Here is a 92065-nt window from a genome sequence, read left to right as displayed (position 1 = left end):
CCTGCCGTCGTGGTGCGCGCTGCGCCATCGATTATCAGGCCCGGATATCCGGGCCGATGATTGACCGGATCGACCTGCAAGTCAGGGTGCCGCCGGTCACTCCGGCCGACCTGGCCCTGCCGGCGCCACCGGACGGAACAGCCGAGGCTGCCGCACGTGTCGCCGCGGCGCGCGATGCCCAGCTCCAGCGCGGCCGCCTGAACGCGCATCTGCCGACGGATCAACTCGATCATGTTGCCGCGCCGGATCGGGCGGGAGAGGCTCTTTTGCAGGAAGCCGCCCTGCGACAATCCCTCACCGCCCGCTCCTATCATCGGATTCTGCGCGTCGCCCGGACCATCGCTGATCTCGATGGACAGGAGGCTGTTCGCCGCATCCATATTGCTGAAGCCCTGTCCTGTCGGCGTGGATTGCGCGATGCGTCGCAGTCGTCCGCTCAAGCCGTCTCCGGGTAGCGAGGGCGACCGACCGTCGCCGGACAGGTGGTCGGCAGGGGTTGTTGTGGCATCAAGCCCGGCCGCAACCGGGCCACCGCCGACGCTTCATTAACCCGGACCGGGTATGACGTGCGTGGATTGTATTCGAGGACAGGGCATGGCCGACGAGCCCGGAGACCGCCAACCAGTGAAAGAGACGCCGGGTTCAACTGTCGGGTCTGGGCGCCCTGTATCCGCTCGTCCCGACGACGCGAAGGCCCCGCCCCTGTCTGGCATCGGAGCCGACGAGGCTGCAAGCCCGACCGGGCCTGTCCGCACATCGCCCTTTGCCACCGGTCTCGACGCCCTGCTTCTGACCGCGCTGGACGCCACCGGAGAACTCATTCTCGTGCGCGGCAATGGCGGCCAGGTCCGCTATGTCAATTCGGCTTTCCTCGCAGCGTTCGGCGGAGAGCGGGATGATTGGGTCGGCCGCTGGTTCTCGGTCGCTCCGCCGGTCACCTCGCAAAACTCCCGCCGCTACGAGATGCTGATGCGCACCCGGCGCGGCGCGATCTGGATTGAGTGGGATGAGCGCCTGCTGCCTGATGGCGCCGGCGTTGTCTCCGTCGGTCGCGATGTCACCAGTCGCCGTGCGGCGCATGAAGACCTGGAAGCGTCCCAGCGCGCCAAGTCGCTCTTCTTCGCGGCTGTGACCCATGAGCTGCGGACACCGCTCGCCGGTGCCCTGGGCGTTTCACGCCTCCTCGAGGCAACAGCCCTGAAGCCCGACCAGGCCGACTATGTCCGCTCGATCGCGGCTTCGGCCGACCACGCGCTCGCGATGGTGGACGACATTCTGGACCTGTCCCGCCTGGAGGCCGGTCGACTCGAGTTGCGGCCCGAAACCGTCGATATCGCGGATCTGGTCAGGGAGACTGTCGAACTGGCGGCTCCGCGCGCGCAGGAAAAAGGGCTCGAAATAGGCGTGGTCCATGCGCACGGCGCTCCGTCGCGGGTGACGGGGGACGCGGCGCGACTCAAGCAGATCCTTTACAATCTCATCGGCAATGCGGTGAAGTTCACAGCGTCTGGCGGGGTCCGCATCGACATCGCGAATGCCCCGGACAGCGAGGGGCGAGACCGCCTCGCGCTTTCGGTCAGCGACACCGGCCCGGGCATTTCCGAAGCGGATCAGGAAAGCCTGTTCGAACATTTTGAACGGGGCGCGGCCGAGCGGGACGGTGCGGAAAGTGGCGCCGGGCTGGGACTGGCCATGGTCCGCCGTCTGGCCGAGGCGATGAACAGTGCCATGGGTGTGGAAAGCCGTCTCGGCGAGGGTGCCCGCTTCTGGCTGATCTTCGATCTGCCTGTCCTCGAATTGCGGGCCGACACGCCCCTGACCGGCCGCCGCGTCACAGTCGCAAGTGACAACCCGACCCTGCGCGACAGCTTGCGGGACCAGCTGACGGCGCTCGGTGCAGACGTCAGCCTGCTGGAGGGCCCGGACGATCTCGCCCGCGCCACCGGAACGGAGCTCATCTGGGACGCTGGCTGGGCCGAAAGCGCGCCCGCCGACCAGTCCTGGCAATTGGTGACGCCCGCTCAAAAAGCCAAGCGACCGGATCTTGTCGCCGACGGAGACAATAACTGGTTCGTCAAGCCGGTGCGGGCTTCGACCCTGACCACCCAATTGGGCAACAGGGATGCCGGAAACCCGGCCGCCGCGTCAGCGCCCGACTGCGCGGCGTCGTTTCAGACCGATCTTTCCAACCTCTGCATCCTGGTCGCGGAGGATGATCCGGTGAACGCGCTCATTGCCCGCAAATCGCTGGAACGCCTGGGTGTGCAGGTGGAGCCGGCAGATCGTGGCGACAGGGCGTTGGAAATCCTGATGGCCGGCAAGGTTGACGCAGCCCTCCTAGATCAACGCATGCCGGGTCTGGACGGCCCCGATGTCGCCCGCCAGGCCCGTGAGGCCGGCTGCCATCTGCCGCTGATCGCCCTCACCGCCAATGACAGCGAGGCCGATCGCAAGCTTTGCCTGGCTGCCGGGATGGACGAATTCCTCACCAAGCCCCTCGATGCCGAAAAGCTCGCCGACATCCTCACTCGCTTGTGCCGCCCCGGAAACCGCGCCAGCATGGGCTGACATCGTCCCCCTGCCGAAGTGGTAAGCTAATGTCCAACTTCCGAGAAACAGCCGGTGTCGCGGGGCAGCGCACTTTCATGCAATCCCTTGTCGTCTATGCGACGCCGGTCATGATCTCGATGTTGATCCTGGGTTTTGCGTCCGGGCTCCCACTCTACATGGTTTTCCAGAAGTTATCCTACTGGCTCCGCGATGCCGGGATAGATCGTTCGACCATTGGTTTCTTTTACTTTGTCACACTGGCCTACACTCTCAAATGGTTGTGGGCTCCGGTCGTCGACCGGGTCAAAATACCCCTTCTGTCCAAGCGACTCGGCACTCGACGGGCATGGATGGTCACCGCAATCGCTGGGACGGTCATCGCGCTCGGGTTTGTCGCGACGACGGACCCTACAGGGGCATCCTATCGCCGTGACGACACGGGCATGCGACTGGCCCAGATCGAAGTGGGCGAATATCAGGTACTTTTGGACTCACTGGCGACCGCCGAAGCCGACCCGGATCGAAGTGCCGGTGATGTCATTGGCAATGTGATCCACCCGGTCGAGGCGGTTCTGGACGAATTTGGCGCTCAGGTGGTGGAGTTACCGGAAGAAGAGTACCGACGCTTGTTGTCGCTTGTGAGAGAAGACGAGCACTTTGAGGCCCTCTCCGTATTTCGAACTCTCGCGACCCTGCTTCCGATCGCTATTGCGGCATTGCTGCTGGCATACTCCGGCGCGACCCTGGATGTCGCGATTGATGCATGGCGGATCGAGTCGGCATCCAACGACATGCAAGCGACGATGGCGGCGGCATACTCCTTTGGCTATCGAATCGCCTACATGACGTCCGGCCTGGGTTTGGCGATATCCGAATGGTCCAACTGGCATGTTTCATTTCTTGTCATGGCCGCCGCGATGGCCATCTCGGCCGGCCTGGTATTGTTCATGAAGGAACCAAAGGCCGGTGTTGGACGCCGGGCCCTTGAGGGCAGTTTCGGGGTGAAGGTCGTCAATGCCGTGTGGCAGCCCTTCAAGGACTTCTTCGCTCGCCTCGGTTGGTGGATCATCCCGGTGGTCGCGCTGATTTCACTCTATCGGATCAGTGATTTCACCATGGGGGTAATGGCTTCGCCCTTGTATTCAGACCTTGAATTCGATCGCGCTGTCGTTGGCGGCATACAGGCAGGCCCCGGCCTTGCGGCGACGATGTTTGGACTGTTTGTGGGCGGTGTGACGGCACTGCGGATCGGCATGATGCGGGCCTTGGTGATAGGGCTGGTCATCACACTTGTGACAAACGGCGCCTATGCTTGGCTGGCCGCGACCGCGCAGCCCGACGAGAGTTGGAAGCTGCTGATCGCGATCGTTGGGGACAATCTGGCCGGCGGCTTTGTCACAACGGTCTTCATCGCATATCTGTCGAGCTTGGTTGATCCCGCAAGCGCGGCGACCCAGTACGCGTGGGTTAGCTCATTCTACGCCCTGTTCGCGAAGTTTCTGTCGGGTTTTTCGGGCGTCCTGGCGGACGCCGTCGGCTGGGTTGCCTTCTTTGTAATCACGGCGGCCTGGACCATTCCGGCGGCCATTCTTCTTGCCGTCGTCATCCGGTTCGGACCGGCAGCCGCAAGAGGCGAACACAAATTCGCGGAACGACAGACAGAATAGCCTTGCCCCCTACTCCGACAGTCCGCTCTCCACATCATGCTTGTCCGGATCATAGGCCGCCAACGCTGCCAGCGTGGTGATCTCTGAGACCGAGGCACCGAGCCGGGCGATCTGGACCGGCTTTTCGACGCCGACCAGCATCGGGCCGATTACCGTGGCGCCGCCGGCCATGCGCAACAGCTTGGTGGCGATCGACGCCGAGTGGATCGCCGGCATGACCAGCACGTTCGCCGGCCCCTTCAGGCGCGAGAACGGGTAGAGGAAGCGGTGTGACGGGTCGAGCGCGACGTCGACATTCATCTCGCCCTCGTACTCGAAGTCCACGCCCCGCTCGTCGAGAATCTGGACGGCCCGGCGCAGCTTGTCCGAGCGGTCGCCGGACGGATTGCCGAATGTCGAATAGGACAGGAAGGCGACCCGTGGCGTGAAACCGAAACCTTTTGCGGCTGCTGCCGTCTCGATGGCGATGTCGGCGAGTGCCTCTTCGTCCGGGAATTCGGCGATATTGGTGTCGGCAATGAAGAGGGTCCGGTTCTTTGCCAGGGCGATTGACATGCCCATCACACGCTGGCCTTCGGCCGGATCGAGCACCTGTGAAATGTCACTCAGCGCGGCGCCATAAGAGCGGGTCGTACCGGTGACCATGCCGTCGGCATCGCCAAGCTTGACCATGCAGGCCGAGAAGACGTTGCGGTCATTATTGACCAGGCGCTGGACGTCGCGTTTGAGATAGCCCTTGCGCTGCAGGCGTCCGTACAGGAAGTCCGAATAGTCGGCATTGCGGTCAGACAGGCGCGCATTGACGATTTCGATCGAGTCCTCCGGTACGCCGACCAGCCGCATGTTGGCGCGGGTAATTTCCTCGCGCCCGACCAGAACGGCCTTGCCCAGCTCCTGATTCTGGAAGGCGTAGGCGGCCCGAATGACCGCGGGCTCTTCGCCTTCGGCGAACACGATGCGGCGCCCGTGACCCATGACGGCGCCCTGGATGCGCTGCAGAAGCGCGGCTGTCGGGTCGAGACGACGGGCCAGCGAGGCCCGATAGGCGGCCATGTCCGGGATCGGCTTGCGCGCGACGCCGGTATCCATCGCAGCCTGGGCCACATAGGGCGGCACATAGGAAATCAGACGCGGGTCGAAGGGTGAGGGAATGATGTAATTGCGGCCGAAGGTCGGACGGGCCCCGTGATAGGCGGCGGCGACTTCGTCCGGCACGTCTTCCTTGGCGAGGGCCGCGAGGGCCCGGGCCGCGGCGATCTTCATCTCTTCATTGATAGTGCGGGCCCGCACATCCAGCGCACCGCGGAAAATATAGGGAAAACCGAGGACATTATTGACCTGGTTGGGATAGTCAGAGCGGCCGGTGGCGACGATGGCATCATCGCGCACGGCGCGGGCATCTTCCGGCGTGATTTCCGGGTCCGGATTGGCCATCGCGAAAATGATCGGATCCTTGGCCATGGTCTTGACCATGTCCTGGGTCAGGGCACCGGCGACCGACAGGCCGAGGAAGCAATCCGCACCGTCGACGGCTTCGGCGAGGGTGCGCTTGTCGGTCTGGACCGCATGGGCGGCCTTCCACTGGTTCAGATTGTCGCGCTCGCTGTGGATGACGCCCTTGCTGTCGCACAGGATGGCATTGTCCGGGTGCACACCCATGGCCTTGAGCAGTTCGAGCACGGCGATCCCGGCCGCGCCGGCACCATTGACCACAACGGTCAGATCTTCGATGCGACGATCCGTCAGCTCGCAGGCATTGATGATGCCGGCGGCGGAAATGATGGCGGTGCCGTGCTGGTCGTCATGGAAGACCGGCACGTCGAGCAATTCGCGCAGGCGCTGCTCGACGATGAAGCTCTCCGGCGCCTTGATGTCTTCCAGATTGATACCGCCGAACGTGTTGCCGATCCGCTTGACGCACTCGATGAATTGCTCGGCATCCTCTTCCTCAACCTCGATGTCGATCGCATCGATATCGGCGAAGCGCTTGAACAGGACGGCCTTGCCTTCCATCACCGGCTTGGACGCCATGGCGCCCAGATTGCCCAGTCCCAGGATCGCCGTGCCGTTGGAGATCACGGCGACCATGTTTCCCTTGGAGGTATAATCGTAGACCTTGTCCGGATCGGCAGCGATGGCCTTGACCGGCACCGCGACGCCGGGGCTGTAGGCGAGCGAGAGGTCCCGCTGGGTTGCCATCGGCTTGGTCGGTGACATGGCGAGTTTGCCGGGAACAGGCTCCTTGTGGAAGGCGAGAGCATCCTCGTCCTCGACGCGACTGGTTCTGTCGTTCATCACCGATGTCCTTGTAAGATCTGAAGTCCCGGGGGTTACAGCGCTCTAGCCGCTTCGCACCCTTGCACGCAAGGCGAAACCTCGCCACCGTCTGCGCCGATGAATGCCATGTCGACCCTCCCCGTGCCGCGCGATCGCACCTTTCCCTCCAGTGAAGGCGCGACCCCGATGATGCAGCAATTCCTCGAGCTGCGCGCCCAGGCGCCGGCCGATGCCTTGTTGTTTTACCGCATGGGCGACTTCTACGAGCTGTTCTTCGACGATGCCGTGCGGGCTTCGGCGGCGCTCGACATTGCCCTGACGAAGCGGGGGGAACACCAGGGCGAGCCGATCGCGATGTGTGGTGTTCCGGCCGCGACCGCGGAGGCCTATCTCGCGCGCTTGATCAAGGCCGGCTTCAAGGTTGCGGTCGGCGAGCAGATGGAGGACCCCAAGGCGGCCAAGGCCCGCGGCGGTTCGAAAGCCGTTGTCCGACGGGCCATTACACGCGTTGTCACGCCGGGTACGCTGACCGAGGACAGCCTGCTGGATCCGCGTGTGTCCAACCGGATCGCGGCGCTGGCCCAATTGGTGACCGGGGAGGCCGCGCTGGCCTGGGCCGATGTCTCGACCGGTGATTTTCGGGTGTCGCCGGTGGCCACCGACAATCTGGCTGCCGAGATCGCCGCCATGAGCCCGGCTGAATTGCTGGTCGAGGAGCGCGCCTTCGCCGAAGCCGCGATGCTGGCCCCTCGGTCGACCCTGACACCCCTGCCAAAGGCAAAGTTTGATCCGGCCTCGGCGGAACGGCAGTTGAAAGATCAGTTCCGGGTCCAGGAACTGACTGCGTTTGGAAACTTTACCAAGGCCGAATGCGCAGCACTCGGCGCCTTGCTGGACTATCTGTCGCTGTCACAGGCTGGTGCGCCAGCCAAGCTCGCGCCGCCGCGACAGGTTGCGGCAGGTTCCTGTCTGGCCATCGATCCGGCAACCCGCGCCAGCCTCGAGATCGAGCGAACTTTGTCAGGGTCACGTCAGGGGTCATTGCTGGACGCCATCGACCGGACCGTGACGGCGCCGGGTGCGCGAAAGCTGGCCGAGCGGCTGGCCAGACCCCTGACAGATGTCGCGGAAATCGAGGCACGCCTGGATGCGATCGCCTGGTTCGAGCGGGCCAGGGCCGAGCGACGTGATTTGCGCGACCGTTTACGACAGGCCGGCGATGCCGAGCGCGCCCTGTCGCGCCTTCTGCTGGGACGGGGTGGTCCGCGTGATCTGAAATCCCTCGCTGCGGCCCTGCAGGAAGGCGAGACCATCGCTGCCCGCCTGCTCGACAAGACTCTGGACACGCCACCGGCCCAGATTGCCCAGGGCCTCACGGCGCTGGTGATGGATGACAAGCCTGAGTTGGCCGAATTGGTGGCCGAGCTGGAGCGCGCCATTGTCGATGAGCCCCCGCTGCTGGCTCGCGATGGCGGTTTCATCGCCGAAGGCTGGCAGGTCGAGCTGGACGAGCTGAGGCAGTTGCGCGACGCCTCCCGGCGTGTGGTTGCCGGCTTGCAGCAAACCTATGCGGAGGCGGTCGGGGTCAGCGCCCTGAAGGTCAAGCACAACAATGTTCTTGGCTATTTTGTCGAGGTGACCGCCAAGCATGGCGACGCCCTGATGGGGGATGAGCGCTTCATTCACCGCCAGACCATGGCCAATGCGGTCCGCTTTTCGACCACCGAGTTGGCAGAGCTGGAGGCCAAGATTGCATCGGCAGGTGACCGGGCGCTGGCGATGGAAATCGACGCCTTTGCCGGTCTTCGCGACCGGGTCGAGGCCGAGGCGGACCGGATCCGGGCTGCGGCGCGCTCGCTGGCCGAGTTCGATGTGGCCGCCGGACTGGCCGAATGGGCCGAGGATTGTGAGGCGACCCGGCCGGTGGTGTCCGATGACAGTGTCTTCCATGTCGATGGTGGGCGTCACCCGGTTGTCGAGCGGGCATTGGCCAAGGCCGGCGATGGCCGGTTCACGCCCAATGACTGCGATCTGGATGGCGCCGGCCGCGAAGCCGCCCGGCTGACATTCGTGACCGGCCCCAACATGGCTGGTAAATCGACCTTCCTGCGCCAGAATGCGTTGATCCTGATGCTCGCCCAGGCCGGTTGCTATGTACCGGCGCGTGCGGCGCGGATCGGCGTGGCTGACCGGCTGTACTCGCGTGTCGGCGCTGCCGATGACCTCGCTCGCGGCCGCTCGACCTTCATGGCCGAGATGATCGAGACCGCTGCCATACTGAACCAGGCCACGGCCCGCAGCTTTGTCATTCTCGACGAAATAGGGCGCGGCACGGCGACCTTTGATGGCCTGTCGATTGCCTGGGCGGCGGCCGAGCACCTGCACGCCGTGAACGGCTGCCGGGCCCTGTTCGCCACCCATTATCACGAGTTGACCCGGCTGGCCGAGGATCTGGACGCGGCGGGAAATGTGTCGCTCAAGGCCCGCGAGTGGAAGGGCGAGCTGGTGTTTCTGCACGAGGTCGGCAGCGGCGCAGCGGACCGCTCCTACGGGATTGAGGTCGCACGTCGGGCCGGGCTGCCGCGGGTGGCAGTCAAGCGGGCCCAGGCCATACTGGCGCGACTCGAAGCGGATGGAACACCCGCTGCGGCCCTGACCGACCTGCCGCTGTTTGCGCTGGCCGAGCCGGACCCGGAGCCATTTGATTCAGAGGTCGAAACGCGTCTTGGAGAAATCGACCCGGATGCCTTGAGCCCGCGAGAAGCGCTTGAGGTCCTGTATGCGCTGAAAGCTATCGCGAAGAAGACGTGACGCCGAGGATTGCGGTGCACTAGATTGGTTCCATGATGAAGATGCCCGTACTGCCTGCTTCCCTGGATGGTCTGCAATTGCGGGCCCGACTGGCTTCTGCCCTGTCGCAACAGGGATGGGAGTCGCCGGCGGCCCGTGCGGCAGCGCTGGCGCATGTTCGCACCTCCATCGACCGGTTCCGGACACAGGCGTTTGACAGCCTGTCCGGCGCCGGCGGAGGCGCGATCGCGGCGCACCTTCTGTCGGAAGGCCTCTGTGTCTGCCTGCACGCATTGTTTGATTCCATGGCGGCAGCGGATGAAGCCGGATCGACGGGCGTCGCCCTGTGTGCGCAAGGTGGATTTGGCGCCGGCGAACTGGCCCCGTCTTCGGATATTGATCTGATGCTGATCAAGCCTGTAGAGGCTGGCGCCGCGACGGACGCGTTCCTCCAGCAATTCCTGTACGCCCTGTGGGATCTCAAAATCGATGTCGGTGGTGGTGCCTGCCGGACCATTGACGAGACCATCGCTCTGACCCGGGTCGACGCGTCAGAACGCACGGCGCTTTTGTCCCTGCGGCATCTGGCGGGTGACGAGGCGGCGACGGCGTTGCTGTCCCAGCGATTCCGTGACGAGGTTGTCGCGGGCGATCTACCTGCTTTCGTCGAGGCCAAGTTGAAGGAGCGTGACGCCCGGATCGAAAAGGCGGGCCGGTCCCGCTACACGGTCGAGCCGAACCTGAAGTCGGGCAAGGGCGGATTGCGCGACTTGCAACTGATGCGCTGGTTGGCGCAATTCCTGTACGGAGCTGATGCGTTCGAGCGTTGGGTTGGCAGTCGTTTGCTGTCTGTTGAAGATGTCTCAAAGTACATCCTGGCCGATGATTTCCTGTGGACGGTCCGCTTTCACCTGCATGAGCTGGCCGGCGGCAAGGATGAACGTCTGACATTTGACGTCCAGCCCGAGATCGCGGCGCGGATGGGTTTTGAAGATGGCGAGACGGACAGTGGTGTCGAGCGCTTCATGCGCCGCTATTTCCGGACGGCGATGGATGTCGGTGCCCTGACGCGTCTGGTTTGTGCCAAACTTGAAGCCGATGCCTGGAAGTCGAAGCCGAAGGGGTTGGCGCGTTTTCTGCCGCCCGGGATGGAGGCGGCCGAGGATGCCGATGTCGGCGAATTCATTGTGCGGGACGGACGACTTGATTTTGCCCACGCGACCCAGATTCGCGAGGATCCGATCCGCCTGATGCGCTTTTTCCATGTTGCCGCGTCGCGGCGGCTGGACCTGCATCCCGAGGCCGTGGCGAGGATCGGCCGGACCCTGCACCTGATCGATGATGATTTCCGTCGCGCGCCGCGCGCAGCCCGGGCCTTCTTCGCGGTATTGCTCGACAGCGCCGCGCCGATGGCGGTGTTGCGCATGATGACCGAAGCCGGGGTTCTAGGACGCTATCTGCCTGAATTCGGCGACATTGTCGCTCGCACCCAATTCAACATGTATCACCGCTATACGGTCGATGAGCACACGCTCAAGGCGGTCGGCCTGTTGCGGGAAATCGAGGACGGTCTTCACCCGCTGGACCATCCGCTCTCGACCAAGCTGGTACCCCAGATCCAGAACCGCCGGGCGCTTCATCTGGCGGTCCTGTTGCATGACACCGGCAAGGGGGCGGGCGATCAATGTATCGAGGGCGCGGCGCGGGCCGTGACGGCGTGCGAGCGCATGGGATTGGGCGACACGGAAACCGAGCTGGTATCCTGGTTGATAGCCTCTCACCTGTTGATGAGCGACACGGCGCAACGCCGCGACCTGTCCGACCCGAGAACTGTGGCCGATTTTGCTGCGGCGGTCGGAACGGTCGAGCGCTTGCGCCTGCTGACGGTCCTGACAGTAGTCGATATCCGATCGGTCGGGCCCGGCGTCTGGAATGGCTGGAAAGGCCAGCTGATCCGCGAGCTGTATTCGGCGACCGAACAGGTCCTGTCGAGTGATGGCGACAATCTCCAGCTTGCCCGCGAGACCCTCGCCGAGAAGGCGGAACTCGCCAGACACCGGATTCGTCCGCGTCTCGAACGGGTCAATGCGACGTTCGCTGCCTGGTGGACCGCCGAGCTCAATGATGCGTACTGGACCACGTTTTCAGAGGAGGACCGGTTCCGGCATGCCGCCTTTGTACGACATGCGCGCGATGCCGGTCGTCAGACCTCGGCAGCGGTTCGGGTCGACCGTCGCCGGGCCGCGACAGAAGTAATGATCTGGTCACCGGACCGGGATCGGGTCTTCGCTGATATCGTCGCGGCGTTCGCCGAGGCCGGGGCCGATGTCGTGGGCGCGACGATCAACACGACTGCTTCGCAGCAGGTGTTCGACATTTTCTATATCCAGGACGCCGCTGGTCAGCCCTATGGCAAGCACGATGCGGTGCAGCGCCAGGCGCTTGTGGAGTATCTGCGGAAAGTTGCGACCGGCGAAACGGTCGTCCGTCGCCGGCCGGCAGCGCCGCTCAAACGGCGCGATGCCGCGTTCCGGGTTACACCGAATGTGACCATTTCCAATGAGGTTGCCGAGCATGCAACCGTGATCGAGGCTTCCGGTCGTGATCGCCCGGGCCTGTTGGCTGACCTGGCCGACGTTCTGGCTGACGAGCGTCTCGCTCTGACCTCGGCGCAGATTGATGGATATGGCGAACGGGCGACAGACGTGTTCTATGTCACCAGCGGCGGCGACAAGCTGGTCGATGACGCCGTCGGCCAGCGCGTCCGGAACGGGTTGTTGGCGGTGTTCTCCGAGAACGAGACCGAATTTGACAAGACAGCCGCACAGCGCGGGTTTGCCCGTGCCCGGGCCAGTGTATTGAGGTAGCGATGCGGCTTCTGCGTTCGACGGCCATTGTCGGTGTCCTGACCATGGCGAGCCGTGTGCTCGGCCTCGTCCGCGAAATGCTGTTGGCCGCCTCGCTGGGCGCCGGTGTGATTACCGATGTATTCCTGACCGCCTTCCAGTTCCCGAACCTCTTCCGGCGGATATTTGCGGAAGGCGCGTTCAACTCCGCTTTCGTGCCGCTGTATGCCGGCAAGCTTGAGAGCGGCGAACAGGATGAGGCGATCCGGTTCGCCCGGCAGGTCATGTCGGTGCTTCTCACCACGATGGTGGTCCTCGTTGTCGGCGCCCAACTTCTGATGCCGTGGTTGATGTATGCGCTGGGGCCGGGATTTGTTGGTGAACCGGGACCGTTCCGGCTGGCTGTGTTGCTGACCCAGATCACCATGCCCTACCTGATGACGATGTCGCTCAGCGCGATGTTGAGCGGCGTGCTCAATTCCCACGGCAGGTTCGCCGTTGCGGCGGCCGCGCCCGTGCTGCTGAACCTGATCCTGATTGGTGTTCTGGTGATTTCTCCCGCCAGCGGTGAACAACTCGCCTTGCACCTTTCGGTCGGGATCAGTGTGTCCGGTGTCGCGCAATTGGCCTGGCTGTTCGCCGCTTGTCGTGCGACCGGCCTTAAACTGTCCGTCTCCCTGCCTCGCATGACGCCGGGTGTACGGCGATTGGTGGTGCTGGGCATTCCCGGGGCGATCGCTGCGGGAGTGACCCAGATCAATATCCTGGTGACCTCGTCCATTGCGACCATCGAGGAAGGTGCAAAATCCTGGCTCTATTTTGCCGATCGACTCTACCAGCTTCCATTGGGCGTCGTCGGCATTGCCATGGGCGTGGTGCTTCTGCCAGCCCTGAGCGCGCGTGTGCGGGCGGGTGAATCCCAGGCCGCGTCGAATGCGATGAACCGGGCACTTGAGATATCCATGGCGTTGACCCTGCCGGCAGCCACGGCCCTGGCCACGATCCCGGTCTTCATCGCCACAGGCCTCTACGAGCGCAATGCCTTTACACCTCAGGATGCGGTGATGGTCAGCCAGGCGCTGATCCCGTTTGCTGTGGGCCTTCCGGCCTTCGTTCTGATCAAGGTCCTTTCGCCGGGATTTTTCGCCCGGGAAGACACGATGACCCCGATGAAGTTCGCCGCGATCGGTGTTGCAGTGAACCTGGTTCTGGGACTCGGCCTGTTTTTCGGACCCCTGGGTTTTGCCGGCCTGGCCATCGCCACAGCGGTCGCCGGTTGGGTCAACATGATCTTGCTCGCCGTGACGTTGAGTCGTCGTGGCCTTCTCGAGCCGGATATCCGGCTGCTGGGCAAGCTGCCCCGGATTCTGCTGGCTTGCGCTGCAATGGCGGGCTCTCTGTTGGTGGCGGAGCATTATGCGGATGTGTTGCGGGCTTATCTGTTTGACTCGACCCTGGTGACGCTGCTCGTTGTCTGCGCTGGCGGTCTCGGTGTTTATGGCGTTGCCGCGCTGGTGACGGGCGCCTTGCGGCCGTCCGAGGTGCGCGGCGCGCTAAAGCGCTCTTGAGGCCAAGGCCCGCGCTGGTTAAGACGCATGTCCCAGTCCGTCCTATCCGCAAGGCCATCCCATGAGCGACACACCCACCGCCTACCAAGGCCCGAAACGCATTTTCTCAGGCATGCAGCCGACGGGGCGCCTGCACCTCGGCAATTATCTTGGTGCTCTGAAAAACTGGGTGGCGATGCAGGACGAGGATGAGTCCGAGCGCATCTATTGCGTGGTCGACATGCACGCCATCACCATGCCGCATGATGCCAAGGCCTTGCCGGATGCGGTTCGCCGCGTGACGGCCGCCTACCTTGCCGCCGGCCTGGACCCGGAAAGGAATGTGATTTTCGCCCAGTCTGCAGTTCCGGCCCATGCCGAGCTGGCCTGGATCCTCAATTGTGTTGCCCGGCTTGGCTGGGCCGAGCGGATGACCCAGTTCAAGGACAAGGGTGGCAAGGACCGGGAGCGCGTTTCGGTCGGCCTGCTGACCTATCCGGTCCTGATGGCCGCCGATATCCTGGTCTACAAGGCGACCCATGTGCCGGTCGGCGATGACCAGAAGCAGCATCTGGAATTGTGCCGTGATGTTGCGGCCCGCTTCAATCGGGATTTCGGTGAGGGCAAAGCGGTCTTCCCGATCACGGAGCCGCTCATCCAGGGCCCGGGCGCCCGCATCATGAGTCTGCGTGACGGCTCCGCCAAAATGTCGAAATCGGACCCGTCGGACAATTCCCGGATCAATCTCGAGGATGATGCCGACACGATTGCCCGCAAGATCAAGAAGGCCAAGACCGATCCCGAAGCGCTGCCGGAATCGGTTGACGGTCTGGATGGCCGTCCGGAAGCCTCCAACCTGGTTGGCATTTTCGCAGCCCTGACCGGCGGATCCAAAGCTTCCGTACTGGCCGAATATGGCGGCCAGGGTTTTGGCGCCTTCAAACCGGCCCTGGCCGAGGTCGCGGTCGAGTATCTCGCCCCGATCTCCGACGAATATCGTCGGCTGATCGCCGAGCAGGCCGAGATTGACCGGATCCTGCAGAAGGGCGCGGATCGGGCGCGCGAGGTGGCGGAACCGGTGATTGCCGAAGCGAAAGCGGCGATCGGGTTTTGGGGATAGGCTTTTTGCCGCACTCCCGGTCTGGCTGAAAATCGAATAGAGCATCGACATGCGGTGGTTTCGCTCGTGTCGCCCCGGGTCGTTTTCAAGCGTGTATCCGCCGCCGGCATTGATGAGGACACCATGATGAAAACAGCCATTTTCCCATGCCTTTTGGCGCTCGCCCTGGTGGCCTGCGGCGGGACCGACACGCATGTTACGGAAACGCCCGCGGACGGCCATGAAGGCATGCATCACGCTTCGCCCTCGAGCGATGACGGCGCGCCTCTGGCTGATGACGGCGTGATGCCGGTCATCGATGTGCGGCTGGCCTGGATGCGGCCCCACCCTGAGGGGCGCGATGTGACGGCGGCCTATTTTGTGGCCGGTTTGAGTGACGGGCAGGTGGACCGACTTGTCGAGGCGCGCATTGATGGCGCTGAACGGGTCGAACTGCACGGGCATACAATGGACGATCAGGGCATGATGCGCATGCGCCCGGTCGGTCCGCAGCGCCTTGATGCCGGCACGCCTCTGGTCTTCGCGCCGGGCGGCCTGCATCTCATGGTGCACGGGCTAGCAGCCGTCGCGGAAGGTGATATCGCCACCGGTGTTTTGGTGTTTGAGCGTGCGGGCGAGGTGCCGGTTGAGTTTTCGGTCCAGGCGGCGCCGCCGGCTGAGCCGACCGGCCACTGAGCGGGTTTGGCTGACGGCAGGGCGCGCCTAGGGCAGGGCTAACGAAGTGTTACCGAACCCTCTTATCCTGCCAAGCTGGCGTCTTCCGGCTTTGTGCCGCTTGAGGTTTCCGCTTCCAACGGTTTGATATAGGTCGCGGGGTCATAATCTTTCGGCGCGCGCGGCCAGAACAGCCGCATCATCCAGACGCCCAGCGCAATCGCCGGTATCAGGACCAGGCCGATCGCGTTTTCATCGATCAGGAAGAGCTTGGTGAAGACGCCGGCGCCCAGCGCCGTCAGCAGTCCACCAAGCGCGGTCATGAGGGTCAGGAATTTGGTCGACGAGCCTTCAATATAGGCTACGGGGCCGGTGCGGTTCTCGAGCGCCGCGTGCAAGGCGCAGAGGAATGCCTGGAAGTCCCGGGCATTGGCCTCCCATTGACCCAAGCCGGTGCACCGCATCGATCCGAAGGCGATTTCGTCGCCATTGCTGGCGGTCACCCGGCACACGACCTGGCTGGCTTGTCCGGCCATTTCGACCGAGAGGCGGAGCTGGCGCACATCATCAAGCGCGATCGTGGCGCGCGCGGCTCCCTCACTGTCCGCATCCGCCTCGCGACAGAGCAGCACCGTGTCGTCGAGTGTCAGGGTCAACAGCGGGGCGCGGGCGTTCCTGCGGTCTCTCAGTGTCGTCAAAGCCATGATCACCTCTTTCGCGGCGGGGGTTAGCATGAATAGCTGGACGTGTCGTGCGGCAGGCGCCAAACTCCGCCCATGCCACAGAGCACTCGCAAATTCCTTGTTGTTGCCGACGACAGTTCGGAATGCCGGACGGCGCTCTATTTTGCGGCCCGGCGTGCCCAGGCGACGGGTGCCCATGTCGCCATCCTGGCGACCCATGAGCCCGGTGATTTCAGTCATTGGATCGGCGTGGCCGAGACCGCGAAGCGGGAAGCTGAAATGGCGGCTGAAACACTCCTTGAATCCATGGCGGAGGATGCCGAGGCGGTGACCGGCGAGCGGCCGGAATTATTCTTGCGGGAAGGTGACCGCCGCGCTGTGTTGTCCGAGTTGCTCGAGGACGAGCCTCTTATCTCGCTCCTGGTTCTGGCGGCCTCTGCGAATGGAGAGGGGCCAGGACCGCTTGTCTCGGCGTTGGCGCGCGGCAAGGGGCTGTTCTCCGGCCGTGCGGTACCGGTGACGGTTGTCCCTGGCGACATGGACTCGCAAGAAATCGACGCGCTCGTCTGATAACCACAAACCAAGTGTGGTTGAATGGCGCCCGAAAGAGCGCCAAGTGACCAGCAGGAGGCCCTGCCATGTTCATCCAGACCGAAGCGACGCCCAATCCGAACACGCTGAAATTCCTGCCTGGCCGCGAAATCGCGCCGGACGGACCGCGTGAGTTCGAGAACGAGGAAGACGCCGCCGGCGCCCCGTTGGCGGCCGACCTGTTCCTGGTCGATGGAGTCTCAGGTGTGTTCTTTGGTGAGGACTTCATCGCGATCACCAAGACTGACGCCTATGAATGGGATCACATCAAGCCTTTCCTGCTCGGCACGATCATGGACGGACTGCAGTCCGGACGCCCCCTTGTCGGCGCGGAGACCAACGAGACCGGGCACGCCAATTATGCCGGCGAGAATGAAGGCCTGGTCAAGGAGATCATCGAACTGATCGACACTCGGGTCCGGCCGGCGGTGGCGCAGGACGGCGGCGACATTCTGTTTCACTCCTATCTGGCCGACAGTGGCATCGTGCGGCTCAAAATGCGCGGCGCCTGCTCGGGCTGCCCGTCCTCGACGATGACCCTGAAGTCGGGGATCGAGAACCTGCTCAAGCACTATATTCCCGAAATCCAGTCGGTCGAAGCGGTCGAGTAGCGCGGCCCGCGCCAACCGCGTCATGCCTTCGACCTGGCGCGGAATATCCGCTAAAGGGCGGTCATGACTTGCTTGGCCATTGATACGACCGGCGAAAACTGCACGGCCGCGCTGCGCCTTTCCGACGGAAGCGAGCGGGTGCTCAGCGACCGGATCGGTCGCGGGCACGCTGAACGCCTCGCGCCGATGGTCGAGGCGCTTCTGGCTGAGACGTTGACGACCCCCACATCGTTGTCGCGTATCGGCGTCACGGTCGGGCCGGGCAGTTTCGCCGGGACGCGTGTCGGTGCCGCCTTCGCGCGCGGACTGGCGCTGGCCTGCAACGCCGACTGTATCGGAATATCCAATCTTGCGGTTCTGGCCCGCCAGGCGAACTCTAAAGGTCCGCTGGCCGTGCTGCATGATGCCAAGCGTGGCGAGGTGATCATGCAGCTGTGGCACAATGGTGTCGCCCGGGCGCCGGAGCGGCTCGGGGTCGGCGACCTTCCTGCCCGTATTGCTGATCTGGGTGGGCCGGAATGTGCGGTGACCGGATCAGGCGCGCACCTGCTGCCGCCGGGCTTCATCGATTTGGGCGTGTCGACCATTGATCCCGCAATGATGCTGGCGATGACCGGCGAACTCGACGCGCGATCCAATCCGCCCTCACCTTTCTATGCGCGACCGCCCGACGCCAAACTGCCTGGCGGCGTGACCCCGGCATGATGCTGGCAGCCGAGCCTGTATGGGCGTCCAGCGCCGAGCCTCTGGCCGCCTTGCACGCGCGCTGCTTTGATGCCGGATGGTCGGCCCGGGAAATCGGTTCATTGCTCAACCTGCCCGGCTGCATCGGGCTGGCTTGTCGGGTGGACGGCAAGTACGCGGCTTTGGCCTTGTTTCGCCAGGCATTGGATGAAGCCGAGTTGCTGACGCTCGCGACAGACCCGGCATACCGCCGACGTGGACTGGCTGACATTCTCCTGACAGCAGGAGAAACCCGCCTTTTTGATCAAGGGGTCGCCCGAATCTTTCTGGAAGTTTCCCAGAACAATCCCGGTGCTGCCGCCCTTTACCAACGGGCCGGATATGCAGAGGTCGCGCGCCGCAAGGGCTATTATCGCGATGGCAGCGATGCGCGTGTGCTCGAAAAATGGCTGCGCAAAGATGGACAGACCGGCCCGTGACCGCCTATTTCTCGTCCTGTCTATCAGGGGAATGATCATGCCGGATCGGATTGAGAAGCTTTGCGTCGCCAAAGGGCTGCGGATGACGGACCAGCGCCGGGTCATTGCTCGTGTGTTGTCGCAGTCTGACGATCACCCCGATGCGGAAGAATTGCACCGTCGTGCTTCCGACGAGGATCCCCGCATTTCCCTGGCGACCGTTTACCGCACGGTCCGCCTGTTCGAGGAAGCGGGCATTATCGAGCGCCATGATTTCCGGGACGGGCGGTCACGGTATGAAGAAGTTGGCGATGAACACCATGATCACCTGATCGATCTGAAGTCCGGTGAAGTCATTGAGTTCGTCAATGAGGAAATCGAACGGCTCCAGGAAGCGATTGCCCGCAAGCTGGGCTACAAGCTTGTCGATCACCGGCTGGAACTTTACGGCGTGCCTCTCAAGGGTGCCGACGACTAGGCGTCTGTCCGACCGGTTTCGAGGAGAGGCCATGTCCGCGCGCACGCCCGGCAAACACGCGATCATTTTCATCTTCATTACCGTGTTGATCGACATGATCGGCTTTGGCCTGATCATCCCGGTGATGCCGGATCTGATCGAGGAGCTGACCGGTCTGGAAGCCAACAATGCGGCCGTGCTGGGCGCGTGGCTGATGGTCTCCTACGCCGGCATGCAATTCGTGTTCGCCCCGATCGTTGGCGGATTGTCCGATCGTTTCGGTCGCCGACCGGTCCTGCTGGCAGCGCTCGGCGGGTTCGCCATCGACTATCTGATCATGGGGTTTGCACCGGTCTTTTGGTTGTTGATTGTCGGCCGAATTCTCGCCGGCATATTCGGTGCCAGCTATTCAACCGCCAATGCGTTCATTGCCGACATTACCCCGCCTGAGCAACGGGCGGCGCGGTTTGGTCTGATTGGCGCGGCATTCGGTGTTGGCTTTACGCTGGGGCCGGCGATTGGCGGATTTCTGGGTGACAGCTTCGGGCCGCGAGCACCCTTTTTCGCCGCGGCGGCTCTCGCCGGCGCCAATTTCATTTATGGCATTATCGTTCTGCCGGAAACTCTGAAGCCCGAGAATCGGCGTTCCTTCGACATCATGCGCGCCAATCCGCTGGGCTCGCTGTTGCAGATGCGCAAATACCCGGCTGTTCTGGTCTTGATGTTCGCCATCTTCCTGATGCTGCTGGGCCATTCAGTCTACCCGGCGATCTGGGCCTACTATACCGACTTCAAATTTGGCTGGAGCTCGGGGGATATCGGGCTGTCGCTGATGGCCGTCGGTTTGACCTCAGCCATCGTACAGGGCGGCCTGACCCGCATTCTTGTGCCCAAGCTGGGCGAATGGCGGGCCATTGCCCTGTCGCTCAGCTTGGCCGTGATCGCCTACGCGCTCTACGGGCTCGCGACAGCCGGGTGGATGGTCTATGCGATTATCGTGTTTGCGGCGCTTGGCGGCATCGGACAGCCCGCCCTCCAGGGGGTCATGTCCCGGATCGTACCAGCCAATGCCCAGGGCGAGCTGCAGGGTGCGATGACATCGCTTCAAAGCCTGTCGATGATCATCGGGCCACTCGTCATGTCCCGCATTTTCTCGCACTTTTCTGATGATGCCGCGATCATTACCCTGCCCGGCATGCCGTTTCTCGTTGCCTCGGGCCTGACCTTGCTGGCGCTGTTCATAGGCCTCAGCGCCAGGCGGCATGATCCAGGTCCGACCAGGGAAGAGCCAGCGGATGCGGTGGCGGTGGCAAGACCGGCCACCGACGCGGCGGAGTAAGGGATCTGCCGGTCGGATCGACTGGCAGGCCTTGCGTTCAGGCCCCATATCCATCATAACCCGCGCCTTTCCGGCTGCTGCCATGATGGCAGTGGTCCCGCACGACAATTGAGGGCCTGTCCGACAGGTCTTGTGGAATTCATGAGCACGACGCGCAAACGCCTCTTCATCAAGACCTATGGCTGTCAGATGAATGTCTATGATTCCGACCGGATGAAGGACGTTCTGACGCCGCTTGGCTATGAGTCCGCGGATACGCCGGAGGGTGCTGACCTCGTTATCCTCAACACCTGCCACATCCGCGAGAAGGCTGCCGAGAAGGTCTATTCCGAGTTGGGCCGCTTGCGTCCGCTGAAGGATGAGAAGGCCGCATCCGGCGGCATGACGATCGCGGTCGCCGGATGTGTGGCCCAGGCCGAAGGTGCCGAGATCATGAAACGGGCGCCGGTCGTTGATCTGGTTGTCGGCCCGCAAACCTATCACAAGTTGCCCGAGCTGATCGCCCAGGCTCACCGCGCCAAGGGCGAAGCGCTGGATACCGAGTTCGAGGTTGAGGACAAGTTTGACCGCCTCGGCAGTGACCGCCAGGTCGAGGGCTATTCGGCTTTCGTCACCGTGCAGGAAGGCTGCGACAAGTTCTGCACCTTCTGTGTCGTTCCCTATACGCGCGGCGCCGAGTGGTCGCGCCCGGTCGATCAGATCGTCGCCGAAATCCGGGCGCTGGCCGCCAAGGGCATCCGCGAAGTCACGCTGCTGGGGCAGAATGTCAACGCCTTCCATGGCGCGCCGCCGTCGGGCCGCGAAGACGAGGGTGCCTGGGGGCTGGGCAAGCTGGTCCGTCATGTTGCCCTGATCGGTGGTATCGAACGGATCCGGTTCACCACCTCGCATCCGCGCGACATGGACGAAGACCTGATCCAGGCCTTCGCCGATACGCCCAAGCTGATGCCGTATTTCCACCTGCCGGTTCAGGCGGGTTCGGACAAGATTCTGAAGTCGATGAACCGCCAGCACACGGCGGAAGAGTATATCGCGATCATTGATCGGCTGCGCGCGGCGCGTCCGGATATCGCCATCTCAGGCGACATGATTATCGGATTTCCCGGCGAGACTGATGCTGACTTCGAAGCGACGCTCGATCTGGTCCGGCGGGTCAATTACGCGTCCTGCTTCTCGTTCAAGTATTCCAAGCGGCCGGGCACGCCGGGTGCGGCCATGTTCAACCAGGTCGATGAGGGCGTGAAGTCGGCCCGACTTGCGGTCCTGCAGGAGTTGCTCAGCGACCAGCAGGCCGCATTCAATGAAAGCATGATTGGCCAGACCTTGCCGGTCCTGTTCGAAAAGCCGGGACGCCTGGACGGCCAGCTGCATGGGCGGAGCCCCTACCTGCAATCGGTCCATGTCGAGGGCCCGGCCGAGTTGATCGGCCAAATCGGCGAGGTCCGGATCGAAGCCGCTTCACGCAATTCGCTGTCCGGCTCACTGACCGGTTCGAAACGGAGTGCTGCGTGACCGGTTCGCGTCCCCCGGCCCGCAAGCGGGCAGCCAAACCCCGCAAGGCGGCATCGGAAAGCCTGTATTTCGAGGATGTCGAGCGCCTGCGCGGCATGGCCGGCGCAGGCGATCGCTTCTTGATGATCATGGAAGAGGATCTGGGTGTCTCGATGAGCGCGCCGGGTCGTGGCCAGGTCGTCATCACGGCGGAAGACAGCAGTGCCCGCGACGAAGCCAAACGGGTGCTCAAGCGTCTATATGCCAGTCTCGAACACGGGCTGACCTGCGATGAGGCCGCCGTGCGGGCGGCACTGCGCATGCATGATGATGCGGAATCGCCAGGCCTGGTCGATGATGGTGTCATCCGGGTGCCGCGCGGCTCCAGCCTGATTGCCCGCACCGAGGGTCAGCGCGCCTATGTCCGATCGCTGAAGAACGAGAAAGCCTATGACCTGATTTTTGGCGTCGGGCCGGCCGGCACAGGCAAGACGCTTCTGGCCGTGGCTTATGGCGCCTCGATGCTGGTTCAGCGCAAGGTCGAGAAGCTGATCATCACCCGGCCGGCGGTCGAGGCGGGCGAGAAGCTTGGCTTCTTGCCCGGCGACCTCAATGAGAAGGTCGACCCCTATCTTCTCCCGGTCTGGGACGCCCTCGCCGATACGCTGGGGCGCAGCCAGCTGGAGAAGATGCGTGAGGACGGCCGGATCGAGGTCGCCCCGATCGCCTTCATGCGCGGCCGGACGCTCAACCGGGCCTTTGTGATCGTTGATGAGGCGCAAAATACCTCGCGCGCCCAGATGCAGATGGTTCTGACTCGCCTGGGCGAAGGTTCACGCATGGCTGTGACCGGCGACCCCAGCCAGTGCGATCTCGGCCCGCGCGACCCGTCCGGCCTGCCGCACGCCCTCGATATCCTCGCCAACACCAAAGGTGTTGCCATCACGCGGTTTTCGCGCGTTGATGTGGTGCGCCACAATCTCGTGGCGCGGATCGTTGAAGCCTATGAGGAAGATGCGCGGCGCAAAACCGGCCCTGCGCAACCGCGATGAACGCCGTTGATCTGATTGTTGAAGGTGACGCCTGGTCATCGCTGGAGGGCAAGACCCGCCTCGTCGAGCAGGCGATCTCTGCGGCCTGCATGGAATTGCCTGACCGGGCACCGGGTGTTGTCGCAATCCTGTTGGGCGACGATGAGGCAATCGCTGTCTTGAATGCACAGTTTCGCGGAAAGACGGGGCCGACCAATGTCCTGTCCTTCCCGGCCGGCGAACATGCCGACAATCACCTCGGCGATATCGCCATTGCCCACGGCGTGGTGATGCGGGAGGCCGATGGTCGCGCCATCGATCTGGCGGACCATCTCCGCCACCTTGTTGTTCATGGCTTTTTGCACCTGCAAGGCTATGACCATCAGCACGACGATGAGGCCGAAGAGATGGAAGCGCTCGAATGCCGTGTGCTTGCCCGTCTCGGTGTTGCCAACCCCTATGCCAATGAGGATCCGGGCGCTGCCCTGCTATCAGAATGACCGACACGCCTTCTCCATCCGCTCCCAATTCGCGCTCCTGGTTGTCACGCCTTGTTGGCTCTGTTTCGCGTTCGCCGGATGACGTTGCCGCGCAACCGGCACAGTCTGCACCACATTCGATCGAGGCTGACGCGCTGGACAAGCTGCGGGTCGCCGACGTGATGGTCCCGCGGGCGGATATCATCGGCGTTGATGTCGCCACGCCACTGGGGCAGTTGGCGAAAATCTTTGCCGAGGCAGCGCATTCGCGTCTGCCTATTTATCGCGACACGTTGGATGATCCGGTCGGCGTTGTTCACATCAAGGACGTGGTCAGCCATCTGGCGCCGGGTGCTTCCGGGAAGCGTCCGGCCGGTTGGGCCCACAAACAGGTGTTGCCGTCCATCGGTCGTCCGCTTTTGTTTGCGCCGCCGTCCATGAAGGCCCTTGACCTCCTGCGTCGGATGCAGGGGCGCCGCATGCATCTCGCCCTGGTGGTGGATGAATATGGCGGCACTGACGGGCTGGTGACGCTGGAAGACCTGATCGAGCCGATCGTCGGCGATATCGAAGACGAGCATGACGACGAGGAAACCCCGGCGATCCGGTCTCGTGGGCCGGGCGTCTGGGACGTTGAGGCGCGCGCCGAGATTGACGCCTTTGAAGCCGTCGTCGGTGAGGAAATTGCGGCCGAGGACGAAGATGAGGACGTCGACAGCCTGGGCGGGCTGGTCTTCACGCTGATCGGTCGCGTGCCCGAGCGCGGCGAAGTGATCCGCCATCCGACCGGCTATGAGTTCGAGGTCATCGAGGCCGATACGCGGCGCATCAAGCGCATGCGTGTAAGGGCGCCGCACAAGCGGCCCAAACCTGCGGTCACCGAACCGGACAGTCCGGACGTGAGCTGATGCGGCGTGCCCACCTCCTGATCTGGTGGCCGCGCACCTGGCTGGCCAGCCGATCCGGCTGGCGGCCGAGGGCCGTGCTGGTCGTTGCCGGCCTGTTCAGCGCGCTGGCAGCAGCGCCTCTTCACGTCGTTCCCGCCTTGATGCTGGGCCTGTGGACCCTGTTCGCCGCCCTGGATGGGTCGAGACGTTTTGACCGTCCCCTGAAAAGCGCTTTCCTGCGCGGCTTTCTGTTCGGGTTTGGCTATTTCATCGCCGGCATGTCCTGGGTGGTCTATGCCTTCCTGACCCGTGGCAATGGCGTCGAGATCCTGGCGCCTCTCGCCCTGCCCGCGCTCGCAGCCCTGATGGCGGTGTTCTGGGGCATTGGTGGAGTGATCTATGTTGCGATCGCGCCCCGCTCGGTCTGGCGAGTTCTTGTCTTTGCCGCAGCTTTGGCGTTCTCCGAATGGCTGCGCGGGCATGTGCTGGGCGGTCTGCCCTGGAATCTGCCAGCCTATGTCTGGCCCGCCGGAGGTCTGGTCAGTCAGACCGCGTCCTGGTTCGGCGTTTATGGCCTCAGCCTGCTGACAGTGTTTGTGCTGACCGCGCCCTTGCTGGCGATCACGCCGCGCCTGGAATTGGGTCGGACTCTGCCAACATTTGCGGCCTTGGGAATATCCATGATCGTGTTGGCCACGGGCGCCATCCGCCTGGCCGCCAGCCCGCCGGACAACGTGCCCGGGGTCACGATACGGCTGGTGCAGGCCGGTATTCCGCAATCCCTGAAATGGGGTGAAGGCGGCGTCGCGCTGACACGCGATCGTTACCTGGCGCTGACGGCACGGGACGGGATCGACGCGGTGACACATGTCGTCTGGCCGGAGGGCGCGTTGCCGACCTTCATGCTGGAGGATGGCAATACGCTGGCCCGGATCGGCGATACGCTGACAGGAGGGCAAACCTTGCTCGCCGGGGTCAATCGGCGCGCTTCGGACGGGCAGGGCCTCCGCTACTTCAATACCCTCGCTGCCTTGCGATATGAATCGGGTACGCCGCGGATAGCCGCTCTCTATGACAAGGTGCGTCTGACCCCGTTTGGCGAATTCACGCCGCTTTCCGGCGTGATGGCCATGACCGGCATTCCAGCCTTGCAGGATCTGGCGCGGTATGAGTTCACGCCGGGCCCGGGAGCCAGCGTCCTCGATGTACCCGGTGCCCCGCGAATGCTGCCGCTCATTTGCTACGAGGCGATTTTCCCGGAATTCGTCCGGTCGGCCGACCAGCGGGCGAGCTGGATCTACAACCTGTCGAATGATGCCTGGTTCGGTCCGACCGCCGGGCCGCGCCAGCACTTCAACCAGGCCAGCTATCGCAGCATCGAGAGCGGATTGCCGATGGTCCGCTCCGCCGCCTTGGGCGTCTCCGGCGTCGTCGACGCGCTTGGACGACCGGTGGCGACGCTGGATCCGAGTGGTGAGGGAGTGCGCGACGTCAGCTTGCCCGGAGAACTCGGCCGGACCCCCTACTCCTTCTGGGGCGACGCGCCTTTCCTGGCGTTCTGTCTGCTGGTCCTGATCGGTATGGCCTGGCAGCGTTTCCGCGGCATGCGCGAGACTTCAGGGTCCAGTCGTGAAGCGAGTTGATTGGATCGCAGGCCGCGGATTGTGCTAAATTGTGGGGGCTGACCCGCTCTTTGGTTCAACCTGAACGAGGTGACTCAATGCCGAAGGTGAATCCCCGGGAGCCCAATCCGATCGATATCCATGTCGGCTCGCGGATCCGGTTGCGCCGGCAATTGCTCAGGATGAGTCAAGAGCGCCTGGGTGACGATCTCGGTGTGACGTTCCAGCAGGTCCAGAAGTACGAGCGAGGCGCCAATCGCGTCGGCGCCAGTCGGCTATACCGGATGTCCCGCGTGTTGGAGGTTCCGGTCCAGTTCTTCTTCGAGGGCATGGGTGAACGCTCGACCCTGACCGGGATGGCCGAGGATGACCAGACGCCAATTGTCTATGATTTCATCCAGAGTGTGGACGGGGTTTCGCTGGCAGAGTCGTTCTCCCGTATCAAGGATCCAAAGGTCCGCAAACGGGTCCTGGAACTGGTGCGGACGCTGGCTGATGAAGATGAGGATGCCGGCGCCTGAAATGCTGACTTTCCCGGTGCAAGCCGAGCCGGAAACCGCTAAACCGGCGCCCCATGACGAACGAGCCGACACAGCCCCCCGCTTTTCGCCTGTTTGGTCGCGCCCAGGGCAAGCCCCTTTCGGCACGCCAGCAGGACCTTGTCGATAATCTCCTGCCGCGCATCGGCCTGCCCGATGACGGCGTGATTGATCCGGCGACTTTGATGCCTAAACACGGTCTGCAGACGCTCGAGATCGGTTTTGGCGGCGGGGAACATCTTGTCGCGCAGGCGGCCTCCAGTCCGCACACCGGCTTTATCGGCATCGAGCCGTTTCTCAACGGCGTCGCCAAGGCCCTGACTGCAATCGATGCCGGCGAGCTGGAGAATGTGCGTCTGGCGAGGGCCGATGCGCGGGAAATCCTGCCGCGCTTCAAGGCGGATAGTCTGGACCAGATCTACCTGTTGTTTCCCGATCCCTGGCACAAGAAACGGCACGCCAAGCGGCGTTTTGTCCAACAATCCACCCGCGACGAGTTTGCGCGCTTGCTCAAGCCGGGTGGGCGCTTGCGGATTGCTACGGACGTCAAGTCCTATGCCGATCACTGCATGGTCGAGTTTTCCGGTGATGCCCGGTTCGCCTGGCAGGCGCGATCAGCCGATGACTGGAGCACTCCGCCTGCCGACCACATCACCACCCGGTACGAGACCAAGAACCTCGGTGACTGCGCCCCGGTCTTCATGGACTTCCTGCGCGTCTGACAGACTCGGTGGACTTGCCAATCGGCACTGCCCGGCGTATAAGGCGGCTCACTACAAGTTCGATTGTATCGGATGATACATTCGAGCGGTCGCCCACGGCGGCCGCTCTTTTTGTTTCTGCAAACGGGGCCGACGCCTTGAAAACAAAGTCGCCACAGGATGATCGCATCCTCGCCCTCGCCGAGCCGGTTGCCGCCGACCTCGCGCTCGAGGTCGTGCGCGTGCGCATCATGTCCGGCAAACGGCCGCGGCTCCAGATCATGGCCGACCGCACCAACGGGACCGGCATCGAGGTTGAGGACTGCGCACGTTTCTCGCGGGCCCTGTCCGAGGTGTTCGAGATCGAAGACCCGGTTTCCGGCGAATATGACCTGGAGGTCTCGTCGCCCGGCATCGATCGCCCGCTGACCACGCTGGCGCACTTCGAGCGCTGGGAAGGCAATGAGGTCAAGATCGAGCTGGATCGCCTTGCCGAGGGTCGGAAGCGTTTTCGCGGCATCCTCGCCGGCGTCGAGGACGGCCATGTCGGTCTCGACATGGACGGCGAAGACGACACGACGATGATCCCGTTTGATTGGATCGTTGAGGCCAAACTGGTTTTGACAGACGCCTTGATCGAGGCGGATTTGAAAGCGCGAGGCCGAGGCCCCGCGACGACTGAAGGAGACGAATGATGTCGCTGTTCAACGCAACGGGGATCACCCGATGAGCATTGGTGTTAGTGCAAACCGGCTGGAATTGCTGCAGATCGCCCGTGCGGTCGCGGCAGAGAAGTCCATCGATGAGTCGATCGTTATCGAGGCCATCGAGGAAGCCATCCAGAAGGCAGCGCGCTCCCGTTACGGGGCGGAAAACGATATTCGCGCCAAGATCGATACGAAAACGGGTGAGCTTTCTCTGACCCGTAACATGACCGTTGTCGAAGAGGTCGAGAACGACAGCCAGGAACTCAACCTTGCTGACGCCAAGAAAATCGACAAGACCGCTGAAATCGGCACGGTTTTCTCCGACGAGTTGCCGCCGATCGAGTTTGGCCGCGTGGCTTCGCAGACGGCCAAGCAGGTCATCACCCAGAAAGTTCGCGAAGCCGAGCGCCAGCGCCAGTTCGAAGAGTACAAGGATCGCGTCGGCGAGATCATCTCCGGCATCGTCAAACGCGTCGAATACGGCAATGTGATCATCGATCTCGGCCGCGCCGAGGCAATCATCCGTCGCGCTGACGGCATTCCGCGCGAAAACCTGCAGAACAACGAACGTGTCCGCGCCTACATCTATGATGTGCGTGAAGAAGTCCGTGGGCCGCAGATCTTCCTGTCGCGCGCCCATCCCGACTTCATGGCGGCCCTGTTCTCGCAGGAAGTGCCGGAAGTCTACGAAGGCATCATCGAGATCCCGTCGGTTGCCCGCGACCCCGGGTCTCGCGCCAAGATCGCCGTCATCTCCAATGACGGTTCCATCGATCCGGTCGGAGCCTGTGTTGGTATGCGCGGTTCGCGCGTGCAGGCGGTTGTCTCCGAGCTCGCTGGCGAGAAGATTGATATCATTCCGTGGTCCGACGACCCGGCGACCTTCATCGTCAACGCACTGCAGCCGGCCGAAGTGGCAAAGGTCGTCCTCGACGAGGAAGACCAGCGCATCGAAGTTGTTGTGCCGGATGAGCAGCTGTCGCTGGCTATTGGTCGTCGCGGCCAGAATGTGCGTCTCGCCTCGCAGCTGACCGGCTGGTCGATCGACATCCTGACCGAGGAAGAAGAGTCCGAGCGTCGCCAGAAAGAGTTCGCCGAGCGGACCCAGCTCTTCATCGCTGCCCTTGATGTTGACGAGGTCATTGCCCAGCTTCTGGCTACGGAAGGCTTCACCGACGTTGAAGACTTGGCCTATGTCGATCTTGGTGAGATCGGCGCTATTGAAGGCTTCGACGAAGACACGGCCGAAGAAATCCAGGCCCGTGCCCGCGATTATCTCGACCGTCTGTCGGCCGAGCAGGATGCCAAGCGCAAGGAGCTGGGCGTCGAGGATGCGGTGCTTGAGGTTGAGGGCGTTGTCCTCGCCATGGCCGTCAAGTTCGGTGAGAACGACGTCAAGACGGTCGACGACCTCGCCGGCCTGGTCACAGATGACCTGCGTGGCTGGTTCGAAACGAAGAATGGCGAGCGCGTGCGTGAGCCGGGCATCCTGGAAGAGTTCAATCTCGCCTCCGAAGATGCCGAGATGATGATCATGCGGGCCCGCGTTGCGGCCGGCTGGATCTCTGAAGAAGATCTGCCGCAGCCGGAAGTCGTGGAAGAGGAGGTCGATGAGGCCACCGCTGCCTTCGACGTCGAGAGCATGGATCTGGCGGCTCTGGAAGCCGAAGCCGAGGCCCTGGGTCTCGACCTCGACGCCGAGCTGCCGGAAGAGGGCGAGGAGGCCAAGGCTGACTAGCCCCAAGGCCAGCGTTGTGCGGGAACGGCGTTGCGTTGTCACCGGAGAGGTCCGCGAGGAAGCGGATCTGATCCGCATGGCTCTCGGGCCGGGCAACCAACTTGTTCCCGACCTTGCTGCCAAATTGCCTGGCCGTGGCGCCTGGGTGAGTGCGCAGCGGGGACTGATCGAGAAGGCGGTCAAGAAATCCGCCTTCAACCGGGCCTTCGGGTGTCCGGTGAACATTCCGGAAGACCTGCCGGGCCTGATCGAGGGCCAGCTGGTCGCGCGCGCGCTGAACCTCCTGGGGTTGGCGCGTCGCTCCGGAGACCTGGCGGTGGGCTATGATGCGGTGCGTCTGGCCTTGAAAGCCGCCCGGCCGGCCTGGCGCATCGAAGCGTCAGACGGCGCCGAGGATGGTCGGTCCAAACTGGATCGACTGGCCTTTGCGGCCTGGGGCGATGTCCCGGTCGCTGGATGTTTTACGGCGGAAGCCATCGGTGACGCGACGGGTCGCGCTCCGGTGGTCCACGCCGCCATGTCGACGGGTTCGCAAGCGCGAGCCTTTACGACTGTGATGGGGAAGCTTTCGGGCTTCCAGCCGCTCGTCCCGCAAGGCTGACGTGCGGAGATTGCCGCGATAGCGGTTGATATCGGCCTTGAGCTGGCTAGTTTAGCGAGCCTTCAGGCCGGGCAGTGGTTTGAACAGTGCGGATTTCCGGCATTCGGCTACCGGAAAGCCCCGCGGAACGAAGCCGATTTGGAAGGCTCGCATGAGCGACGCAGACGACAACAACTCCTCCGGCCGCCGGCCGCTCTCTCTGAAACGCTCCGGCGGTGGTACCGTGCAGCAAAGCTTTGCGCGCGGCCGCTCCAAGGCGGTCGTCGTGGAGAAGAAGCGTAAGCGCGTGGCGACGCCGGCCAAGGATGGCGGTCCCGGCGGCAAGCAGGGTGGAGGCGCCAAGGGTGGCGAATCCGCACTGGCCGCCAAGGCCCGCCAGCTCGGCCTGTCCGAAGAGGAACTGGTCGCCCGCCAGCGGGCCATCGCCCGCGCCCGCGCCGAGGCCGCCGATCGGGAAGCCCAGAAGAAACAGGATGCCGCCGCCATGGCGCAGCGCGCTGCCAGTGAGCAGCGTCAGCTGGAAGAGCAGCGCGAGCGCGTCGCCCGCGAAGCACGCGAGGCGGAAGAGGCTGCTCAAAAGGCAATTGAAGACGAAGCCCGTCTGAAAGCCGAGGCCGAGGCCGCCAAGGCAGCCAAGGACAGCGGTCGCAAGCGCGATGACGACTCGTCCCGCCGCCGGCCGCCGGCGAAGGACGAGAAGCGTACGCCGGATGTTGTCCCGATGGACGAAGCCAGCGCGCTCGAGGCGCTTGGTGGTCGCGTCAAGCGCAAGGGCGGGGCTGCAGGCCCGGGCCCGGCAGCCAAACAGCAGCCGGCACGCGCCAAGACTGACAATCGCCGTCGTGGCAAGCTGACCATCCAGAACATCCTGGAAGGTGATGAGGAGCGCCAACGCTCACTCGCTTCGGTGCGCCGTGCCCGCGAACGCGAAAAACAGCGTCGCCAGGACACGTCCGGCGGTCGCGAGAAGATCGAACGCGAAGTCATCGTTCCGGAAGCCATCACGGTTGCCGATCTGGCCAACCGTATGGCCGAGCGCTCTGTTGACGTCATCAAGTACATGATGAAGCAGGGCCAGATGGTCCGCATGAACGACGTGCTGGACGCCGACACCGCCGAGCTGGTTGTCGAGGATTTCGGCCACATCGTGAAGCGCGTTTCCGAGGCTGATGTCGAGCAGGGCTTCATTGCCGATGATGATGCCGACGAGGCCAAGCTGCCACGAGCACCGGTCATCGCCGTCATGGGTCATGTCGACCACGGCAAGACGTCCCTGCTGGATGCGCTGCGCTCAACCGACATCGCGTCGGGCGAGGCTGGCGGCATCACCCAGCATATCGGTGCCTACCAGGTCGAGCTGAGTGGCGGTCAGAAGATCACCTTCCTCGACACGCCGGGCCACGCCGCTTTCTCGGCCATGCGTTCGCGTGGCGCAATGGCGACCGATATCGTGATCCTGGTGGTGGCCGCCGATGACTCGGTCAAGCCGCAGACCATCGAAGCCATCCATCATGCCAAGGCCGCTGGAACGCCGATCATTGTCGCCGTCAACAAGTGCGACAAGCATGAGGCCAACCCGCAAAAGGTCCTGACCGACCTGCTGCAGCACGAGATCGTTGTTGAAGCGATGTCGGGTGAAGTGCAGTCGGTCAATGTGTCGGCCAAGACCCGCGAAGGTCTCGACGAGCTGACCGAGGCGATCGCCTTGCAGGCCGAACTGCTCGACCTGAAAGCGAACCCCGAGCGCAGTGCCGAAGGCATCGTGATCGAAAGCCAGGTCGACAAGGGCCGTGGCCCGGTCGCGACGCTTCTGGTCCGTCGCGGGACGCTCAAGCGTGGTGAGATCGTGGTGGCTGGGGCCCAGTGGGGCCGTGTCCGCGCGCTCGTTGATGCGCGCGGCCAGCAATTGTCCGATGCCGGTCCATCGATGGCGGTCGAGATCCTTGGTCTCGATGGCGCCCCGGATCCGGGCGAGGTCTTCGCCGTGGTCGACAGTGAATCGCGTGCCCGTGAAATCGCGGACTACCGTCAGCGCAAGGGCCGTGAGGCGACCGGCGGGTCGTCGCCGGCCAGCGCGTCGCTCGAGCAGATGATGGCGCGTCTCAAGCAGGACGAGACCCAGGAAATGCCGCTTCTCGTAAAGTCGGATGTCCAGGGTTCGGCCGAGGCGATCAAGCAGTCGCTTGAGGGTATCGGTAATGATGAAGTTCGCGCGCGGATCATTCGTGCCGCTCCGGGCGGTGTGAACGAAAGCGACGTTCTCCTTGCCAAATCGTCCGGTGCGCCGGTCTTCGCGTTCAACGTCCGCGCCAACAAGCAGGCGCGCGAACTGGCCGAGCGTGAAGGCGTCGAGATCCGCTATTACTCGGTCATCTATGATGTGATCGACGATGTGCGGAACACGATGGAAGGCATGCTGGCGCCGGAGAAGCGCGAGAACTTTATCGGTTACGCCGAAATCCTCGAAGTCTTCAACATCACCAAGACCGGTAAGGTCGCCGGTTGTCGTGTCACCGAAGGTACGGTCAAGCGCGGTTGTGGCGTTCGCCTCCTGCGCGACGATACGGTCCTGCACGAAGGCAAGCTCAAGACGCTCAAGCGCTTCAAGGATGAAGTGTCTGACGTTCGTGCCGGCACCGAGTGCGGCATGGCCTTCGAGAAGTATGAAGACCTGCGCAAGGGCGATCAGATCGAGTGTTTCGAAGTGATCGAGGTCGCGCGCAAGCTCGAAGCCTGATCCGACGAAGACCGATGTGAAAAGGGCGGCCCCTGTCAGGGCCGCCCTTTTTCGTTGTGGCGATGGTGACGCCTGGCGACCACCCTAGTCAGCGTCGGTTGCGGCGATCAGGCCCTGTTCGGGGTGGGCGTAATTCGCGAAATCCTGATGGCTGACCACCAATCCGTCGCGCACGGTGATCACCGTCACCTGCTCGGACCGCCAGCGAAAATTCTGGCCCGGGGTATCGGTCGGGTAGAGTGCATTGACGTGTCCGATGAAGACAACGCGGCTGTTGGATGTGAAGACCTGGTCCCACTCAAAGCCGAGTTCGATCGGATTGTAGCTTTCGCCGAAGGCGCGCAATTCGGCCATCATGCCGTCGCGGCTGTCCTCCGCATATCCGTCCGGACCCACGTCAGGGCTTTCGGCGGTCGTGTCCCTGAAGCGGACATCTTCTGCCAGCAAGGCCTCCATGCCATCCCAGTCGACCGAGGAATAGAGTGCCATATAGGCGCGGGCCACAGCCTCGGCCTCGGTATTGGACTCGCCCTGGGCGTGACTGGCTGCAACCGGCGCTAGGCTTGCCGCGATGGTGATGACGGCCAGGAAAAACAATCGGGTCATGGTTGGGCTCCGCGTGAATGTGAGGGTTCGGGTGTTGATGGAGGTCGGACCGGCATCCCGGAGACTTTGGCTCGGGCAGAATGCTCCGAAATGCCGGCCCGGTCCCGGCCGGGGGCACACCCCCGGCCGGAACCATTCTGGAAAGTGACAGGACGTGAGGCGTCAATCGTCAGGGACGACCCGACTCGCGCCTGAAAAATCGGTGTAGTCGCGATGCTCAAGGACATGACCGTCAGCCACGCGCACGATGGTCGTGATCGGGTAGCGATAGGTCTGGGCTGCGTCGCCAGTGCCGTAGACAACGTCCACATGGCCGATGAACACCACATTCCGGGACGCCTCATAGGTGCGATCAATCGTGTAGGTGGCGTGATCCACGCCCCAGGCCGCAATCCCGGACGTGATCGCGACCGGACCGCGCCACTCGATCCGCTCGGCGACGGCGGCGATCTCGAAGGAAGTCGGGTCAAGGAAGACCGTGTCGGCGGTCATCAGCGCGGTCATCCGGTCGAAATCCTGGCGCGAATAGGCATCAAGCCAGGCTTCGGCGATTGCCCGGGGAGTTGTGGTCCCGGTCTCCGATTGGTCGGCGGCGGCACGGGCAGGAACAGTCTGGACTGTGCCAATGGCAACAAGCAGGGCAGTGGCGAGCATTTTGATCATTATGGTTCCGGATCGGATGCAGGGAGAGGGCTGGTCTCAGGCACGCTGTGCCCGGCGGTGAATAGGGCAGCGGCTTCCGACCGGGTAAAGGCGGGCACCAGCGTTTTGTGACGAGCGCGGCAAGTGGAGGGACGAAACCCGGCCATTCGCCGGGTCTTGCATCGGTCGGGCAAGGGGCGTACACCCGCGCGCCTCGCTTCCACCGTGATGGAGATCCACATGGCCCGCCGCCAGACCAACACTTCCAAAGGCCCGAGCCAGCGTCAGCTGCGTGCCGGCGAACTCGTCCGTCATGCACTTGTGGGTATCATTGCGCGTGAGGAATTCCGCGATCCGGACCTTGAAGGCCAGATGATTTCCGTGACAGAGGTTCGGCCCAGCCCGGATTTGCGCGTCGCGAAAGTCTATGTCGCGCCGCTGGGGCGGGGCGATTCCGCCAAGCTCGCATCGGGCCTGAACCGTTGTGCCAGCTTCCTGCGCGGGCGCCTTGGTCGCGAAATCGAGATGAAGTTCACGCCGGAGCTTCACTTTCATGCCGACAACTCATTCGACACGGCCAGTCATGTCGATGATCTGCTGAACCGTCCGACCGTTCGCAAGGACCTGGATGCTGACGGTGATAGCGAAGCGGACGCCGAGGGCTAGTGCTCGCTGTCTGCCGCGGCGCCGCTGGTCAGCTCAATCGGGAAGTCCAGAAGAAATAGGCGAGGTAGCCTAAGCCCTGCAGACACTGGGCTGCGTACAAGCCCCAGCTGACGTGCCGCACAACGGTATTGGGGATCGCGGCGATGGCGGCGGCGAACACCGGCAAGCACAATACAAAGCTGGCAGCCGCTGGCCATTTCCAGTTGATATCCATTGAGCCTGGCGGTCCGGCGAGCATTATCGCGATCAGGATGGCGAAAACGAAAGCGCCGACCATCAGATAAATATGCGCATTGGCCGCGAGGTGGTCGCGTAGGGCTGGTGCCCCGGAACGGATCGCGATCAGGGGATGCTCTGCGGCACGGGCCCAGGCGACCCAGAATGCGGCGCACGACAGGCCGACCATTCCCGCATACTGGCCGCCGGGAATGGCGTAAACCCAGTCGGGGAAACGGTCCGTGAGCCAGCGCTGATATCCTTGGAATGGATGGAATTGGAGCGTGAGGTTGGACGTCGCAGCGTCTGTACCGGCGACCGGCACGAGATTGTCCATCGGTGAACTGCCAGCGGTCAGGGACAGATAGGTAAACCAGATCCAGGGAATGGCGAGAACCGAGATCGCGCCAAGCAGGCGATCACGATCGAATTCCCGGTATTGAAACAGAATCGCACCCAGAATGGCCGGTGCGAGGGCCATATAGCTGGGCGGTTTGAAAAAGAAGGATGCACCGATCAGCAAGGCGCCGAGCGTCAGTGTGGAGCGTTTTTCACGGAAGGCGATCAGGGTGGCGAACAGGCCGGCGGCCGCAACGGCCATTGAGAAGAGCTGAGTATCGGAGTGATACATCGTGCCCGATGCCGAGAGGAAACCCCGATAGGTCGGTGTAAGTGCAAACAGCGGCAGTTTGAGCGGTGAGAATATGAGCGTCGAAGCACCGATCAGCGTTGCGGTGCGCACGCCCATGCCGAAGACGCGACCGGCAATGCCGAACAGTGAATAGCTCAATGTAAAATATACAAATATCGCCAGGATCTTGGCGGCTGAGAACGCCGCCGCAGCACTCATCGGACCTGTCAGGACGGTCGTTACCATGATGACAGAGTGGAAGGCCCGATGGTTGACCCGCCTGGGCGGCAGGCCCTCTTCAAAAAGAGTTTGGGTGTTGCGGGTGTAATGGGCGAGGCGATCGCTTTGATAGGCCCATTCCGGAACAATGTCGGAGCGTTCCAGCCATTCCGTGGAATTGATCCGGATGTTTTCGTCATTATTGGCGAAACCGTAGGCCGTCATTGCCGCGACGATGCATGACGCGGCGAGCAGGGCAGCGACCCTCGGCCAACGGATCGGTTCAAAACCAGTGACGGCTTTGTGCCATCGAGCCAGCCGCCAGATTGCCAGGCCCGCTAGCGGTGTCATCGTCGCGAGGGCGGCCAGGACCGGTGTTTCGCCGAGCAAGGCTCGATGCATGAAGGCAAGACCGCCAATGCCGGTCAGTGCGAGACCTGCGGCATAAGCGAGGACGTGAAATTGAACGGGGTCGGGAATATAGCGGCGAACCGGCACCAGTAGCTGGGCCGCGCCAAACGTCCAGACAGCCTGTACCAGCAGCGATCCGGCCAGCATGGCGGCTGAAACACCAACCCAGAGCAGGAGGAGTGCTGACAGCGCCAAGACCACGCCGGTGCAAAGCATTCCGATATGACGTCCCGCAAGCACCACTGAACCTTCATATCAATGCCCGTCCGGATTGCACGGTCCCCGGATCATGCTCAACCAAACTGATGCGGACAAGCGCGATCCGACATGCCTCGGTGGTTTCCGCATCCACCCGCCGGAGATTCTCGTGGCGGAGGTCCGGTCCAGCCCGACCGGCCGCGAGGCCCTGGATGCCAACCGCGCCTCGATGCCAACCGGGACGGTGACGCGGACGCCGAGGGCTAGGGGTCGCTGTCTGACGGTTCGATGGCAGGAAGTGGTGGCAGATCGGTCCGTGTCATGCGCCAACGCCGGGCGTCACCGGAGAGCCCGTGCTCGGTCGCGGATATTGCTGCCACCCGCCCGGCTTCATCGCGCTCGAATGACAAGTCGACATTGAACAAACGCCAATTCAACCGCTCACCGCCGGTGGGCGAGAGATAGAAGCGCCAACCCCGCTCGGCGAGGACCAGATCAAGCCCGCCTTCTGCCGGCTCGACAATGACGGGTCCGTATGGGCTGCCCTGATACTGACCGGCGGCATCCAGATGGGCCTGCGTCAGGCTATCCGTGGCCGGGCGCAGATTTGGCTGCCCGGGATCACGCCCCTGGGCGAGGGCGTGCAGAACCTCCTGAAGGCCCCAATTGCTGTAGGACTCGATATTGGTGCCATAGACGATGGTCAGGTCGCGCGTCGGCAGGATCGAGATCCCGGCACTGTAGCCAGGCACCGAGCCCTGGATTGTGTAGATGGGTTCGCCATTGACCACCAGGGCGCTCCAGGAGCCGGTCATGCTGCCATCCGGTTCGAACAGGTCGATGCGGCGGGTCCGCACGGCATCGGCTAGGCGCAGAAGGTCGCGCATCGGAGCTACAAGGCCGGCTGCTCCCAGACCCGGTGAATCCGGCATGGGTGCGCGCAGGTCGAGCGGCAGCGGTCCCGCAGCATAACCGGTCGGGACGTTGCGGCCCTGTCCGGCATCGCTGCGAGCGATACGGCTGTCATTCATGCCGAGCGGAACAAGGAACTCCGTCGCGATCAGGGTTTCGAAGCGGGCATTCATGACCCGCTCGACGACCACCGCCAGAATGCCATAGCCCAGATTGGAGTAGGCGTATTCGTGTGGGCCGGGCCCCGGCGCCGTCTGGCTTCCCAGCCAGGCTACAAGGCTGTCGCTGCGGGCATCAGGCAAGGCGTCTGCAGGAAAGTCCCGGGCCAGGCCCGCAGTGTGTGAAATGACGTCGCCGATCCTGACATCGCCATAGCTTGCCAGTTCCGGAATATAGCGCGAGACCGGGGCGTCGGCCGACAGGCGACCCTCATCGATCAACCGATGCACCATCGCGGCGGTCAGGCTTTTGGTGATTGAACCTGCCGGGAAGCGGGCCTCGGCGGTCATCGGCGTGCCGTCGACCCAGTCGGCATAACCGAAGGTCATGGCGACCGGTTGATCCTCGCCGCGCCGGATCATGATCACGCCGGAAAAGTCCCGGCTGTCGATCAGTGGCGTCAGCCAGTCGTGAGCGGACAGTTCGAGACTGGGCCCCGGAAGTGTCAACTGGGCCGATGATGACGGGGAAAAAAGCGCCAGGCCGGCACAAACAACGGCAACAATTCTGATCATGACACAACTCCCGGCACGCCGATCACGATTATGATGTTCCGGGATGTCCTTCAAGCGGTCCCGCCCTTGCTTCGCCCGCGACGATCCGATAGGCCCGCCCCTCCCGCGCACGGGTCCGATCCCCGGCGCCAGATGGAGCAAGACATGGCCAGACGCCGCAAGGGCGATGACATCCACGGCTGGGTGATCCTCGACAAGCCCCTCGACATGACTTCGACCCAGGCTGTTTCCGCGGTCAGGCGGATCTATAATGCCAAGAAGGCCGGCCACGCCGGAACCCTCGACCCGCTGGCCTCCGGCATTTTGCCGATTGCGCTGGGTGAGGCCACCAAGACGGTCCCCTTTGCGGTCGAAGGCTCGAAAATATACCGCTTCACCATCAAGTGGGGCGAGCGCACCACGACGCTCGACCGCGAGGGTGAGGTCGTTGCGACCAGCGATGTCCGTCCGACGCCGGAACAGGTCGCCGCGGTGCTGCCTGACTTCACGGGCGAGATCCAGCAGATCCCCCCGGCTTTCTCCGCCATCAAGGTCGATGGCGAGCGGGCCTATGACCTCGCCCGCAGTGGCGAGGACGTCCAACTCGAGGCCCGTCCGATCCAGATCCACTCGCTGGACCTTCTCGACTGCCCGGATGCGGATATGGCGGTGCTGGAAATGCGTTGTGGCAAAGGCGCCTACGTCCGCTCCATGGCGCGCGATATTGCCCACGCGCTGGGGACGGAAGGCCATGTCGCCGCCTTGCGCCGGATTCGCGTTGGTGGATTCGCGGAAGCGGAATCCACAAGGCTGGACGAACTGGAAGAAATGGCTCATAAGGGCGCCGCTTCGGAAGCTCTGCTCCCGGTTCAGACCGCGCTGGACGACATCCCGGCGCTGGCCATAACCGAAGAGGAATCCTTCCAGTTGAAGCTAGGACGCTCGATCGTCCTGCTCCCGCGTCAAGCGCAAGAGCTGAAGGCGCAGCGCCGACCCCGCGAAATCGCGGGCAAGGACTGCACCTTTACCGCTTTGGCCCTTTGCGATGGTGTGGCAGTGGCGCTCGGCGACGCAAGGGCCGGAAAGTTCCAGCCCTCGCGTGTTTTCAACCTCACTCCCTGACAATTCAGGGAGTCGACATAACGAGTTTAGGAGAACCCGATGTCGATTACGCAAGAGCGCAAATCCGCGCTGATCGCTGAACATGCCCGTGGCAAAGCCGACACGGGATCGCCGGAAGTGCAAGTGGCCATCCTGACCACCCGGATTGCCAACCTTACCGAGCACTTCAAGACCCACAAGAAGGACAACCACTCGCGTCGCGGCCTTCTTAAGATGGTCTCCCAGCGCCGCCGGCTTCTCGACTACGTCAAGAACAAGGACGTGGCCCGTTACCAGGCCATCATCGAGAAACTGGGTCTGCGCCGCTGATCCGCGACGCCATCCGTACGAAAGACGATATGTTCGATATCCAGAAAGAAACGATTGAGTGGGCGGGTCGCCCACTCACCATCGAAACCGGGCGGGTTGCCCGTCAAGCCGACGGCGCCGTCATGGTGTCCTACGGTGAGACCACCGTCCTCGCCACAGCAGTTGGCGTCAAACAGGCCAAGCCGGGAGTCGATTTCTTCCCGCTGACGGTCAATTACCAGGAAAAATACTTCGCGGCGGGCAAGATCCCCGGCGGCTTCTTCAAGCGTGAAGGCCGGCCGACGGACAAGGAGACGCTCACCTCGCGCCTCATCGACCGTCCGATCCGTCCGCTGTTCGTCAAAGGCTTCAAGAACGAAGTCCAGGTGATGCTGACGGTCCTGTCGCACGACCTTGAAAATGATCCCGACATTGTCGGCATGATCGGCGCCTCCGCGGCTCTGGTCCTGTCCGGTCTGCCCTTCATGGGTCCGATCGGCGCTGCCCGCGTCGGTTACAAGGACGGCGAATACATCATCAACCCGCCTTGCGACGAGATGGATGACAGCGAGCTTGATCTCGTCGTCGCCGGTACGCAGGACGCGGTGATGATGGTTGAATCGGAAGCCAAGGAGCTGTCCGAAGAGGTCATGCTCGGCGCTGTCATGGCCGGTCACAAGGCCTTCCAGCCGGTGATCGACATGATCATCAAGCTGGCCGAACGCGCTGCCAAGGAACCGTGGGATTACGCTCCGGCTGATCACTCGGCCGAGGAAGCCAAGGTTCGCGACCTGATCGGTGACGATCTGGCCGCCGCCTACACGATCGTCGACAAGACCGAGCGCTACAAGGCGGTCGGTGCGGCGAAAGACAAGGCTGTCGAGGCCCTGCTCCAGACAGAAGACCGTCCGGACGGCATCGACATGACGACGCTCAAGGACGTCATGAAAGCGGTCGAGAGCTCCATCGTTCGCGGTGGCATCATCAAGACCGGCAAGCGTATTGATGGCCGCGCCCTCGATCAGGTCCGCTCGATCGTGTCCGAAGCCGGCATCCTGCCGCGGACGCACGGTTCGGCCCTGTTCACGCGTGGGGAAACCCAGGCCCTGGTCGTTGCGACCCTGGGCACGGGCGAAGATGAGCAATTCATCGATGCCCTGACGGGTACCTACAAAGAACGCTTCATGCTGCACTACAATTTCCCGCCCTACTCGGTCGGTGAGACGTCATTCCGTCTTGCTCCGGGACGCCGGGAAATCGGACACGGCAAATTGGCCTGGCGTGCGGTGAAAGCCGTCCTGCCGACCAAGGAAGACTTCCCGTACACGATCCGCCTGGTCTCCGAGATCACCGAGTCGAACGGCTCGTCCTCGATGGCCACGGTCTGTGGCGCCTCGCTGTCCATGATGGACGCCGGCGTGCCGATCACCCGTCCGGTCTCTGGCATTGCCATGGGCCTGATCAAGGATCCGGAAGGCGTTGCCGTTCTCTCCGACATCCTGGGTGATGAGGACCATCTCGGCGACATGGACTTCAAGGTGGCTGGTACCACCGAAGGCGTCACCTCGCTGCAGATGGACATCAAGATCGCCGGTATCGACGAGGAAATCATGAAGACAGCCCTGGCCCAGGCCAGCGGCGGTCGTCTGCACATCCTCGAAGAGATGGGCAAGGCGCTGGGCGAAGCCCGCACCGAGCTCGGCGAGTTCGCTCCGCGTATCGAGACCATCACCATTCCGACCGACAAGATCCGCGACGTGATCGGTTCGGGCGGCAAGGTGATCCGCGAGATCGTGGAAACGACCGGTGCCAAGGTCGACGTCAATGATGACGGCGTGATCAAGGTTTCGTCCTCGGACGGCGCCTCGATCAAGGCCGCCCTCGACTGGATCCACGGCCTCACGGCCGAGCCGGAAGAAGGCAAGGTCTACAAGGGCAAGGTCGTCAAGGTCATGGACTTTGGTGCCTTCGTGAACTTCTTCGGTCCCAAGGACGGTCTCGTCCACGTGTCTCAGCTCAAGGCTGAACGCGTGAACCACCCGAACGACGTGGTCGCCGAAGGCCAGGAAGTCTACGTCAAGCTCTTGGGCTTCGATGATCGCGGCAAGGTTCGCCTGTCGATGAAAGTCGTCGACCAGGAAACCGGCGAAGAGATCAAGAAGGAACAGGAAGACGCTGAATAAGCGATTTTCTGCCTGATCGATTGATCAAAAGACCCCGCCGGCGCAAGCTGGCGGGGTTTTCTTTTGGGCTTGCATGCCAGGCCCTCAGCCAATCGACAGGCTTGGATCGATCATGAACTGGGACATTCTTGATTTCGTGATCGCGGCGGTAATGCTGGCTGTATTGGTGACCGGGCTTGTACTGGTTTTCCGGGGAAGCGCGCATTGGACGAGCCGGCTGGCCGGGGCGGGGCTATTGTTCGTCAACTTGCTTCTGTTCTGGATCAATGGCGCGGTCGGTATCATCGGTGACGCCGGCAATGACGCCAACATGCTCTACCTTGCTGTCCCGCTGGTTGGTCTGGCCGGCGCTGCCTGCCAGGTTTTCCGTGGTCGCGGGCTTGGCCTGGCCAGTCTGGCGTCCGCTGTCATCCTGGTCATTGTCGCGATGCTCGCCCCGCTGGCCGGTTGGGGCGGAGAGGGCCCTGCTTGGCCGTGGGATGTCATGGTCATCACGGTCGCCTTTGTGACGCTGTTCGTGATCATGGCTGGACTGAATCGTCACGGCCTGCGCGCTCAGCTGGCGTCCAGCCTGGCCCGGTAGCGGCGACTGCCGGGTATCTGTGTCCCGGTATCGAGCGTAATCGTGACGTCACCTTCGCCGGTCGGCGCAATTTCGCGAATGGCACCCCGGTTGACCAACCAGGATCGATGCACCCTGACTGCATCGACTCCGGCCTCCCCCAGTTGTTTTTCCAACTCGGTGAGCGTTGACCTGGCGAGGTGCCCGCCGCCGGCAAGGCCGATCTCGACATAATTTCCCGCCGCTTGCGCGGCTCGGAACTCGTCTGCCGCGATGCGCAGGGTCCGGCCGCCGCATTTCAGGGTGAGGCGATGGGAGCGGCGGGCCTCGGCGCGGGCGACCTCGACTTCCAGCCGCCGCATCTGCAGCGCCAGCGAGACCGCGATGATGATCTGATAGCCGGCATAGGCGCCGATATCCTTGCGCGCTTCGTAGACAATCTCCCGCCACGGCGCGTCGTGGAAGAATTCATAATCACCGCCATAACCAAAGGTCCAGACGCCCTCACGGATTAGCACCATGCCGAGCACGTGCAGGCCGGTATAGGCGAAAAAGCCCAGTAGGTGCCAGGGCAGGGAGGTCAGCCAGCGCCCCGGCTCCAGCGGCGCCCGCAGGCCCAGCCACATGATCGCCGGCACCAGGATCGCCGTCATGAGGATGCTCGACCCTTCCGTCACCCAGGCAAAGAAGGGCGGCGCGTCGCGACCATCGCGGGCAAGTTCGGAGTCGATCGACGTCGAGGCGATCACCCAGAAGGCAATCAGGGTCAGCCAGGCGAACTGGCAGGCCAGCCACAGGGCGCGCCGCTCGGCCAGGCGGGCGCGGCTGTGATCGGAGGGCGCGGTGTCGGTCATGTCGCGATGCTCGCCCAGCTGCGCGCCGTCGGCAAGTCACGGATCAGCCGCTCGTCCCGGAATACCGCCGCCCGTCCCCGCGGCGCGGCGTGTTGTCCCGTCCGCCTGCCGCTCGTCACGGCGCGGTGGAGCGCCTGTCCCGGTTGGTCGATGAGGGGGCCGACAAGGAGCACGGCCATGAACACTACAAAGACCCCGACGATGACCCCGACGATGACCCGGCCTTTCGACGGACCCGGCAGCGGTCGCCAGTTCGGTCTCGACTGGCTGCGCATCGGCGTCTTCATCCTGTTGATCTTCTATCACACCGGCATGTTCTTCAATACGGAGGGCTGGCACGCCAAGAGCCTCAACGCGAATGACGTGATGGAGCCCTTCATGTGGCTCTCCAGCCCCTGGCGCCTGCCGCTGCTCTTCCTGATTTCCGGCGTCGCCATGCGCTTCCTCTCGGACAAGCTGGGCAGTGGAAAGTTTGCCCTCGACCGTCTCTGGCGCCTGTTTCCGGTGATCCTGTTCGGCATGTATGTGATCGTGCCGCCGCAATCTTATTCCGAGCTGCGTATCGCCGACATCATAGAGCCGGGCTATTGGGACTTCTTCCGCCTGTATGCCGGTGAATGGGCCGGGCCCTGGGAGTTGCACACGCCGACCTGGAACCACCTCTGGTATGTTGTCTACCTGTTCGTCTATTCCCTGCTTCTGGCGCCTTTCTTCCCGCTTCTGCGCAAGCTCGCCGACAGCGGTGCGATGCAGGCGGCAGGTCGGGCATCGTCGCGAGGCTGGATCGGGGTCGCGGCGCTGATCACCCTGCCCTTGCTGCCCTTCCTCATCGTGCGTTTCACCCTGTTCGAGCACTTCCCGACGACTCATGACCTGATCGAGGACTGGGCCAATCACGCCAATTCGTTTGCGATGGTGCTGATCGGCTATTTCATGGCCAAGAATGACGGGGTCTGGCGCACGGTCGACCGGGCCCTGCCGGTTGCCGGCGCGTTGACCGCCGTTTTGTTGGCCTATCTGTTCTGGGCCTATACCCATATCGAGGTCGCGCTCGGCGAGCCCGCCCTTTTGTGGTTTGCCCGTCTGGCCCGCATGGTTTTCATGTGGTCGATCATCCTGACCCTGCTCGGTGCGGCCCGTCGATGGTTGAACCATGATGGCCCGGTCCGGCGCTATCTGACCGCTGCGGTATTTCCCTGGTACATCCTGCACCAGACCATCATCGTCATTGTCGGCTTTGCGATCCGGGATGCCGGATATGGTGTGTGGACCGAATTCGCGATCATCACTGCGGCGACGGTCAGTGGCTGTCTGCTGGGCTTTGAAGTCCTCCGCCACATTCCGGTTCTGCGTCTGGTGATGGGAATGAAAGCCCTGGCCCCGGCCATCGCGCCGGCCCAGTCGGTGCAGACCCGGCCGACATTACAAAAACTTTAGACGAAAGCCCGGCCCAGCCGCCTATCCTCCCCGGGAATGGATTTTCCCGGGGAGTAGGGCATGTTGAAATCGATGATGAAGTGCGGGTTCGGATTGATCGCGGCATCGGCCTTGTGGGCGGCACCGGTCGCAGCGCAGGAGGCTTACCGCCTGCCGCCGCAGGAGATCATCGACATTGTTGACGCGGCGCCGTCGCCCTGGACCTCGCTGTCGCCGGCCCGCGACACGCTTTTGCTGATGCACCGCGAGGCCCTGCCGCCGGTCGCCGAGCTGGCGCGGCCGATGGAACGGCTGGCCGGTCTGCGTCTGGATGCGACGCTGAATGGCCGCCACGGACCGCGCTCGGTGATCGGCCTGTCGCTCGTTGATCTGGAGAGCGGCGAGGAGCGCGAGGTCCGCCTGCCGGACGATGCCGGCATCTCCTACACCCGCTGGTCGCCGGACGGCTCGCAGATCGCCTTTGTGATGACCCGCAATGATGAACTCAGCCTGTGGGTCGTTGATGTCGATCGTGCCCGGGCCCGCGAGCTGGTCGACAGCGGCATCAATGCGATCTTCTCGCCGATTGAATGGATGCCTGATGGCGAGCGTCTGCTGGTCAGTCTCGTCGATCCGGAACGCGGTCCGATGCCGGAACGTCCCCGCGTTCCCTCCGGCCCGGTCACCCAGGAAGCCAGCGGCTATGAAGCGCCGGTGCGCACCTATCAGGACCTGCTGACCGATGAACATGACGCCGCCCTGTTTGCCTGGCTGGCGACAAGCCAGCTGGCCCTGGTCAACACAACCGGTCGTACCCGCGTGCGCGAAGTTGGCGAGCCGGGTCTCTACTATTCCGCCGAGCCGGCGCCGGGTGGCGACTACATCCTGATCGGCGAGATGGAGCAGCCTTTCTCTTACCAGGTGCCGTGGTCGCGCTTTCCCGACCGGGTTTTCGTGACTGATCTCGATGGCGATGAAATTGCCACGATCGCCCGCCAGCCACTGGCCGACAATGTACCGATCGGTGGCGTGGTGACCGGGCGTCGTTCGATCAACTGGCAGGCCAGTCATGCCGCCCGCCTGATCTGGGCCGAAGCGCTGGATGGTGGCGATCCGCGCGTCGAGACCGATGAGCGCGACAGCGCATGGGCGCTCGAAGCCCCGTTTGATGGCGAGCCGGTCGAGATCCTGCGCACCGAAGACCGCTATTACGGCACCCAGTTCACCTCCGAGGGCCAGCTGGGCTTCTCGATGGAATATGACCGCGACACGCGCGTCATCCGCCGCTGGCTGGTCGATTTCGCCGATCCGTCGGTCGAGCCGCGCCTTGCCGAGGAGCGCAATTACCAGGACGCTTACGCCAATCCGGGCAGTGCCCTGAGCGTGCGCAATGAATTCGGCCAGACCGTCGTCGGCGTCCATGATGGCTATATGTACATGGCCGGCGATGGCGCCACGCCGGAGGGCGACCGTCCCTTCCTTAACCGGGTCAATTTCGAGACTTTCGAGACTACGGAGATCTGGCGCAATAGCGGCGAGAATTATGAGGTAGTCATCGGCCTCACCTCTCCCGATGCCTCGTCCTTCCTGACCCGTTGGGAAGACCCGGTCACGCCGCCGAATGTGCGCTGGCACCGCACCGGCGAAGAGACCGCCGAGATCACCGACTTTGCCAATCCGCACCCGCAGCTCAATGAAATCAGCCGCGAGTTGATCACCTATGAGCGTGAGGACGGCGTCCCACTCTCGGCGACGCTCTACCTGCCGGCGGATTACGAGGAAGGCGACACGCTGCCGGTCCTCGTCTGGGGATATCCGCTGGAATACAATGACGCCTCGACCGCCGGTCAGGTCTCCGGCTCGCCCTATGAGTTCACGCGCGTTGCCGGCACCAGCCCGCGCTTCCTCGTGACCCAGGGCTATGCGCTGCTGGAAAATGCCACCATGCCGATCGTCGGCGATGACCCGCTGACGGTGAATGACACTTTCATCGAGCAGCTCGTCCTGTCCGCCGAGGCGGCGCGCGATGTGACGGTCGAGATGGGCTTTGGTGATGGCGAGCGTCTGGCGATTGCCGGTCACTCCTATGGCGCCTTCATGACGGCGCACCTTCTGGCCGCCTCCGACGTCTTCCGCGCCGGAATTGCCCGCTCAGGCGCCTATAACCGCACCCTGACGCCGTTCGGCTTCCAGTCTGAACGCCGCACCTTCTGGGCCGCACCGGAGACCTATTTCGAGCTCTCCCCCTTCATGCATGCCGACCAGATCAACGAGCCCATGCTGATGATCCACGGCCAGATGGACAATAATTCCGGCACCTATCCGATGCAGTCTGAGCGCATGTTCGCGGCCGTAAAAGGCAATGCCGGCACCGCCCGCCTGGTCATGCTCCCCTATGAAAGCCACGGCTATCGCGGCCGCGAGAGCATCCTCCACGTGCTGGCCGAAAGCATCGACTGGCTGGACCGCTGGGTGAAGCCGGTTGAGGACCCGATGGGTGGGGGTGAGGAAGAGGCTGCGGCGGAGTAGGCACAAGAAACCCCGCCTGGCTTGGATCGCCATGGCGGGGTCTGCCCCGAAGGGTCTTGAGGCTCAGCGGCGATGCCGCGAGCAGCGTACTCACTTTAGCTGATTGCGGATTGGTCTTCAAGAGAGCGGGAAATGCCGAGCCCGGCGAGAATGCCGATTCGGATATTGGACATCTGTTGTTCGTCCACGCGTAGTTTCAGATATCGGCGCTTGCCAGATGAGCTTCGAGCGCAGCGAAACAGGTCCAGTCGGGCAAAGCTGGCGCAAGAGAGCATATCGCACTTTGCCCAGACATTTCGGGCATCAAAGGGCGTCGGCGGTGCGACCTCGAGCGTCAGCGGTACAACATAATCGACCGCAGTCCTGGGGGCTGTGGTTGAAAGTGGGACAAGCGAGCAGAGCCCGCCTCGATGGCGCAGTCGTGGCGAAACAACCACCGCCGGACGTCGCTTGACCATTTCGGGTGGGCCAGCTCCGCCTATTGAGTAGTCGCAGAGCAATATCGTGCCGAGCGCTGGGGGATAAAGAAGAGCCATGCAGGCAATACATCTGCAACTTATAGATGTGCAAATGTCGCTCAATCACATTTTGATTGCAAGGCGCCCAACAAAAAACCCCACCAGCATCCGCTAGCGAGGTCTTTCAGTCCGGTAATGCAGACGTCAGGTCAGTCGTCATCATCCATGCTAGGCACCGCCACAGCATGGAAGCCCGCATCCACGTGCAGCGTCTCACCCGTGCAGGAGAAGCCGAGGTCGCTCAGCAAATACAGCGCGGCGCCGGCGACGCCTTCCATTTTGGTGTCCTGCTTCATCATCGACCATTCGCGGCCGGTGCGCATCAGGGCCTTGCCGCCGGAAATTCCGGCCATGGCGAGGGTGCGCATCGGGCCGGCCGACAGCGCGTTGACGCGGATGTCCTTGGGCCCCAGATCGCGCGCCATGTAGCGGGTCGAGGCTTCGAGGGCCGCCTTGGCGACGCCCATGACATTATAGGACGGCACGACACGTTCCGAGCCGAGATAGGTCAGCGTCACCATGGCGCCGCCATTGGGCATCAGGTGGGAGGCGCGCTTGCCGGCATCGACGAAGGAGAAGGCCGAGATGTCCATCGCCCGGCGCCAGCCTTCGCGGGTGGTGTTCTCGGTGAAGGAGCCGACCAGCTCGTCCTTGCCGGCAAAGGCGATGGCGTGGACGAGAAAGTCGATCGTGCCCCACTTGTCTTCCAGCGCCTTGAAGCAGGCATCCATGGATTCGTCATTGGTGACGTCGGCCTGCACCATGAAGGGCTCGCAGGGCAGGCTTTCGACCAGCGGACGGACCCGGCGCTCGAGCGCTTCGTCCTGGTAGGAAAAGGCGATCTCTGCGCCCTGGGCCGCCAATTGCTGGGCAATGCCCCAGGCAATCGAGTTCTTGTTGGCCACGCCCATGACAAGACCGCGCTTGCCCTTCATCAGCTCGCCGGCCGGAAACACCGTATCGCTCATCGGGAAATCCCCTTCTGGATCAGATGACGTCTTTTACGACGCTTTAGATTTTTTCGAAAACGACCGTGCCGTTGGTGCCACCAAAGCCGAAGGAATTCGACATGGTGGTTTTCAGATCGGCGTCGCGGGTTTCGGTGATGATGGGCAGGTTCAGCGCCGCAATGTCGGGATCCATGTCGAAGACATTGATCGACGGCGCGACGAAACCCTCTTTCATCATCAAAAGTGTGTAGATGGCTTCGTGTACGCCAGCCGCGCCGAGCGAGTGGCCCGTCATCGACTTTGTGCCCGAGATCATCGGCGCATTGTCGCCAAACACTTCCTTGACCGCTTCCATCTCCTTGATGTCGCCGACCGGGGTCGCGGTGGCGTGCGGGTTGAGATAGTCGATCGGCTTGTTGACGGTTTCCATGGCCAGCTTCATCGCCCGAACGGCGCCCTCACCGGACGGGGCGACCATGTCGTAACCGTCGGACGTGGCACCATAGCCGGTGACTTCGGCCAGGATATTGGCACCGCGTGCCTTGGCCCGCTCATATTCTTCCAGCACGACCACACCGGCTCCGGCACCGCCGACGAAACCGTCACGGTCCTTGTCGAAGGCGCGCGAGGCTTGCTCGGGTGTGTCGTTATACTTGGTCGACATGGCGCCCATGGCGTCGAACAGGTTGGAGAGTGCCCAGTGGATCTCCTCGCAACCGCCGGCGAACATGACGTCCTGCTTGCCCCACTGGATCTGCTCGGTCGCGGCACCGATACAGTGCAGCGAGGTCGTGCAGGCCGAGGTGATGGAATAATTCACGCCGAGGATCTTGAACGGGGTGGCCAGCGTTGCCGAGGCCGTCGAGCTCATCGCCTTGGGTACGGCAAACGGACCGATCCGCTTGGGACCCTTCTCACGGGTGATGTCGGCAGCATTGACGATCGTGCCGGCCGACGGGCCGCCGGATCCCATGATGATGCCGGTGCGGTGGTTGGAAATGTCGTTTTCTTCCAAGCCACTGTCGGCAATGGCCTGGGCCATCGCCATATAGTTCCAGCCGGCGCCTTCCGACATGAAGCGATAGACGCGCTTGTCGACATGCTTGGCCGGATCAATGTCCGGCTTGCCGCCGACCTGGCAGCGAAATCCAAGCTCGGCGAAGCTTTCCATGCGGCCAATGCCGCTCTTGCCGTTCTTGAGGGACTCGGTGACTTCCGCAGCATTATTGCCGATCGGGGAAATCACGCCGAGACCGGTAATGACAACACGACGCATGAGGCTCTCCTGGGTCAGGCCATTTCGCCGGGCTTGAACAGGCCCACGCGCAAATCCTTGGCAGTATAGATGGTCTTTCCGTCGACTTCGACGCGGCCATCGCCGATCGCCATGATCAGGCGGCGCTGGATGACGCGCTTGAGGTCGATGACGTAGCGGACTTTCTTGCAATCCGGTGTGATCTGGCCGGTGAATTTCACCTCGCCCACGCCGAGGGCGCGGCCCTTGCCGGGATTGCCCTTCCAGCACAGGAAGAAGCCGACCAGCTGCCACATGGCGTCGAGGCCGAGGCAGCCCGGCATGACCGGGTCGCCCTTGAAGTGGCAGTCGAAGAACCAGAGGTCGGGCTTGATGTCGAGTTCGGCGACAATCTGGCCTTTGCCGTATTCGCCGGTTTCGTCATCGATGTGGGTGATGCGATCCATCATCAGCATGGGCGGCGCGGGGAGTTGCGCGTTCTCGGGTCCCCACATCTTTCCATTGCTGGAGTCGATCAGGTCATTGTAGCTGAAAGAGCTTTGGCGTTCAGTCATGTAGCCGATCAGTTGCGCCGCGTGTGAAGGCGCATGGCGATCACCGGGCTGGTCACGAAAACCCGGCCTCTCAAGATCAGCCGGGAAGATCAGGGCAGAGCGGTATCATGCGCGACCGAGGTGCTCAAGGCGGGGTTGCCGTCGCTCTCCTCGTCGTTTCCGGTGTCCAGCTCCTGCGGATAGACGCCCCACAGCGTGTGCGGGCGCACCCATCCACGAAATCCCTGGCCCTCGACGCGGCACCAGCCGGTGCGGCAGCGTTCCAGCGACAGGACGACGCCGGCTTCGGCGACGGCCTCGATGGGCGAGCTGTCGCTGTCGCGCGCATGCAGCGGCGTGTCTTCCAGTGTGTAGACAGAGCGGCGACCGGACAGGATCGACCGGTGCATCCAGGTGATCTCGCCCTCCGGATCGCGGACGCGGCGCCAATCCGGCGTTTCGGCAATCACTTCCATCGGCAGGCCGGCGCGCAGATAGCGCCAGGCGATGGGGTGCTGGGAGGACGGGCCGGAACGACCGTTTGCGACATCGACCTTGAGCGACACGAAGCGTGGAACCGCCTGCCCCGAAGGCGTGGCGGTGTGCGTGTTGTCCTGTGTCGCAAGGACTGATCCGGCAAAGGTCAGCCAGACGATGAGGGTGATGATGCTTCGCATGGGACGCTCCTTGACCTTATCCCTCTGCCAAAACAGGGTGAACAGGCCGTAAATTCCACGCTCGATGATGGGAGGATGAGGCATGTCGAAAAGACGAAGAAGCGCTGGCCCCGGGATAGGGGTGGGCATTGCACTGGGCGTGGCTCTGGGCGTGGCGTTCGACCAGCTTGCGCTCGGTCTGGCACTCGGCGTGGCATTCGGAGCCGCCATTGACTGGCGACGCGGTGGCACACAATCACCAGATGGTGAGGATGCAAATCCGAAAAACGTGCCTATATCAGACCCGGACGGGCCGGAAAGCGGGCCCGACGATATCTCGGGAGGGGATTAGATGAGCTTTCGTTTGGCAATAAGCACGGCGGCAGCCGTACTCGCGGCAGGTGGTATCGCTGTCGGCACCGCTGCGGCAGTCCAGCAGGACGTGACCGCGACATCGACCGACATGGGCGATGGTATCCACATGATCTCGACCGGCATTGCCGGGAATCTGGCGCTGCTCACCGGCGATGATGGTGTGGTGATGGTCGACGACCAGCTGCCCAATACCGGCTCGGTTATTGAAGGGGCTGTCGTCGAGATCGCTGGCGCCGCCGCGCCGCGCTTCATCGTCAACACGCACTGGCATGGTGACCACACGGGCGGCAATTCCCATTTCGCCCAGCAGGGCTCGACTGTCGCCGCCCATCACAATATCCGCACCCGGATCGCCGATTCCGAGGCTGAGTGGACAGATGCCCCGGGGGCGCTGCCAATCCTGACCTTTGGTGATGATCTGACCTTCCACATGAATGGTCAGACGGTCGAGGCCGTCCATGTCCCGTCGGCCCACACCGATGGCGATGCTTTCGTCTATTTCCGCGAAGCCGACATCCTGCACATGGGTGACATCTTCTTCTCGGGCTGGTTCCCCTTCATCGACTTGGACTCTGGCGGCACGGTCGACGGCTATCTGGCCGGCATGGAGCGCGGTCTGGCAATGGCCGGCGAGAATACCCGCATCATTCCCGGACATGGTCCGCTTTCGACGCGTGTCGAGCTGCAGGCCTCGATCGACATGTTGCGGGAGGCGGCCTTCCGCGTCCGTACCCTGGTTGAAGGTGGTGCCGACCTCGAAGCCGTCCTGGCGGCTGAACCGCTGGCCGATTACGACGCCGAATGGAGCTGGCGCTTCATCACCACGGAACGCATGGTCACCACGCTCTACAATGACGCTGTGGCGAACTGACCGAGCGCAAAGCGTTGGCTGCCATCTGACGAAGATTTAAAGCGCCGACCAGCTTCCGGAGAGGTCATGTCGTCCATAAAGGCGCCATGACCGCCTCCAGACCCCCGTCTGCCCCAAGAGAACCATCCTCACTCCCGGCCCGGTTTCGCAAACCGCTCGGCTTCGTTGCCGGTCTCTTTGCCGGCGTTGCCCTGTGGCTGATCATTGCCCTTGTCACCGGCAGCTGGCTGCTCGGTGTCCTGTTTGGTCTCGCTCCGGGGCTGGCCATAGGGCTGGGCCTGCAACTGACCGCGCGGCGCTGACGCAGACGCGGTTGCAACGCGGTTGTTCCGACGCTTAAATTGGTGTCGGGGGCGTGCGCATGATTCCGAAATTGTTTGTTTTTCGAGCGGCATTGGCCGCGGTGCTTGGCTTGAGTGCCATGCTTGCGATCGTGGCCGGACCGGCCGGGGCCCAGCGCGTACCCTCCATGGGGGATGGCGCGATCGAGGACTTCCTGCGCCATGTGATCCGTCCGCCAAGCTATGCAAATGTGCGTCTGTCACCCAGCGGCCGATATCTGCTGATGGTGGAGAAGCCGCGCTATGATGGCGGGGATGACACGATCCTGGTTTATGATCTCGACGCCGAGGGTGGTGCTGTGGGGCGTCGGGTGTCGGTCGGCAACCGGCGTGTCGACTGGGTCGAGTGGGCCAATGATGACCGCTTCCTGATCGCAATCAGTGCCCGCAATGTCCGTGTGGGGCTGCGCCGGGTTCGCGGGCGGGTCCAGGTCGTGGCCTCGCAATCGCGCGTTCTGACCATTGATCGGGACAGCCTGCAGCGGGTTTCGGTCCTGTTTGACGGCGAAGGCGAGAATTTCTGGAACCGCAACCGCTCGCCGATCACGGATTTCCTGCCCGATGATCCCGACCACATTCTCATGCCCAGCTATGAACGCCGGAATTACAACCTCTACCGCGTCAATATCGAGACCGGTGCGGCTGAACGTATCGAGCGTGGCGACGATGCGACCGTGGCCTGGTTCAGCGCCAATGGTGAAGCGGTCATGCGGGTGGACAGAACGCGGCGCGGTGAACACTTGCGCTTTCACGCCCGCACTGGACGGAACGGGCGTTGGCGACGGGTCAATACCGTGCGGACGCTTGACCTGTTTGATGCGCGCGCGAACTTCGAGTGGGCCGGACCGTCAGACCAGCCGGGTGAAATCTATGTTCGGGCGCGACCGAATGGCACCGAGTTTTACGGGATTTATCGCTATGACCTGGCCGAGGATGTTTTCCTGGAACCGGTTGCCGTCCGCGACGACTACGATATCGACTACGCGCTCATCGATGACGATACAGGGGCCTATTACGGCTATTCCTATGCGGATGCACGGCGGCACTTCGTCTTTGCAGATCCGGTGTTTGCGGCGGGATATGCCGACATTCGCAGCCAGTTTCCCGACGATGTGATCGTTGAGCCGGTTTCAGTCGGGGCGAGCCGGATGGTGATCTATACCAGCGGGGCGACCCAGCCGGGCATCTATTACATGCATGATGCGGCATCAGGGGTGATTGACGAGTTGGTTGCGGTAAACAGCGAGCTGGTCGCTGACAGTCTGCAGCCGATGCAGGCCATCACCTATACAGCGCGGGATGGTACCGAAATTCCGGCCTTCCTGACCGAGCCCGGCACAGGCAGCACCTCGACAACGCCGCTGATCGTGATGCCGCACGGTGGACCGGAAGCGCGGGACGGGCAGGGTTTTGACCCGGTGGTCCAGTATCTCGCCGCGCTGGGCTACACGGTCTTTCAACCCAATTACCGCGGCTCGTCAGGCTATGGGCGTGCATATGCCGAGGCCGGATACCGGCAATGGGGGCGGTTGATGCAGGACGATATCTCGGACGGCGTCGCTTCGCTTGTCGATAGCGGGCGAGCCGATCCGGACAGGGTCTGCATTGTCGGTTTCAGCTATGGCGGATATGCCGCCCTGATCGGTGCGGCGCTGACGCCGGAGCTTTATAGGTGCGCCTTCGCCGGCGCGCCGGTGGCGGATGTGGAGGCATTCCTCGAGTTCAAGGAGGACGCCGGTGATGAGGTTCATGACTACTGGGTTGAACTGCTCGGACATCCGCGGCGTGATCGTGACTTCCTGCGCGAGACTTCCCCGGTCCGACTTGCCGATCGCATTCAGCGTCCGGTCTATCTCCTGCACGGTGACGCAGACCAGGTGGTGCCGGTCGAGCAATCGCGCGCGATGGCCGAAGCCCTGGAGACGGCGGGCGCTGATTTTGTCTATGAAGAAGTGCCGAACCTGACCCATCAATGGGGCCAGGGACGCGACTTCATTATTACAATGCGTAATCTGGCCAGTTTTCTGGACGATGCGATGGACGGCCGGATCGACAGCTTCGACCCCAACGCGGACGACGGCGAGTAGTGTCAGTGTCGCAACCCCGAGGTGAGGAGCGGCGAAGCCTGTTCCCGGGTGGAGATGTGTGAATGGGGTGGAACGCAGTCACGAAGCCGGTCGTCCGGCTGCTCGCGGTCATGCTCGCGACGATGGTCAGCGCCCAGGCCGGAGCCATCCAGAGCCGTCCGCTGACCATCAATGACCTGGCCCAACCCCCGTCGATCCGGACAATCCAGATGTCGCCGGATGGCCGACGGGTCGCCTACCTGCAGCGAACCAGCGATTTTCACGCCCTGGCCCGGGCCACGGGCGCTGCGCATCGCGAGGACCCGGATAACCTGCATCACCGCTTGTTGCTGGTTGAGCTGTCTAGTCCTGCCGAGGCGTCGCCGCGCGAGATTGACCTGGGCACAGACATCCCGGTCGTGATCCGCTGGGCCGGACCGGATCGGCTGATTGTCAGCGCCATTGCCATCTCAGAGGACAATGGACACATGCGGCCGCAGCGGCGGTCACGGGTGCCCTATTACCGCTTTTATTGGCGTCTGGTTTCGATCGACATCCGGACTGGTCAGCGCGATGTCCTGTTCGGTGATGACGAGGCTTGGGACATGCGGGCCGCCGACAATTTCGCCGAAGTCGTCCACCCGCTTCCCGGTGAGCCCGATCATGTCCTGGTCGCGGCGCACCGCACTTCCAATTTCGACCTCTGGCGCCTCAATCTTGCGACCGGTGACCATGATCGAGTTGAGCGCGGCAGGTCCAATACCGTTCAATGGGCCGCCAACGAACAGGGTCGGGCTACCTTCCGGCTCGATCTGGATATCGACGACGATCGCGCCCGGATCTATCGCCGGCGATCCGGTTCCGACCGCTGGAGCCGGGATGAGTCGCTCACGCTGAATGAATTCGTTGATTATATCCACCGGGCCAATCGCTCGATCTGGGCGGCCAATACGGATGATGACGATACGGTGCTGGTGGCGGTGCGACCGGAGGGGGTGGAGCGGCGTGGAGTCTATGAATACGACCTGGAGGCGGACGAGATCGGTGACCGGGTGTGGGAACACCCGACCTATGATCTGGACACCGTGCTGCGGGACGAGCTGTCCGATCGGATGATCGCCGTCACCTATCTGGATGACCGCATCCGCACCCGGTTTTTTGACAGGCGGCTCGACGCGCATTTTCAGGCACTGACCGCCTATTTCGAGGCCGACGCGGTCGTCTACCCGTTGGATGTGACGGCCAATGCCTTGCTGCTGTTTGTGACCGGCCCGCAGGAACCGGGAAGCTATTACGCCTACTCGCTTGATACGTCGCAAGTCCGACCCCTCGCCGCGGTCAATCCAGCCTTGCTGGGGACGCGTCTGAGCCGGGTCACAAGCGAGCGTGTGACCACCCGCGACGGGCTGGTCATCGATGTGTTCGTCACCCATCCCGCGGGCGCTGCGCCGGGTGCCGCCCTGCCGACTGTGGTCATGCCCCATGGCGGTCCGGAAGCCCGGGACAGTTTCGGATTTGATCCGATCGCCCAATACTTTGCCGCTGAAGGGTGGCGGGTACTGCAACCCAATTTCCGCGGATCGGAAGGATATGGGCGCAGCTTTGCGCGTGCGGCACACGGCGAATGGAGCCGCGCCGTCCAGGACGACATCACGGACACACTGGACTGGGCAATCCGGTCCGGTCTGACGATCCGCGACCGGGTCTGTATCGCCGGCTTCTCCTATGGCGGTTATGCGGCGCTGGCCGGCGCCTTTGCGACGCCTGACGCCTATCGTTGCGTGGTCAGTGTTGCCGGCATTACCGACCCGGAAGCCTTTATCGACTGGTCCCGAGAATACCGGCCCGATGCCGTTGATTATTGGACCCGACAGATTGGCGACCCGGTCGGTGACAGCGAAACAGTCCGTGCGATGTCGCCGATCCATCAGATCGATCGCATGCAGGCGCCCATCCTTCTGCTCCACGGCAACAAGGATGATGTCGTGCCAATGTCGCAGGCGAACCTCATGAGCGAAGCGCTCGAGGCCGCCGGATATGACTATCGCGAGCGGACCATCCGCGGGGCCGGCCACAATTTCGAGACACCGTTGGCCCTCGGTCGCACCCTTGCCCTGATGGAGGCCTTCATGGGCGAGTATCTCGATGAGGTGCAGCCCGAAGACCGCGATTCCTGGCAGACCCTGACCGAGCCTGAAAACATCAACCTGCCTCAGTTCCGGCGCGTGATGGGCATGTCGGACCCGGCCGATGATGATCGGATCGGGCTGGAAGGCATGCTGGGCGCGACATCCGAAGCGACCGATGAGTTCCCTGATGACCCTGAAAACTAGCCGCCGCACAGCCAAGGCAGGCCGGAAAACGCATTCGAGTTCTGGGTCTCGCGGCTTTGCGGCGGTGATGCTGGCCGCCTTGTTTGTGGCCATTTGCTTGCCCGGGGCGGCGAGCCAGGCGCAACCGCTCCGTCTCGCCGAGATCTTCGTTCCGCCTGACACGATGGAGGTGACGGCTTCGCCGGATGGTCGATTTGTGGCCTATCTGGCACGAACCGATGATCTGGCACCGATTGATCTGGAGGCGACGGACACGGTCTTCGGTCGCCGATACGCGCTGATGGTGATCGATCTGTCGCAGTCCGGGGAGCCCGCGCCGCGCGAGTTCCCGTTTCCAGGCAATTTTCCCCATCGCTTGCAATGGGCCAATGCGACCACCTTGCTGGTCGGGTCCGTAACCGCTGTTTCGGTACATGATGAAACCCTGACCAACGGCCTTGTCGGGCATTATTGGCGGTGGCTTGTGCTCGATGTGGAGTCTGGACGGTCTCTCCCCGTCTTCGGTGAAGTCGAGGCTTGGCATATGGGCGGGCGTTCGCCGGCGGCGCGGATTGTCGATGTCCTGCCGGAAGACCCGGACACCGTGCTGGTATCCGCGCCCTCGGACGACAGCTACGACTTGTGGCGGGTCAATCTGGTAACGGGTCGAGGGCAGAACATCCTGAGCGGCATTGCCGACACGGTTGTCTGGTACACCGACATGTCCGGCGACCCGTCCATGCGGATCGATTTTGATCGCGATACCGAGACCGTCACCCTGTTCCGCCAGTTGGAGAGCGATGACACATGGGCGGACCTGGAGAACATCAAGGTCGATACATTCGTCGACCGGCTGAGGCGCTGGAGCGAAACAATCTGGATCGCCAATTCCGAAACCGACGATGCGGTTCTGGTCGGGGCTCGTCCGGATGAGCGCGCGCGGCGGGGCATTTATCGCTTCGATCTGGAAGAGGATGTTTTGGGCGACCTGATCTATGAACACCCGACCCATGATGTCGATGGTGGCGTGACCGACACGGTGACAGGTCGCCTGCTGGCGGCCGAGGTGATCGACTGGCGATACAGGGCCTACTTCCTCGACCCGTATTTGCAGCGGCACTACGAGGCGCTTTGCGACTTCTTCGGAGAGGCCGTCACCGTGCATCCGGTTGATGTGCAGGCTGAAACCATGATCGTGCGTCTGGAGGGACCGCAGGAGATAGGCGCGTATTACGCCTATGATATTGCCCAAGGCCGTATCTTGCCTATCGGACTGGAGAATGCCCGACTGGCTCCGGAACGTCTTTTGCCCATGCAACATCATGTGGTGAGGACGCGGGATGGTCGCCTGATCGATGCGTATCTTACCCTGCCGCAGGATGCGGGCCGGCGCCCGCCCCTGATCGTCCTGCCACATGGAGGGCCCGAAGCACGCGACGCCTTCCAGTTCGACTTCCTGGCGCAATATCTGGCGACGCGTGGTTATGCGGTGCTTCAGCCAAATTTTCGCGGCTCATCCGGATACGGCCATGAGTTCTCCAGCGCCGGCAATCGCAACTGGGCCGGTCGGATGTCTGACGATGTGACCGATGCCTATCACGCCATCGCCCGGACGGGTCTGGTCGATCCCCGGCGGTCCTGCATTGTTGGCTGGAGTTATGGCGGATATGCCGCACTTGCGGCGGCGATGCGACAAGAACCCCAGTATCAATGCGCGGTCAGTATTGCCGGCATCGCCGACCTTCCTGCATTCCTGGCCTACAAGCGGGAACAGGGTCAGGACGCTTATGAATACTGGGTCACAAATATGGGTGATCCGGAGCACGACGAGGCGGCTCTGGCGGCGGCGTCGCCGGCGCGGCAGGCCTCCAGGATATCAATTCCGGTGATGCTGATTCATGGCACGAATGACGACGTCGTCCCGATCGACCAGTCCGAGCGCATGGAGGCAGCCCTGATCGAGGCGGGAAAGCCGGTGCGATTCCATCTGATGCTCGAAGCCGGGCACAACATCACCAATGATGACCGGTTGCGGCGTGCACTCGACCGGGTCACGGACTTTCTCGATACACATCTGATCGAACCATCCGGCACGCCGGCGCCTGCCTTGCAAGACTAGCCGCCGCAGGCGGGGCAGGCGGGGTCCTTGTCGAGGCTGACGGTTCGGCTTTCCATCGACAGGCCGTCGAACAGGTGAATCCGGCCGTCCAGGGTCTGGCCGGCGCCGCAGATATGCTTGATTGCTTCCAGAGCCATGATCGAGCCGACAATTCCGGTCAAGGCGCCAACCACGCCAACCTGTTCGCAGGTTTCAGCGTCCGGCGGGGTTTCCGGCACCCAGCAGCGATAGCAGGGCGCGTCGGGTCGGGCGTTGAACAGGGAGACCTGTCCGTCCCAGCGGCCGACCGCGCCGGACACCAATGGCTTGTTGCCGGCCAGGCAGGCGGCGTTGACGGCGAAGCGGGTTTCGTAATTGTCACAACCGTCCAGCACCAGGTCAGCCTTGCCGATCAGGCGTCGGGCATTCTCGCTGTCGAGCGCTTTCACCACGGCCCGCACCCGGCTGCCCGGATTGAGCGCCCGCAATTCGCGGGCACCGGTCTTGGCCTTGGCCGAGCCGATATGGCGGGTCCGGAAGATGATCTGGCGCTGCAGGTTGTCGACGGTCACCGTGTCCGCGTCGATCAGGCTGATCGTCCCGACACCGGCTGCCGCCAGATAGAGCGCCGCCGGCGCACCGAGGCCACCGGCTCCGATGATGGCGACATGCGCGCGGGCGAGGGCCTGCTGGCCGGGGCCGCCGATTTCCTTGAGCACAAGATGGCGGGCGAAGCGGTCGATATCGATTTCGGAAGTCATGCCCCCTTGGTGCCGGGATTGCGGTCGCGCTTCAAGGGGGAATCCCGGTTGATCCACGGGTTTGCCTGCCCGCACCGGTGACAGCGAATGCGCTTTGCAGGCTTGTTCCGCGCGCGAACAGGGGCAATCTGGCGCCATGTCTGTTCCCGCCAACCCGCCCCTGCCGGCGCCAAGCCTGTCCGAGCATCAGGAGCGCCTGCTCGACTGGCTCGCCAGCGCCCGTCCGAATGTCTTCCTGACCGGACGAGCGGGCACCGGCAAGACGACGCTGATGCGCGAATTCCTGCGCCGGGCCGGACCGCGTGCGGCGGTGATCGCGCCGACCGGCGTCGCGGCGATGCAGGCGGGTGGCCAGACCATCCACTCCTTCTTCCATTTCCCGCCGCGCATGATCGGCGCCCGCGATATCCGCAAGGTGCGCCATCGCCGCGTGGTGCAGGCGCTGGAAACCCTGGTCATCGACGAGATCTCGATGGTCCGCGCCGACATGATGTGGGCGATCGACAAGTCGCTCCGCCTCAACCGCGAGCGCAATGAGCCCTTTGGCGGGGTGCAGATCGTGCTGGTTGGCGATCTGGCCCAGCTGCCGCCGGTCATCCAGGGCGCCGAGGCGGAGTATCTGGAATCGACCTATGGCGGGCCCTTCTTCTTCCACCCGGACAGTTTCCGCGATGCCGGCTTTTCCTATGTCGAGCTGGAACAGGTCTTCCGGCAGACCGACGAGTATTTCGTCGACATTCTCAATGCGATCCGCGATGGCGATCTCGACAGTGACAAGGCCGCCGACCTGAATGATCGGGTGACCGGCCGGTCCGGGTTGGAGGCCTCGCTCTCGCATATCGTGCTGACCGCCACCAATCAGACGGCCTGGCATATCAATCAGGCCCGGCTGGAAGGCCTGCCGACTTCGCACAAGGCCTTCGAGGCCAAGGTCGAGGGCCAGTTCGACCAGCGCCTCTTCCCGGCCGAGGAGCCCCTGGTACTCAAGATCGGCGCCCGCGTCATGCTGACCCGCAACGACCCGCAAGGCCGCTGGGTCAATGGCACGCTGGGGCAGGTTGAAGGCTTTGACGAGAAAGCCGTGCGTGTGCGCATTGGCGAGACAGTCCATGCCGTCGAGGCCCAGAAATGGGAGCGCAATGCCTATGCCTTCGATCCGGAAAAACAGGCCCTGACCAAGACCACTGCCGGGGCCTTCACGCAATTTCCGCTGCGCCTCGCCTGGGCGATGACCATCCACAAGGCCCAGGGCCTGACGCTGGACAAGGTCTATCTCGACCTCGCCCGGCGCCTCTTCGCGCACGGTCAGGCTTATGTGGCGCTGTCGCGGGCCCGCTCGCTGGAGGGCCTGGAACTCTCCCGCCCGCTGACGCCGAGCGACGTCATTTCCGATCCGCGGATCTTTGACGTGACCGCGTTTTGCGACCCGGCGCCGGCGAGTGTGAGTGCTTAGGGCTATCTGCAATCAAATCTCGTTGCAGTCGCTTTGTAGCGGCAAAGAAAACTGAGTATTTGGCTGTCTGAGTGAATCCGAAAAGCCGCTGTTGGAGTATCACCGTTCAGAGCTGTAAATCGATTCGAGCACTTTCTAGTCTGCGGCCCTAAAATGAGCGCCGTCCTTTAGGACGATTGCATTAATAACACATCATAAACATGAACGAGGGTTCAATATGTTTTAGTGGTCATTTTCTAACTAAAAAGATGCTCCTATTTATAACCATTTCTTCTTGGACATATAAATATAGTTACATTGCTATAGTAAAAATAATATTCTTAACATCGGGCAACAATTGTATGTCTATATGACACACAATTGTTGCCATCGCGAGACCCATGAACACGATCAGATCGTTTGATGCTCGGAAAGGGCGTATATTTCATTGCCAATAGATTGGAGCGGTAGCCAGTGTGTTGATTATAGATTGAGCATGTAGCGATTTCGTTCGATTTTTTCTTCTGTTTCTTTCCAAGATCCAACACAATAACCCTGCGATTCGTCCTCCATCGCGCGAACTAGATAGGTGGCAGCGCGACGCAATGTCTCAGCCTTTGTGCACCCAAGGTTTTGAGAGGCTCTCTCGACTGCCAAGAAAAGGCCTTCTCCCAAGTCGAGAGAAACACGTCGAGTTCCTTTTGCGACGTTATCCATCCGATTCTCCTTGCCCTTCAGGGCTGCATAAACAAATTGGGCCAAACCAGTGTCACCGGAATGGCTTTTGATTCACGACCTCGCGCTGACGTTTTAGCGCTCCCGTCGTGACTGCGGAAGGTACTCAATATCATCATAGAATGCAATGCTTTTGCGCGTTAATCGTGCATTTTTTACGTATTTTTTGATTATATATTGAACATATCGCCGGGTGTGATATAGGGGTAGCGTGTTAACAGGCATCGAAGAGTCGCAAAGATGCGCATGCCTCCCTGAAGCAACATCAACTCGAAAGGACGAATTATGAACGATGAACCGTCAGGGGGCTTTACGGTCTCCGAATCTGGCCTGACCTACGTTGATGGTGATCGAACCTGGCGATTGGAATTCACCTCCAGTGCCGCGTTGACTATGTACTTTCTTCCGCGCGACGGGAGAGCCTCTGTATATGAAGGCGTTACTGATTTTATCGTGAAAAGCGCGCAGAGATACGACTATCGGGTGGGTGATATTCTCGATCACCCCTGTCAGCGCTTTACGATCCGACGCCATGATGTAGACGTGATTCTCAAAATGTATGTAACATATAGTCTCATTGAAATTTGGATTGATGAAATAAGAACATAAAACTTTCGAACTTGATGTTGTGAATAAATGGGCGGTGCTTCGGTGCCGCCTTTTCTTTTGTGCAATATGTTGTTTGACCATCAATCCTCAAACAACGCTGTCGACAGATAGCGTTCGGCGAAGCTCGCCAGGATCACCACAATCGTCTTGCCCGCCATCTCATCGCGCCTGGCGACCTCGAGGGCAGCTTTCAGCGCGGCGCCGGAAGAGATGCCGCCCGGGACGCCTTCCAGCTTCGCCGCTTCGCGTGCCATGGCAAAGGCATCGTCATTGGAAACGGTGACGACTTCGTCGATCAGGCCGGTGTCGAGAATGTCCGGCACGAAACCGGCGCCGATGCCCTGGATTTTGTGCGGGCCGGGTGCGCCGCCAGACAGGATGGGGCTGTCGGTCGGCTCGACGGCGACGACGTGGAAGCCGGGCTTTTTCTCTTTCAGAACCGAGGCGACGCCGGTCAGCGTGCCGCCCGTGCCGACGCCGGAGATCAGCACATCGGCCTCGCCGGCCGTATCATTCCAGATTTCCAGCGCCGTGGTGTTGCGGTGGATTTCCGGATTGGCCGGATTGGCGAACTGGCTCGGCATCACCGCGCCCGGCGTTTCGTTGATGATTTCCTGGGCCTTTGCGATGGCGCCCTTCATGCCCTTGGCGGCTTCGGTCAGGACCAGCTCCGCGCCCAGATGCTTGAGCAGCTTGCGGCGCTCGATCGACATGCTTTCCGGCATGGTCAGGATCAGGCGGTGGCCGCGCGAGGCGGCGACGAAAGCCAGACCAATGCCGGTATTGCCCGAGGTCGGCTCGACCATGACGGCGCCCTCGCCCAGCTTTCCGGCCGCTTCCAGCGCGTCGATCATCGCCACACCGATCCGGTCCTTCACCGAAGCGAGCGGGTTGAAGAATTCCAGCTTGGCCAGGATACGCGCCTTGGCGCCATGGGCGTCAGCGAGCTTTTTCAGCTCGACCAGCGGGGTATTGCCGACCGTGTCGGCGATGGAGGCATAGATGCGGCCGCGGCCGGGTGTGTCGGTCATGTTGTTTCTCCGTTTGCAGCCAATGTAGGTGCCCGCCAGCCAGGCGCCAGTGAAGCATGTGTCACGTCGTGCCCGTCGAGCCGAAACCGCCCGTCCCGCGGGTCGTTTCGTCCAGCGTGTCGGCAATCTCCCAGACGGCCTGGGTGACCGGGGCGATGATCATCTGGGCGATGCGGTCGCCGCGATTGACGACGAAATTGGCCTGGCCGTGATTGATCAGATTGACCCGGATCTCGCCGCGATAATCGGCATCCACGGTGCCCGGCGTGTTCACACAGGAAATCCCGTGCTTGGCCGCGAGGCCGGATCGTGGTCGGACCTGGGCCTCAAAACCGGCGGGAAGCGCGATCGCGATCCCCACGGGGATCAGGCGCCATTCGCCGGGCGGGATGGAGACCGGTTCATCGGCGGGCACGGCAGCGCGCAGGTCCATGCCGGCGGACTGGGGCGTTTCGTAAGCCGGCAGCGCCAGGCCCTCATAATGATCGAGCGGTTTGATCTTCACGGGCACGGTCGACATGGCGGCATCCTGGCTGGAAAGTGTTGGGGCGCATCAAAGCCAAGCCCGCCTGATTTGGCCAGAGGCTAGAGCGCCGAAGCGATCCGTGCGGCCAGAAGGCCGGCGATCTTCGACTTCTCCGCCCGCTCCCAGGCTTCGCTGCCCGTCCCTGTGACCAGCAGGACCGCATTCTCGGCTCCGCCCATGACATCACCGGAGACATCATTGGCGACGATCCAGTCGCAGCCCTTGCGCTGGCGCTTGGCAGTGGCGAGCGCTTCGACGTCATGGGTCTCGGCGGCGAAACCGATCACCAGTCCGGGGCGGCCTGCTTCCATCTGTGAGACGGTCTTGAGAATGTCCGGATTCTCGACCAGCGGCAGGCTGGAGAAGCTGGCCTTGTCGAGCTTGAGTTTCCTGTCGGACGGCTGTGCCGGGCGCCAGTCGGCGACAGCGGCCACGGCGATGAAGACATCGGCAGGCAGGGCAGTCTCGACGGCCGCGAGCATGTCGCGGGCCGTTTCAATATGGACCGTGTTGACGCTCTCCGGGTCATCCAGCGCGGTCGGTCCGGCGACCAGCGTCACCCGGGCGCCCAGTGCGGCGCAGGCTGCGGCGATGGCATAGCCCTGCTTGCCGGAGGAATGGTTGGAGATAAAGCGGACCGGATCGATCGGTTCACGCGTCGGTCCGGCGGTGATCAGGACGTGGCGACCCTTCAGCGTGTCAGGCATTCAAGAGGCTCGCGACGGCATCGGCAATCACATCGGGCTCGGCCAGGCGGCCGGGACCATACTCGCCGCAGGCCATGTCGCCCTCATCCGGGCCGACGAAATGCACGCCGTTGGATTTCAGCGTCGCCAGATTGCGCTGGGTCGCCGGATGTTCCCACATCCGCACATTCATCGCCGGGGCCATCAGGACCGGCTTGTCGGTCGCCAGGAGGGTTGTGGAGGCAAGATCATTGGCCAGACCGGTCGCGGCCTTGGCCATCAGATCGGCGGTGGCGGGCGCGACCACGACCAGATCGGCCGAGCGCGACAGCTCGATATGGCCCATCTCGGCTTCGTCGGTGAGGTTGAACAGCTCGCCATAGACCTTGTCGCCGGACAGGGCAGAGACGGAAAGCGGGGTCACGAATTCACTGCCGGCGCGGGTCAGGATGCAGCGACTGGCTATGCCGCGCTTCTTCAGCGTCCGGATCAGCTCCAGCGCCTTGTAGGCTGCAATTCCGCCGCCAATGATCAGGAGTATGGACTTCTCGGCCATGTGACGCCTCCGCTGATGGTCCCGTACAGGTAAACCGTCCGCGGGGATTTCCCAAGGGTTTCAGGGGGTGAGGGTCAGTTCAGTCGGAGAAATGGGGACACACGCCCCCGCGCCATCGGCGCATACCCCGCCATAAACCGCTTGCCGAGAGATCGCCGTATCCGGTTCTTCAGGTCAAGGGCGCCGCAGGCGCCGCTTCGCGGTTATACCCTTGAGCTGAAGAACCGGATACGGCCTGCTGGCTGACAAGCGATTTATGGATCGCCCTGCGCGCGGCGCTCAGATCACCCCGGGCCCGGCAGGTGACCGCACGGAGTTCTCACTCAGCCCGGCTGCCCCGCAGTTCAATCAACCAGATGGCGGATCTTCTGGGCGTCGGAAGACAGCGCGGCGCGCTTGTCCATGATGTGGCGATAGAAGGCGCCCATCGACAGCTCGATGTCGTAATGGGTGATCCGGGACAGGGCGGTGATGTCGTCGGTCTTGAAGCTGCGACGGTCGGCCATGGCCAGCTCGACGATGCGGGCGAACATGTTGGAATAGGCGGCGGTGTAGACATGCGCCGGGAATTCCAGCTTGGCATGACGCGCGCCCATGCCTTCAGTCGCTTCGTAATAGTGCTCGTCAAAGCGCGCCGAAAACATCTCGTCACAATGGGCCAGCATGCCGGCGCGCAAATAGGTGATGTTGTCGGTGATCTCGAAATAATGGGCGACGTCCGGATTGCCGACCAGATGGTCGAACACGGTTTCCAGCGCCGTTTCGGCATACTTCATCAGGCGCGGCTTGAGGTGCTGGATCCGGTCGATCACATCCTCGTCAATGCGAAAAAACTCGCGCTGAAGGCTGCGTGCCTCTTCGTTCATAATGAAATCCCTTGCCATGGCAGGCATAAGGGCAGGCTTTTCTTTCGATTTTGTGTAAATCGGCCCGAAATTTTAGCTAAATGCCGTAGCGACGGCCGCGCCTGCAGCAGCGGCGGCCGCCAGCCAGGCCAGACGCAGGAACCAGGGCCGCAGCCGCGGACCGCCACCCAGGGACAGTTTGCCAGCCTTCAGTTGGGCGCCGACCTCGGCCCAGTCATCCACTGCATCAGGCAGCTTGCGCAGGGCATCGTGCAGCCGGGTCAGGTCCTCACCAAGATCACGGATGCGGCCTTCCGGACCGAGTTCCCGCTTCATCCAGGCTTCGACGATGGGGGCGGCTGCGCCCCACATGTCGTGCTGGGGGTCGAGTTGCCGTGATACGCCCTCGCACTGGACCATGGTCTTTTGCAGCATCACGAGTTCGGGCCGCAGACGCATCTCGAACAGGGCCGTGATCTCGAACAATTGCATCAGGACGCGCGACATCGGCACCTGGTCGGCGGTCTTGCCGAAAATCGGTTCGCCGACAGCGCGCAGGGCGCTGGCGAAATCCTCGACCGAATGGCGCGCCGGCACATAACCGGCGGCGAAATGGGCACGGGCGGCAGCCATGTAGTCGCGGGTCAGGAAACCATGCAGGATCAGGGCGAGGAAGCGACGCTCGGCGCGCCCGATCCGACCCATGATACCGAAATCGACCGCCCAGACGGTGTCGTCAGTTCGGGCAAACAGATTGCCGCCATGCATGTCGGCGTGAAAGACTCCGCGATCGAGGGCCGTTGACAGGAAGGCCCGTGTCAGCCGGGTCGCCAGGGCCGCCCGGTCGATGCCGCTGGCGGCAATCGCGTCGATGTCGGACAGGGGAATGCCGTCAATCCACTGGGTGGTCAGCACCCGCCGGGTCGAGCGCGCCCAGTCGACCGTCGGAATATGATAGCCCTCGGCGACCATGGCGGCCTCGCCCAGTTCAGAGGCGGCCGCTGCTTCCAGGCGCAGGTCGGTTTCCAGCGACAGCGAGCGGGACACCGTCTCGACAAACTTTTTCGGCTCCAGTCGGCGGCTGGCGGGCGAGAAGCGTTCAGCCAGGGCCGCACCGAGCGTGAGGGTGCGAATATCCCGGGCAATGCGGCTCTCGATGTCCGGGCGCAGGATCTTGACCGCAACCACGGCCCCGTCCGGTGTCATCGCCTTGTGGACCTGGGCGATCGATGCGGCGGCAACAGGCGGGCCGAACTCGCTGAAGACCTCGTCGACTGATTGATCCAGCTCGTCAGCCAGAATCTCGCGCGCCTCGGCATCCCCGAACGCGGGCATGCGATCCTGCAGGCGCGACAGGCCGCGCGCGAACCGCGCGCCGATGACGTCGCTGCGGGTGGCCAGGATCTGGCCGAATTTGACGTAGGACGGACCCAGTTTTTCCAATGCGCGGGCCAGGCGTTCTCCCGGGTTTTCTGCCAGATCGCGATGGCGGAAAATGCGCATGACACTTCCCAGCCAGCGGGCCGGAGCCGGGTAAAGCGACTGGTACTCCGCTGGCAGGATCGCGTCGTGCCGGGCCAGGGTCAGGGCGGCGCGTATCAGGCGGGTCAAGGAGGCGAGAGTGGAAAACATGCTAGCGGTTTAGAGGTACGGGCCTGAATTGGCGAGAGGGCCATGACGTCGCAGCCGGTGAAGGCCTGTGCTTGTCGGCCACGCAAGTTGGTCTACGTTGTCAGTGTGGATCAAATCCGGGGCGGGAATGAAGCACGAGCTGGAAGTGGATGCCGAGAACCAGTGGATTCTGGTGCGCTATCGCGGTGAGATCGCGGAAGGCGACGCGCTGGAGTTGATGCAGCGGGCTGTGAAAATGCCCGGCTGGACGCCAGCATGTGATCGTATCGTGGTCTATGAAGACGATTCCGATCTGCATCAGCTTGATGCCGCGTCTTTCGAACGGCTTGGCGCAGGCTTGGCCGAATTCATCCGCGACCATTATGGCGACACGCCAAGCCGGTCGGCCCAGGTCTGCAATGACAGTATGAAAAGGGTTCTGCTGGAATTCTGGGTCAATCTGACCAAGGCCGGCTATCCAGCGCAGTTACAGCTCTTCGATACAGTTGAGGAGGCGAAAGCCTGGTTGCTTCGCGAACGCAAGGATCGGGACTGATCAGGCCCAGCCGACGTGCAGGGCGGCAATGCCGCCGGAGAAATTCGTGTAGCTGACCTTGCGGAAACCCGCGGCCCGCAACTCGTCGGCGAAATCATCCTGATTGGGGAAGCGACGGATCGATTCCACCAGGTATTGATAGCTCTCGCGGTCCTTGGCGACGTAGTGACCGAGTTCCGGCATGACGTTGAAGGACCAGGCGTCATAGGCTTTTTCCCAAGCGCGGCTGGTCGGCCGGGTGAATTCCAGACACAGGAAACGCCCGCCGGGTTTCAGCACGCGGCGCATTTCCTTGAGCGCGGTGGCGCGGTCGGTGACATTGCGGATGCCGGTCGAAATGGTCACGCAATGCGCGGTGCGATCCGGAAGGGGCAGGCATTCGGCATTGCCGGTGACCCAGTCAACGCGACCTTCCTCGTGCGGTTTCAGGCCGCGCTTCACGCCGGCCCGCAACATCTGCTCATTGATGTCCAGAACGATGGCTGACGCCTGGCGGTCATCGCCGCGGCGTGCCGCGACCGCATCGGCCTTGGCCAGAAAGCTGCGTGCCAGGTCGCCGGTGCCGCCCGCGACGTCGATATGGACCTCGCCCGGCTGCGGATTGGCGCGGGTCATCACCATGTCTTTCCAGACCCGGTGAATGCCCAGCGACATCAGATCATTCATCAGGTCATAGCGGCGCGCCGAACGGTCAAAGACGCCACGCACCAGCGAGGCCTTCTCGTCGCGTGCGACATCGGCAAAGCCGAAGGAAACGGTTTCAGTGTCGGTCCGGGTCGTGCTCATGCCCGGCAACATAGACCCGGACCGCCCGACCGGAAAGCGGCGCGGGCGGTCCTTTGTGTCGCATGTGCGGTGCCGGATCAGGCCAGGGCGAGGCGGGGCATGGGCGCCAATAGAAGGCGCCGGACCTGCCACGCTCCGGCGGCGACGAAGCGGCGGACCCTCGACATGATGCGCCGGCCGCGTGCGAGCGGTCCGATCCCCATGATCTCATCGCGCGGTTTGCGACGGGCGAAGCCTTCGACGACTCCTTCGACCAGTCGGAAGACCCGCAACCGGTCGAGCACGGGATTGAGCAGGTTGGTGACCGTGCAATAGCGGGTGTTGTGGGCGTGGGTGTGGTGCTGCCAGTGTTGCTTCGGGCTGAGTAGCAGGCCGCTGGCCTGCAGCCAGCGGACCACGGTCGGGCGCTTGCGCTTGGGTTTGTGGCTCCAGACATGGATTTCGCTGGCGAACACGCCGGTCGCAAGGGCGCTGAGGGTGAACGCATTGATCAGCCCGGTGACCGCAAACACGATCAGGAGGGCCAGGCTCAGGGCCAGGTTCGGGCCGTTGCGCGACCAGAAGCTGGCGCGGGTGCAATCCAGCGGCTGGGCATGGTGATTGATGGTCGGCCAATAGACGTGCCGGCCGAGTATGGGGGTCTTCGGGTCGCCATAGGTATCGATATACCAGTGCACGATACCGCTCATCAGATCGGCAAACAGGATGCCCAGACCGATCTGGCCCGCAATCATGGCTGCTGACAGGATGATATCCATGTGATCAAACATGCGGCCTTGTCTCCGTTATTCCCAAAAGGCGAGCGAAGATGAGCCAAGAAATGGGGCGAAAATGTAACCGCCTGAATGTAAAGATGATTCACACGCCAAATGCCTGAATTACCTGAAGTAGAGACGGTTCGCCGGGGCTTGGTGCCGGCATTGGAGGGGCGGCGCATTCTCGCCGTGGACGTCAATCGTCCCAATTTGCGCTTCCCGTTTCCGGAGCGCTTCGCGGAGCGGCTGACCGGTTGTCGGGTCGAGACGATCGACCGGCGGGCCAAATACCTTCTGTTCCGGCTCGACAGCGGCGAGACGATGATCGGGCATCTGGGCATGTCCGGGCGCTTCTCGATCGAGGTCGAGGGGGAGGCGGCCCAGCCCGGTGATTTCGTTCACGCCGCCCCGGCCAACCCGAAACATGATCATGTGGTGTTCCGGGCCGAGGGCGGCGTGGTGGTCCGCTATAATGACCCGCGCCGTTTCGGTTACATGGAGCTGTTCCCGACCGCGGAGGAAGCGTCCCACAAGACGCTTGGCGCGCTCGGACCCGAGCCGCACGGCAATTGGTTTTCCGGCGCCTATCTTGGCGAGGTGCTGGCCGGGCGTCGCACGCCGATCAAGACCGCCCTGCTGGACCAGTCGATCGTCGCGGGTCTGGGCAATATCTATGTGTGTGAGGCTTTGCATCGATCCGGTATCAGTCCGCGCCGCGCATCCGCCAGCATTCCCGGTGTCCGTGCCGAGCGTCTGGCGCGGGCCGTGCGCGAGGTGATTGTCGAGGCCATCGAGGCCGGCGGCTCCTCGCTCAAGGATTTCGCCTCGACCGATGGTGCGCTGGGCTATTTCCAGCACAGCTTCCGTGTCTATGACCGTCTCGGCGCGCCCTGCCCGACCCCGGACTGCGCTGGCGAAATCCAGCGGCTTGTGCAGTCGGGGCGCTCGACCTGGTTCTGCAGTCGCTGTCAGCGGTGACGGGTCTGGCGAGGGACACCGCACCCGGGCAGTCCCGCTAGCCATGGCGGTGGAATGGGGTAATTTATCGCCGGATTTCACGTCACAAAGGTAACTTCATGTCACCCTTCAAGACCATTCGGCGGACCGTTTCCGCTCTTTCCGGTGCGGCCTTGCTGGCCGGCGGCGCCCTTCTGCCGTCCACCGCCCAGGCCCAGTCGGGCGATTACGCAGCGATCGAGGCCGATCCGGCCATCTGGCATCTGTCTGATGCCGACTCCGACGTCTACATTTTCGGCACGTTTCATTTGCTGCCCCGCAGTCTCGACTGGCGTACTGACGAGCTCCGCGCTCTGATCGCCAGTGCTGACGCGCTTTATCTGGAAGCGGATGTCCACTCGCCCGAGAGTCAGGCGGCGATGCAGCCGCTGGTCATGCAGCACGGCCTCAACTCGCCCGGCGTGACGCTGTCCTCGCTTCTCACAGAGGCTGGCAATGCGGCGCTGGCGGAAATCGCCCCGACGGTTGGTTTCGCGCCGGCGATGCTGGAGCCGATGCGGCCCTGGCTGGCCCAGATCGCGCTTGCCGTCGGTCAGATGCAGGCGCTGGGGATGGATCCCAATTCCGGGGTGGAGATGGTCCTGCTCGGCATGGTCGAGGGCCGGGATATCCGGATGGGCTATTTCGAGACGGCTGAGCAGCAGATCGGTTTCCTCGCCGGCATGCCGGACGATGTGCAGGCGCGTGCCTTTGAGCAGGGTCTGGAAGACATGGCCGAGTTGCCGACAATGCTGGACACGCTGGTGACGGCCTGGGCGGTCGGCGACATGGAGACCATCGATTCTGAAATCAATGCGAGCATGCGTGGAGACGCGCCGGAGGCCTATCAGGTCATGATCGTGCAGCGGAACGAGAACTGGATTCCGCAAATCGCCGAGATCATGGATGGCGAAGGCACGGTCTTCATCGCGGTTGGTGCGGCGCACCTGCCCGGTGAGAATGGCGTCATCGAGCTCCTGCGTGCGCAGGGCTATCAGGTCAGCCGCCAGTAGGCGTCAATCGGGCCGGGTGACTCAAACGGGTCACCCGGTATCGACGCTTGCCCCCGTCTGCGTTATAGCGGCGCGGCTTTTCCCGCGCGGGTTCTCCGCGCCGTCAGATGGAGCGCCGAAATGGGCTACAAGACGATACAGTACAAAACCGAGGGCCGGGTTGGCGTCATCACGCTGAACCGCCCGGAGGCGCTGAATGCTCTGTGTGATGAGTTGACCACCGAACTCGCGGCCGCGCTGGCTGCCTGTGAAGCCGATGATGGCATCGGCTGTGTGGTGCTCACAGGTTCCAAGAAGGCCTTCGCGGCCGGTGCCGATATCAAGGAGCTCCAGTCGCGCGACATGGTCGGTCTCTATAACAAGGATCCGTTCGCGGAGACCTGGGAGGCCGTGGCGCGTTTCCGCAAGCCGATCATTGCCGGCGTGTCCGGCTATGCGCTGGGCGGTGGCTGCGAGATCGCCATGATGTGTGATTTCATCATCGCATCGGAATCCGCCAAATTCGGCCAGCCGGAGATCAATCTCGGCGTGATGCCGGGTGCGGGTGGCACGCAACGTCTGCCGCGCGCCATTGGCAAGGCCAAGGCCATGGACATGTGTCTGACCGGTCGGATGATGGATGCCGAAGAGGCCGAGCGGGCCGGACTGGTGTCGCGCGTGGTGCCGGCGGACGACTTCATGGACGTCGTCATGGAAGCCGCGGAAAGCATTGCCGCCAAGTCACTGCCGGTAGCGATGATGACCAAGGAGACGGTCAATCGCTCGTTCGAGATCGGCCTGACCGAAGGCGTTCGTTTCGAACGTCGGGTGTTTATGTCGCAGTTCGCGCTTGAAGATCAGAAAGAGGGCATGGCTGCCTTCGCCGAAAAACGGGCTGCTCATTTCAAGCATCGCTAGGGGGTGAGGCGCAGTGGGCGGTTGACGCCCAGCCCGCAAGGGCCTATACGCCGCCGCTCACGGATTTAGCCGGGAAGTCTGTCCCGGCCGCATAAAGAGGTTTACATCCATGGCCAACACCAACTCGGCCAAGAAAATGGTCCGCAAGATCGCTCGCCGGACGGCCGTCAACAAGGCTCGTCGTTCGCGCGTCCGTACTTTCGTCAAGAAAGTCGAAATGGCGATCACGTCTGGCGACCAGGCTGCTGCCAAGACCGCTCTGGTCGAAGCTGAGTCCGAGCTGATGCGTGCTGTCGGCAAGGGCGTCTACCACAAGAATACCGGCTCGCGGAAAGTCTCCCGCCTGTCGGCCCGCGTGAAGTCGATGTCGGCCTGATCCGACGCATTCACGTCAAAGACTGAATATACGCCCGGGGCACACGCCTCGGGCGTATTTCTTTGCGCGCATGTTGCGACTGCACGGTCGCCAAGCTCGCAACTGCGGCATAGATGCATTCTAATAAATAATCTGGGTACGGAGGGGTTGCCAAATGCGCGCCCGGTCGATCCACGCCCTCAAAACGGGCTTCATTTGGTTCATGAAAACGACCAGTCGCGTTGACACATTTCTGTCACAAAAGCCAAGCTTCGATCCGATCACGGATTTCCCGTGTCAAGCGAAGAATCTCGGATTCTGGGAGCTGAATCATGTTGACCGTGACCGGCCCCGGAGTAACCTTTGGGCTTCTGAGGGCGACAATTCCCATGCGGAAAAAATTCCGGTAGCGGCACGACTGGGTGGAGTGCTGTGGGTGGGCTGATATTGCCGAAATTACAAACACATAGCTCTCGCGTTAGCGTGAGAAAAATAAAAGTGTGATCGACAATGGCATTGAACAAACTGGCTGTTTCCGAGGCAAATACCGCAACTATCGACGGGCTTGACGCGGGGGGAATTTCGGCAATCTGGCGTCGGGTGCGCGCCCATCTCCGTGAGGAGTGTGGACCTGCGCTTTACTCGCAGGAAATCGCACGGTTGCGTGTTCGCCTGGCTGAAACGGGCGCTCTGGTGATCATCGCGCCAAGCAGTTTCAACCGCGATTGGGTCGAAGATCATTGGGGAGCACGAATTCGGGCTCTTTGGGCCGAACTCGACCCGTCGCATCGTGATATTCTCCTGCTTGCTGAAGATCAGGATGCGCCGCAATCTGTAATGGCGAACCGTTCGTCAGCGCCGGTGGCCCGCAAGCCGCAACCGGCCGCCACAGGCGCCAGTGTAGCGCCTGTGCCAGCGGCTGATGTCGCACCGGTCGATGCCCGTTTCAGTTTTGACAGCTTCCGCGTCGGCCCGGCCAATGAAGTGGCCGCCGCAGCCGCCCGGACCATGGTCGGCGCCGCGACACCGCCCTTCAATCCGGTGTTCTTTTATGGCGATTACGGCGTTGGCAAGACGCACCTGCTCCACGCTGTGGCGACGGCAGCCCAGAACGGGACCCGTCCGCGCAAGGCGCTCTATCTGACCGCCGAGGAATTCCTGTCCGGTTTCGTCACGGCAATGCGGGCGCGGGACACGATCTCTTTCAAGGAGACCGTGCGGGGCGTCGATGTTCTGCTGATCGATGATGTCCATTTCATCGCCGGCAAGCCGAAGACCGAGGATGAATTCCTGCACACGATTGCGGCCCTGGTCGCCGAGAACAAGCAGGTCGTCCTGGCGTCACACAAGCCGCCAGCCGAGTTGCAGATGCAGGATGAGCGGCTGCGCTCGCTCCTGACCGGTGGCCTGTCCTGCCCGCTGGGCAAGCCGGACCTCGATCTGCGCCGCCAGATCCTTGATTGCAAGATTGCCCAGGCAACCTGCCACTACCCGACTTTCGATGTGTCCGAGGCCGTTCGTGATTTTCTCGCCGCCCGGATCACATCCAGCCCGCGCGAGATGGAAGGCGTTCTCAACAACGTCATCTGCCGGACCGCGCTGATCGGCCAGCCGGTGACCATGGAAGTCGTGTCGACGGCTTTGCGTGAGCTGTCCCTGAGTTCCGAGCGCCGTCTGACGGTTGATGAAATCCAGAAGGTTGTCGCGACCCATTTCGGCATCACCACAGCGGATATCTGTTCCAAGCGCCGGACCCAGGCCGTCGTGCGCCCGCGGCATATCGCGATGTATCTCGCCAAGACTCTGACGACCCGGTCGCTGCCGGATATCGGTCGCCGTTTTGGTGGTCGCGACCACTCGACCGTGATCCACGCAGTGTCGAAGGTGACCGGCATGATCGACGCCGGGGACCCGGTCGCGGACGAGATTGACGCGCTGACCAGAGAGCTGCAGGGCTGAGGCCGGACGACCGGTCTTCCGAATTTCGCGTGGGCGCTGGATAAATCTCTTGCGAATGCGCGAATTCATGTATCCTCTTTGACCCATCCTGAAGGTGCAGGCGGTCTTTGTCCCGCACCGCCAAGACAGCCCTTGATCGTCGACTATTGATCTTCGGGCTGGATTCGGGAAGCTGACGCAGAAGACGTTGAAAGCGGAACGCGAGATATGAAGCTGACGATCGAGCGTGCGACGCTCCTCAAGGCGCTTGGCCACGTGCAGGCCGTTGTCGAAAAGCGCAACACCATTCCGATCCTGTCCAATGTGCTGATCTCCGCCGGACCCGACGGGGCCAGCTTCGCGGCGACCGATCTGGACATCGAGATCCTAGAGACCACCGACGCCAGTTGTGAGGGAGACGGTCTCGTCACCGCGCCGGCGCACACCCTGTACGACATCACCCGCAAGCTGCCGGATGGCGCAGACGTGACGCTCGAGATGAATGGCAGCGACCCGCGCCTGACGCTCAAGGCCGGTCGCTCCAGCTTTTCGCTGCCATCGCTGCCACCGGGTGATTTTCCGGTCATGCCGACCGAAGATCTCGAGCATCGCTTCTCGGTTCCGGCCCGCGAGCTGGCGCGCCTGATCGACAAGACGCGGTTCGCCATCTCGACGGAAGAAACTCGCTACTACCTCAATGGCATCCATATTCATGCCGCCGAGCAGGACGGTCGCAAGACGCTGCGCGCGGTTGCCACGGACGGTGTGCGTCTGGCCCTCGCCGAGGTCGATCTGCCCGAGGGTGCCTCCGGCATGCCGGGCGTGATCGTGCCCCGCAAGACGGTGCAGGAAGTCAAACGCCTGCTCGAAGACGCCGATGACGACGTTGAGGTGTCTGTCTCCGAAGGCAAGATCCGTTTCCGTCTGGGCCGTGCCGTGCTGACCTCCAAGCTGATCGATGGCGCCTTCCCCGACTATGAGCGCGTCATTCCGCGCGGCAATACCCGGCTGATGTCGGTCGAGAACAAGCGTTTCGCTGAAGCCGTTGACCGTGTTGCAACAATCTCGGTCGAGAAATCCCGATCTGTAAAGCTGTCACTGGGCGCCGATGCCCTGACGCTCGCCGTCAACAATCCCGAGAGCGGACAGGCCGAGGAAGAGCTCGCCGTGTCCTACTCGGATGAAGGCTTCGCGATCGGTTTCAACGCCCGCTACATGCTGGACGTCGCGTCCCAGATCGAAGGCGATGAAGCCCGCTTCCACTTCGCCGATGCCGCCTCGCCGGCCCTGGTAACCGACAGTGGTGATCCGGACGCGCTTTACGTGCTGATGCCGCTGCGCGTGTGACGGGTCAGGCCGACACGATGACGACTGAGACACCGCCGCCGGTTCCGCCTGCGGCGGTTCGTCGTTTGCGGCTTGCCAATTTCCGCAGCTATCCCGATCTCGACCTCGAACTGAGCGCCGCGCCGGTCGCCCTGTTTGGCGAGAACGGGGCCGGTAAGACCAATCTGCTCGAGGCGATTTCCTTTCTGGCTCCCGGCCGCGGCTTGCGCTCGGCCGGCGCTGACGGAGTAGCCACCAAGGGCGCATCCGGCGCGGCTCCTGAGTGGGCTGTATTTGCGGAGGCCGACACACGCGAGGGTGGTTTCCGCCTGGGGGTGGGCGCACGGGGGACGGCTCGCCGGGAGACCCGGATCGATGGTGAACCGGCCGCCCAGAACGCACTCGCCCGTCTCCTGCCGATGATCTGGCTGACTCCGGCGCAGGATCGGCTCTTCGCCGGGCCGCGCGCGGATCGTCTGAAGTTTTTTGACCGTCTCGTCCATGCCGCCGACCCGGCCCATGCCGACGCGGCCAGCGCTTATGAGAAGAGCCGGACCCGGCGTCAGCGCTTGCTGGACGAGGGTGGTCAGGATCCGGCCTGGCTCGGCGCAATCGAAGTCGAGATGGCCGGCCATGGCGTCGCGATGGCAGCGGCGCGACTGGATGCGTTGATCCGTTTGCAGGGGGAGATCGACCGGCGGCCGGAAGGTGTCTTCCCTCAGGCCGACCTGGCGCTGGATGGCTCGGTCGAGGCAGACCTGGCTGACGGGCTGACAGCGGGTGAGGCCGAGGACCGCTTTCTAGCTGCGCTGCGCGCTGGCCGGCGTCGCGACGCGGCGGCGGGACGGACGCTGACGAGAGGCCCCCATCGCACCGAGCTGCTCGCCAGCCACCGGGGCAAGGGTCAACCGGCCGGGGATTGTTCCACCGGTGAGCAGAAGGCTCTCATCCTGACCCTGGCCCTGGCCCAGGCCCGGGCGCTGGGCCAGCAATGGGGCGTTGCCCCCCTTCTGCTGCTTGATGAGGCCTGTGCCCATCTCGATGCCTTGCGTCGGGACGGGTTGGCCCGGGAAATTCTCGCATCAGGATCCCAGGCCTGGTTGACCGGTGTCGAGAAAGTCCTGTTCGAGCCGTTCGGTGACTCGATCCAGTATCGTGAAGTGCGTGATGGTGCGGTCCGGGCTCTACCCCCGGGTTGAGCCGGCGGGTTGGTCACGCCGGAATGGCCGCTGCGTCCCCCTCATTCGCCTCTTTCGCCATGATCTGATCGGCATCCTCATGGGCATCCACCATGGCAACCAGGCATCCGGCCAGCGCGTCGGCGAGAATGTGGATGATGATCGCGGGCCACAATGATCCACCGACCAACACGACCGCTGTCATCAGCACCGTGATCGGCAGGATGCGCAGCATTCCGGAAAGGCCCTGATAGGCGTGAGCGATGATGAACAGGCTGACCGATGCCAATGCGGCCGCCCACAGCGGCATGACCAGCGCCAGCGTCGCCATCAGGAAGCCGCGGAAAATCACTTCCTCGGTTATGCCGGCGGTGAAGGACAGTGCCTGAAATCCGAGATGTTCTGACAGGCGGCGCGGGCGCAGCATGTCAAAGCCTTCTGCCTCCGCGAGCTGGGTCCGCAATTTGCTGCGGGCGGTCCGGTCCAGTGCCGTCGTGACCAGCGAGTAGAGTCCGTAGACGATCGCGGCGCCAGCCAGCGTCCAGGCCAGGGCCCCACCCCATCCCGTGGGGGCCTGCAGGCCGAGCGCTGCAAGGGGTAGATCGGCGAAATGCCAGCAGGCCAGACAGCTCGCGCACAGGATCCACAGTGTCAGGCCGGTCTTGCGGTATTGATGGCCGACCGGTGGCAGGTCGTCGGGGGTGCTGCCTTTCTGCCGGACATCGCTGACAAATCCGGCAATCAGGACGGCGGCGATGGCCAGCAGCCCCAGGATCAGGGACGGTGTTTGCGTAAGCGTTTGCATGTGGAAGTCTCCCTAGGTCTCTTGACCGGCGATCCGCAAGCGTGCGATCAAGTTGATATTATGAGAATGCGAATTCGCGTTCACATTTAGGAGTGACAGCGGAATGAGTCAAGGGGTGCGACCGACGCAACAGGCGAGATCACGCGAAACCCGTGACAAGCTGGTGCGGGCGCTGGACGAAAAACTGCGCGTTAAGGCCTTCGCCGATGTGTCGATTGCCGAGTTGGCAGAGGCTGCCGGCCTGTCGGTCGGTGCCGTCTATCGCCGGTTCGAGAACAAGGACGCCTTCATTCCGGTCATTTTCGAGCTCTATCGTGAGCGGCTCGAAGCGTTCATGGCGGGCGAGGGCCGGATTGAAATCGAGCCGGCGAATGGATTGCGGGCTGCCCTGCATACGGCCTGCCGCGTGGCCTGGAGCTTTCTCGACAAGCATGGCTATCTTGTCCGGGCGACGCATATCTACAGCCGCCTGCGACCGGACCTGGTCGGCGATGATTGGGAGGCGATGCTGGACCAGGCACGTCAGTCCGCTGACCAGCTGCTGGATCTGTTTGGTGATGAGGTGAAGCGACAGGATCGCGTCGAGGCCGCGCAAATGTTCACCTATCTGATGAATACCCTGCCGATCGAGCGGGGAATCTACCGTGAGGAAGGCGCGGCCGTGGTGCTCACGATCAGCGACGAGCAATTCGTCGCGGCCATTGCCGACACGCTCTACGGCTATCTCGTTACCCCTGACCGTCATGACGATTGAAACCCTTCTCCTGTTCGCCGGCGCCCTGCTTGTCCTGTTTCTCACGCCGGGGCCGGGCATCGCGGCGATGATCGCCCGCACCCTGGATACCGGTCCCTGGCATGCGGCCATGTATGGGGCCGGCATCCTCCTGGGTGATGTTCTCTGGTTCACCCTCGCGGTAACGGGCCTGTCGGCGGTCGCCGAGCAGCTGGGGCCATTCTGGCTGGCGGCCAAGCTGGTGGGGGCATCCTATCTCGGCTGGATGGCTTTCAAGGCGTTCTGGAGCGCCTGGACCGGGGCGCGCCCGAAGCCGGTCTTCAGGGCCGGCTCAAAGCGCGGTTGGGTCGCGACCTTCCTGGCGGGGGTCGCGATGCCGCTGTCCAATCCAAAGCCGATCGTCTTCTATCTGACCCTGGTTCCTGCCTTCGTGCCGATCGACGCGATCACGCCGTGGAGCTATGCCGCGATGCTGTTGATCATGGTGGCAATGGCGGTTCCGACCGCGGCTTTCTATATCGGCGCGGCGCACCGGGCGCGGGCCTGGCTGTCGACACCGGCGGTGCGGCGCGGGGCCGACATCCTGACCGGTTGCGTGATGGCCGCGATCGCCCTGCTTTTGCTGTTGCGCTAGCAGTACTTCCTCGTCCATCACCGGCATTGCCATTTGAAACGGCGGCCAAAGCGGCACACACTCCCGCGCGCACATCCGGGCCCGCGCAAAACAACGGGGCCCGCGCGCACAACTGGGGTTGTTCATGAGCGAGACGATCAACACGGATTTTCGCCGACCGGACCGGTCTGACGCGACGCTGCGTGCGTCCGTCGTGATCGCGGTTCTGGACGAGGCCGAGAATGTCGCGGCGGTGTGCGACGAAGTGCTGCGGGAAATGGACCGGGCCGGCGCCTTCGAGATCGTCTTCGTCGATGACGGCTCGACCGATGCGACCCCGGACATCCTGCAGGCTATCGCCGATACCGATCCGCGCGTCCGCCTCGTTCGCCATGACCGTCGCTGCGGCAAGTCCCAGGCCGTCCGGTCCGGCATCCTGGCTGCACGAGCCCCCTGGATCGCGACGCTCGATGGGGATGGCCAGAATGACCCGGCTGACCTGCCGGACATGCTGGAAAAGGCGTGGACGGCCGAAGGCGACGCGCCACTGGTCGCCGGTACCCGGGTCCGCCGCAACGACCCGGTCTCGCGCCTGATCGCCACCCGCATCGCCAATGGTTTCCGCGCCACCGTGCTGGGCGATCATTGCCCCGATACCGGCTGCGGTGTGAAAGTCTTCAGCCGCGACAGCTTCCTGCTGCTCCCCTGCTTTGAGGGCATGCACCGCTTTTTGCCCGCCCTGTTCCAGCGCTACGGCCACCCGCTCATCAATCATCCGGTCCAGCACCGCGCGCGCCATGCCGGGCAGTCGAAATACACCAATATCGGTCGGGCCTTTGTCGGGATTTTCGACACCATGGGTGTGATCTGGCTGGTCCGCCGGACCAAGGCGCCGGGCCGGATCGAAGAGCGCCGGTCGTGACCCAGGACGGGCATCGCCTGGGCTGGAAGGACTGGCTGGTTCTGGTCGCCCTGTCGGCGCTCGTACTTCTTCCCGGTATCGCATCCATTCCACCGGTCGACCGCGACGAGTCCCGCTACGCGGTGGCGACCAGTCAGATGCTGGCGACAGGCGATTTCGTCGACATCCGCTTCCAGGAGGAGCAGCGCTACCTCCAGCCGGCGGGAGTCTACTGGCTGCAATCGATCGCGGTCACCCTCACGGGGACCGCAGATGAGCGGGCCATCTGGGCGCACCGGATCCCGTCCTTCCTCGGCATTCTCGCTGCGGTCCTGATGACCGGCGCGCTGACAGGTCGGCTCTACGGGCGTCACGCCGGCCTCGCCGCGGCGCTGTTGGTGGCGACCAGCTTTGCGGTTGGCTTCGAGGCCCGGATCGCCAAGACCGATGCCGTGCTTCTGGCAACCATCACCGCCGCCCATCTGGCGCTGATGCGGATCTATCTGGAACCCGTCGGGCATTGGTGGCGACCGGCCCTGTTCTGGGCGGCGCTGGGGGCGGGGATGATGGTCAAGGGACCAATTATCCTGCTCTTTGTCGGACTGGCGCTGGCCGGCCTGCTGATCTGGGACCGCAAATTCGCCTGGCTGCAACAACTCAAACCGCTCTGGGGCGTGCCGCTTTTCCTGCTTATAGCCCTGCCTTGGTATGTCGCGATCGGCATTGTTTCGGATGGTGGCTTCTATGCCGAGGCGGTCGGTGACAGCCTGATGGGAAAGGTTGGCGAGAGCCAGCAATCGCATGCCGGACCGCCGGGCTATTATCTCGGCCTGTTCTCGCTGACCTTCTGGCCGGGATCGCTCTTCTTCGTCTTCGCTGGTCACTGGGCCTGGTCCAATCGCAGTCAGGCAGCGGTGCGCTATCTGATCGCCTGGATCGTGCCGGCCTGGATCGCCTACGAGCTGATCGCCACCAAGCTGCCGCACTACATCATGCCGCTCTATCCGGCGATGGCCTGCCTGGCGGCGGCCGCGATCTTCCTGCCCGGGCAGGCGCGCTCACCGCTCTGGGTGCGCATCGGTGCCGGTGTTTACGCTATTGTCTGGCTGGCCTTCAGTGGACTGGTCGCGGCGCTGGGTCCGGCCGGTCTGCACTGGGCCGAGGGGCGATTATCCCCGGTTCTGGTGATGGCCGGCGTGGCAGTCCTTGTCGCGGCTGCGGCGGCAGTGGCGCTCTATCTGATGGGTCGCCGTCAGGGCTCGCTTCTCGCGGGTCTGGCCGCCGGGGCGCTCGGCGCGGTGACCGTCTATGGCGGGACACTGCCGCGGCTCGAGACATTGTGGCTGACCCCACGGATCGTAGCGGCCGTCGATGCCCATGGGGGCTGCATGCAGACCCGGCTGGTCACCTCGGCCTTCCGCGAGCCCAGCCTGGTCTATCAGCACGGGCCCTATGACACCGTGCTGGCGGCCAGCCCGGTCGATGCGGCGGACCAGCTGGCGACTGATGTGACCTGCTCACTGGCGCTGCTCGATGCGGCCGAGATCGACGACTTCCTGGCCCGTGCGGCAGCGATTGACCTGACCCTGGAACCCCTGGCGATGATCGAAGGGCAGAACTACTCCAATGGCGACGAAATGAGCCTGACGCTCTATCGCGCCACGGTAGCCACGCCGGGGTCGGACGGGTGATCGGCCGCGAGCTGGTGGCCGTCTTCCGGCGTCATCCTGGCAAACTCGTCATGGTCCTCGCCCTGGTCGCCCTGTTTTCGCTCGGAGGCTTCGCCACCCTGTTGCTGCCCGAAGCGGTGACCCGACAGGCGCTGGATGGCCTGGCGGCGCTCGGAGGGCAGGTCTGGGCACCGCCCGTGGCCATCCTGGCCTTCACCATCCTGATCACGCTCGGCGCGCCCCAGGCCGTGCTGATCGCGGCGCTTGTGGCAGCGTTCGGGCCCTGGGCCGGCTTCGCCTATAGCTGGACCGGAAAGGTGCTCGCCTGCGGGTTCGGATTTCTGGTCGGACGTCGGGTCGGGTCGGGCTGGATCGACCGCCATGCGGGCCCCGATGCGCGCATCGTCATGGACGAGCTGGCGCGGCATGGTTTCTGGGCCAGTGCGGTGATCCGCCTGGTGCCGACCCTGCCCTCGATCATCATCAATATCGCGGCCGGCTGCACGCCGATGCGGTTCCGCGATTTCATCGCCGGAACGGCCCTGGGCAGCGTACCGAAAATGGCCCTGATCGCCTTTGCCAGCCATGCCGCGATCCGGGGCCTTGATGGTGGCGGTGTCCGGGCCTGGCTGGCAGTGGCGGGAGCCGTTCTGTTGCTGGTTCTGATCGGCCTGATCGGGCGGCGCTGGTTGATGCGTCGCGCTACCAGAAACCCGGCCTCAAATCCGGCCCGGAAACCGGTCCACAAACCGGCGCCCTGACTCACGCGTACGCGCGCACGTACGCGTGTGCGCGCGAGTGGTCACAGGCGTGCGAAACCTGTACAACAAAACCATGACGGAACAAGCGAATCAGGAATACGGCGCGGAGTCGATCAAGGTCCTCAAAGGGCTCGACGCCGTGCGCAAGCGCCCGGGTATGTATATCGGTGATACCGATGACGGTTCGGGTCTCCATCACATGGTCTATGAGGTCGTCGACAATGCGATCGACGAAGCCCTGGCCGGCCATTGTTCGGAAGTCCTGGTGAGGCTCCATGCCGACGGTTCTGCCTCGGTGCGCGATGATGGTCGGGGCATCCCGACTGACATCCACCAGGAAGAAGGCGTCTCGGCGGCCCAGGTCATCATGACCCAGCTCCATGCCGGCGGTAAGTTCGACCAGAATTCCTACAAGGTGTCCGGCGGTCTGCACGGCGTCGGCGTCTCGGTGGTGAACGCCCTGTCGGACTGGATGGACCTGACCATCTGGCGCAATGGCAAGCGGCACTGGATGCGTTTCCGCCGCGGTGATGCCGAGGAAGATCTCAAGGTGATGGGCGATGCCGAGCCGGGCCAGAAGGGCACGGAAGTGCGCTTCATGCCGTCGGAAGAAACCTTCACCATGACCGAGTTCAATCGCGAAACGCTGCAGCACCGCCTGCGCGAGCTCGCCTTCCTGAACTCCGGCGTCAAGATCACCCTGCGCGATGAGCGTGAGGCCGAGCTCTATTCCGACACCATGGTCTATGATGGCGGTGTGGCTGCCTTCGTCGCCCACCTGGACCGCAACAAGACCCCGATCTTCACCCCGCCGGTCCTGATCACCGGCGAGAAGGATGGCGTGGCGGTGGAAGCGGCGCTGGAGTGGAATGACAGCTATCACGAGAATGTCCTCTGCTTCACCAACAACATCCCGCAGCGCGATGGCGGTACCCATCTGGCCGGTTTCCGCGGCGCGCTGACCCGCATCATCAACACCTATGCGGCCTCGTCCGGCCTGGCCTCCAAGGCCAAGGTGTCGATTTCCGGCGATGACGCCCGCGAGGGCCTGACCTGCGTGCTGTCGGTGAAAGTGCCGGACCCGAAATTCTCCTCCCAGACCAAGGACAAGCTGGTCTCATCGGAAGTCCGCCCCGCCGTTGAAGGCGCTGTGGGCGAGGCGCTGGCGGAATGGTTCGAGGAACATCCGACCGAGGCCAAAATGGTGGTCGGCAAGATCATCGAGGCCGCGGCAGCCCGCGAAGCCGCCCGCAAGGCGCGCGAGCTGACCCGCCGCAAATCGGCGCTGGAAATCTCGTCCTTGCCCGGCAAGCTGGCGGACTGCCAGGAGAAGGATCCGGCCAAGTCCGAACTCTTCATCGTCGAGGGTGACTCAGCCGGCGGCTCTGCCAAGCAGGGACGCCACCGGGAAAACCAGGCCGTGCTGCCGCTGCGAGGCAAGATCCTCAATGTGGAGCGCGCCCGTTTCGACAAGATGCTGTCCTCGGAACAGGTCGGTACGCTGATCACGGCGCTGGGCACCGGTATCGGGCGCGATCAGATCAATTACGAAAAGCTGCGCTATCACAAGGTCATCATCATGACCGATGCTGATGTCGATGGCGCCCATATCCGCACGCTTCTGCTGACTTTCTTCTATCGCCAGATGCCGGAGCTGATCGAGAAGGGCTATCTCTACATCGCCCAGCCTCCGCTCTACAAAATCGCCAAGGGCCGGTCCGAACGCTATGTGAAGGACCAGGCCGAGATGGACGCCTATCTCATTGAGGAAGGCGTTTCCGAAGCGCATCTGACCCTGCACGGTGGTGAAGTGGTGACGGGCCAGGATCTGGCAGCCCGCGTTTCCGCGGCGCGCCAGGTCAAGCTGTCCATCGACCGCATGATCGCCCGCGCGCCGGGTTTTGCCCTGGAAGCCGCCGCCATGGCTGGTGCCCTGGTGCCGGAGCCGTCCGACGAGGCCGTCGCCCGTGGCGCGGCACGTCTCAACTCCTTTGCCGATGAGGGCGAGGACAATTGGGGCGGCCGTCTGGACGAGGCCGATGGCAATCTGGTCTTCGAACGCGAGGTTCGCGGCGTCATGGAAACCGTCGTGCTGGATCGCAGCCTGCGCGCCAGCCCGGATGCCAAGCGACTCAATGAGCGCGCTACGGCGATCTCCGATGACTATGCCGGTCCGGCCAGCTTCGTCCCGAAATCCGGCCCGGTGACCATCAATTCGCCGCGCGAGCTGGTCGATGCCGTGGTCGTCTCGGGGGCAAAGGGCATGAAGATCCAGCGCTATAAGGGTCTGGGCGAAATGAATCCCGGCCAGCTCTGGGAAACCACGCTCGATCCCAATGCGCGGTCCTTGCTGCAGGTCTCGGTCACCCATGCCGACACCGCCGACGAGCTCTTTTCCAAGCTGATGGGCGATGTGGTAGAGCCGCGTCGCGACTTCATCCAGGAGCACGCGCTGGAAGCGGAGGTGGACGCTTAGGGCTCCACCATACCGTTGGCACTGCAAACGCCCGCCTGAACCAGGCGGGCGTTTTTGTGCAAGGTTGAAACCGGCCCGTCTGTCCGCCGACACTGCCGGCGGCGGGCTAGGCCAGAGCTGCCCGATACGAAGCCTTCAACGAGTCCGGGATTGTGTCCCGGGTGTCGATGAGATCGCAAAATTGCCTGCGAAGGTGCGATCTGAGCGCTTCATCGAGCGGCAGGTCGGTGAACCCGTCCGCCATCCCGGCGAAAGCCCCGCCCAGCAGGCTCTCAATCTGCTCGGCTGACGAATATTCGCTGACCCGCCGTGACGCCCAGACCCGGGCCTTGTCGAACGGGCTGCCGAAGACCTCGAACTCCTTTTTGACAGTGCCCGGAGCGCCCTCAATTCCGGCCCAGGCATCCATGATGCCGGACAGGACCCGGTTCATCCGCGCCATCGGTACCAGCCGTTCCTGCAGCGATGCGTTGGCATGCCGGTCGCTCTCACTGACCCGCTCGATCGACGTCCGGTCGGGACGCGGCACATCGAGTTCGGCCTCATAACGGTTCCAGAAACGGTCGGGATCGTGGCGCATTTCGTCGGCCGAGAGAAAGACGACGCGCTCGAAATGCGCTCCGAAAACCTCCTCGATATGCCGCAGGTCCAGCACGCGTTCGATCAGCGCGCGGTGCTTTGCCAGATAGGCGCGGCCGGTGTCATGATCGCCGCGCCTGATCACCTGCTCATGGGTGGAGCGTATCCAGTCGACCGGGTCGCGGACCATGAACAGCGCGACCGGCGCGATCCTGGCCTGCCCGGTCATCGCGGCGGCAATGCGATGAAGGTCCGCGATCCGGTCCTGCTCGGCGGGTCTGCCCAGATACGCCCAGCTGAACCCTTCTGCCGACGCGACGAGGTTGGTGCCGGCGCCCGCCCGGACGCCGAGATCGATGTGTGGCAGGCTGGCGGAGGCTCCCTGCAGGGCCAGTTGCCGCGCCGAATTCGCCGCCCGCGCCAGGCTGACCGAAGTATAGCCGCCGTCCAAGCCCCAGACGCTCTGCAGGAAAGTCGAGCCGCATTTGGGCAGGCCGAAGTGAATGAATTTCGCCGGATAGCGGGTCGCCATATTCTTCCCCCTGCGTCATCCGAGGTTAGATTGATCCGGCCGGTCGCGTCGAGCCAAGATCGGGCCGAACAATCTGCCGAGACAGTCGAAAACCCGGGCTGACCGGTCGCTCACCCATCCGACCATTCCCCGCGCCGCTGTACATCCAGTCACGAACCCTGCATCTATCCTATTGCACAAATATTTGTACAAATGTATGTAGAAATAGGTTCGCGAAAAGGATCAACCGATGTCCGACATTCCTCATTTCGACGGCCGAGCCGCTTTTCTCCTGCGTACGCAACGATTCATGGACCGCTTGAGCGAGCAGGTGGATGCCGCTTTGGCGTCGCATGGCCTCGCGATCACGGTAATGCAGGCGGGCTGTGTGCAGGCGCTGTACCATGCCGGGCCCGCATCGCTGGCCTGGCTTGCGACCGAGCTGGGAATCTCGCACCAGCTGGTCTCGCACCGGATCAATGGCCTGGTTCGCCAGGGCTATGTCGAAACCGGGCCCGATCCGAAAGATGCCCGAAAGCGGCTGGTTTCATTGACGGCGCAGGGACGGGAGCAGGCTGAGCGCCTCCAGCCTTTCCTCGACGGGCTTGATCGCGCCTATGCCGACCTGTTCGCCGAGCTGGGTGTGGACCTCAACAAGGCCGTCGGGTCCGCCACGGAATGTCTCGCTGCGCGGCCCATCCCCGCCCGACTGCCCGATCCGCAGCCCGTTTCATCCTGAACTCCCACGCAAGAAGGCGTCCCCAATGTCCCGTCTGAAACCAGTTTTGCACCTGCTCGCAGGTCTTGGCCTGGCCGTGCTGGCGCTTGTGATCACAGGTGCCACCGTCCGGCTGGGCATACTGCCCCTGATCGCCACCGTCTTCGAGCCATCCGAGGCGATCCTCTCCCTGATCCGTCGAAGCCTGATGCTGGTCGCCTTCATTGTCGGCTTCTGGGCCTATGTGCGCCTCGTCGAACGGCGACCCGCTACCGAACTGACCTTCGCGGTCAAACCCATTGCCCTGTGGACCCTGGCGGGCTCGGCCATGATCGGCCTGCCGCTTCTCCTGCTCTACCTGACGGGCGCCTATGCGCTGGTCGCGATTTCGGGACCGAACGGCATGTTCGGTGTGGCGCTGACCATTCTCGCTGCCGCAATGTTCGAGGAAATCGTCTTTCGCGGCGTTCTGTTCGCCCTTGTCCGACGCCACTTCGGAGTCTGGCCGGCGTTGTTGATCCCCAGCCTGATCTTCTCGGCCCTGCACATCTTCAACGACAATTGGGGCGGGTGGGTGCCGCTCTTCGCCGGTCTCGCTATCGGCATTTTCTGGTCGCTGGTCTATGTCCGAACCGGCAATATCTGGGCCGTCGGCCTCAACCATGCCGCCTGGAACTATACGATCTTCGTCACTGGCCTGCCGCTTACCGGACAGGAGCAATGGCGCGCCCTGGCGCCGTTGCAGAGCGACCTCACCGGTCCGGACTGGCTGACCGGAGGCCTCGCCGGCCCGGAGGACTCCTGGCCCGTCGTCGCGATGATCATTGTCGTGACGGGTCTTTTCCTGGCGGATAGCTGGCGGCGGGGCGAGCTGAAGCGCCGACCGACGGATTGAAGCCCCTCTTCAGTCATTCGATCCAGTTTTTGTCATCCCCGACGGATGCCCCGCGAAAGCGGGGCGCAGATCGGGGACCCATATGCCCGCCGAGCGATAGGTCCCGGCCCTGCAGCCCGCTTTCGCGGGCTATCCGGCCGGGATGACAAATGAGCGTGACAGTTGATCGAGGCTGAGCTCGCGTTCAGCCCCCTAATGAGCCTCACCCCACGTCATCCCCGCCTTCGCGTCCACCACCAGCGGCACGCTTAGTTCCAGCGCGGGCGCACACGCCTCACCCATTACATTTGAGGCCAGCGCTATCAGATCGTCGGCCTGACCCTCTGGCACTTCAAACACCAGTTCATCATGCACCTGGAGCAGCATTTTCGCGTCCAGATTGGCGGCCTTGAGGGCGTCGTCCATGCGGATCATGGCGCGGCGGATGACGTCGGCGGCTGAGCCCTGGATCGGGGCGTTGATGGCCTGGCGTTCAGCGAACATGCGCATATTGGGGTTCTTGTCGCGAATGCCCGGGAAATGGCAGCGGCGACCGAAGATGGTCTCGACATAGCCGGTCTCGGCGGCATTGGCCTTCATCTCATCCATATAGGCGCGGATGCCGGGGAATTTCTCGAAATAGGCGTCGATGAAGGCCTTGGCCTCGTCGCGCTTGACGCCGATCTGATTGGCGAGACCGAAGGCGGAAATGCCGTAGATCACCCCGAAATTGATCGCCTTGGCCTTGCGCCGGACCATCGGGTCCATGCCCTCGATCGGCACGCCGAAGACTTCCGAGGCGGTCATGGCGTGAATATCAGTGCCGTCGCGAAAGGCTTGTTTGAGGCTTTCGACATCGGCGATATGGGCGAGAAGGCGCAGCTCGACCTGGGAATAGTCGGCGGCGACCAGCACATGGCCGGGCTCGGCGATGAAGACTTCGCGGATCTGCCGGCCGGCCTCGGTGCGGATCGGGATATTCTGCAGATTGGGCTCTGTCGAGGACAGGCGGCCGGTCGTGGTCGCGGCCAGCGAGAAAGAGGTGTGGACCCGCTTGGTGTCGCGGTTGATATGGGCGAAGAGACTGTCGGAATAGGTCGATTTCAGCTTGGCAAATTGGCGGTATTCCAACAGCGCGACCGGCAGGGCATGGCCCTCGGCGGCGAGCTGGTCGAGCACCGCGGCATCGGTCGACCAGGCCCCGGTTTTGGTTTTCTTGCCACCCGGCAAGCCCATCTCTCCAAACAGGATTTCCCCGATTTGTTTCGGTGACGCAACGTTGAAGTCGCGGCCTGCCGCCTCATGCGCCTCGGCCTCGGCGGCGGCCATTTTCTGGGCGAAGTCGGAGGAGAGCCGGTTCAACTGGTCCGGATCGACCTTGATGCCCGTGCGCTCCATCTTGGAGAGCACATCCGCCATGGGGCGTTCCAGCGTCTCGTAGACCGTGGCCATCTTCTTGGCGACCATGGCCGGTTTGAGAATCTCCCACAGGCGCAGGGTGATGTCGGCATCTTCGGCGGCATAGAGCGTCGCCTTGTCCAGCGGGACCTTGTCGAAAGTGATCTGGTTCTTGCCGGTGCCGCAGATCTCCTTGAAGGGGATGCAGGTATGGCCCAGATGCAGCTCGGCCAGCGCGTCCATGCCATGCCCGTGCAGGCCGGCCTCCATGACATAGGAGATCAGCATGGTGTCGTCATAGGGCGCGACATCAATCCCATAGCGTGACAATACGCCGAGATCATATTTGAAATTCTGCCCGATCTTCAGCACCGCCGGATCTTCCAGCAAGGGCTTCAGGGCTTTGAGCGCCTGATCCATCGGGATCTGCTCTGGCGAGGCGCCGGTGTCGAACATGTCGCCGGTGTCCTGCGGATCGACATGGGCGAGCGGGATATAACAGGCCTCGCCGGGCGCGGTGGCCAGCGAGATGCCGACCAGTCCCGACGCCGTCGAGGACAGGGCATCGGTCTCGGTATCGACGGCGATCTGCCCGGCCTCAAAGCACTTGGCGATCCAGCGCTCGAGCGCCTCCATCGTCGTCACGCATTCATAGGCGTCGCGATTGATCGGGGCGGTGGCATCGCCGGTCTCGTCGGCCGGCGGGCCGCCCAGCGCTTCTTCCACCTTGCGGGTGAAGGAGCGGAACTCCATCTCGCGCAGGAAGGGGACGAGGACATCCGGGTCCGGCTCGGCGAGGCCGAATTCTTCCAGCCTTTCCGGCATCGGTGCGTCGAGCTTCAGGGTCACCAGATCGCGGGAGATGCGGGCATCCTCCGCATGGGCGAGCAGTTTTTCGCGCCGGCCCTTCTGCTTGATCTCGCCGGCCCGCTCGAGCAGCGTGTCGAGATCGCCATATTCATTGATCAACAGCGCCGCCGTCTTCACACCGATCCCGGGCACGCCGGGCACATTGTCGACACTGTCGCCGGCGAGTGACTGGATATCGATGACCTTGTCCGGCCCGACGCCGAACTTCTCCATCACTTCCGGTGCCTGGATGCGCTTGTTCTTCATGGCGTCGAACATGGAGACTTTGTCGGTCACCAATTGCATCAAATCCTTGTCCGAGGAGACGATGGTGACGTCAGCACCCAGCGCCTCGGCCTGGCGGGCATAGGTGGCGATGATGTCGTCGGCCTCGTAATTTTCCAGCTCGATACAGGGCGTGCCGAAAGCGCGGGTGGCATCGCGGATGATGGAAAATTGCGGGATCAGGTCTTCCGGCGCCGGCGGCCGGTTGGCCTTGTAGAGGTCATAGAGATCATTGCGGAAGGTCTTGCCGGAATGATCGAAGATCACCGCCAGATGCGAGGGCTGATCGTCACCCTTCAAATCCTCCAGCAGCTTCCACAACATGTTGCAAAAGCCCTGCACTGCCCCGGTCGGCGTCCCGTCAGTCCGGGTCAGCGGCGGCAGCGCATGATAGGCGCGGAAAATATAACCCGACCCGTCGATCAGATAGACGTGGCTGGTCTCGTCGACGGGTTTGGTCGTGGCCATGGGGTGTCTCTCCGGGCGGATGCGCAGGTGCGCAAATCAGTTGTGCCGGAGACTAGCGCGGGGAGGGCGCGGGGTCATGGGGGGAGTGCGGTGGGGCCTTGCCGCCTTAACTCACCAGACGGAACAGCGCGCCACCCGCAACAGCGGTGGCCGGCGCCATCACTCGCAGCGACCAGGGCGGTAAACGCCTCGCCCAGAACATTGCATAGGCGTGATGCCAGCGGCGCGGGGCGATTGCGATGAGCGCTGAACTGCCGACGATGAAGATACCGGCCCAGAAGAAAGCTTGCGGCCAGGGCGTGGCGCTGGAGACGCCGATCAGGGCCAGACCGACCAGGGCGCGCAGGGCATGTTCGCCAAAATGGATCAGCGGCGTCGATCCCATCGCGCCCAACCCTTTGATGGCCAAGCGAGGTCGGACAAGGCAAAGCCCGGCGACGGCGATCAGCCAGAGGGCAAACAGCTGGACGATCAGGCGGGAGAGGTCGGTGGCAAGCTCGGTCATGGGAGCAAGGTGTATCGCGGGGATGGTTGGGTTCAATGGGGTGGTGGTTTGTTTTGCCGAGTCATCCCGGATCGCCCCCCGGCTCGAGGCCGGGCATAGGTCCGGAATGACAAAGTTTGTGTCCTTATCCCCGCCCCACACACCGTCATCCCGAGACAAGTCAGGCCCCAGTCTCGCGCACTCGATTTCGCCAAGCCTGGCGATAGCTTGCGTCGCAGTCTGGGTCCCGGCCTGCGCCGGGATGACGGTGTGTGGGGCGGGGATAGAGGTGAACTTATCCCCACCCCTTATCCGCCAGCACATAATGGCTTTGGTTTTCGGGACGGGAGGCACGAGCTCAGTCACTTGTGCCCGGAAACGAGCGGAGCCTGTCCGCG

Annotated in this window: 78 protein-coding genes and 1 pseudogene; 55 read left to right on the top strand and 24 right to left on the bottom strand. The window is 63.1% G+C overall.

Features of this window, described 5'->3' with window-relative positions:
- The 3 genes from ACN0X9_RS06830 to ACN0X9_RS06820 form a co-directional block, all read left to right on the top strand.
- Positions 1-455 (top strand): ATP-binding protein (locus ACN0X9_RS06830; RefSeq protein ID WP_417486864.1); only part of this gene is annotated, 455 nt, incomplete at its 5' end.
- A 139-nt stretch (positions 456-594) separates the two neighbouring features.
- Complete coding sequence (locus ACN0X9_RS06825) at positions 595-2568, top strand: ATP-binding protein (RefSeq protein WP_417486863.1); 1974 nt, start codon at positions 595-597, stop codon at positions 2566-2568.
- Between the two features lie 119 nt (positions 2569-2687).
- Positions 2688-4217, top strand: coding sequence for an MFS transporter (locus ACN0X9_RS06820; RefSeq protein ID WP_417486862.1), 1530 nt, complete (start codon positions 2688-2690; stop codon positions 4215-4217).
- 9 nt (positions 4218-4226) lie between these two features.
- Here ACN0X9_RS06820 and ACN0X9_RS06815 read toward each other — a convergent pair whose 3' ends face one another.
- Positions 4227-6512: an NADP-dependent malic enzyme gene (locus tag ACN0X9_RS06815; protein WP_417486861.1), complete on the bottom strand. Its 2286-nt coding sequence runs from the start codon at positions 6510-6512 to the stop codon at positions 4227-4229.
- A gap of 99 nt (positions 6513-6611) precedes the next feature.
- On the opposite strand from ACN0X9_RS06815, the gene mutS reads away from it, so the two are divergent.
- The 5 genes from mutS (at position 6612) to ACN0X9_RS06790 (ending at position 15472) form a co-directional block, all read left to right on the top strand.
- The gene (mutS, locus tag ACN0X9_RS06810; RefSeq protein ID WP_417486860.1) at positions 6612-9305 is read left to right on the top strand and encodes a DNA mismatch repair protein MutS; all 2694 of its coding nucleotides are present in this window, start codon (positions 6612-6614) and stop codon (positions 9303-9305) included.
- 32 nt (positions 9306-9337) lie between these two features.
- Positions 9338-12151, top strand: coding sequence for a [protein-PII] uridylyltransferase (locus ACN0X9_RS06805; protein ID WP_417486859.1), 2814 nt, complete (start codon positions 9338-9340; stop codon positions 12149-12151).
- A 2-nt stretch (positions 12152-12153) separates the two neighbouring features.
- Positions 12154-13698, top strand: coding sequence for a murein biosynthesis integral membrane protein MurJ (gene murJ / locus ACN0X9_RS06800; RefSeq protein WP_417486858.1), 1545 nt, complete (start codon positions 12154-12156; stop codon positions 13696-13698).
- Positions 13699-13759: 61 nt separating this feature from the next.
- Positions 13760-14797 carry a tryptophan--tRNA ligase gene (trpS, locus tag ACN0X9_RS06795; protein ID WP_417486857.1) on the top strand — a complete coding sequence of 346 codons (1038 nt, stop codon included), beginning with the start codon at positions 13760-13762 and terminating at the stop codon, positions 14795-14797.
- A gap of 123 nt (positions 14798-14920) precedes the next feature.
- The gene (locus ACN0X9_RS06790; protein ID WP_417486856.1) at positions 14921-15472 is read left to right on the top strand and encodes a copper chaperone PCu(A)C; all 552 of its coding nucleotides are present in this window, start codon (positions 14921-14923) and stop codon (positions 15470-15472) included.
- A gap of 62 nt (positions 15473-15534) precedes the next feature.
- Here ACN0X9_RS06790 and ACN0X9_RS06785 read toward each other — a convergent pair whose 3' ends face one another.
- Positions 15535-16155 (bottom strand): hypothetical protein, encoded by a 621-nt coding sequence (locus ACN0X9_RS06785; protein ID WP_417486855.1) that lies wholly within the window; start codon positions 16153-16155, stop codon positions 15535-15537.
- 72 nt (positions 16156-16227) lie between these two features.
- Between ACN0X9_RS06785 and ACN0X9_RS06780 the strand changes: the two genes are divergently transcribed.
- The 17 genes from ACN0X9_RS06780 (at position 16228) to infB (ending at position 32807) form a co-directional block, all read left to right on the top strand.
- Positions 16228-16704 carry a universal stress protein gene (locus tag ACN0X9_RS06780; RefSeq protein WP_417486854.1) on the top strand — a complete coding sequence of 159 codons (477 nt, stop codon included), beginning with the start codon at positions 16228-16230 and terminating at the stop codon, positions 16702-16704.
- A 68-nt stretch (positions 16705-16772) separates the two neighbouring features.
- On the top strand, positions 16773-17336 hold the full coding sequence (locus ACN0X9_RS06775) for a NifU family protein (protein WP_417486853.1): 564 nt from the start codon (positions 16773-16775) through the stop codon (positions 17334-17336).
- A gap of 63 nt (positions 17337-17399) precedes the next feature.
- Entirely contained in the window at positions 17400-18041 is a 642-nt protein-coding gene (gene tsaB / locus ACN0X9_RS06770) for a tRNA (adenosine(37)-N6)-threonylcarbamoyltransferase complex dimerization subunit type 1 TsaB (RefSeq protein ID WP_417486852.1), read from the top strand.
- On the top strand, positions 18038-18499 hold the full coding sequence (locus ACN0X9_RS06765; RefSeq protein WP_417486851.1) for a GNAT family N-acetyltransferase: 462 nt from the start codon (positions 18038-18040) through the stop codon (positions 18497-18499). Before tsaB ends, ACN0X9_RS06765 begins: the two co-directional genes overlap by 4 nt.
- A gap of 37 nt (positions 18500-18536) precedes the next feature.
- Positions 18537-18956, top strand: a complete 420-nt coding sequence (locus tag ACN0X9_RS06760; protein WP_011644956.1) for a Fur family transcriptional regulator — start codon at positions 18537-18539, stop codon at positions 18954-18956.
- Between the two features lie 31 nt (positions 18957-18987).
- Positions 18988-20274, top strand: a complete 1287-nt coding sequence (locus tag ACN0X9_RS06755; protein ID WP_417486850.1) for a TCR/Tet family MFS transporter — start codon at positions 18988-18990, stop codon at positions 20272-20274.
- A gap of 141 nt (positions 20275-20415) precedes the next feature.
- A complete protein-coding gene (gene miaB, locus ACN0X9_RS06750; RefSeq protein ID WP_417486849.1) occupies positions 20416-21786 on the top strand; it encodes a tRNA (N6-isopentenyl adenosine(37)-C2)-methylthiotransferase MiaB in 1371 nt (456 codons plus the stop codon).
- On the top strand, positions 21783-22817 hold the full coding sequence (locus ACN0X9_RS06745; protein WP_417486848.1) for a PhoH family protein: 1035 nt from the start codon (positions 21783-21785) through the stop codon (positions 22815-22817). The genes miaB and ACN0X9_RS06745 overlap by 4 nt, the downstream gene beginning before the upstream one ends.
- Entirely contained in the window at positions 22814-23296 is a 483-nt protein-coding gene (gene ybeY, locus ACN0X9_RS06740) for an rRNA maturation RNase YbeY (protein WP_417486847.1), read from the top strand. The genes ACN0X9_RS06745 and ybeY overlap by 4 nt, the downstream gene beginning before the upstream one ends.
- Positions 23293-24183: a transporter associated domain-containing protein gene (locus tag ACN0X9_RS06735; RefSeq protein WP_417486846.1), complete on the top strand. Its 891-nt coding sequence runs from the start codon at positions 23293-23295 to the stop codon at positions 24181-24183. The genes ybeY and ACN0X9_RS06735 overlap by 4 nt, the downstream gene beginning before the upstream one ends.
- The gene (gene lnt / locus ACN0X9_RS06730; protein WP_417486845.1) at positions 24183-25805 is read left to right on the top strand and encodes an apolipoprotein N-acyltransferase; all 1623 of its coding nucleotides are present in this window, start codon (positions 24183-24185) and stop codon (positions 25803-25805) included. The genes ACN0X9_RS06735 and lnt overlap by 1 nt, the downstream gene beginning before the upstream one ends.
- Positions 25806-25882: 77 nt before the next feature.
- A complete protein-coding gene (locus tag ACN0X9_RS06725; protein WP_417486844.1) occupies positions 25883-26305 on the top strand; it encodes a helix-turn-helix domain-containing protein in 423 nt (140 codons plus the stop codon).
- 53 nt (positions 26306-26358) lie between these two features.
- Positions 26359-27045: a tRNA (guanosine(46)-N7)-methyltransferase TrmB gene (trmB, locus tag ACN0X9_RS06720; protein ID WP_417486843.1), complete on the top strand. Its 687-nt coding sequence runs from the start codon at positions 26359-26361 to the stop codon at positions 27043-27045.
- A gap of 137 nt (positions 27046-27182) precedes the next feature.
- Positions 27183-27719 (top strand): ribosome maturation factor RimP, encoded by a 537-nt coding sequence (gene rimP, locus ACN0X9_RS06715; protein WP_417486842.1) that lies wholly within the window; start codon positions 27183-27185, stop codon positions 27717-27719.
- A gap of 31 nt (positions 27720-27750) precedes the next feature.
- Positions 27751-29469: a transcription termination factor NusA gene (gene nusA / locus ACN0X9_RS06710; protein WP_417486841.1), complete on the top strand. Its 1719-nt coding sequence runs from the start codon at positions 27751-27753 to the stop codon at positions 29467-29469.
- Positions 29462-30070 (top strand): RNA-binding protein, encoded by a 609-nt coding sequence (locus tag ACN0X9_RS06705; protein ID WP_417486866.1) that lies wholly within the window; start codon positions 29462-29464, stop codon positions 30068-30070. Before nusA ends, ACN0X9_RS06705 begins: the two co-directional genes overlap by 8 nt.
- A 151-nt stretch (positions 30071-30221) precedes the next feature.
- The gene (gene infB / locus ACN0X9_RS06700; protein WP_417486840.1) at positions 30222-32807 is read left to right on the top strand and encodes a translation initiation factor IF-2; all 2586 of its coding nucleotides are present in this window, start codon (positions 30222-30224) and stop codon (positions 32805-32807) included.
- 84 nt (positions 32808-32891) lie between these two features.
- Here infB and ACN0X9_RS06695 read toward each other — a convergent pair whose 3' ends face one another.
- Complete coding sequence (locus tag ACN0X9_RS06695) at positions 32892-33413, bottom strand: nuclear transport factor 2 family protein (protein WP_417486839.1); 522 nt, start codon at positions 33411-33413, stop codon at positions 32892-32894.
- A 162-nt stretch (positions 33414-33575) separates the two neighbouring features.
- On the bottom strand, positions 33576-34076 hold the full coding sequence (locus tag ACN0X9_RS06690; RefSeq protein ID WP_417486838.1) for a nuclear transport factor 2 family protein: 501 nt from the start codon (positions 34074-34076) through the stop codon (positions 33576-33578).
- A gap of 219 nt (positions 34077-34295) precedes the next feature.
- Between ACN0X9_RS06690 and rbfA the strand changes: the two genes are divergently transcribed.
- Positions 34296-34721, top strand: a complete 426-nt coding sequence (gene rbfA, locus ACN0X9_RS06685; RefSeq protein ID WP_417486837.1) for a 30S ribosome-binding factor RbfA — start codon at positions 34296-34298, stop codon at positions 34719-34721.
- A gap of 28 nt (positions 34722-34749) precedes the next feature.
- Here the strand turns inward: rbfA and ACN0X9_RS06680 are convergent, their stop codons facing one another.
- Entirely contained in the window at positions 34750-36414 is a 1665-nt protein-coding gene (locus ACN0X9_RS06680) for a hypothetical protein (RefSeq protein ID WP_417486836.1), read from the bottom strand.
- A 245-nt stretch (positions 36415-36659) separates the two neighbouring features.
- Positions 36660-38042: a serine hydrolase domain-containing protein gene (locus tag ACN0X9_RS06675; protein ID WP_417486835.1), complete on the bottom strand. Its 1383-nt coding sequence runs from the start codon at positions 38040-38042 to the stop codon at positions 36660-36662.
- A gap of 144 nt (positions 38043-38186) precedes the next feature.
- Here ACN0X9_RS06675 and truB point away from each other — a divergent pair, with 144 nt between their 5' ends.
- From truB to ACN0X9_RS06655, 4 genes are all read left to right on the top strand, one after another.
- Positions 38187-39143 (top strand): tRNA pseudouridine(55) synthase TruB, encoded by a 957-nt coding sequence (truB, locus tag ACN0X9_RS06670; protein WP_417486834.1) that lies wholly within the window; start codon positions 38187-38189, stop codon positions 39141-39143.
- Between the two features lie 39 nt (positions 39144-39182).
- Positions 39183-39452 carry a 30S ribosomal protein S15 gene (gene rpsO, locus ACN0X9_RS06665; RefSeq protein ID WP_075190259.1) on the top strand — a complete coding sequence of 90 codons (270 nt, stop codon included), beginning with the start codon at positions 39183-39185 and terminating at the stop codon, positions 39450-39452.
- A gap of 29 nt (positions 39453-39481) precedes the next feature.
- Positions 39482-41614, top strand: a complete 2133-nt coding sequence (gene pnp / locus ACN0X9_RS06660; protein WP_417486833.1) for a polyribonucleotide nucleotidyltransferase — start codon at positions 39482-39484, stop codon at positions 41612-41614.
- Positions 41615-41726: 112 nt separating this feature from the next.
- Positions 41727-42197, top strand: coding sequence for a hypothetical protein (locus tag ACN0X9_RS06655; RefSeq protein WP_417486832.1), 471 nt, complete (start codon positions 41727-41729; stop codon positions 42195-42197).
- On the opposite strand, the gene ACN0X9_RS06650 is transcribed toward ACN0X9_RS06655, so the two are convergent.
- Complete coding sequence (locus ACN0X9_RS06650; RefSeq protein WP_417486831.1) at positions 42170-43030, bottom strand: LytTR family DNA-binding domain-containing protein; 861 nt, start codon at positions 43028-43030, stop codon at positions 42170-42172. The two genes, ACN0X9_RS06655 and ACN0X9_RS06650, sit on opposite strands and share 28 nt — an antisense overlap.
- A gap of 177 nt (positions 43031-43207) precedes the next feature.
- Between ACN0X9_RS06650 and ACN0X9_RS06645 the strand changes: the two genes are divergently transcribed.
- Together ACN0X9_RS06645 and ACN0X9_RS06640 are read left to right on the top strand one after the other, a co-directional pair.
- Complete coding sequence (locus tag ACN0X9_RS06645; RefSeq protein WP_417486830.1) at positions 43208-44467, top strand: acyltransferase family protein; 1260 nt, start codon at positions 43208-43210, stop codon at positions 44465-44467.
- Between the two features lie 60 nt (positions 44468-44527).
- Positions 44528-46975 carry a S9 family peptidase gene (locus ACN0X9_RS06640; protein ID WP_417486829.1) on the top strand — a complete coding sequence of 816 codons (2448 nt, stop codon included), beginning with the start codon at positions 44528-44530 and terminating at the stop codon, positions 46973-46975.
- Between the two features lie 95 nt (positions 46976-47070).
- On the opposite strand, the gene ACN0X9_RS06635 is transcribed toward ACN0X9_RS06640, so the two are convergent.
- The 5 genes from ACN0X9_RS06635 to ACN0X9_RS06615 all read right to left on the bottom strand — a co-directional run bounded on the left by ACN0X9_RS06635 (position 47071) and on the right by ACN0X9_RS06615 (position 50908).
- Positions 47071-47511: a type II toxin-antitoxin system PemK/MazF family toxin gene (locus tag ACN0X9_RS06635; RefSeq protein WP_417486828.1), complete on the bottom strand. Its 441-nt coding sequence runs from the start codon at positions 47509-47511 to the stop codon at positions 47071-47073.
- Positions 47512-47642: 131 nt separating this feature from the next.
- Positions 47643-48461, bottom strand: a complete 819-nt coding sequence (locus tag ACN0X9_RS06630; protein WP_417486827.1) for an enoyl-ACP reductase FabI — start codon at positions 48459-48461, stop codon at positions 47643-47645.
- Between the two features lie 43 nt (positions 48462-48504).
- A complete protein-coding gene (fabB, locus tag ACN0X9_RS06625) occupies positions 48505-49719 on the bottom strand; it encodes a beta-ketoacyl-ACP synthase I (protein ID WP_417486826.1) in 1215 nt (404 codons plus the stop codon).
- A gap of 14 nt (positions 49720-49733) precedes the next feature.
- Complete coding sequence (gene fabA / locus ACN0X9_RS06620; protein ID WP_417486825.1) at positions 49734-50252, bottom strand: bifunctional 3-hydroxydecanoyl-ACP dehydratase/trans-2-decenoyl-ACP isomerase; 519 nt, start codon at positions 50250-50252, stop codon at positions 49734-49736.
- 89 nt (positions 50253-50341) lie between these two features.
- A complete protein-coding gene (locus ACN0X9_RS06615; RefSeq protein WP_417486824.1) occupies positions 50342-50908 on the bottom strand; it encodes an SH3 domain-containing protein in 567 nt (188 codons plus the stop codon).
- An 82-nt stretch (positions 50909-50990) separates the two neighbouring features.
- Between ACN0X9_RS06615 and ACN0X9_RS06610 the strand changes: the two genes are divergently transcribed.
- The 6 genes from ACN0X9_RS06610 to ACN0X9_RS06585 all read left to right on the top strand — a co-directional run bounded on the left by ACN0X9_RS06610 (position 50991) and on the right by ACN0X9_RS06585 (position 58971).
- The gene (locus ACN0X9_RS06610; RefSeq protein ID WP_417486823.1) at positions 50991-51239 is read left to right on the top strand and encodes a hypothetical protein; all 249 of its coding nucleotides are present in this window, start codon (positions 50991-50993) and stop codon (positions 51237-51239) included.
- On the top strand, positions 51240-52133 hold the full coding sequence (locus tag ACN0X9_RS06605; RefSeq protein ID WP_417486822.1) for an MBL fold metallo-hydrolase: 894 nt from the start codon (positions 51240-51242) through the stop codon (positions 52131-52133). It begins immediately after the preceding gene.
- A gap of 86 nt (positions 52134-52219) precedes the next feature.
- Positions 52220-52435, top strand: coding sequence for a hypothetical protein (locus tag ACN0X9_RS06600; RefSeq protein WP_417486821.1), 216 nt, complete (start codon positions 52220-52222; stop codon positions 52433-52435).
- 119 nt (positions 52436-52554) lie between these two features.
- The gene (locus tag ACN0X9_RS06595; protein WP_417486865.1) at positions 52555-54561 is read left to right on the top strand and encodes an alpha/beta hydrolase family protein; all 2007 of its coding nucleotides are present in this window, start codon (positions 52555-52557) and stop codon (positions 54559-54561) included.
- Between the two features lie 62 nt (positions 54562-54623).
- On the top strand, positions 54624-56873 hold the full coding sequence (locus ACN0X9_RS06590) for an alpha/beta hydrolase family protein (protein ID WP_417486820.1): 2250 nt from the start codon (positions 54624-54626) through the stop codon (positions 56871-56873).
- Positions 56857-58971, top strand: coding sequence for an alpha/beta hydrolase family protein (locus tag ACN0X9_RS06585; protein ID WP_417486819.1), 2115 nt, complete (start codon positions 56857-56859; stop codon positions 58969-58971). Before ACN0X9_RS06590 ends, ACN0X9_RS06585 begins: the two co-directional genes overlap by 17 nt.
- Here the strand turns inward: ACN0X9_RS06585 and ACN0X9_RS06580 are convergent.
- Positions 58968-59711: a HesA/MoeB/ThiF family protein gene (locus ACN0X9_RS06580; protein WP_417486818.1), complete on the bottom strand. Its 744-nt coding sequence runs from the start codon at positions 59709-59711 to the stop codon at positions 58968-58970. The genes ACN0X9_RS06585 and ACN0X9_RS06580 overlap by 4 nt on opposite strands.
- Positions 59712-59847: 136 nt before the next feature.
- Between ACN0X9_RS06580 and ACN0X9_RS06575 the strand changes: the two genes are divergently transcribed.
- On the top strand, positions 59848-61164 hold the full coding sequence (locus ACN0X9_RS06575) for an ATP-dependent DNA helicase (protein WP_417486817.1): 1317 nt from the start codon (positions 59848-59850) through the stop codon (positions 61162-61164).
- A 1403-nt stretch (positions 61165-62567) separates the two neighbouring features.
- Here the strand turns inward: ACN0X9_RS06575 and cysK are convergent.
- From cysK to ubiB, 5 genes and pseudogenes are all read right to left on the bottom strand, one after another.
- Positions 62568-63518: a cysteine synthase A gene (gene cysK, locus ACN0X9_RS06570; RefSeq protein WP_417486816.1), complete on the bottom strand. Its 951-nt coding sequence runs from the start codon at positions 63516-63518 to the stop codon at positions 62568-62570.
- Between the two features lie 61 nt (positions 63519-63579).
- A complete protein-coding gene (gene dut, locus ACN0X9_RS06565) occupies positions 63580-64038 on the bottom strand; it encodes a dUTP diphosphatase (protein ID WP_417486815.1) in 459 nt (152 codons plus the stop codon).
- Positions 64039-64103: 65 nt separating this feature from the next.
- Positions 64104-65286: pseudogene (gene coaBC / locus ACN0X9_RS06560) on the bottom strand (bifunctional phosphopantothenoylcysteine decarboxylase/phosphopantothenate--cysteine ligase CoaBC).
- 344 nt (positions 65287-65630) lie between these two features.
- Positions 65631-66152 carry a protoglobin domain-containing protein gene (locus ACN0X9_RS06555; protein WP_417486814.1) on the bottom strand — a complete coding sequence of 174 codons (522 nt, stop codon included), beginning with the start codon at positions 66150-66152 and terminating at the stop codon, positions 65631-65633.
- A 72-nt stretch (positions 66153-66224) separates the two neighbouring features.
- The gene (ubiB, locus tag ACN0X9_RS06550; RefSeq protein WP_417486813.1) at positions 66225-67763 is read right to left on the bottom strand and encodes a 2-polyprenylphenol 6-hydroxylase; all 1539 of its coding nucleotides are present in this window, start codon (positions 67761-67763) and stop codon (positions 66225-66227) included.
- Between the two features lie 127 nt (positions 67764-67890).
- On the opposite strand from ubiB, the gene ACN0X9_RS06545 reads away from it, so the two are divergent.
- Positions 67891-68298, top strand: a complete 408-nt coding sequence (locus tag ACN0X9_RS06545) for a hypothetical protein (protein ID WP_417486812.1) — start codon at positions 67891-67893, stop codon at positions 68296-68298.
- On the opposite strand, the gene ACN0X9_RS06540 is transcribed toward ACN0X9_RS06545, so the two are convergent.
- Together ACN0X9_RS06540 and ACN0X9_RS06535 are read right to left on the bottom strand one after the other, a co-directional pair.
- Entirely contained in the window at positions 68299-69084 is a 786-nt protein-coding gene (locus ACN0X9_RS06540; RefSeq protein WP_417486811.1) for a class I SAM-dependent methyltransferase, read from the bottom strand.
- A gap of 77 nt (positions 69085-69161) precedes the next feature.
- A complete protein-coding gene (locus ACN0X9_RS06535; RefSeq protein WP_417486810.1) occupies positions 69162-69854 on the bottom strand; it encodes a fatty acid desaturase family protein in 693 nt (230 codons plus the stop codon).
- A 99-nt stretch (positions 69855-69953) separates the two neighbouring features.
- On the opposite strand from ACN0X9_RS06535, the gene mutM reads away from it, so the two are divergent.
- From mutM to recF, 7 genes are all read left to right on the top strand, one after another.
- A complete protein-coding gene (gene mutM, locus ACN0X9_RS06530) occupies positions 69954-70817 on the top strand; it encodes a bifunctional DNA-formamidopyrimidine glycosylase/DNA-(apurinic or apyrimidinic site) lyase (RefSeq protein ID WP_417486809.1) in 864 nt (287 codons plus the stop codon).
- Between the two features lie 98 nt (positions 70818-70915).
- Positions 70916-71848, top strand: a complete 933-nt coding sequence (locus tag ACN0X9_RS06525; protein WP_417486808.1) for a TraB/GumN family protein — start codon at positions 70916-70918, stop codon at positions 71846-71848.
- A 120-nt stretch (positions 71849-71968) separates the two neighbouring features.
- A complete protein-coding gene (locus ACN0X9_RS06520; protein ID WP_011645001.1) occupies positions 71969-72745 on the top strand; it encodes an enoyl-CoA hydratase in 777 nt (258 codons plus the stop codon).
- Positions 72746-72854: 109 nt separating this feature from the next.
- Complete coding sequence (rpsT, locus tag ACN0X9_RS06515; RefSeq protein WP_011645002.1) at positions 72855-73121, top strand: 30S ribosomal protein S20; 267 nt, start codon at positions 72855-72857, stop codon at positions 73119-73121.
- 489 nt (positions 73122-73610) lie between these two features.
- Positions 73611-75059, top strand: coding sequence for a chromosomal replication initiator protein DnaA (gene dnaA, locus ACN0X9_RS06510; RefSeq protein ID WP_417486807.1), 1449 nt, complete (start codon positions 73611-73613; stop codon positions 75057-75059).
- Positions 75060-75266: 207 nt separating this feature from the next.
- On the top strand, positions 75267-76385 hold the full coding sequence (dnaN, locus tag ACN0X9_RS06505; RefSeq protein ID WP_417486806.1) for a DNA polymerase III subunit beta: 1119 nt from the start codon (positions 75267-75269) through the stop codon (positions 76383-76385).
- Between the two features lie 17 nt (positions 76386-76402).
- Positions 76403-77563 carry a DNA replication/repair protein RecF gene (gene recF, locus ACN0X9_RS06500; RefSeq protein WP_417486805.1) on the top strand — a complete coding sequence of 387 codons (1161 nt, stop codon included), beginning with the start codon at positions 76403-76405 and terminating at the stop codon, positions 77561-77563.
- 13 nt (positions 77564-77576) lie between these two features.
- On the opposite strand, the gene ACN0X9_RS06495 is transcribed toward recF, so the two are convergent.
- A complete protein-coding gene (locus tag ACN0X9_RS06495) occupies positions 77577-78347 on the bottom strand; it encodes a CPBP family intramembrane glutamic endopeptidase (protein ID WP_417486804.1) in 771 nt (256 codons plus the stop codon).
- 103 nt (positions 78348-78450) lie between these two features.
- Here ACN0X9_RS06495 and ACN0X9_RS06490 point away from each other — a divergent pair, with 103 nt between their 5' ends.
- From ACN0X9_RS06490 to gyrB, 6 genes are all read left to right on the top strand, one after another.
- Positions 78451-79101 carry a TetR/AcrR family transcriptional regulator gene (locus ACN0X9_RS06490; protein WP_417486803.1) on the top strand — a complete coding sequence of 217 codons (651 nt, stop codon included), beginning with the start codon at positions 78451-78453 and terminating at the stop codon, positions 79099-79101.
- Positions 79091-79714: a LysE family translocator gene (locus tag ACN0X9_RS06485; RefSeq protein WP_417486802.1), complete on the top strand. Its 624-nt coding sequence runs from the start codon at positions 79091-79093 to the stop codon at positions 79712-79714. Before ACN0X9_RS06490 ends, ACN0X9_RS06485 begins: the two co-directional genes overlap by 11 nt.
- A 124-nt stretch (positions 79715-79838) precedes the next feature.
- Complete coding sequence (locus ACN0X9_RS06480; protein WP_417486801.1) at positions 79839-80615, top strand: glycosyltransferase family 2 protein; 777 nt, start codon at positions 79839-79841, stop codon at positions 80613-80615.
- Positions 80612-82285 (top strand): ArnT family glycosyltransferase, encoded by a 1674-nt coding sequence (locus ACN0X9_RS06475; RefSeq protein ID WP_417486800.1) that lies wholly within the window; start codon positions 80612-80614, stop codon positions 82283-82285. Before ACN0X9_RS06480 ends, ACN0X9_RS06475 begins: the two co-directional genes overlap by 4 nt.
- Positions 82282-83025 carry a TVP38/TMEM64 family protein gene (locus ACN0X9_RS06470; protein ID WP_417486799.1) on the top strand — a complete coding sequence of 248 codons (744 nt, stop codon included), beginning with the start codon at positions 82282-82284 and terminating at the stop codon, positions 83023-83025. The genes ACN0X9_RS06475 and ACN0X9_RS06470 overlap by 4 nt, the downstream gene beginning before the upstream one ends.
- 73 nt (positions 83026-83098) lie before the next feature.
- Positions 83099-85501 (top strand): DNA topoisomerase (ATP-hydrolyzing) subunit B, encoded by a 2403-nt coding sequence (gene gyrB, locus ACN0X9_RS06465; RefSeq protein ID WP_417486798.1) that lies wholly within the window; start codon positions 83099-83101, stop codon positions 85499-85501.
- A gap of 106 nt (positions 85502-85607) precedes the next feature.
- Here the strand turns inward: gyrB and ACN0X9_RS06460 are convergent, their stop codons facing one another.
- Entirely contained in the window at positions 85608-86612 is a 1005-nt protein-coding gene (locus tag ACN0X9_RS06460) for a hypothetical protein (protein WP_417486797.1), read from the bottom strand.
- Between the two features lie 229 nt (positions 86613-86841).
- Here ACN0X9_RS06460 and ACN0X9_RS06455 point away from each other — a divergent pair, with 229 nt between their 5' ends.
- Entirely contained in the window at positions 86842-87330 is a 489-nt protein-coding gene (locus ACN0X9_RS06455; protein ID WP_417486796.1) for a MarR family winged helix-turn-helix transcriptional regulator, read from the top strand.
- Between the two features lie 25 nt (positions 87331-87355).
- Positions 87356-88204, top strand: a complete 849-nt coding sequence (locus tag ACN0X9_RS06450) for a CPBP family intramembrane glutamic endopeptidase (protein ID WP_417486795.1) — start codon at positions 87356-87358, stop codon at positions 88202-88204.
- Between the two features lie 192 nt (positions 88205-88396).
- Here ACN0X9_RS06450 and polA read toward each other — a convergent pair whose 3' ends face one another.
- Both polA and ACN0X9_RS06440 read right to left on the bottom strand, forming a co-directional pair.
- The gene (gene polA, locus ACN0X9_RS06445; RefSeq protein ID WP_417486794.1) at positions 88397-91183 is read right to left on the bottom strand and encodes a DNA polymerase I; all 2787 of its coding nucleotides are present in this window, start codon (positions 91181-91183) and stop codon (positions 88397-88399) included.
- Positions 91184-91289: 106 nt separating this feature from the next.
- Positions 91290-91688 carry a hypothetical protein gene (locus tag ACN0X9_RS06440; RefSeq protein ID WP_417486793.1) on the bottom strand — a complete coding sequence of 133 codons (399 nt, stop codon included), beginning with the start codon at positions 91686-91688 and terminating at the stop codon, positions 91290-91292.
- Positions 91689-92065: the final 377 nt, after the last annotated feature.

This window comes from Maricaulis sp. (genome assembly GCF_048268525.1).
GTDB lineage: Bacteria > Pseudomonadota > Alphaproteobacteria > Caulobacterales > Maricaulaceae > Maricaulis.
The sequence above is the reverse complement of the archived record's forward strand: the minus strand, read 5'-3'. Positions and strand labels throughout refer to the sequence as shown.

What these genes read in the sequence shown, in the direction of transcription:
- ACN0X9_RS06610 (WP_417486823.1), top strand. Translation starts at nt 50,991, where the DNA reads ATGTCGAAAAGACGAAGAAGCGCTGGCCCCGGGATAGGGGTGGGCATT.
- ACN0X9_RS06785 (WP_417486855.1), bottom strand. Translation starts at nt 16,155, where the DNA reads ATGGCTTTGACGACACTGAGAGACCGCAGGAACGCCCGCGCCCCGCTG.
- polA (WP_417486794.1), bottom strand. Translation starts at nt 91,183, where the DNA reads ATGGCCACGACCAAACCCGTCGACGAGACCAGCCACGTCTATCTGATC.
- ACN0X9_RS06580 (WP_417486818.1), bottom strand. Translation starts at nt 59,711, where the DNA reads ATGACTTCCGAAATCGATATCGACCGCTTCGCCCGCCATCTTGTGCTC.
- ACN0X9_RS06485 (WP_417486802.1), top strand. Translation starts at nt 79,091, where the DNA reads ATGACGATTGAAACCCTTCTCCTGTTCGCCGGCGCCCTGCTTGTCCTG.
- ACN0X9_RS06525 (WP_417486808.1), top strand. Translation starts at nt 70,916, where the DNA reads ATGTCACCCTTCAAGACCATTCGGCGGACCGTTTCCGCTCTTTCCGGT.
- infB (WP_417486840.1), top strand. Translation starts at nt 30,222, where the DNA reads ATGAGCGACGCAGACGACAACAACTCCTCCGGCCGCCGGCCGCTCTCT.
- ACN0X9_RS06495 (WP_417486804.1), bottom strand. Translation starts at nt 78,347, where the DNA reads ATGCAAACGCTTACGCAAACACCGTCCCTGATCCTGGGGCTGCTGGCC.
- ACN0X9_RS06545 (WP_417486812.1), top strand. Translation starts at nt 67,891, where the DNA reads ATGAAGCACGAGCTGGAAGTGGATGCCGAGAACCAGTGGATTCTGGTG.
- ACN0X9_RS06555 (WP_417486814.1), bottom strand. Translation starts at nt 66,152, where the DNA reads ATGAACGAAGAGGCACGCAGCCTTCAGCGCGAGTTTTTTCGCATTGAC.
- ybeY (WP_417486847.1), top strand. Translation starts at nt 22,814, where the DNA reads ATGAACGCCGTTGATCTGATTGTTGAAGGTGACGCCTGGTCATCGCTG.
- fabB (WP_417486826.1), bottom strand. Translation starts at nt 49,719, where the DNA reads ATGCGTCGTGTTGTCATTACCGGTCTCGGCGTGATTTCCCCGATCGGC.
- ACN0X9_RS06605 (WP_417486822.1), top strand. Translation starts at nt 51,240, where the DNA reads ATGAGCTTTCGTTTGGCAATAAGCACGGCGGCAGCCGTACTCGCGGCA.
- ACN0X9_RS06820 (WP_417486862.1), top strand. Translation starts at nt 2,688, where the DNA reads ATGTTGATCCTGGGTTTTGCGTCCGGGCTCCCACTCTACATGGTTTTC.
- ACN0X9_RS06540 (WP_417486811.1), bottom strand. Translation starts at nt 69,084, where the DNA reads ATGAGCACGACCCGGACCGACACTGAAACCGTTTCCTTCGGCTTTGCC.
- pnp (WP_417486833.1), top strand. Translation starts at nt 39,482, where the DNA reads ATGTTCGATATCCAGAAAGAAACGATTGAGTGGGCGGGTCGCCCACTC.
- trmB (WP_417486843.1), top strand. Translation starts at nt 26,359, where the DNA reads ATGACGAACGAGCCGACACAGCCCCCCGCTTTTCGCCTGTTTGGTCGC.
- ACN0X9_RS06520 (WP_011645001.1), top strand. Translation starts at nt 71,969, where the DNA reads ATGGGCTACAAGACGATACAGTACAAAACCGAGGGCCGGGTTGGCGTC.
- ACN0X9_RS06725 (WP_417486844.1), top strand. Translation starts at nt 25,883, where the DNA reads ATGCCGAAGGTGAATCCCCGGGAGCCCAATCCGATCGATATCCATGTC.
- ACN0X9_RS06600 (WP_417486821.1), top strand. Translation starts at nt 52,220, where the DNA reads ATGACCGCCTCCAGACCCCCGTCTGCCCCAAGAGAACCATCCTCACTC.
- ACN0X9_RS06650 (WP_417486831.1), bottom strand. Translation starts at nt 43,030, where the DNA reads ATGACCGACACCGCGCCCTCCGATCACAGCCGCGCCCGCCTGGCCGAG.
- ACN0X9_RS06480 (WP_417486801.1), top strand. Translation starts at nt 79,839, where the DNA reads ATGAGCGAGACGATCAACACGGATTTTCGCCGACCGGACCGGTCTGAC.
- mutM (WP_417486809.1), top strand. Translation starts at nt 69,954, where the DNA reads ATGCCTGAATTACCTGAAGTAGAGACGGTTCGCCGGGGCTTGGTGCCG.
- ACN0X9_RS06775 (WP_417486853.1), top strand. Translation starts at nt 16,773, where the DNA reads ATGTTCATCCAGACCGAAGCGACGCCCAATCCGAACACGCTGAAATTC.
- ACN0X9_RS06575 (WP_417486817.1), top strand. Translation starts at nt 59,848, where the DNA reads ATGTCTGTTCCCGCCAACCCGCCCCTGCCGGCGCCAAGCCTGTCCGAG.
- ACN0X9_RS06590 (WP_417486820.1), top strand. Translation starts at nt 54,624, where the DNA reads ATGGGGTGGAACGCAGTCACGAAGCCGGTCGTCCGGCTGCTCGCGGTC.
- ACN0X9_RS06535 (WP_417486810.1), bottom strand. Translation starts at nt 69,854, where the DNA reads ATGTTTGATCACATGGATATCATCCTGTCAGCAGCCATGATTGCGGGC.
- ACN0X9_RS06805 (WP_417486859.1), top strand. Translation starts at nt 9,338, where the DNA reads ATGATGAAGATGCCCGTACTGCCTGCTTCCCTGGATGGTCTGCAATTG.
- truB (WP_417486834.1), top strand. Translation starts at nt 38,187, where the DNA reads ATGGCCAGACGCCGCAAGGGCGATGACATCCACGGCTGGGTGATCCTC.
- rpsT (WP_011645002.1), top strand. Translation starts at nt 72,855, where the DNA reads ATGGCCAACACCAACTCGGCCAAGAAAATGGTCCGCAAGATCGCTCGC.
- ACN0X9_RS06645 (WP_417486830.1), top strand. Translation starts at nt 43,208, where the DNA reads ATGAACACTACAAAGACCCCGACGATGACCCCGACGATGACCCGGCCT.
- ACN0X9_RS06595 (WP_417486865.1), top strand. Translation starts at nt 52,555, where the DNA reads ATGCTTGCGATCGTGGCCGGACCGGCCGGGGCCCAGCGCGTACCCTCC.
- ACN0X9_RS06825 (WP_417486863.1), top strand. Translation starts at nt 595, where the DNA reads ATGGCCGACGAGCCCGGAGACCGCCAACCAGTGAAAGAGACGCCGGGT.
- ACN0X9_RS06640 (WP_417486829.1), top strand. Translation starts at nt 44,528, where the DNA reads ATGTTGAAATCGATGATGAAGTGCGGGTTCGGATTGATCGCGGCATCG.
- rpsO (WP_075190259.1), top strand. Translation starts at nt 39,183, where the DNA reads ATGTCGATTACGCAAGAGCGCAAATCCGCGCTGATCGCTGAACATGCC.
- dut (WP_417486815.1), bottom strand. Translation starts at nt 64,038, where the DNA reads ATGTCGACCGTGCCCGTGAAGATCAAACCGCTCGATCATTATGAGGGC.
- ACN0X9_RS06760 (WP_011644956.1), top strand. Translation starts at nt 18,537, where the DNA reads ATGCCGGATCGGATTGAGAAGCTTTGCGTCGCCAAAGGGCTGCGGATG.
- ubiB (WP_417486813.1), bottom strand. Translation starts at nt 67,763, where the DNA reads ATGTTTTCCACTCTCGCCTCCTTGACCCGCCTGATACGCGCCGCCCTG.
- ACN0X9_RS06455 (WP_417486796.1), top strand. Translation starts at nt 86,842, where the DNA reads ATGTCCGACATTCCTCATTTCGACGGCCGAGCCGCTTTTCTCCTGCGT.
- ACN0X9_RS06690 (WP_417486838.1), bottom strand. Translation starts at nt 34,076, where the DNA reads ATGATCAAAATGCTCGCCACTGCCCTGCTTGTTGCCATTGGCACAGTC.
- trpS (WP_417486857.1), top strand. Translation starts at nt 13,760, where the DNA reads ATGAGCGACACACCCACCGCCTACCAAGGCCCGAAACGCATTTTCTCA.
- ACN0X9_RS06765 (WP_417486851.1), top strand. Translation starts at nt 18,038, where the DNA reads ATGATGCTGGCAGCCGAGCCTGTATGGGCGTCCAGCGCCGAGCCTCTG.
- ACN0X9_RS06815 (WP_417486861.1), bottom strand. Translation starts at nt 6,512, where the DNA reads ATGAACGACAGAACCAGTCGCGTCGAGGACGAGGATGCTCTCGCCTTC.
- ACN0X9_RS06635 (WP_417486828.1), bottom strand. Translation starts at nt 47,511, where the DNA reads ATGGCTCTTCTTTATCCCCCAGCGCTCGGCACGATATTGCTCTGCGAC.
- miaB (WP_417486849.1), top strand. Translation starts at nt 20,416, where the DNA reads ATGAGCACGACGCGCAAACGCCTCTTCATCAAGACCTATGGCTGTCAG.
- rbfA (WP_417486837.1), top strand. Translation starts at nt 34,296, where the DNA reads ATGGCCCGCCGCCAGACCAACACTTCCAAAGGCCCGAGCCAGCGTCAG.
- ACN0X9_RS06450 (WP_417486795.1), top strand. Translation starts at nt 87,356, where the DNA reads ATGTCCCGTCTGAAACCAGTTTTGCACCTGCTCGCAGGTCTTGGCCTG.
- ACN0X9_RS06630 (WP_417486827.1), bottom strand. Translation starts at nt 48,461, where the DNA reads ATGAGCGATACGGTGTTTCCGGCCGGCGAGCTGATGAAGGGCAAGCGC.
- ACN0X9_RS06585 (WP_417486819.1), top strand. Translation starts at nt 56,857, where the DNA reads ATGACCCTGAAAACTAGCCGCCGCACAGCCAAGGCAGGCCGGAAAACG.
- ACN0X9_RS06675 (WP_417486835.1), bottom strand. Translation starts at nt 38,042, where the DNA reads ATGATCAGAATTGTTGCCGTTGTTTGTGCCGGCCTGGCGCTTTTTTCC.
- ACN0X9_RS06780 (WP_417486854.1), top strand. Translation starts at nt 16,228, where the DNA reads ATGCCACAGAGCACTCGCAAATTCCTTGTTGTTGCCGACGACAGTTCG.
- gyrB (WP_417486798.1), top strand. Translation starts at nt 83,099, where the DNA reads ATGACGGAACAAGCGAATCAGGAATACGGCGCGGAGTCGATCAAGGTC.
- cysK (WP_417486816.1), bottom strand. Translation starts at nt 63,518, where the DNA reads ATGACCGACACACCCGGCCGCGGCCGCATCTATGCCTCCATCGCCGAC.
- ACN0X9_RS06755 (WP_417486850.1), top strand. Translation starts at nt 18,988, where the DNA reads ATGTCCGCGCGCACGCCCGGCAAACACGCGATCATTTTCATCTTCATT.
- ACN0X9_RS06460 (WP_417486797.1), bottom strand. Translation starts at nt 86,612, where the DNA reads ATGGCGACCCGCTATCCGGCGAAATTCATTCACTTCGGCCTGCCCAAA.
- ACN0X9_RS06440 (WP_417486793.1), bottom strand. Translation starts at nt 91,688, where the DNA reads ATGACCGAGCTTGCCACCGACCTCTCCCGCCTGATCGTCCAGCTGTTT.
- dnaN (WP_417486806.1), top strand. Translation starts at nt 75,267, where the DNA reads ATGAAGCTGACGATCGAGCGTGCGACGCTCCTCAAGGCGCTTGGCCAC.
- dnaA (WP_417486807.1), top strand. Translation starts at nt 73,611, where the DNA reads ATGGCATTGAACAAACTGGCTGTTTCCGAGGCAAATACCGCAACTATC.
- ACN0X9_RS06680 (WP_417486836.1), bottom strand. Translation starts at nt 36,414, where the DNA reads ATGCTTTGCACCGGCGTGGTCTTGGCGCTGTCAGCACTCCTCCTGCTC.
- ACN0X9_RS06655 (WP_417486832.1), top strand. Translation starts at nt 41,727, where the DNA reads ATGAACTGGGACATTCTTGATTTCGTGATCGCGGCGGTAATGCTGGCT.
- tsaB (WP_417486852.1), top strand. Translation starts at nt 17,400, where the DNA reads ATGACTTGCTTGGCCATTGATACGACCGGCGAAAACTGCACGGCCGCG.
- mutS (WP_417486860.1), top strand. Translation starts at nt 6,612, where the DNA reads ATGAATGCCATGTCGACCCTCCCCGTGCCGCGCGATCGCACCTTTCCC.
- ACN0X9_RS06790 (WP_417486856.1), top strand. Translation starts at nt 14,921, where the DNA reads ATGATGAAAACAGCCATTTTCCCATGCCTTTTGGCGCTCGCCCTGGTG.
- murJ (WP_417486858.1), top strand. Translation starts at nt 12,154, where the DNA reads ATGCGGCTTCTGCGTTCGACGGCCATTGTCGGTGTCCTGACCATGGCG.
- ACN0X9_RS06695 (WP_417486839.1), bottom strand. Translation starts at nt 33,413, where the DNA reads ATGACCCGATTGTTTTTCCTGGCCGTCATCACCATCGCGGCAAGCCTA.
- recF (WP_417486805.1), top strand. Translation starts at nt 76,403, where the DNA reads ATGACGACTGAGACACCGCCGCCGGTTCCGCCTGCGGCGGTTCGTCGT.
- ACN0X9_RS06615 (WP_417486824.1), bottom strand. Translation starts at nt 50,908, where the DNA reads ATGCGAAGCATCATCACCCTCATCGTCTGGCTGACCTTTGCCGGATCA.
- lnt (WP_417486845.1), top strand. Translation starts at nt 24,183, where the DNA reads ATGCGGCGTGCCCACCTCCTGATCTGGTGGCCGCGCACCTGGCTGGCC.
- ACN0X9_RS06735 (WP_417486846.1), top strand. Translation starts at nt 23,293, where the DNA reads ATGACCGACACGCCTTCTCCATCCGCTCCCAATTCGCGCTCCTGGTTG.
- ACN0X9_RS06490 (WP_417486803.1), top strand. Translation starts at nt 78,451, where the DNA reads ATGAGTCAAGGGGTGCGACCGACGCAACAGGCGAGATCACGCGAAACC.
- nusA (WP_417486841.1), top strand. Translation starts at nt 27,751, where the DNA reads ATGAGCATTGGTGTTAGTGCAAACCGGCTGGAATTGCTGCAGATCGCC.
- fabA (WP_417486825.1), bottom strand. Translation starts at nt 50,252, where the DNA reads ATGACTGAACGCCAAAGCTCTTTCAGCTACAATGACCTGATCGACTCC.